121 protein-coding genes and 1 pseudogene (2 of these 122 only partly in view) are annotated in these 111,724 nt (G+C 57.8%); 67 read left to right on the top strand and 55 right to left on the bottom strand.

All coding sequences use genetic code 11. The annotated features are described in order from the left end of the window. The 16 genes from HBN68_RS14225 to HBN68_RS14150 all read right to left on the bottom strand — a co-directional run. Positions 1–188, bottom strand: the 5' portion of a protein-coding gene (locus HBN68_RS14225; protein ID WP_169964907.1) for a phage tail sheath family protein. Its footprint begins 985 nt before the window's first position; the window shows 188 of its 1,173 coding nt (coding positions 1–188); its start codon is at positions 186–188; the stop codon falls past the left edge of the window. 93 nt (positions 189–281) lie between these two features. Next, on the bottom strand, positions 282–728 hold the full coding sequence (locus tag HBN68_RS22050) for a phage tail assembly chaperone (RefSeq protein ID WP_262373545.1): 447 nt from the start codon (positions 726–728) through the stop codon (positions 282–284). Between the two features lie 2 nt (positions 729–730). After that, complete coding sequence (locus tag HBN68_RS22240; protein WP_262373544.1) at positions 731–2,911, bottom strand: phage tail protein; 2,181 nt, start codon at positions 2,909–2,911, stop codon at positions 731–733. Next, a complete protein-coding gene (locus HBN68_RS14210; protein ID WP_169964905.1) occupies positions 2,908–3,510 on the bottom strand; it encodes a phage tail protein I in 603 nt (200 codons plus the stop codon). The genes HBN68_RS22240 and HBN68_RS14210 overlap by 4 nt, the downstream gene beginning before the upstream one ends. Then, positions 3,507–4,394, bottom strand: coding sequence for a baseplate J/gp47 family protein (locus HBN68_RS14205; RefSeq protein ID WP_169964902.1), 888 nt, complete (start codon positions 4,392–4,394; stop codon positions 3,507–3,509). Before HBN68_RS14205 ends, HBN68_RS14210 begins: the two co-directional genes overlap by 4 nt. Next, on the bottom strand, positions 4,391–4,717 hold the full coding sequence (locus HBN68_RS14200) for a GPW/gp25 family protein (RefSeq protein WP_047275405.1): 327 nt from the start codon (positions 4,715–4,717) through the stop codon (positions 4,391–4,393). Before HBN68_RS14200 ends, HBN68_RS14205 begins: the two co-directional genes overlap by 4 nt. A 6-nt stretch (positions 4,718–4,723) precedes the next feature. After that, positions 4,724–4,957, bottom strand: coding sequence for a hypothetical protein (locus HBN68_RS14195; RefSeq protein WP_178088553.1), 234 nt, complete (start codon positions 4,955–4,957; stop codon positions 4,724–4,726). Positions 4,958–4,999: 42 nt separating this feature from the next. Then, positions 5,000–5,593 (bottom strand): phage baseplate assembly protein V, encoded by a 594-nt coding sequence (locus tag HBN68_RS14190; protein ID WP_169964900.1) that lies wholly within the window; start codon positions 5,591–5,593, stop codon positions 5,000–5,002. Beyond that, entirely contained in the window at positions 5,590–6,099 is a 510-nt protein-coding gene (locus HBN68_RS14185; RefSeq protein ID WP_169836249.1) for a hypothetical protein, read from the bottom strand. The genes HBN68_RS14190 and HBN68_RS14185 overlap by 4 nt, the downstream gene beginning before the upstream one ends. After that, a complete protein-coding gene (locus HBN68_RS14180; protein WP_169964898.1) occupies positions 6,092–6,757 on the bottom strand; it encodes a hypothetical protein in 666 nt (221 codons plus the stop codon). The genes HBN68_RS14185 and HBN68_RS14180 overlap by 8 nt, the downstream gene beginning before the upstream one ends. Beyond that, on the bottom strand, positions 6,754–7,074 hold the full coding sequence (locus HBN68_RS14175) for a hypothetical protein (RefSeq protein ID WP_169840309.1): 321 nt from the start codon (positions 7,072–7,074) through the stop codon (positions 6,754–6,756). Before HBN68_RS14175 ends, HBN68_RS14180 begins: the two co-directional genes overlap by 4 nt. A 2-nt stretch (positions 7,075–7,076) precedes the next feature. Continuing rightward, a complete protein-coding gene (locus HBN68_RS14170; protein ID WP_169964897.1) occupies positions 7,077–8,072 on the bottom strand; it encodes a major capsid protein in 996 nt (331 codons plus the stop codon). A 63-nt stretch (positions 8,073–8,135) separates the two neighbouring features. Next, a complete protein-coding gene (locus HBN68_RS14165; RefSeq protein WP_047275417.1) occupies positions 8,136–8,480 on the bottom strand; it encodes a head decoration protein in 345 nt (114 codons plus the stop codon). Beyond that, on the bottom strand, positions 8,477–9,598 hold the full coding sequence (locus tag HBN68_RS14160) for a head maturation protease, ClpP-related (RefSeq protein WP_169964895.1): 1,122 nt from the start codon (positions 9,596–9,598) through the stop codon (positions 8,477–8,479). The genes HBN68_RS14165 and HBN68_RS14160 overlap by 4 nt, the downstream gene beginning before the upstream one ends. After that, positions 9,595–11,079 carry a phage portal protein gene (locus HBN68_RS14155; RefSeq protein WP_169964893.1) on the bottom strand — a complete coding sequence of 495 codons (1,485 nt, stop codon included), beginning with the start codon at positions 11,077–11,079 and terminating at the stop codon, positions 9,595–9,597. The genes HBN68_RS14160 and HBN68_RS14155 overlap by 4 nt, the downstream gene beginning before the upstream one ends. Then, on the bottom strand, positions 11,080–11,286 hold the full coding sequence (locus HBN68_RS14150; RefSeq protein ID WP_047275423.1) for a hypothetical protein: 207 nt from the start codon (positions 11,284–11,286) through the stop codon (positions 11,080–11,082). A 136-nt stretch (positions 11,287–11,422) separates the two neighbouring features. On the opposite strand from HBN68_RS14150, the gene HBN68_RS14145 reads away from it, so the two are divergent. Continuing rightward, on the top strand, positions 11,423–11,866 hold the full coding sequence (locus HBN68_RS14145) for a hypothetical protein (protein WP_169964891.1): 444 nt from the start codon (positions 11,423–11,425) through the stop codon (positions 11,864–11,866). Between the two features lie 2 nt (positions 11,867–11,868). Here HBN68_RS14145 and HBN68_RS14140 read toward each other — a convergent pair whose 3' ends face one another. The 3 genes from HBN68_RS14140 to HBN68_RS14130 all read right to left on the bottom strand — a co-directional run bounded on the left by HBN68_RS14140 (position 11,869) and on the right by HBN68_RS14130 (position 15,071). Beyond that, on the bottom strand, positions 11,869–13,896 hold the full coding sequence (locus tag HBN68_RS14140) for a phage terminase large subunit family protein (protein ID WP_169964889.1): 2,028 nt from the start codon (positions 13,894–13,896) through the stop codon (positions 11,869–11,871). Between the two features lie 3 nt (positions 13,897–13,899). Then, positions 13,900–14,508 (bottom strand): terminase small subunit, encoded by a 609-nt coding sequence (locus HBN68_RS14135; RefSeq protein WP_094988839.1) that lies wholly within the window; start codon positions 14,506–14,508, stop codon positions 13,900–13,902. Between the two features lie 209 nt (positions 14,509–14,717). Beyond that, positions 14,718–15,071: a hypothetical protein gene (locus HBN68_RS14130; RefSeq protein WP_169964887.1), complete on the bottom strand. Its 354-nt coding sequence runs from the start codon at positions 15,069–15,071 to the stop codon at positions 14,718–14,720. A gap of 135 nt (positions 15,072–15,206) precedes the next feature. On the opposite strand from HBN68_RS14130, the gene HBN68_RS14125 reads away from it, so the two are divergent. Continuing rightward, positions 15,207–15,461, top strand: coding sequence for a hypothetical protein (locus tag HBN68_RS14125; RefSeq protein ID WP_169872820.1), 255 nt, complete (start codon positions 15,207–15,209; stop codon positions 15,459–15,461). 86 nt (positions 15,462–15,547) lie between these two features. Here HBN68_RS14125 and HBN68_RS14120 read toward each other — a convergent pair whose 3' ends face one another. From HBN68_RS14120 to HBN68_RS14095, 6 genes are all read right to left on the bottom strand, one after another. Then, a complete protein-coding gene (locus tag HBN68_RS14120; RefSeq protein WP_169872821.1) occupies positions 15,548–15,895 on the bottom strand; it encodes a phage holin family protein in 348 nt (115 codons plus the stop codon). Between the two features lie 510 nt (positions 15,896–16,405). Next, entirely contained in the window at positions 16,406–16,765 is a 360-nt protein-coding gene (locus HBN68_RS14115) for a hypothetical protein (protein ID WP_169872822.1), read from the bottom strand. Then, complete coding sequence (locus tag HBN68_RS14110) at positions 16,758–18,974, bottom strand: VapE domain-containing protein (protein WP_169964885.1); 2,217 nt, start codon at positions 18,972–18,974, stop codon at positions 16,758–16,760. Before HBN68_RS14110 ends, HBN68_RS14115 begins: the two co-directional genes overlap by 8 nt. Next, entirely contained in the window at positions 18,964–19,182 is a 219-nt protein-coding gene (locus tag HBN68_RS22235; RefSeq protein WP_169964883.1) for a TraR/DksA C4-type zinc finger protein, read from the bottom strand. The genes HBN68_RS14110 and HBN68_RS22235 overlap by 11 nt, the downstream gene beginning before the upstream one ends. Next, complete coding sequence (locus tag HBN68_RS22230; protein ID WP_070413142.1) at positions 19,175–19,693, bottom strand: phage regulatory CII family protein; 519 nt, start codon at positions 19,691–19,693, stop codon at positions 19,175–19,177. The genes HBN68_RS22235 and HBN68_RS22230 overlap by 8 nt, the downstream gene beginning before the upstream one ends. Before the next feature lie 340 nt (positions 19,694–20,033). Next, complete coding sequence (locus tag HBN68_RS14095) at positions 20,034–20,294, bottom strand: hypothetical protein (RefSeq protein ID WP_169964881.1); 261 nt, start codon at positions 20,292–20,294, stop codon at positions 20,034–20,036. A 79-nt stretch (positions 20,295–20,373) separates the two neighbouring features. Here HBN68_RS14095 and HBN68_RS14090 point away from each other — a divergent pair, with 79 nt between their 5' ends. Continuing rightward, positions 20,374–21,105, top strand: a complete 732-nt coding sequence (locus tag HBN68_RS14090) for a S24 family peptidase (RefSeq protein WP_169964879.1) — start codon at positions 20,374–20,376, stop codon at positions 21,103–21,105. 18 nt (positions 21,106–21,123) lie between these two features. Here the strand turns inward: HBN68_RS14090 and HBN68_RS14085 are convergent, their stop codons facing one another. Beyond that, a complete protein-coding gene (locus HBN68_RS14085; protein WP_169964877.1) occupies positions 21,124–22,521 on the bottom strand; it encodes a P-loop NTPase fold protein in 1,398 nt (465 codons plus the stop codon). A gap of 190 nt (positions 22,522–22,711) precedes the next feature. On the opposite strand from HBN68_RS14085, the gene HBN68_RS14080 reads away from it, so the two are divergent. The 7 genes from HBN68_RS14080 (at position 22,712) to HBN68_RS14050 (ending at position 25,009) form a co-directional block, all read left to right on the top strand. Further along, positions 22,712–22,891, top strand: a complete 180-nt coding sequence (locus tag HBN68_RS14080; RefSeq protein ID WP_169964874.1) for a hypothetical protein — start codon at positions 22,712–22,714, stop codon at positions 22,889–22,891. Beyond that, positions 22,888–23,481, top strand: coding sequence for a hypothetical protein (locus HBN68_RS14075; protein WP_169964872.1), 594 nt, complete (start codon positions 22,888–22,890; stop codon positions 23,479–23,481). The genes HBN68_RS14080 and HBN68_RS14075 overlap by 4 nt, the downstream gene beginning before the upstream one ends. Positions 23,482–23,489: 8 nt before the next feature. Continuing rightward, positions 23,490–23,774: a phage antirepressor KilAC domain-containing protein gene (locus tag HBN68_RS14070; RefSeq protein WP_169964870.1), complete on the top strand. Its 285-nt coding sequence runs from the start codon at positions 23,490–23,492 to the stop codon at positions 23,772–23,774. Between the two features lie 25 nt (positions 23,775–23,799). Beyond that, a complete protein-coding gene (locus tag HBN68_RS14065; RefSeq protein ID WP_169964868.1) occupies positions 23,800–23,940 on the top strand; it encodes a hypothetical protein in 141 nt (46 codons plus the stop codon). Continuing rightward, a complete protein-coding gene (locus tag HBN68_RS14060; protein WP_169964866.1) occupies positions 23,933–24,259 on the top strand; it encodes a pyocin activator PrtN family protein in 327 nt (108 codons plus the stop codon). Before HBN68_RS14065 ends, HBN68_RS14060 begins: the two co-directional genes overlap by 8 nt. 41 nt (positions 24,260–24,300) lie before the next feature. Continuing rightward, on the top strand, positions 24,301–24,438 hold the full coding sequence (locus HBN68_RS14055; RefSeq protein WP_169862316.1) for a hypothetical protein: 138 nt from the start codon (positions 24,301–24,303) through the stop codon (positions 24,436–24,438). Between the two features lie 286 nt (positions 24,439–24,724). Continuing rightward, the gene (locus tag HBN68_RS14050) at positions 24,725–25,009 is read left to right on the top strand and encodes a pyocin activator PrtN family protein (RefSeq protein WP_169964864.1); all 285 of its coding nucleotides are present in this window, start codon (positions 24,725–24,727) and stop codon (positions 25,007–25,009) included. On the opposite strand, the gene HBN68_RS14045 is transcribed toward HBN68_RS14050, so the two are convergent. Beyond that, positions 24,987–26,120 (bottom strand): site-specific integrase, encoded by a 1,134-nt coding sequence (locus tag HBN68_RS14045; protein ID WP_169964862.1) that lies wholly within the window; start codon positions 26,118–26,120, stop codon positions 24,987–24,989. The genes HBN68_RS14050 and HBN68_RS14045 overlap by 23 nt on opposite strands. Before the next feature lie 1,392 nt (positions 26,121–27,512). On the opposite strand from HBN68_RS14045, the gene HBN68_RS14040 reads away from it, so the two are divergent. The 3 genes from HBN68_RS14040 to HBN68_RS14030 all read left to right on the top strand — a co-directional run bounded on the left by HBN68_RS14040 (position 27,513) and on the right by HBN68_RS14030 (position 30,958). Then, positions 27,513–28,946: an AAA family ATPase gene (locus HBN68_RS14040; RefSeq protein ID WP_169964860.1), complete on the top strand. Its 1,434-nt coding sequence runs from the start codon at positions 27,513–27,515 to the stop codon at positions 28,944–28,946. Further along, complete coding sequence (locus tag HBN68_RS14035) at positions 28,943–29,830, top strand: DUF4435 domain-containing protein (RefSeq protein WP_169964858.1); 888 nt, start codon at positions 28,943–28,945, stop codon at positions 29,828–29,830. The genes HBN68_RS14040 and HBN68_RS14035 overlap by 4 nt, the downstream gene beginning before the upstream one ends. A gap of 294 nt (positions 29,831–30,124) precedes the next feature. Then, positions 30,125–30,958, top strand: coding sequence for a DUF5677 domain-containing protein (locus HBN68_RS14030; protein WP_169964856.1), 834 nt, complete (start codon positions 30,125–30,127; stop codon positions 30,956–30,958). A 604-nt stretch (positions 30,959–31,562) separates the two neighbouring features. Here HBN68_RS14030 and HBN68_RS14025 read toward each other — a convergent pair. Continuing rightward, positions 31,563–31,937 carry a type II toxin-antitoxin system VapC family toxin gene (locus tag HBN68_RS14025; RefSeq protein ID WP_169964853.1) on the bottom strand — a complete coding sequence of 125 codons (375 nt, stop codon included), beginning with the start codon at positions 31,935–31,937 and terminating at the stop codon, positions 31,563–31,565. A gap of 410 nt (positions 31,938–32,347) precedes the next feature. On the opposite strand from HBN68_RS14025, the gene HBN68_RS14020 reads away from it, so the two are divergent. Further along, a complete protein-coding gene (locus tag HBN68_RS14020) occupies positions 32,348–32,857 on the top strand; it encodes a hypothetical protein (protein ID WP_169964851.1) in 510 nt (169 codons plus the stop codon). A 174-nt stretch (positions 32,858–33,031) separates the two neighbouring features. Then, the gene (locus HBN68_RS14015) at positions 33,032–33,421 is read left to right on the top strand and encodes a hypothetical protein (RefSeq protein ID WP_169964849.1); all 390 of its coding nucleotides are present in this window, start codon (positions 33,032–33,034) and stop codon (positions 33,419–33,421) included. A 25-nt stretch (positions 33,422–33,446) separates the two neighbouring features. Here HBN68_RS14015 and HBN68_RS14010 read toward each other — a convergent pair whose 3' ends face one another. Further along, positions 33,447–34,466, bottom strand: coding sequence for a phage portal protein (locus tag HBN68_RS14010; protein WP_169964847.1), 1,020 nt, complete (start codon positions 34,464–34,466; stop codon positions 33,447–33,449). Then, positions 34,466–36,223, bottom strand: coding sequence for a terminase ATPase subunit family protein (locus tag HBN68_RS14005; protein WP_169964845.1), 1,758 nt, complete (start codon positions 36,221–36,223; stop codon positions 34,466–34,468). Before HBN68_RS14005 ends, HBN68_RS14010 begins: the two co-directional genes overlap by 1 nt. Positions 36,224–36,391: 168 nt before the next feature. Between HBN68_RS14005 and HBN68_RS14000 the strand changes: the two genes are divergently transcribed. The 12 genes and pseudogenes from HBN68_RS14000 to HBN68_RS13950 all read left to right on the top strand — a co-directional run bounded on the left by HBN68_RS14000 (position 36,392) and on the right by HBN68_RS13950 (position 42,671). Then, a complete protein-coding gene (locus tag HBN68_RS14000) occupies positions 36,392–37,225 on the top strand; it encodes a GPO family capsid scaffolding protein (protein WP_169964843.1) in 834 nt (277 codons plus the stop codon). A 41-nt stretch (positions 37,226–37,266) separates the two neighbouring features. After that, positions 37,267–38,301, top strand: coding sequence for a phage major capsid protein, P2 family (locus HBN68_RS13995; protein WP_094992993.1), 1,035 nt, complete (start codon positions 37,267–37,269; stop codon positions 38,299–38,301). 3 nt (positions 38,302–38,304) lie between these two features. Then, positions 38,305–39,009, top strand: coding sequence for a terminase endonuclease subunit (locus tag HBN68_RS13990; RefSeq protein ID WP_169964841.1), 705 nt, complete (start codon positions 38,305–38,307; stop codon positions 39,007–39,009). 117 nt (positions 39,010–39,126) lie between these two features. Beyond that, complete coding sequence (locus HBN68_RS13985; protein ID WP_169964839.1) at positions 39,127–39,588, top strand: head completion/stabilization protein; 462 nt, start codon at positions 39,127–39,129, stop codon at positions 39,586–39,588. Beyond that, positions 39,588–39,800 (top strand): tail protein X, encoded by a 213-nt coding sequence (locus HBN68_RS13980; RefSeq protein WP_169964837.1) that lies wholly within the window; start codon positions 39,588–39,590, stop codon positions 39,798–39,800. Before HBN68_RS13985 ends, HBN68_RS13980 begins: the two co-directional genes overlap by 1 nt. 50 nt (positions 39,801–39,850) lie before the next feature. After that, entirely contained in the window at positions 39,851–40,165 is a 315-nt protein-coding gene (locus HBN68_RS13975) for a phage holin, lambda family (RefSeq protein ID WP_169964835.1), read from the top strand. Beyond that, a complete protein-coding gene (locus HBN68_RS13970; protein ID WP_169964833.1) occupies positions 40,162–41,004 on the top strand; it encodes an N-acetylmuramidase family protein in 843 nt (280 codons plus the stop codon). Before HBN68_RS13975 ends, HBN68_RS13970 begins: the two co-directional genes overlap by 4 nt. Next, the gene (locus tag HBN68_RS13965) at positions 41,001–41,207 is read left to right on the top strand and encodes a hypothetical protein (protein WP_169892405.1); all 207 of its coding nucleotides are present in this window, start codon (positions 41,001–41,003) and stop codon (positions 41,205–41,207) included. The genes HBN68_RS13970 and HBN68_RS13965 overlap by 4 nt, the downstream gene beginning before the upstream one ends. Continuing rightward, the gene (gene lysB / locus HBN68_RS22225; protein ID WP_169964830.1) at positions 41,204–41,647 is read left to right on the top strand and encodes an Rz-like lysis system protein LysB; all 444 of its coding nucleotides are present in this window, start codon (positions 41,204–41,206) and stop codon (positions 41,645–41,647) included. Before HBN68_RS13965 ends, lysB begins: the two co-directional genes overlap by 4 nt. Next, a pseudogene (lysC, locus tag HBN68_RS22040) lies at positions 41,562–41,747 on the top strand (Rz1-like lysis system protein LysC); the annotation flags it as partial. The gene lysB and the pseudogene lysC, both read left to right, overlap by 86 nt. Further along, positions 41,744–42,226 (top strand): phage tail protein, encoded by a 483-nt coding sequence (locus HBN68_RS13955; protein ID WP_169964828.1) that lies wholly within the window; start codon positions 41,744–41,746, stop codon positions 42,224–42,226. The pseudogene lysC and the gene HBN68_RS13955, both read left to right, overlap by 4 nt. Continuing rightward, on the top strand, positions 42,216–42,671 hold the full coding sequence (locus HBN68_RS13950; RefSeq protein ID WP_169964826.1) for a phage virion morphogenesis protein: 456 nt from the start codon (positions 42,216–42,218) through the stop codon (positions 42,669–42,671). The genes HBN68_RS13955 and HBN68_RS13950 overlap by 11 nt, the downstream gene beginning before the upstream one ends. Here HBN68_RS13950 and HBN68_RS13945 read toward each other — a convergent pair. Beyond that, positions 42,668–43,390 (bottom strand): DUF2971 domain-containing protein, encoded by a 723-nt coding sequence (locus HBN68_RS13945; protein WP_169964824.1) that lies wholly within the window; start codon positions 43,388–43,390, stop codon positions 42,668–42,670. The genes HBN68_RS13950 and HBN68_RS13945 overlap by 4 nt on opposite strands. Before the next feature lie 108 nt (positions 43,391–43,498). Between HBN68_RS13945 and HBN68_RS13940 the strand changes: the two genes are divergently transcribed. From HBN68_RS13940 to HBN68_RS13880, 13 genes are all read left to right on the top strand, one after another. Further along, positions 43,499–44,071 (top strand): phage baseplate assembly protein V, encoded by a 573-nt coding sequence (locus HBN68_RS13940; RefSeq protein WP_169964822.1) that lies wholly within the window; start codon positions 43,499–43,501, stop codon positions 44,069–44,071. Further along, positions 44,068–44,412 (top strand): GPW/gp25 family protein, encoded by a 345-nt coding sequence (locus tag HBN68_RS13935; RefSeq protein WP_169964820.1) that lies wholly within the window; start codon positions 44,068–44,070, stop codon positions 44,410–44,412. Before HBN68_RS13940 ends, HBN68_RS13935 begins: the two co-directional genes overlap by 4 nt. Then, positions 44,409–45,323 (top strand): baseplate J/gp47 family protein, encoded by a 915-nt coding sequence (locus HBN68_RS13930; protein ID WP_169964817.1) that lies wholly within the window; start codon positions 44,409–44,411, stop codon positions 45,321–45,323. Before HBN68_RS13935 ends, HBN68_RS13930 begins: the two co-directional genes overlap by 4 nt. After that, positions 45,320–45,937 (top strand): phage tail protein I, encoded by a 618-nt coding sequence (locus HBN68_RS13925; protein ID WP_169964815.1) that lies wholly within the window; start codon positions 45,320–45,322, stop codon positions 45,935–45,937. The genes HBN68_RS13930 and HBN68_RS13925 overlap by 4 nt, the downstream gene beginning before the upstream one ends. Beyond that, positions 45,934–48,006, top strand: coding sequence for a phage tail protein (locus tag HBN68_RS22415; protein ID WP_346010209.1), 2,073 nt, complete (start codon positions 45,934–45,936; stop codon positions 48,004–48,006). Before HBN68_RS13925 ends, HBN68_RS22415 begins: the two co-directional genes overlap by 4 nt. A gap of 2 nt (positions 48,007–48,008) precedes the next feature. After that, complete coding sequence (locus HBN68_RS22035) at positions 48,009–48,458, top strand: phage tail assembly chaperone (RefSeq protein ID WP_222931623.1); 450 nt, start codon at positions 48,009–48,011, stop codon at positions 48,456–48,458. A gap of 115 nt (positions 48,459–48,573) precedes the next feature. Continuing rightward, entirely contained in the window at positions 48,574–49,743 is a 1,170-nt protein-coding gene (locus HBN68_RS13910; RefSeq protein ID WP_169964813.1) for a phage tail sheath protein, read from the top strand. Between the two features lie 57 nt (positions 49,744–49,800). Continuing rightward, positions 49,801–50,316, top strand: a complete 516-nt coding sequence (locus HBN68_RS13905) for a phage major tail tube protein (RefSeq protein ID WP_169964811.1) — start codon at positions 49,801–49,803, stop codon at positions 50,314–50,316. Between the two features lie 49 nt (positions 50,317–50,365). Further along, on the top strand, positions 50,366–50,695 hold the full coding sequence (locus tag HBN68_RS13900) for a phage tail assembly protein (protein WP_169964809.1): 330 nt from the start codon (positions 50,366–50,368) through the stop codon (positions 50,693–50,695). 8 nt (positions 50,696–50,703) lie between these two features. Then, positions 50,704–50,823: a GpE family phage tail protein gene (locus HBN68_RS13895; RefSeq protein WP_097192435.1), complete on the top strand. Its 120-nt coding sequence runs from the start codon at positions 50,704–50,706 to the stop codon at positions 50,821–50,823. Beyond that, positions 50,813–53,539: a phage tail protein gene (locus tag HBN68_RS13890; protein ID WP_169964807.1), complete on the top strand. Its 2,727-nt coding sequence runs from the start codon at positions 50,813–50,815 to the stop codon at positions 53,537–53,539. The genes HBN68_RS13895 and HBN68_RS13890 overlap by 11 nt, the downstream gene beginning before the upstream one ends. Positions 53,540–53,544: 5 nt before the next feature. Then, positions 53,545–53,985, top strand: coding sequence for a phage tail protein (locus HBN68_RS13885; protein ID WP_169964805.1), 441 nt, complete (start codon positions 53,545–53,547; stop codon positions 53,983–53,985). Further along, positions 53,982–55,280: a phage late control D family protein gene (locus HBN68_RS13880; protein WP_169964803.1), complete on the top strand. Its 1,299-nt coding sequence runs from the start codon at positions 53,982–53,984 to the stop codon at positions 55,278–55,280. The genes HBN68_RS13885 and HBN68_RS13880 overlap by 4 nt, the downstream gene beginning before the upstream one ends. 12 nt (positions 55,281–55,292) lie before the next feature. Here the strand turns inward: HBN68_RS13880 and HBN68_RS13875 are convergent, their stop codons facing one another. From HBN68_RS13875 to HBN68_RS22030, 3 genes are all read right to left on the bottom strand, one after another. Further along, on the bottom strand, positions 55,293–55,784 hold the full coding sequence (locus HBN68_RS13875; protein ID WP_169964800.1) for a hypothetical protein: 492 nt from the start codon (positions 55,782–55,784) through the stop codon (positions 55,293–55,295). Positions 55,785–55,857: 73 nt separating this feature from the next. Next, a complete protein-coding gene (locus HBN68_RS13870) occupies positions 55,858–56,040 on the bottom strand; it encodes a hypothetical protein (protein ID WP_169964798.1) in 183 nt (60 codons plus the stop codon). Positions 56,041–56,115: 75 nt separating this feature from the next. Then, the gene (locus HBN68_RS22030) at positions 56,116–56,646 is read right to left on the bottom strand and encodes a helix-turn-helix transcriptional regulator (protein WP_169964796.1); all 531 of its coding nucleotides are present in this window, start codon (positions 56,644–56,646) and stop codon (positions 56,116–56,118) included. On the opposite strand from HBN68_RS22030, the gene HBN68_RS13860 reads away from it, so the two are divergent. The 10 genes from HBN68_RS13860 (at position 56,563) to HBN68_RS13815 (ending at position 62,617) form a co-directional block, all read left to right on the top strand. After that, on the top strand, positions 56,563–56,763 hold the full coding sequence (locus HBN68_RS13860; RefSeq protein ID WP_169964794.1) for a DNA-binding protein: 201 nt from the start codon (positions 56,563–56,565) through the stop codon (positions 56,761–56,763). The genes HBN68_RS22030 and HBN68_RS13860 overlap by 84 nt on opposite strands. 29 nt (positions 56,764–56,792) lie before the next feature. After that, a complete protein-coding gene (locus HBN68_RS13855; RefSeq protein ID WP_169964792.1) occupies positions 56,793–57,266 on the top strand; it encodes a YmfL family putative regulatory protein in 474 nt (157 codons plus the stop codon). Beyond that, positions 57,263–57,553 (top strand): ogr/Delta-like zinc finger family protein, encoded by a 291-nt coding sequence (locus HBN68_RS13850; protein ID WP_169964790.1) that lies wholly within the window; start codon positions 57,263–57,265, stop codon positions 57,551–57,553. The genes HBN68_RS13855 and HBN68_RS13850 overlap by 4 nt, the downstream gene beginning before the upstream one ends. Further along, the gene (locus tag HBN68_RS13845) at positions 57,550–57,921 is read left to right on the top strand and encodes a hypothetical protein (protein ID WP_169964788.1); all 372 of its coding nucleotides are present in this window, start codon (positions 57,550–57,552) and stop codon (positions 57,919–57,921) included. The genes HBN68_RS13850 and HBN68_RS13845 overlap by 4 nt, the downstream gene beginning before the upstream one ends. A 72-nt stretch (positions 57,922–57,993) precedes the next feature. Continuing rightward, entirely contained in the window at positions 57,994–58,227 is a 234-nt protein-coding gene (locus HBN68_RS13840; RefSeq protein WP_169964786.1) for a hypothetical protein, read from the top strand. Between the two features lie 5 nt (positions 58,228–58,232). Next, positions 58,233–60,953, top strand: coding sequence for a toprim domain-containing protein (locus tag HBN68_RS13835; RefSeq protein ID WP_169964784.1), 2,721 nt, complete (start codon positions 58,233–58,235; stop codon positions 60,951–60,953). A 26-nt stretch (positions 60,954–60,979) separates the two neighbouring features. Further along, positions 60,980–61,801, top strand: a complete 822-nt coding sequence (locus HBN68_RS13830; RefSeq protein ID WP_169964782.1) for a hypothetical protein — start codon at positions 60,980–60,982, stop codon at positions 61,799–61,801. An 86-nt stretch (positions 61,802–61,887) separates the two neighbouring features. Beyond that, positions 61,888–62,130, top strand: coding sequence for a hypothetical protein (locus HBN68_RS13825; protein ID WP_169964780.1), 243 nt, complete (start codon positions 61,888–61,890; stop codon positions 62,128–62,130). Next, positions 62,127–62,345 carry an Arc family DNA-binding protein gene (locus tag HBN68_RS22390; RefSeq protein WP_169964778.1) on the top strand — a complete coding sequence of 73 codons (219 nt, stop codon included), beginning with the start codon at positions 62,127–62,129 and terminating at the stop codon, positions 62,343–62,345. Before HBN68_RS13825 ends, HBN68_RS22390 begins: the two co-directional genes overlap by 4 nt. Then, a complete protein-coding gene (locus HBN68_RS13815; protein ID WP_047294219.1) occupies positions 62,342–62,617 on the top strand; it encodes a pyocin activator PrtN family protein in 276 nt (91 codons plus the stop codon). Before HBN68_RS22390 ends, HBN68_RS13815 begins: the two co-directional genes overlap by 4 nt. A gap of 1 nt (position 62,618) precedes the next feature. On the opposite strand, the gene HBN68_RS13810 is transcribed toward HBN68_RS13815, so the two are convergent. Then, on the bottom strand, positions 62,619–63,743 hold the full coding sequence (locus HBN68_RS13810; RefSeq protein ID WP_169964776.1) for a site-specific integrase: 1,125 nt from the start codon (positions 63,741–63,743) through the stop codon (positions 62,619–62,621). Between the two features lie 102 nt (positions 63,744–63,845). Between HBN68_RS13810 and dusA the strand changes: the two genes are divergently transcribed. Further along, positions 63,846–64,856: a tRNA dihydrouridine(20/20a) synthase DusA gene (gene dusA, locus HBN68_RS13805; RefSeq protein WP_169964774.1), complete on the top strand. Its 1,011-nt coding sequence runs from the start codon at positions 63,846–63,848 to the stop codon at positions 64,854–64,856. 60 nt (positions 64,857–64,916) lie between these two features. Here the strand turns inward: dusA and rssC are convergent, their stop codons facing one another. The 3 genes from rssC to HBN68_RS13790 form a co-directional block, all read right to left on the bottom strand. Beyond that, positions 64,917–65,399 (bottom strand): anti-sigma factor antagonist RssC, encoded by a 483-nt coding sequence (gene rssC, locus HBN68_RS13800; RefSeq protein ID WP_094993973.1) that lies wholly within the window; start codon positions 65,397–65,399, stop codon positions 64,917–64,919. Beyond that, positions 65,396–66,580, bottom strand: a complete 1,185-nt coding sequence (gene rssB / locus HBN68_RS13795; RefSeq protein WP_094993972.1) for a two-component system response regulator RssB — start codon at positions 66,578–66,580, stop codon at positions 65,396–65,398. The genes rssC and rssB overlap by 4 nt, the downstream gene beginning before the upstream one ends. A 337-nt stretch (positions 66,581–66,917) precedes the next feature. Next, entirely contained in the window at positions 66,918–67,607 is a 690-nt protein-coding gene (locus HBN68_RS13790) for a VacJ family lipoprotein (protein WP_169964772.1), read from the bottom strand. A 313-nt stretch (positions 67,608–67,920) separates the two neighbouring features. Between HBN68_RS13790 and HBN68_RS13785 the strand changes: the two genes are divergently transcribed. After that, on the top strand, positions 67,921–68,184 hold the full coding sequence (locus tag HBN68_RS13785) for a DUF4404 family protein (protein WP_094993970.1): 264 nt from the start codon (positions 67,921–67,923) through the stop codon (positions 68,182–68,184). Positions 68,185–68,260: 76 nt separating this feature from the next. On the opposite strand, the gene HBN68_RS13780 is transcribed toward HBN68_RS13785, so the two are convergent. Beyond that, positions 68,261–73,117 (bottom strand): NAD-glutamate dehydrogenase, encoded by a 4,857-nt coding sequence (locus HBN68_RS13780; RefSeq protein WP_169964769.1) that lies wholly within the window; start codon positions 73,115–73,117, stop codon positions 68,261–68,263. Between the two features lie 509 nt (positions 73,118–73,626). Here HBN68_RS13780 and HBN68_RS13775 point away from each other — a divergent pair. Continuing rightward, positions 73,627–73,998 carry a hypothetical protein gene (locus tag HBN68_RS13775; RefSeq protein WP_169964767.1) on the top strand — a complete coding sequence of 124 codons (372 nt, stop codon included), beginning with the start codon at positions 73,627–73,629 and terminating at the stop codon, positions 73,996–73,998. A gap of 18 nt (positions 73,999–74,016) precedes the next feature. On the opposite strand, the gene HBN68_RS13770 is transcribed toward HBN68_RS13775, so the two are convergent. Together HBN68_RS13770 and HBN68_RS13765 are read right to left on the bottom strand one after the other, a co-directional pair. Next, positions 74,017–74,847: a DMT family transporter gene (locus tag HBN68_RS13770; protein ID WP_169964940.1), complete on the bottom strand. Its 831-nt coding sequence runs from the start codon at positions 74,845–74,847 to the stop codon at positions 74,017–74,019. 32 nt (positions 74,848–74,879) lie between these two features. Next, the gene (locus HBN68_RS13765; RefSeq protein WP_169964765.1) at positions 74,880–75,641 is read right to left on the bottom strand and encodes an iron-containing redox enzyme family protein; all 762 of its coding nucleotides are present in this window, start codon (positions 75,639–75,641) and stop codon (positions 74,880–74,882) included. 146 nt (positions 75,642–75,787) lie between these two features. On the opposite strand from HBN68_RS13765, the gene HBN68_RS13760 reads away from it, so the two are divergent. The 10 genes from HBN68_RS13760 to HBN68_RS13715 all read left to right on the top strand — a co-directional run bounded on the left by HBN68_RS13760 (position 75,788) and on the right by HBN68_RS13715 (position 89,212). Next, positions 75,788–76,684, top strand: a complete 897-nt coding sequence (locus tag HBN68_RS13760; RefSeq protein ID WP_094993964.1) for a LysR family transcriptional regulator — start codon at positions 75,788–75,790, stop codon at positions 76,682–76,684. Between the two features lie 150 nt (positions 76,685–76,834). Then, complete coding sequence (locus HBN68_RS13755) at positions 76,835–77,794, top strand: MoxR family ATPase (protein ID WP_169964763.1); 960 nt, start codon at positions 76,835–76,837, stop codon at positions 77,792–77,794. 3 nt (positions 77,795–77,797) lie between these two features. After that, complete coding sequence (locus HBN68_RS13750) at positions 77,798–78,742, top strand: DUF58 domain-containing protein (protein WP_094993963.1); 945 nt, start codon at positions 77,798–77,800, stop codon at positions 78,740–78,742. Next, positions 78,739–79,233, top strand: a complete 495-nt coding sequence (locus HBN68_RS13745; RefSeq protein ID WP_094993962.1) for a DUF4381 domain-containing protein — start codon at positions 78,739–78,741, stop codon at positions 79,231–79,233. Before HBN68_RS13750 ends, HBN68_RS13745 begins: the two co-directional genes overlap by 4 nt. Then, complete coding sequence (locus tag HBN68_RS13740; RefSeq protein ID WP_169964761.1) at positions 79,226–80,302, top strand: VWA domain-containing protein; 1,077 nt, start codon at positions 79,226–79,228, stop codon at positions 80,300–80,302. Before HBN68_RS13745 ends, HBN68_RS13740 begins: the two co-directional genes overlap by 8 nt. Then, positions 80,299–82,032 (top strand): tetratricopeptide repeat protein, encoded by a 1,734-nt coding sequence (locus HBN68_RS13735; RefSeq protein ID WP_169964759.1) that lies wholly within the window; start codon positions 80,299–80,301, stop codon positions 82,030–82,032. The genes HBN68_RS13740 and HBN68_RS13735 overlap by 4 nt, the downstream gene beginning before the upstream one ends. Then, complete coding sequence (locus tag HBN68_RS13730) at positions 82,029–83,663, top strand: BatD family protein (RefSeq protein WP_094993959.1); 1,635 nt, start codon at positions 82,029–82,031, stop codon at positions 83,661–83,663. The genes HBN68_RS13735 and HBN68_RS13730 overlap by 4 nt, the downstream gene beginning before the upstream one ends. 70 nt (positions 83,664–83,733) lie before the next feature. Continuing rightward, positions 83,734–84,978 (top strand): exonuclease SbcCD subunit D C-terminal domain-containing protein, encoded by a 1,245-nt coding sequence (locus tag HBN68_RS13725; protein WP_169964757.1) that lies wholly within the window; start codon positions 83,734–83,736, stop codon positions 84,976–84,978. Further along, entirely contained in the window at positions 84,975–88,616 is a 3,642-nt protein-coding gene (locus HBN68_RS13720; protein ID WP_169964756.1) for an AAA family ATPase, read from the top strand. The genes HBN68_RS13725 and HBN68_RS13720 overlap by 4 nt, the downstream gene beginning before the upstream one ends. Then, positions 88,613–89,212, top strand: a complete 600-nt coding sequence (locus tag HBN68_RS13715) for a glutathione S-transferase (RefSeq protein WP_169964754.1) — start codon at positions 88,613–88,615, stop codon at positions 89,210–89,212. The genes HBN68_RS13720 and HBN68_RS13715 overlap by 4 nt, the downstream gene beginning before the upstream one ends. An 80-nt stretch (positions 89,213–89,292) precedes the next feature. Here the strand turns inward: HBN68_RS13715 and HBN68_RS13710 are convergent, their stop codons facing one another. The 6 genes from HBN68_RS13710 to HBN68_RS13685 all read right to left on the bottom strand — a co-directional run bounded on the left by HBN68_RS13710 (position 89,293) and on the right by HBN68_RS13685 (position 99,586). Continuing rightward, entirely contained in the window at positions 89,293–90,465 is a 1,173-nt protein-coding gene (locus HBN68_RS13710; RefSeq protein ID WP_094993956.1) for a lactonase family protein, read from the bottom strand. Further along, positions 90,455–90,754 (bottom strand): DUF5629 family protein, encoded by a 300-nt coding sequence (locus tag HBN68_RS13705; protein ID WP_094993955.1) that lies wholly within the window; start codon positions 90,752–90,754, stop codon positions 90,455–90,457. Before HBN68_RS13705 ends, HBN68_RS13710 begins: the two co-directional genes overlap by 11 nt. A 58-nt stretch (positions 90,755–90,812) precedes the next feature. After that, on the bottom strand, positions 90,813–95,531 hold the full coding sequence (locus HBN68_RS13700; protein ID WP_169964752.1) for a DUF6543 domain-containing protein: 4,719 nt from the start codon (positions 95,529–95,531) through the stop codon (positions 90,813–90,815). 124 nt (positions 95,532–95,655) lie between these two features. Further along, positions 95,656–97,236, bottom strand: coding sequence for an aldehyde dehydrogenase (NADP(+)) (locus HBN68_RS13695; RefSeq protein WP_094993953.1), 1,581 nt, complete (start codon positions 97,234–97,236; stop codon positions 95,656–95,658). Positions 97,237–97,249: 13 nt separating this feature from the next. Beyond that, positions 97,250–98,242, bottom strand: a complete 993-nt coding sequence (araD1, locus tag HBN68_RS13690) for an AraD1 family protein (protein ID WP_094993952.1) — start codon at positions 98,240–98,242, stop codon at positions 97,250–97,252. A gap of 21 nt (positions 98,243–98,263) precedes the next feature. After that, complete coding sequence (locus HBN68_RS13685; RefSeq protein WP_094993951.1) at positions 98,264–99,586, bottom strand: MFS transporter; 1,323 nt, start codon at positions 99,584–99,586, stop codon at positions 98,264–98,266. Positions 99,587–99,774: 188 nt separating this feature from the next. Here HBN68_RS13685 and HBN68_RS13680 point away from each other — a divergent pair, with 188 nt between their 5' ends. Further along, the gene (locus HBN68_RS13680) at positions 99,775–101,511 is read left to right on the top strand and encodes an IlvD/Edd family dehydratase (protein ID WP_094993950.1); all 1,737 of its coding nucleotides are present in this window, start codon (positions 99,775–99,777) and stop codon (positions 101,509–101,511) included. Between the two features lie 124 nt (positions 101,512–101,635). Beyond that, entirely contained in the window at positions 101,636–102,352 is a 717-nt protein-coding gene (locus tag HBN68_RS13675) for a FadR/GntR family transcriptional regulator (protein ID WP_094993949.1), read from the top strand. Between the two features lie 66 nt (positions 102,353–102,418). Here HBN68_RS13675 and pepN read toward each other — a convergent pair whose 3' ends face one another. The 6 genes from pepN to HBN68_RS13645 form a co-directional block, all read right to left on the bottom strand. After that, positions 102,419–105,076 carry an aminopeptidase N gene (pepN, locus tag HBN68_RS13670; RefSeq protein WP_169964750.1) on the bottom strand — a complete coding sequence of 886 codons (2,658 nt, stop codon included), beginning with the start codon at positions 105,074–105,076 and terminating at the stop codon, positions 102,419–102,421. Between the two features lie 12 nt (positions 105,077–105,088). Next, positions 105,089–105,919, bottom strand: coding sequence for a DUF2797 domain-containing protein (locus tag HBN68_RS13665; RefSeq protein WP_094993947.1), 831 nt, complete (start codon positions 105,917–105,919; stop codon positions 105,089–105,091). Next, positions 105,916–106,176, bottom strand: a complete 261-nt coding sequence (locus HBN68_RS13660) for a DUF1315 family protein (RefSeq protein ID WP_047276494.1) — start codon at positions 106,174–106,176, stop codon at positions 105,916–105,918. The genes HBN68_RS13665 and HBN68_RS13660 overlap by 4 nt, the downstream gene beginning before the upstream one ends. Positions 106,177–106,251: 75 nt before the next feature. Next, positions 106,252–107,124 (bottom strand): rhomboid family intramembrane serine protease, encoded by an 873-nt coding sequence (locus tag HBN68_RS13655; protein WP_169964747.1) that lies wholly within the window; start codon positions 107,122–107,124, stop codon positions 106,252–106,254. Then, positions 107,121–108,092: a metallophosphoesterase gene (locus HBN68_RS13650; protein WP_169964745.1), complete on the bottom strand. Its 972-nt coding sequence runs from the start codon at positions 108,090–108,092 to the stop codon at positions 107,121–107,123. Before HBN68_RS13650 ends, HBN68_RS13655 begins: the two co-directional genes overlap by 4 nt. Further along, positions 108,092–108,982, bottom strand: a complete 891-nt coding sequence (locus HBN68_RS13645) for an NAD(+) kinase (protein ID WP_048364997.1) — start codon at positions 108,980–108,982, stop codon at positions 108,092–108,094. Before HBN68_RS13645 ends, HBN68_RS13650 begins: the two co-directional genes overlap by 1 nt. A 104-nt stretch (positions 108,983–109,086) precedes the next feature. Here HBN68_RS13645 and HBN68_RS13640 point away from each other — a divergent pair, with 104 nt between their 5' ends. Next, positions 109,087–110,043 carry a DUF1853 family protein gene (locus HBN68_RS13640; RefSeq protein WP_169964743.1) on the top strand — a complete coding sequence of 319 codons (957 nt, stop codon included), beginning with the start codon at positions 109,087–109,089 and terminating at the stop codon, positions 110,041–110,043. A 93-nt stretch (positions 110,044–110,136) separates the two neighbouring features. Then, positions 110,137–110,685, top strand: coding sequence for a cytochrome b (locus HBN68_RS13635; RefSeq protein WP_094993943.1), 549 nt, complete (start codon positions 110,137–110,139; stop codon positions 110,683–110,685). Here the strand turns inward: HBN68_RS13635 and HBN68_RS13630 are convergent. Both HBN68_RS13630 and HBN68_RS13625 read right to left on the bottom strand, forming a co-directional pair. After that, entirely contained in the window at positions 110,682–111,608 is a 927-nt protein-coding gene (locus HBN68_RS13630) for a pyridoxal-phosphate dependent enzyme (RefSeq protein ID WP_169964741.1), read from the bottom strand. The genes HBN68_RS13635 and HBN68_RS13630 overlap by 4 nt on opposite strands. Positions 111,609–111,716: 108 nt before the next feature. Beyond that, positions 111,717–111,724: the 3' portion of an NADPH-dependent 2,4-dienoyl-CoA reductase gene (locus HBN68_RS13625; RefSeq protein ID WP_094993941.1), read on the bottom strand. 2,029 nt of this gene lie beyond the right edge of the window; only the last 8 of its 2,037 coding nucleotides appear in the window; its start codon lies off the right edge, out of view; its stop codon occupies positions 111,717–111,719.

Genomic DNA, 111,724 nt, shown 5'->3' with positions numbered 1-111,724 from the left:
CCAAACGCGGCGATGGCTTCGCGCTCGCTGGTCAGCAGTACCAGGTCATTGGGTTTGGCCGTCGCCTTGATACCCGGGGTGAAGGTGTCGCAAAGGCCGATGATCGAGGTCGACGGCAGCGCAATGGTGCGCGCGCCGGTGTCGACCAGCGTTACGGTAACGCCGTGAAAACGGCTGGCTGTGCTCATACAGGTACTCTCCAGAAACAACAAAGCCCCGCAGGGCGAGGCTTGTGTGGGTCAAACGGTGGATACAAAAACGCCCCGGGGTGCGGGGCGTTATCAGGTTTGTTCAGCGATCCAGTCGGGCCGGGCTGGGCGATATTTCAAAGTCGGGAAGTCCGGCGACTGTGGCCAGTCGCGCAAGGCTTGAAGGTAGCTCAGCAACCCCTTGAAGTGGTCCAGTGTGAGCGTGGTGTCCAAGCCCAGATCGACTTCGTCCCGGTGCCGTTCACGCAACCATTTGACCGACTCAACCTCGGCGTCACGCCATGCCCGTTCATCACTGGCTGCGCGGTCTTCAGGACTCAGGAGGTCAATGACACGAAATTCAACCTTGCCTGCCTCAGTCAGGTAAGCCGTGCCTTTCCCTCCGCTCAGTGTTTGCGAAAAGATTCGACGTGTCACCGGCGTGGCGCCCTTAGGCACATCCTCCCCGTTGATCACCGCGTCATAACGCATGATCACGCGCCCGTCTTCAGCCAGATCCAGATAGTAACGATCCGTCATGATTAATTGCCCCATGCCCAGTAATAACCATACCCGCCGCCCGACAAGCTGCCTCCAACCGACCAGAGGAACTTGGTACGGTCAACTACCTGCGTGACAAAACCATAGCCACTACCGAACCCACCTTGTGTACTTGCTTCAAGGCTCATGACCATTCCAAAGCAGGCATTGGGGAACGGCACATTAAAGCCGCGATAATCGGTGGCTCCTTGAGACTCGTAGACGAAGCCCCACTGCAACAAAAAGCCGCCCAGCCAGCTCGGAAAACAGAAGTAACCGTTTTGGGTCGGACTGAATGAAAAGCCCCATTTGAGTTTCTTGGGGGTGACTATCGTCGCATCATCCGCACCCGCATTGACCTGATTGATCGATGCGATTCCGGCGATACCCGCAACGTATTCCGTGGCTTGCATCACCTTTTTGGCTACGTATCGAGCAACCGTATAGGGATTCATCCAGCGTGCGATGTTCGCGCCGCTTTCGGCTTCTTCGGCAGAAGCCAACATTGAGGTGTCCACTAGCTCAGGCGCCGACACCCACACAATCGGGTTAGCCCCGGCAGGCGCTTTGCGGATTACCACACGGCCCGCCGCTACCGTGACACACACAGCAGCAGCCGCCAGGTCATGACGTAGCCAGCTAGTACCGTTCCAATAGCAGTTTTGTCCAACCGATGATTCGGAAACCGAAGTAACGAATGCAAACTGTCCGCCGTGCAGATCAAGGCTGCCGCCCCCCAAAGGGTTGCGAATCGGCATGCCGTTGGTGATGTTGTAGCCCTCAAGTGTTGTGGCTTTTGGGGCTTTTTCAGCCAGTCCATTAATGATGGTATTGGCAAAGTTCGGGTCGCCACCCAATGCCGCTGCCAGTTCACGGATCGTGTCCAGTGCACCGGGTGCCCCGTCGATCACACCGGCTATAGCCGCTTGAATGGCGGTCGTTACCTCCACCTTGGTGTAGGCATCAAGGATGTTGAATCCGGCCAAGGTAGTGGGTTTGTTGCGTATCGCAGCAAAGGTCAGGCTACTGCCATCGATCACCGCATCACTGGTGCCCCAGATAATTGGGTTAGACCCGGCAGCGGCCTTGCGCACCACCACAGCGCCGCGCTCGAGTGCAAGGCACACAGCCGGACGCGACACATCATGTCGCAGCCAACTGGTGCCATTCCAATAGCAGTTCTGGCAGGCCGACGCCTCTTGATTGGCCGACAAAAATGCAAATGAACCGCCATGAATGTCCAGACTACCGGCCGCTAAGGGGTTACGGATCGGCACCCCATTGGTGATGTTGTAGTCCTCCAGCGTAGTGCCTTTGTTCGCCTTTTCCGCCAAGCCATTGATGATGGTATTGGCAAAGTTGGGGTCGCCGCCCAAGGCATCAGCCAGCTCTTTAAGGGTGTCCAGCGCACCGGGGGCGCCAGAGATAACCGCCGAGACGGTGGCTTGCACAAACGCGGTGGTGGCCAGTTGCTGGTTATTGCTGCCCACTGCAGCCGTAGGCGCAGTGGGCAAACCAGTAAGCGCCGGGCTGCTGAGAGGCGCCTTAAGTTTCAACCCGGCATCAACCTGCTCTTTGGTGTAAGCGTCCTTAATCCCGTTATCGGCCAGTGTCTCGGGGTTGCTGCCCTCGATCACCACGCCGCGTTTGTCGATCAGCACCTTGGTGTAACTGCCGGGCTTGCGCGTCGGCGGCAACACTTCAATGATGCGGTCGTCCACGTACTGCCGGGTCGCCAGTACCACGCTCGAGTCGATTTTGAGCGTGACGTTGGCGGCGCTGCTGACGATGAAGTTAATGCGCACCACTTGGGTCTTGCCGGAGCCCTGGGCCAGCTCCGGTTTAAAGCTGGGCGCACAGTTGGCCACCGCCACCAGATCGCCGTCCGCGTCGTACAGGCCGATTTCACGAATCCACCAGCCGCCGACGTTTTCCGGGATCACCTGCTCGGCAATGATCACGTTGGTGTTTTTCGGGTCGATCTTGACCTGATTCAGCGGCGCGCGGCGGCGCTCGTTGATCAGCTTAGTTTGCGCCCGGTTGGGCTGCGGGTCGGCACCGTTGGCATCGCCCACACCCATTTGAGAGAACGTCCATGGGATGTTCATCGCGTCGGCGTTGGCCTGCTTGGCCTCGCCAACTGCCGTGAGGATCGCCATAAACTGGCTGCTTTGATCAATCATGAGTACACGTCCAGGTATTCGGTTTGATGTTCGCGGCCAGCCGGGCCGTAATGCCCCGTGACCTCGATGTCGCGCGGCGCCGGTGGGTACACGTCGATCACCTCGCCCTCGTACAAGCAGGAAAAGACGTTGAGCTGGCCGGTGCTTTCAAGGCTGATCACCAGTTCGGTCAGCGTGCGGCTGAGCGGTTTGGCGTCATCGATCAGAGCTGTCAGCTCGCGGTACATTTCCTCGGTGATGCCGGTGTCCAGCACCCCGACCTTGAGCCCGAACGTGCCCGGCACGCCCAACGGCACGGCCTGCCACCACTCGACCACTTCCAGCAGATAACCCAGCGGCTCCACTACCCGGCGCAGCGCACCGATGGTGCCCTTGTGGGCATGGATGAAGAACGCCGATTCAATGGCGGCGCGCTTGACCTGCTCGCTCCAGCGGTTGTCCCAGCGGTCCACCGACCATGCCCACGCCAACTGGTGCAGCAAGTGCGCCGGGCAGGTTTTCGCGTTGTACAAGGTGCGAATCGGAATCGCCGGGTTGTGATCAATCGCCGCTTCGATGGCCCGCTCTAACTGAGTGCTGTTGAGCGGAAGCAGGCTCATCCGGCACCGCCTTGGGTCACGCTGTAGCCGATGCAGTACGCGGCTTGATGCTTGGCCCGAGGGATGTCGACCCAGCCGGGCAAGTCCACACGGCTGATGCCGGTGATGTGCAGTTGCGCATCAATGGCCGAGCGGGCGATTTCCACGCCAAGGCGCCGACGCGGGTTGATCCAGGCCGCAAGGCGCCGGGTGGCTTCGGCCAGAATCGCTTCGTTCTCCGAACCGGTCCCGGCCATGTGCAACACCGCGTCAATTCGGTATTCCTGCACCTCGGCGCTTTGCACCGTGACCCGGTCCCCGACCGGACGTATGTCTTCATCACTGAGGTGAGCCAGCACCTTGTCCAGCAGCGGCTGGTCGGCCACGCCGTTGCCCTCCAGATGCAACACGGTGACCACCACGTGGGCCGGGCTCGGGCTTTCGGCCTGCGCGTCAGCCACCAGTGCCGAGGCGTTGCGCGCGTGCAGGATGTAGCTGTTGCGCGGCCCGGCCGTGGTCAGGCCCTCGTACACCAGTTGGATACGCTCGCGTAATGCGTCGTCCAGCTCCATCACCTGCGGCACCGGCGGCACGCTTTGCAGATCGGCTTCCTGAATCACCAACCGTTTAAGCCGCACGTTGGCGGCGAGGTGATCGAGGTCGGTGCGCTGGGCGTAGGCCAACAGCAGCGACTTGGACGCATCGTTGATCCGCGCCCGGATCTGAAGCCGCCGATACGCGCCCAGCTCCAGCAGCTTGACCACCGGATCGCTCTCCAACGCCGCGTTCCAGTTGTCGCCCATATAGCTGCGAAACACCGCCAGTTCTTCCTGATAGGCGTCTTCAAAGTCCAGCGACTCCAGCACCTCCGGGGTCGGCAATGCCGACAGGTCCACGGTACTCATGCGCTCACCTCCATTGCTACGCCCTCGCCCCGGTACAGGCCCTTGAGTTCAAAAGTGATCACGCCATCGAGCACCGCCGACACCCGCACCGACTGCAACTTGAAACGCGGCTCCCACAGGTTCAACGCGTGGGCGACCTCGGCCTGTACCGCGCTTTTCCAGCCCGCGTTGATCGGCATGTCGACGAACCGGCGCAACTGGCAGCCATAGGCTGGGCGCATGCGCCGACTGCCCACCGGGGTGGTGAGGATGTCGGCAATGGATTGGCGCAAATGCTCGACGCCGGAAAGGGCCGCGCCGGTGTGGCGATCCATTCCGATCATCGCGGGTTACTCCGTCAGGCGTTCAAAATCCGGGTGGCTGTTGAGGTACTGAAACTGCTGATCGTCGAGTGCCGTGGCACGGCCTTTGGCGACCGGGAGCGTGGCGCCGCCTGGCAGGATCAGGGTGCGGGAGGTGTAGACCTTGTCGCGGAACGCACGAACCGGGTCCGCGACCGGGGTGGTTTTTGAAAGGACAGGGGCCACGGGATCAGTGACTTTGTCGTCAGGTGTTTTGCTCATGGGGTTCTCCAGGTAATAAAAACCTCGCCGTAGCGAGGTTGGTTAAGACGGTGTGCCCGTTATTCCCGCACCGGGTGTTACGTCTTTATGGGTGTGCGTCGATCCGACATTCAGCCCGTTGTGGGTCAAGATCGATCCGTTGATCACCACGTCGCCGTTCAGGGTGATTTTCCCGGTCAGGTTGATCGCTTCGGCCTTGCCAGTAATGGCGTTGTCCGTGACCACCGCCGAACTGCTACCGACCACAATGGTCACGGTGCCGCTGGGCAAGGTTATGGTGTAGCGCTTGGCCTGCCAGTCGTAAACCAACGAGCCGCCATCATCAAACCGCCACACCTCGACGTGGTCACGGTTGTCAGGGGGTGCGCCTGCATCGCCGTACAAGCCCGGCACAAAGGTGCCCATGCCTGCCTGTCCGCTGGGGTTAAACAGCACGCCCTGCTCACCTATGCTCGGCGCGCGCCAGTGCCGGGCCTTGCCCGCGGCCACGCTGTGCCAGCGCACCCAGGCGCTGGTCCAGTCGCCGGTGGAAACTCGGCAGGCTGGAGGGGATGCGGCCAAATCCACCGCGACCACGTAGCAAGGAATCAACAGGGCCGCGATCATGCGGTCGTGTTCAGCACTGGCGTAGCTCATGGCAGATCCTCGGGGGCGACGTGGTCTTCGTCGTTGACGCTGATCAGCAAGGTGCCCGGCGGTTCATCAGGCCATGGCCATTCTTGTTCACCGAGGTAAACGGTCTGGGTCCACTCGACCAACCACACGGTGTAACCGTCCAGTTCCGGCCGGGTCCAGTCCTGACTCGACCGCTGAAACTCGGCCGGTTCAACCGGCAAACCCCACGATTGGGCGCGTAACAGCACCGCCAGTTGGGTGGCCAGGTGCACGGCTTGCGGGTAATGATCGGCGCGGATCACGTCGACAATCACCCGCGCTTCAAAAGTGATGGTCAGGGTGGTTTCACCGGTGCCGATATCGGTGCCCGGCTCGATCTCGGCGATGTCGAGAAACACCGCCGGGAGCGGGATGTGTTGCTGGATGTCCGGCCAGAAGCTAACGAGTTGCACGCCCGGCAAGTGCTGCTGGAGGTGCTGCTCGATGGCCTGATACAGCAGGTCGAGGCTAAACGGTGGTTCAGGCACGGCGTGTCCCCTTCAAGTATTTTTGCAGCTCGAAGTTCATTTCTTGTTTGAGGACGTGCATCAAGCGTTCGTCGGCCTTGCGGCTCCAGGCATCGAAGTGAGGGCGCACGGCGTCCAGTGAGATTTTGGCTTTGGCCAGCGGGAAGCGGTCACTGTTTTCACCGACGAAACCGGAGCTACCCCCGGTACGGGATGAGACCTCGCTATCAGGGTAATCAGCCGGGTTGAAGTGCTTGCTCGCGGTACGAATCCACACGTCAGCCTGATTGCCATACACCTTCTTATAGAAAGCCCCCTGATAACGCCGCCCCGCCACCGACACGCCCGCCTTGGTCTGACGGGCGCGCCCTGCCCGGCTGGCTTCCAGCGGGTTAATGCCGAACCACAATTTGCCGCGCATTGCACCGCCTTTCACCGGGTAAGTGATCAAACGCTGCCGCACAGCTCTCACTGCAATTTTTTCTTGCTTACCTACATTACTGGCGATTTTTCCGCGCAACCAACCGAGCGTTTTGTTGATCGCCCGTCGCTGAGCTTTGGCGGCAGCCTTGGGCACCAGGATGGCCAAGTCTGCAAACGCTTTCAGATCCTCAGCCGAGGCCTGGATGTGCAGCATGCCGCTGTTTTTTTTGACTTCACTGAAACTGCCGATGCTCATGGGCGTTTCCTCAAGATCAGCGACACCAGCCCGTCGCCGCTGGGCTCCAGTTGCAACAGATCGTAGTCGCCGCCACCGTCCAGCGCTGGCAGGTCGATGGTGACTTTCAACCCTTTGCTCAGCCCGTCGGAGTCCGCCACCCGCACCACAAAGTGCGGCTCACGAATGGCCGTGTTCAGACGCCCGATCTGCGGCTGTTTCCACGGTGCCGAGAACATGCCCAGCACCGGCTCGGCGCGGCCTTCGATGTGGCCGGTGTCGGCCAGCACGTCGAAGATCACGCTGTCGATGTCGGCAACTAACTCGCGGATGCCCACGCTTACAACTCCAGCAGGATCTGCGCGCGCGGCCGGGTGCAGATGTGCAGCGGGTTGGACTGCGCCTCACCGGCCATGCCTTTGTTGAACGGCATCGGCTCGATCTTGCTGTAGTACGGGATGCCCTGAGTGTTGACCGTTTCCATGTAGTCGGCCGGGGCGAAGGCAGAGATGTAAAGGTCAGGCACGCCTTCGGGGACCAGCAGGGCTTTGTCGTCGTGGACGAACGCCACGCTCGCGATCTTGCCGCGATAGCGCTCCCAGACAATGCCGCCGAACTCGAAGCTCTCACGGGCATCACCGCGCAACGCTGCGGCCTGTGCAGAGCTGACGTAGGTCTCTTTGATTGCCTTGAGGCTCATCATTTTGTTCCAGAAGTGCTTGCCGCAGAACGCGCGGGCACCGGTGCTGGTGACACTGCCCAGCGCATCTTCTTGCAGGTCCAGGGCTTCACCGCATTTAACGCGGAAGTCAGTGTCGGCAACGTTCAGTCCCATTGACATTTTTTGCCGTTCAACGCCGAAGCTTTTGTACAGGTCGAGCAACACCGTCTTGCCATCCGCGTCGAGGATCTGGCCATTCAAGGCACCGGCACGCTGGAATTCGTGGGTTACGTCCAATTGACGACGGGCTTTCAGGAGTCGCGCATTGACCACGTCCTGTACGGCCTGCAATTCGCTGCGGGTACCGAAGGCGCGGATGCCCTGAATCTCATCGGCCTTGATGGTGAAGCGTTCCGGCAGGTGCACGGTGTTGAACGGGATCAACGTACGTTTGCTGGCACCGACGATCAGGCCCGAGGTACCGCGCTCACCGGCGGGCACCAGGGCCAGGGTGTCACCGTCCTTTTCGATCTGTACGGTGAGGGTGGTGATGCCCTCTTCCTGAAACAGGCCAAGGCTGCTCAGGCGGCCGGGCTGGTACGGTTGTTCGTTGATGGCAGCGGTCAGCGACGAAACAGAAAACGCATCGTCTTCAAAGATGGCGATGTCGGCCATTGGGGACTCTCCAGAAAGTAAAAACCCCGCTCGATGGCGGGGTACAGTAAAGAGATGGTCGGCTTAACGCACGATCACAAAGTGTTCAGCCAGCGACTTTTCGCCTTCGGGATCTAGGCCGGTCAGGTGCGCTTCGCTGACTTCGGCGAGGCGCACCACCGCACGGCCACGGCGCACGATGTCGGACTCGCCCAGCGGGCCGTACAGGATGGCAACGGCGGTCTGGCTGCCGTCTTCGGCAGTTGGCACGTACGGCGCGAATTCACCCGATGCGGTCACCAGCCCCAGTACCTGGCCGGGGTTCAAGGCCGGGCCAGCGGCCACGTTGATGGCTTCGCGGGAGATGTTGCCCGCGCCTTCGGAGAGTAGGAACTCGCCCGCGTGCATCGGCTCATGTTTGATGGTCATGCTTTTACCCCTGTCTGGGCGGCGCGACGGGCCGCGTAGATCGCGTTGCTGTCAGGTTGTTTGGCCTGGGTTTTCGGTGCCGGGTCGTCGTTGATCGGCAGGCTGTTGTCGATCTCAAACCCGCCGCCGCTGACCAGCTTGTCGAACAGGCGACCGCGCACTGCTTCGGCGGTCAGCCCGGACGCCACGAACTGCTGGGTGAACTCCGGCAGCCGCGCCGCCACGCACAGGTCGCGCACGGCCTTGGCGTTGCTGATTGCGGCATTGACCGTGGCTTCGTCGACCAGCTTGGTGGTGTTGATGATGGGTTCGATCAGGTTGCTGATCCCGGCGGTGTTGCAGCTCTGGGTGATCAACAAAGCCAATGCGGCCGAGTCAACGATGGGCGGTTTTTCCGATTCTGGTTTAGGCTCCGGTTCTGGCGGCTGTTCTGGCGGCTCTTCTAACTGAGCCAGTAATGCTTTTGGCGCATGCTGGTAGCGCTGCAACGCGCCGCCCTGCCCCAGACAGGCTTTGACCTTAACGCCCTCGCCCACTTCATCGGCCAGCCCCAAGGCCACCGCTTCACTTGCGGTGAGCCACGTTTCGGCATTGACCAAACGCCGCAGCTCCACTTCGTCGATATTGGGCGACTTGGCCTTGTAGGCGGCGATGATCACTTCCAGCGCCTGATCCAGCGCCGTAGCGACCTTGCGCAGATCCTCGGCATCGCCTGCCGCGTAGGTCCACGGGTTGTGGATCATCAGCATGGCATTGGATGCGATCACCACCTTGTGCGCGCCACACACCGCGACGCTGGCCGCGCTGGCTGCCAGGGCATCGACACGCCCGGTGCAACGTTCGCCCAACCGCGACAATGCGTTGTGAATGGCCAGCCCGTCGAACAGGTCGCCGCCGATGCTGTTGAACGCCACCACAATCGGCGACACGCCGTCGTCCATCGCTGCCAGATCGCGCACAAACTGGTTCGCGGTGATGCCCCAGGTGCCGATCTCGCCATAGACGTAGACCTCAATGCTGCGGGCTTCGGCCTCGCCGCTGGCCTTGAGGCTGTACCAGTGTTTGTCCTGCGGCAGCGGTGGGTCACCCGCCTTGTTGAAAATGCGTAGCCTGTTCATGGCGTCTCCTTGTCGGCCGGCTCGGTGGGCAGCTCGACGAGCGTTTTGTAATTGAGGCCCAGCTCGCGGGCGCGTTTTTGGTCGGCGGCGTTTTCTTCGTCGACGGTTTCGGCGTCGTAGCCCTGACGCAGGACCATTTCGCTGCGGGAGTTGAAGCCCGCGTTGACTTCCATCATTCGCGCCTGAATGTCCTGCACCGGCTGGATGTAGGCCCAGCCTTGCGGCACCCAACGGGTGCGCAGGTATTCACGGCGCCGTTGCGCGTAGTCGACCAGTGTCAGGCGACCGGCGAGCACGGCCATGTCCAGCCACGCCGCGCGCACCGGACGACAGAGTTGGTGCACGTACACACTGAATTGCAGTTGCTCCAGGCGACGGCGGAACTCGTTGAGCACCACCCGCAGCGCCCGGTCGTTGACCTCGCGCATGTCGCCGCTGAGGATTTCGTACGGCGTGCCGGTCCCGGCGGCTGCGGCCATCAGTTGTTGGCGCATAAAGTCCGGGTAGTTGTTGCCCGCGTCCGGTGGCTTGGAGAACTCCACCTCTTCGCCCGGCCCCAGTTCCTGCATGGTGCCGGGCTCCAGCGCGACCATAGGGGTGAAGCCGTCGCGGTCTTCGGTCAGCGGCAAGCCGGTGACCGGGTCGCGCGGTTGTTGCGTGGCTTCGGGCGGTGGCCGCGAGATGAAGCCAGCGAACAGGTTGGCCACCTCTTGGCGAAACAGCACCGCGTCGTCGTAGTTGTCGAGGCTACGCAAGCGTTTGAGCACCGGGGCCAAACGCGGCACACCGCGCAACTGTCCGGGTTCTACAGGTTCAAAGATGTGCAGCACTTGTTCCGCCGGAACCCGCACCAGTTGGTTGTAACCGGCGTTGAGCGACGAGGCGTCACGCGGGTGGACGCGGTACATGTGATAGGCCACACGCTGGTGGGCCGGGCTGAACTCGATCCCGGCGCGGATGCTGTTGCCGTTTTTGCATGGTTCGAACTTATCGTGTGGCACAAACTCCGGGGCCAGCACCTGGAGCTGCAATGGCACGGCCAGATCCTCGTCCAGACCGCGAGGCCGCAGGCGTACAAAGCATTCACCGGCCGTTTCCACGGTGCGGGCGATTAACGCCTGCTGGCCGTAGAAGTCGGTCAGGCCATCGGCGTCTGACTCGTCGACCCAGTCATCCCACAGGTCTTGTTGACGTTTGCGCAGGGCGTCGTCTTCGGTTTTAGGCCGAGGGGTGATGCCGGTACCGATCAGGTTGCTGACGCGTTTGTCGATGACGTTGAACGCATACGGATCGTTGCGCACCGCCGAGCGCGAACGGGCGCGCAGGTTGCGCAAGGCCGGGGTATTGAGGCTGTTGATGCCGATGTCCGGCGCCTCCCAACTGGCCGAGCGCCTGCCTTCACCGGCCCCTTCGTAACTGGCTTTGATCCGCTCGGGCAACAGAAACCCGTTGCGGGTCAGGGTTGGATACTGGCGCGCCATTTAAAGCCCCTTGCCTGCGTGATACAGCCGGATCACCCGCGAGCGCGGCCCCGTGGCGGCGACCAGCGAACTACGGATTTGGTCGCGCGCCTTGAGCAGCTCATCGACCGTGCGGTACTCCACGGTGCGGTCGGCGTAGCGCACGGTTTTCTCGCCACGTGCGATGGCCGACTCAACGGCGTCGAGGTGCTTTTGGGTAAAGGACATAAGAGGTGCTCTTGGGTTGAGGTGACGCGGGCTGGTATATGGGACACAGTAGGGCCGTGTTGGCTGAACCGGCTACGATTCAGTCAGCGCTTTGACCTTCTTCGCGCTCAGCACTTTTTGATCGGAGTTTTGCGACATGTCAGTTTCCAATATCGATAAATTCAACGACCTGACTGGCAAAGTTTTTGATGAGTTGTATACCCACTTTCCTATGCCCTGTGACTTGATCGCCGCCCAGCTCATGGCACCTGTCCCGACCGCCGCAGGCAGTGATGATTGCGAGCTGGAACTCGCTGACCATGACGCGCAATTCTTTCTGGCCACGGTCCGCTGGCTGATCGGCTCCGGGTTTATGAACGGGGAAGTCATACCCACGGCCCAAGTGACGGGGGCTGTGCTGACGGTCAAAGGGTTTGAGGCGCTAAAAGCCATGCCCCACTGCCTCACCCATGGTCACTCCATCCGTGAACGGATTGCAGAAACCATGAAAGAAGGCAGTAAGGAGACCCTAAAAAGCCTGGTCGCCGAAGAGATCGCCATCGGCGCCAAGCTCATTACCCCCGTGATCGAGATCATTTAATTTCAACGGCGCTTCAAGTAGCCACTGCTGGAGCTGCGACGTTGTGGGGGTCGTGCGACCGGCTGCGGCTGAGCGGCCAGAGTGGCCAGAGTGGCCACAGGTGGGGCCGTTTCAACCGGTGATTGCACGGGCTTTGTGGGTGTTGCAACGGGCGCGGCAAGGCGTTCGGCCTGTACCGGTTTTTCATCGAACAACCCGGCCTGCGCTAGGGCTTGGCGGATGCGCTCCCAGTCGTGTTCCTTGTAGCGGTTCAGGCCCAGGTAATGCGCCATGGCCAGGTTGTACACCATCAGGTCGAGGGCTTCGTTGCGCTCGGCTTTGCCCTTCACCCACTCGATGCGCTTGTGGCCGCGCACGTAGCGCGCCACCTTGCGCTCGGCCACGCACTGGTCGAAGAACTCGTCCGGCAAGTCGTTGGCAAAGTGCAAGGCGCCCGGCCCGTCTTCAAACGGGTAGCGGTTGTAGATCCAGTCCTTGGCGGTGTCGGTACCGACGAACCACAGCTCAGCGCCGTTGCGTTCGGTCTGGCCTTTCCAGGTTACATCGACCATCGACGGGCGTTGTGCGATCACCGGCTTACCCGGCTTGCTCGCGCCCTTGATGGCGAAGATGTTGCGCCACCGGCGCACGCGGCAGAACTGGTACACCTCGTCGGTGTGGTGGCCGCCGGAGTCGACGGCGGTGGCCAGAATGCCGAGGCCAACGCCGCATGGGTGCGGGTAACGCGCCTTGAGTTTTTCATCGAGCACGGCCCAGGTGCGCTCATCCGCCGGGTCGCCCCAGATAATCTGGAAGTCGACGACCCAGCGCTCCATACCCACGCCCCAGCCCATCACCATCAGTTCCAGGCGGTTGGCTTGCACGTCGACCGAGGCAGTGAGCATCAGCACGCGCTGGACCATAGCGCCAAGGCCGTACGGTTCAAGGCGTGCGCGGTCTCTCAATACCGTGGCTTTGGTTTGTTCCTGGGCGCTGTCCCAGACCCTGGCCAGACGGGTGTTGTAGAACACCTGCATGGGCTCCAGGTCGCCCCGGTTCTGCGCCTTCTTGGCCTTTTCAAACTGCTTGGCCAGCGACGGCCAGTCCATCCAACCCAGCGGTGAATACAGGGCGTTGAGGTGAAAGCCGATGGTTTCGCCGTCGCCCTGCGCGTGGGAACGCCATTCGCCATGGGCCAGCATCTGGCCCTTGTGGTGTTCTTCGATCAGTACGTCGCAGTCCGGCCCGGCGCATTGGTAATGGACCACGCGGTAATCGGCCGAGTAATGCAGGTTTTCCCACTCCAGCACCTGCATGTGGCCGCAGTGCGGGCATGGCACGTAGTAGTAACGCTGGTCGCTGGTTTCAAACAGGTCAGCGATGCGCGACGCGCCCTTGATGGTGGGCGAGCTGGAGAAGTAAAACTTGGCGTTTCGGCCGAAGGTACTGCCCCGGGTTTCGGCCAGTTCGATGGGGTCACCCTCTTCGCCCACGTCGACATCCCAGCGGTCGATCTCATCGCCGTAGATGTAGCGCGCCGACAGCTCGGCCAAGTTGGCTGCAGAACCGGCGGTGGTGACGTACAGCGAGCCGCCTTCGAACTCTTTGGTGTCCATGGTGTTGCGCGAGTCACGCGAACGGGTCGCCGCCACGCGTTCGCGCAGCACCGGCGTGGCCTTGATAGTCTTGCCGATCCGTGACGACACCCGCTTGGCCAGGCTCAGGCTGGGCAGCAGGGTCAGGATGTTGGACGGCACCATGTGGATCAGGCCGCCGATCCAATTCAGCGCGATCTGGGTTTTCATCAACTGCGAGGCCACCATCGTGACCACGCGTTTGCAGGGGTGAGCCGGTGACAGGCAGCGCATGGGCTCGCGCGCATAGGGCGTACGCGAGGTGCGGTACTGGCCGGGCTCGGCGGCGCCGGTGTCACGCGGGATGCGCATGTATTCGTCGGCCCACTGGTCGACCCACAGCGACGGGTCAGGCCGTAGCCCACGGAAATACGCCTCGCGGTACACCTCTGCACCGTTCGGGATTTCCGTGTGCATGGGTTAACTCTTGTGGTTGAGGGCGTGAACCAGGTCAGCCGAGGACATGCGCTCGGCGTCTTCCAGCGAAGCGCGGATCGCAGCGGTAAGGCGACGTTCGATTTCCCACGGATCGGTCATGGCGGCCAACTCGGGGGCCAGTTGTGGCGGCATGCCCAGCAGTTGATCGCGCAGCAAACGGCCCGCGTTGAAGGCGCCGGTTTTCACGGCTTCCAGCTCGACCTGCGAGCCCTGCACCTTGTGGAATTCCGCCTCGGCCAACTGCGCCAGGTAGTACTCGCGGTGGGCTCGGGCCTTTTGGAAGTCGGGTTGCTTACCGGCCGGGCCGATAGCGGGCTGCGGCGCAGCCATGCTCGGCGTGGCTTCGACCAGCGGGGACAACTGGCTGGTCACGTCGCGCTGCACACGATCTGCTTGATGCCGGGCCGTGACGGCGGCTTTGCTGGGGTCGGCCGTTTCACGAATCAGCGCGATGGTGGCGTCGACGTTAACCAGCTTTTCGTCCGCCGACAGCACCAGCCGGTTGTTCTTTCGAAGCCAGGTGATGTAACTCGGTGCCTTGCCGATGTGAGCCGCAAAGGCGCTCTTCGACAGAAAGATGGGGTCTGTCACAAGCCCTCCTTTTCAACGGCTTTTCAATGCAAGCCTTTCAATTTCAATGGATTGAATTTCAATAAGCTGCCAGCCCAGCGGCTAACGATTTCCCGCGGGTTTCCTGCCCCGTACCCGTGGAAAATGCCCAGGGTCCCCGGCAGGATTTGAACACGGGGGGATTATTACGAGCGATCCGATGGGGTGGTAACGTCACAAACGCCGTCGTTTTAAGCACCTATCAGCAACGCGACTGCTACACAACCGCTTGATAGAACACCAACAGCCATGCCAACCGAGAACGGCCAAGCAGGTGCAGGATTAGTCTTGAACTCAGCGAGCCGGGCGGGGGCTGGCAGCGCAACACATGATTCAACCCGATCAATTGGCTGTACGCCATAGCCCAATGTCGGCTCACGCAACAGGTCGGACTGGACAACAAAACCACGATCAGACGAACGAGCTACGATTTCTCCGTCTTTTTCCAATGCCAGCTCACACCCAAAATACTTGAAGGTGTCAGCCTCAACGCAAAGGGGTAAAGGGCGGTCAGGAAGATATACAGTCAGCGTGGACTTGCTCATTAGCTCACCTTTGCAGGTATAAGGACCTGCCAGGATGGCAAGTCGCTGGATTGGCACTACAGAGAAATGATCGGCCTCGATAACCAGGTCGGCCAAGGAATTACCCAACACTCTTAACTGGAAAGGACATTCAGAATGTTGTTAGACATCTATCGTGATCAGGGACTTGAGAAAATTCTGATCGTTGAAAAAAACAAGAGCATCAAAGATATCTCGATCACCGATGTTAATTTCCTAAAAGGCTTAAGCCATCAGCGCTCAGTCGATAGTGAACACGACAAGCTGCCAACCGGCATTGATAAGGACGACGTAGTAAAACGGATAAATGAACAGGGCTATTACGCCGGCACTTCCACGGTAACTCTTCGCGAAATAGATATTCCAAGCTAAAAGCGTATCGGAACCAAGCAACCCACCATGCTCCGTAGGCCGGCGCCTACACCTACCTACGGAGCAGTCAGCACATCATTTTGTCGTTACTGTCCACGCTCACTATCCTTTGCAGTTAGGTCACAAACACCCAACCGCTTTGCAACCCAGCGCTCATAAAGCCCGATGGCCACATCCGCGCCGGCCATGGCCGTGAGGCAGCCCAGTGCCGAAGACGCCCAGAGCGAAACGCCGTTGACGTGCAACAGCATCATCGTCGACAACCCGCACACGACACAGGCACCGGAGCGCAAGACCAAGCGCCGCACCAGTGACCAGCCTCGCGCCCCGTCCTTGTCCGCCCGCCACATCTCGCCGGACACCCCGCCGATCATGGAGAGGACGATCAGTAGCCAGATCGGCATATCAGCTAACGCTTGTTGCTCTGTTGTCATCGCCTGCCCCATAAACGCAAAAACCCGGCGCAAGGGCCGGGTTTAGTGGTGGGTGCCTGCCGCTCTCTGCGGTCGCACCTATCGAAGATGGCTACTTTTTACAGGTGGATTCTCATGGCAGCAAGCCGCTTTTAATGCCACCGGTGAATAAGTGGGTTACGCGGGTGAACGCCCGATGAATGTCGGCGAATACATCACCCCGGCTAGCGCTTTTGGGGTCTGTCTGCCCTGCCCCACTGTTCAGGTTAAAGGTGGGACAAGGGAGAGCGCCTAAATCAAAGGCTGCGCCCCACTGTCCTACTTCTTTTACTGTTTTCTCGTGTAAAGAGAGGTTTATAAAAACACGCGTGCGCGTGACACGCGCGTATGTCTGCCCGCTGCGCTCACATGGGCGGGAGGCACTTTTAAGCGGGACGGTGGGACAGCCCAACAACGGCGCGGCCTGCGCCTGACCCACTGCGACACAAAGCAGCGGGACAAGGCGGGCCATAAAGGTGTTCGAGGCAACCATCACGCCGCTCGCTTCCCGAGCAACAGGTTAGCGATGCGCTGGTGTGCCTCGTGAAGGCGGCGGTAATAGGTCGGCGCACTGCATCCGCAATACAGCATCTTCTGCGACAAGAAGCTGTCGTGGTTGCAGTAGTGCTCGCGCACCAACACCGACAACTGCGGCGGCAGGTGTTTGTTGACGATCAGCTCGATGTCGGCCGACTCATCGAGCAGCACCCGACTGCCACGCGTGCCACGTATCAGCTCGCCCTTGGTTTCCATCAGCATGGCAATCATGTTGCCGCTGCCCGTGCCCTCGGGTGATTCGCTGTGCAGGTCTTCTGCCCACAGCTTGAGCAAGGTGTCGATGCGCTTAATCAAAGCAAGGCTCCTCGACTTTCTGCACCTGCAAGGCCGAGGCGCCGCCCCAACCCTGGGGCTTCTTGTAAGCCCAAGGACGCTGTCCGCTTTTAGCCAATGCTGGCAGACGCACACGTCGCCATCCAAGCCGGTGCATGATCGCGCCCACGCGCATTTGTTCAGGCTTGCCCCAATGGCCGAAGTCGAGTTTGAGCGCGCTGGCCAACACCTCGCTGCCGCTGGTGGTTTCACCGATCTGCGATTCTTCCAGCCAGTTCAGGATCGGACCTTCCCATTCATCCACCACAAAGCGCTCATCTTGGGCTTCGGAGAACATCGCGGTTTCGTCGCGGTTGACCCACCAGATCTCGCCTGCTTCGTAACAGAACATCGCCTCGGCCCACAGCTGGTCGCGGATCTCGCGCAGTTGCTCCAGGTCGACCTTGGTACACGCGACCGGCCAGTAACGGCGGTTGCCCGTGGCGTCTTTAAGGTATTCGTCCTGGTTGGTGGTGCCCACGAACACACACTGGCGTGGCACGTCATTGGTTCTGCGGCCGTAGCTTTCGCGGTAGGTGTCGGTGGACGCGGAGAAAAACTGTTTGGCCTTGGTGCTTTCGGCCTTGTTGAAGCTGTCCAGCTCACCCAGCTCGATGATCCATTTACCCCGGATCGCCTGAAAGCCGTCCTTGTCGCCCAGGGCAAACGGCGTGTCCATAAACCAGTCACCACCAAGAATGCTCATGGCCGTCGACTTGCCTTCGCCCTGCCCGCCTTCAAGGATCATCACCGAGTCCGCTTTACAGCCGGGTCGCATCACCCGCGCCACGGCCGAGATCATCCAGCGCTTGCCGACCTTGGCGCTGTAACCACTTTGGGCCACGCCCATGACGGTATTCAGCCACGTATCGAGGCGCGGCACGCGGTCCCATTCCAGTTTATTGAGGTAGTTGCGTACCGGGTGGAAGGCGTGGTCGTGGGCCACCACGCTGACGGCCTCGATCACGCTGGAGGCTTTGACGCGCAGGTTGTATTGCTGGGCCAGCCACTTCATGACGCGGATGTCGTCGATATCGCCCCAATCACCGGTGCCACCGCCATACGGCGGTGTGCGCAACTTGACGATCTTGGAACTGAACGCGCTGAAGGCGATCACCCCGGCCCAGCGCTCATCGTTCCCCAGGATCAGCTCGACGTTTTGCATGTGCGCGATCAATGAGCCGTTTTCAGTGCGGGCCAGTTGGTCTTTCCAGCCACCGGCGGCAGGCGGTCTCACCACCGCCAACACCTGACGGCGCACCGCGTCCAGCCCTTCGGCGCAATGCAGGTCGTTAAAGTCCGTCCACTTGATCTCCCGCTCACCCGAGAAAATCGGGCCGACGACTTGGCCGCCGACGATTAAGGCCGCGTTACTGCCTTTCTCTTCACCGGGGTTCCAGGGCTCACCGTTGGGGCGCTTGGTTTTCCAGTCATCGTCCCGGCACACGATCAACGCACGACCGGGGAAACGCTCGCGCATGGCCTTGGCCACAGCGCTGAGATTGCCTGCATCAAACGCAATGGCCACCGCAAACGAGGTGGCCATGTGCAGGCTTGCGCCGGTGGCGTAGCCCTCACACACCAACACCGGCTCACCGGGTTCAGGGTGCGGGCCGATCAGGTGATAAGCGCCTTCTTTAGACATACCATGCGGCCAGTAGGATTTATCACGGCCGGTGTCTGCCTGCTTTTCCGGGTAGATCACTTGCAGGCCGACGATCTGGTCGCGTGCGGTGGTCATGGGGATCAGCAATGCCCCGGTGCGCGGGGCATAACGCACGCGTATGCCGATGATTTGCTTGCGTTCCAGATAGGCGCTGCGGCCCTTTTCCGGCATGCGCTTGAACAAGCCCGCCGCGCGATTGGCAGCCCGGCGAGCGGCATTGGCGGCCACCTCAGCGGCCCGACGCTTGGCGTCTTCCTGACGAGCACGCATCACGTCGCGCTCCTCCTGACTCATGCGCCCCGGTTTTACTTTGATCTTGTTGCTGTCGCCCGTGCGCCAATCACCGAAGCTGCCGAAAATCAGTAGCTCGTTTTTCTCGGTGCGGTGCTCATGGATCACGTACCAGCCGTTTTTCTCCTTGCCCTTGTCCTGTGTAGTCTTGCAGCGGGTGAGCTTGCCGAAAGTCAGCGGTTGCGCAGGCTCAAGGCCGTGGTCAGCGAATTGACCGAGAACGTCATCGAGCATAACGAGTACCTACTTGTTCATTGAGTTCTTGGCAGGCTGCACAGCGTGTGCAACTGGTGACGGCCAAGCGACGGGCCAAAGGGATAGTTGAATCGCAATCCACGCAGAACTCGTAAGACTCAAACACCGGCAACGCCTTACGCGCTGCCAGTGCTTGATCGATACGTTCCTGCACCAGGTCGTTGGCAAAATCAGCGATGTCAGCCACGGTCGCCACCTCGCGTGGTCGAGTTGACGTAGCAGGCGCGATTAAACAGACCCAGCAGCCCTTGGATACCGCGAAATACTTGCAGGCGGATCTCGGCCAGTTCGCTGTCGTTGACCACGCCATCGCCAATGCTCTTAGCCCAGGTGTCGGCCAGATCCGCGACCTGACGGAAATACACCGCAAGGCCGGTGGTCAGCGTCTCGGGCATGTCATCGGTATACGCCTCGGCCAGCTCCTGCCAGATCGTGTCGCCTACCAATGCGTGCACCGCATCCAGGATGCGGCGGTCTTTGGTCAGCTCCAGGATCTCGGCGAACTCTTGAACGTTCACCGTGTGGCTTGGGTGGGTCGGGGACAGTTTATGTTGCAGCGTGGTGGGGTTACGGCCGGTGGTGGCGGCAATGGCAGCAGCGCCGCCGGGGTAGTCGCGTGCAGCGTGGTAAAGCGCCAAATCGAGCGGCAGGATTTCCCGACGCGCCCGCTGGATGCAACTCAGAGCAATACGGCTCATGGCATTAATCCTTGAATGTTGCCAGTGCCGCGCGGCGTGTTGTGGTGGTACATTTGCCGCGTGGCTTGAAGAGGCCCAAAAAGCCGGTCTAGATTCTTAAGATCGAAACCGGCACCGTGCCGAGGCGAACGATCCGTCGGTCACCTCTGGCGCAACAGCTGCCAGATCTGTGGTGGAGAAGGCAGCAACCCAAGGCTTCCGAGCCTTGGAAAGCGCGGTTAAAGGGAGGTGGTTTAGCATGTGGTGTGCCCGCCTACCTTTACCGCGACCCGACAGCACTGTGGTGGTGTGTGCCGGGAGGAACTGGGCGGCCCTATGGGTCGCCTTTTTTCTTTCTAATCTATGCTGCCGCTTTATGGGGCGACGATGCCTCTAACAACCATGCCGCTTCAAACGTGTGACCATTTTTACTTGCCGCTGCGGCTAACAGCTCGGCATAGCGGGTTTCACCGGTGTAATCAGTCCGAGGCAAACACGCTGCCTGGCGCCATTTGTTTAGCGCCTGATAGCTACGCTTACACACCTTGGCTGCGGCACCGATGCCACCAACAGCTTCGAACGCGAAAGCAATGGCATTCGGAAAATCTGCGGGGTTCAGCATGGCAACCTCCATTTATCAACTCGCGGTTGATATTAAACATCAACTGACTTTTGCGCAAGCTCTATGAGAGTCTCAACCTATGGTTGATAAAGATGAATTACGAGCCGCGTTCAGCGCGCGTCTACATGAAGCACTCGACGATGCCGGGGTTCGCGCCCGTGGACGCGGTGTGGACATCCACAAGCGCCTGAAAAGCGTGGGGGTTCATAAAACCACTCAAGCTATCAGCAAGTGGCTGAACGGCGAGGCTATGGCCGAGGCTGACAGCATGGTCGCCCTGTGCGACTGGCTGAAAGTACGCCGTGAATGGCTGGAATACGGTGTTCTGCCTAAAGAGCCGATCAGCGAAAGCAATGTTCATCAACTGCGGGTTGGTGACGATAGCAATGTCAGTGGGATGCTCGACCGCTTTGGAAAAGTGCCACTCATCTCTTGGGTACAGGCTGGAGCTTGGTGCGAGACCATCTGCAACTTTGAGCCATACGATGCTGACGAATGGCTGTCCTGCCCAGTGCCTATTAGCCAAAGTGGTTATGCACTGAGAGTCTTGGGCGACTCAATGACAAACCCAGGGCCAGGCAGAAGCTACCCGACTGGTTGCATTATCTTTGTTGATCCAGAGGTGCCAGCCAACACTGGGGATCGTGTGGTTGCGCGGGTTCCGCGTACCAATGAAGTAACCTTCAAGGTATTGGTAGAGGATGCAACTCGGTTTTATCTGCGTCCGATCAATCCGCAATATCCAATCATTGATATTACGGAGGAGACGCATATCTGTGGGAAGGTGGTAGGGTCGTTTATACCTGAGTAAATAACGACGAAACTTTACTCATCTATCAAAATTAAAACTACTCACCATATCAACTCGAGCAATTATACGATCAAAAGGAATGCCTCGCCCCACTCTGGTATAGTAATCAACCATCTCGACAGTCCGACTAGAGTCGCGGCGCGAAGTATCTGACGCGGTCTCGCTAACACATACCGCCACAATTTCTTTTAAATGTTCCTGCGCCCATTTTGTACCATTACCAAACTTACAAGCAATGATTAAGGCATGAATATCTTGCTTAATATATTCAGCTTCGCCACCACCCAAAATCACTTTACGAATGAGATCAATCAACTCATCCCCGCTTGATTCCACCTTAGAAAAATTGGCGTACTCCACAGGATATACATCTTTTACAAACAAAAGAAAAACCACTAACTCCGGATACATATAGTGATTTTTTTGCACCGTCAGCAAAATAAGTTTAATCTTTGACAGCAACTGCTCAATTGTTCTAAGAGCCATTTTCTGCCCTAGCGCAAGAACTTTTATTGTTGTAACTAAGTTATTGTACTCACTATTACTATCGCGCCCCCTATCAGAGTCGAAATATTTTCCAAATTCAAACTGGTCGACTAGGAATTCAATGTACGGACCAATATCAGCGACTGGGAGGCTAAACTCTACATCTATAAATCGCTTCAAATATCCAACAGCATCAAACTCCGAACCATAAACAGCTTTGACACTATGCGCCAATTGGTTTTTGTCCAGAGCCAGAACAAACACCAAACCTTCAATATCAAGAAGATGTTTAATCCTCTCCAGCAACTCAATTGCATAAGTTGGTCGACACCTATCTAGCTCATCAATAAAAATATATAATTTCTCAATACCACCTCCTTCAACACCTAGAACTTTTTTAATGTTTTCTTTGAAGTCGACTATTGCAATTTTGTTTTTTGAATAACTATCAATTATATCTTTAGACAAGGCCTCGGCAAACTTAGATGCTTCATCTTCAACTATTTTATCTGCGTCCACAAGGCCTGCAGTTGCTAGCTTAACAGCTATGGGAACTCCTCTTTTCAAAATATGAGCGCCGGCTTTTTTTGCTTGTTCCCAAGCCTTACTTCTCTTATTATCATCTCCAATAAAACCAGCGATATTTAAATTCATTTCACCTAAAAAAGCGAGCAAGGGATCTGCCGCAAAATCTGTTTCCCAGGCACTAAAGTAGATAGGCTTTCTAGTCTCAAGCTCAAGACTTGCATGTAGCATGCGTAGATAAGTCGTCTTCCCAGACCCCCAAGGGGCATTAACAGAAAGAACTACTGGGGATTCTATATTTTTTAATAACTCAGTTAAATTATTAACACTTTCCTTCCGTTGTAGCTTGTCATTCTCGAAAATATTAGATGAGGAGATCTCTATAGTTTTCCGCTTAAGTTTCAATTTACTATCCTTGTCAAACTTAATTTTTTAGATTTTTTTGGCCATTTTATGGAGCCGCTTACGACCTTATCACTTGCACATGGTAAGTATCTATATAGCAAGACCCAAGACAAAATCAACCATCAGTTGACATTTATCAACCCGTGATTGATATTTACCTCACTCTCCCACCACAGAGCGAGGCAACACCATGCACACCACAGCAACCCTGCACGTCCACCCAGCGTGCGCCAGTAACCGTCGACTGATTGAGCAGCTGCAAGCCACCACCGGCTGCCTGGTCATCCTCCACAATCACAAACCCCGACTGGTCCCGCACAGCAAGCACCCTGCCCCGTTCGATCCAAACAACGGAGGGGATGCGGCATGAACCGGTTTACTTTGGCTGATAAAACCCTTCGCCTACTGGCTGCACAGGTCAATTTGAACGGCACGTTTAACCACGTTTTCCGCCCTCAAAATACCAACCAACCGTTGACCTTTGAGTTACAGGTTGAGCGTGGTTCACCCGAGACGGTGTTCACTGTGATCATGGGCTACGAGAAGCACAGCTTGATAGTGCATGCCCCTAACAAAGACACGCACCTGGTGGTCGCTGACTTTATTGAGTCCATCGTCAATGGCCGCATGGACACTGCCGAACCGGCAACGCCACGCGTGAGCGCTGAGTCAGTCGAACGTGGGCAATTGCTGGACGCCAATCAACAAGAGCAGTTGCGTCAGTTGGTGCGTAACGGCGGCGCGTTAATACTCGATATCGGTTTCGATGAAGACGTTCGAGTGGCTGTGCACCGCACCCTTAGCCGTAAGGGCATCACGGCGATCATCGTCGCCGGCGACACATGCCCGCGCACCCAGTGTTTTACGGCCTATGGCGACGAGCAACACTGCGTTGATCGGCTGATGCAGTCCCTCACCCACTTAGCTGCGTCGGTGGTTCCTGCCGCGCTCGCCGCTTAGGAGGGGGTATGGAACGCACCCTCGCCAAAGCGGCCGCGCACCTGGGAACAACGCGGCCCAAGCTGATCAAGTTGATGCGCGATAATGGCCTGCTCAATGCCCGTAACTTGCCCGCCTTCCCGGTTCGGGATCGCGAGTTTTTACGGGTTAAGGACAGCAACTGGTTCCACGCTGAACTCGGCATGCAGTACAGCCAGTCGACCCGGGTACGTCAGCCCGGTATCGCATGGCTGGCCGAACAGCTGGGCCTGGCCCTGCCACCGATTGCGGTTGACCACCGTGACGTGGCCTAGGGAATACGCGCGGCAGATCGTGGCCATGCCGACACGCGAGGAGCGCAACGCTGCGCTCCTTGAAGTGCCGGAGCATTTGCGCGAACTGACCAAGCGCCACTGCCTGAACGCCTGGAATCATCCGACCCGTCGCCCACCCAAAACGAGCGCGCCCACCCATGAATAACGCCAACCAAAGCCCGCTGCGGCTAGTGCCAGCACCGGACGCGGCCACCGTTGAGCTGCTGTATCGCAACTTCGGTGACGTGCTGATCCCCCTCGACAAGCTGCGCGAACAGTACTTTCGCTACCTGAACGAACAGTCGTTCATCGCGGAAATCATCAGCGGCCGGATTCAACTGCCGATCACCACACTCGACAGCAGCCGCAAGGCCACGAAGTTTGCCCACATCAAACATGTCGCCGCCCTGATCGACATCCGCGCCTACAAGGCGGATGAAGATATGAGCAAAGCGCACCCCGATGCGGCGGAACCGAACAACTGACCCGCGCTGCCACCACCAGCCAAGCACCAGGAGCACACCACATGACTTCGACACAGATCTACGCGCTGATCTTTCTGGTCTTCAACGCGGCCTTTTTGTACTGGACCGGCTACAAAACCGGCCTGGCCGATGGCCGCAAGCATCAACACGGTGCCAGCACCCGGAGGAAAGCGGGATGAAGCCCTCACAGACAAACACCCCAGCCGAGCCCGCTTTGCTCTGCATCGAAAGCAGGAGCGACACGCCTGTAAAAAACAGTCTCTGTTGCGCAGCAACAGGCGTTATTAAAGCCCTTCGCGCCACTGCGGGAGTGCTTATACCCCACGTAAAGCTGCGCCGGGCAGCGCGTGTTGATGCAACGCTAAACGCTCAAAACCGCCCGCTCGCGCAGCTTGTGGTGGGGTATGGGCACCAAACAATATCAATTGAATCTCTATCAGCAGCCGACGTTCAGGCGGTGGAACTATGAATACTCAATTTCTGCTACTTGCGCAGTATGGCGGCCAGGCAATCATTCCTCTTGAGCGAGTGTGCGCTGACTACTTTAGCCATCTGACACCCGAAAAGATGAAGATGAAAGTCGCAGCAGGCCAAATTGACCTGCCACTTGTAGCCATCGAACGCAGCCAAAAGTCAGCACGCGGGGTTCACCTTGCCGACCTGGCTACCTATCTGGATACCCAGCATGCACGTGCTCGTACGGAGCATGACAAGCTGATGCGCAACTCTAGTCTACGCCGCGCTTCTTGATTCGCTTCCGGGCCTCAATGATGGGGCCCGTTACTATCGTCTCCAGCCAAGACCAGTTTTCGTAAGGATCGCCATTCCCTTTCAAGTGCGTATATCTGCGCATTGAATTCCAGTCCCGGTGGCCGGATACAGAGGCAACTTTCGGGATATCCCAGCCCATTTCAAATAGGCGGCTGACACCATCGTGGCGAAGGTCATGAAAGTGCAGGTCATCGATCTCAAGAAAGTGGCAGGCACGGGTAAAGGATGCCGAGATAGAGCGAGAGTTGTACGGGAAAACATCCTCTGCAACCTTTGGCATAGACATCATGATCCGCCACGCTTCATCAGGGACATGGCACCAAACGTCATTGCCGTACTTCTGACCCGGATTCTTCATATCAGTGATCAGAACCATCTGGCGCTGTTCATCTAAGGCATTCCATTTGATGCGCGTGATTTCTTCCTGTCGACGCGTAGAGAACAGCGCAAAGGCCGTCACCCGTACCATGTCTATTTCCTGCTTGCGCCGGTCTCGCATCTCACCGAAGTATTGAAACAGCTTTTCCAGTTCTTCAAGTGTTGGGCGACGGTTCCTTTCCTTGCTGCGTGTCACCGCGCCCATCTTGCGCAATACCTTGCGCGCATCGGGCATGGCCATTGGATCGATGTCATAGCCCCAAGCTGGCCGCGCCACAGAAAGCACGGCACCCAAGTGAGCCAAGTCATTGCCCACGGTCTGCGCCTGTATGCCATCGTTCGTCATTCGTCCATCAGCGTACTCCACCAGCTTCTGGCTGGTGATCTCTCTATCCTCCAGCTTGCCTAACCAGGTTTCACTGATAGCCTTGAGTGTGGCGCGCTTCGTCTTCCCTAGCGGCCTCAGCTTTTCGTACTCCAAAAGGTAGCGGTCGATCATCTCCTTGACCGTCACACCTGATCGATTGGCCTTCTCGATTGCTCCAGGAACTGACATCTCAGTTTCGACACGTTTGATCCAGGCCTGCGCAGTCGCCTTGCGGTCGAACGTCTGGCTTTCCTGATAAACTGTCACACCCTTTTGCATGATGCGGATCTGCGCGGTGTAACCCGTCGATCCATCTCTGCGCTTGCGAACGGTGATAGTGCCCATGATTTTGCTACACGAATATTCGGATTTGCTACATTGTAGCAACGAGCATTCATAAACAAGCAAAAACAGCGGTAAACAGTAGTGAACGAGAGTTACCCGAATGCACACCAAACCCGCAGAAAACCTAGCCCGCCCATTAGATTCGGTATCTAGGAGGTTTTCTGTTGCACCTATGATGGATGATACGGACTGAGCCGCCAGCCCCTTTAAAACAAGGGTTTACGACCTACTTAATTTTTCTCTGTACCATTTTCGTACCAGCCAACGTTCACTTCCCTCCCCTTAAAGCCCCAGTATTGAGCCTTCTCGTCGCTCACAGCACATCCAGTGCAGCAAACAATATCGACCCAATACATCTACCCCATCCCATGCCCTCTGAAGCTATCGGGACGCTGAACGAGAGATTCGAAACCAGCAGCCTCAACTTTTTCAACAAGGCCACCGGTTTATAGGGACTGTAAAAGCGCGGTGTGCGCAAAAGCGTTTCCATGAGTTTGTGCGCCAACCTGTGAATCAGCCGCCTGATAGGCCATGTGTGTTTTTTGGGGAAAGCCATCGGGAAAAGGTAAGAACGGTAAGTTCTTGGGTAAAACGTCTGGAATGCACGGTTCAAAGGGCTACAGCCAATACAGTGCAGGTAATATCTGAGTAACCTATAAGTAATCTAATTACTCTTTTATTAAGTAATTACCTACAAGACCATACACCTTATAAATCAATGACTTACGATTAAATTACCTTGCACATCCCTCAAAATCACTTCTCTGTGTAATACGCCAAAGCCAACAAATACAGGGCTTCCAGCAACCTCTAGACCTGTTGCGCTATTGAATTACCTTTTTCCGTCAGCGTTCCTGAGAATCCGAGCTGACGGAGTCGCTCATGAACGGCTGCTATCGGCCGATTCTGTTGAAAACAGTCGGTCATCAAAAACTGCCTGATCATCGACCCGTGAAAATGCCTTTTTTACACGCTGCCACGTGAAATCGGCCTCTGGACACCTCAGCCGAAAGTAAAAATTTCAATGTCGGTCGCGTACTTTTCAGCTGCGGAAACCATGGCCGACTTTTTCAACAGAATTGGCCAGAAGCAGCCACTCATGTGCGACCGTTTCCGACCCTAAGCTGGCCTTCACGAAGGTCCGCAATCGGCCAAGATCAGACGGTGGCCACAGGCATAAATCGGCTAAAGCAGATCTCAGTGAACGCCTGTTTTCGATCGTGAGTTTAACTGGCGGAGACCTCACTCTCGTTTCTGTGTGAACGAGTCTGCATTATAAGCACCGAGGATCGACATGAGGGTGGCATTTTGATAGCGTTCTAGGGAGTGAATGAGGTCAAAATTTAGATTATTTACTCCCAGGCCCACCTTTTATAGATGCATGGAGCAAAAATGCCGAAAGTAGCGGATATTGCAGAAACAAATCCAATTATTAAAAAATTTGAGATTATTGGGCTAAATGGATTCAAAAATTTAGCTCTGAACACTCCAACCTGCGTCAGGATCGTAGTCGCAGAAAACGGTACGGGAAAGACCACATTACTAAATGCCTTATATGCAGTTTTAACACGTCGCTTATCTAAGCTCCATCAAATAAAATTCTCAAAAATCATAATTCAATTTGAAGGCTATGAAAAATTTGAGTTTGAACGAGCTGAAATATTTCCCACAGAGCTAAAACCGCTCAACTCATCTGCTTTTGCCGAAATTACTGAGTATGGAGTTACCGAAGAAGAGCTATATGAGTTTTACTCGGAAATCGGCCCGAATTTTGATCCTAGAAAGACCAGGACGCACGAGGTATTTCGTAAGGTATATGCTAATGGTCCTTATGATCCCTCGGAGTCAACTAGACTCCTGAGAAGGGCTATGCCGGCTCTTGAGCGCACTCAAGTCTATACTGGGCTTACAAGCTATATCACTAAGGCGATGGGCGACTTAGAAGTTCTTTATCTGCCTACTTTTCGTCGAATTGAAGTTGAGTTTAACAAGTACGAAAAAAGTAAAGCTCGGCACCACTCTCTATTCGAGACTGTACAGCCTGAAAAGGAAGACAACGACGAAACGCTTATGTGGTTTGGTATGGGGGACGTGGAAGCTCAACTAGATCATATCAAAAGCACAATACAATCTGAAACTTTTACTGCGTATTCTCGCTTGAGTGTCCAGTCTCTTGAAGATTTATTGTCTCCGGATACTAAAACTCCAGAACCCATTCCTTCCGACAATAAAAGTCTTGGCGATCAACTAAGATTGGTACTTGCACGACTAGGACAAGCAGAGGGTCAAGCTGGAGCCAGAATACTTGAGCTGATTGAAACTGAAGAGATCAACGGGCACGCTTTCGATAGTTTGAGGTCGTACTTATTCCAAATGTTAGAAATTTACAAATCCACTCAAAAAGATGAGCAGTCGATTGAGGGATTTGTAAAGGTCATAAACAAGTACTGGGTAGCATCTGCATTCGAGTCTAGTTCTCAGGCAGAAAAGGCTTTCATATTTGATAAAATGTCGCTTGATATCGATATCAGGACTCCTTATAGCTCTAATCCTGTAAAACTAGCTCAGCTATCATCTGGTGAAAAACAAATAGTTTCCATTTTTGCGAAACTCCATTTGCAGAAAGAGAAAAAATTTATAGTCTTAATTGACGAGCCTGAGCTATCGCTATCCATGGCTTGGCAAAGGCTTTTTTTGCTCGACATATTAGAGTCCCCAAGTTGCGCTCAACTAATTGCCATTACGCACTCTCCATTTATTTTTGAAAACGAATTAGACGATTATGCTCAACCGTTATATGTGACTTATGAGCGGATTGACGCATGACTTTAGACACGATGAGAGAAGGGCGGCGGACACCTAGAGTTGCGTTGGCAAATTACACTACGGTTAGAGGGAAAAACCCTACAAAGCTTATTTGTGTGTTTGAAGGATTAGAGGATCTTCCATATTATGAGACGATTTTCAATCGGACAATAAACATGGGGTTTGCATCTGTTATAGCCAAAGGCAAAGATCAGGTTCTTGGTTTAAGAGAGATTCTACTTAGAAAAAAAGAATCAGATGCAAACGTGAGATTTTTCATTGATCATGATTTTGACGGACTGAAAGGGCACATCCCTGGCGATGATATTTACGTGACTGATGGTTATTCAATAGAGAATCATCTAGTTACCAGGGATATACTACATTCTTTGCTTGGTTCAGAATTTAAATGCACTGCTGAAGCTGACTACGAGGCAATAGATAGAATTAGTGCCCTTTTTGACAGTTTTCTTGAGCGCTTCTTCGAAATTATGCGACCTGTTAATCAAGCAATTTACTACGCGCGAACTCATGGAGTGGAGCTTAAAAATATCGAAGATCGGGTGACTGAGTATGTAATGATCACACTAAATGGTATTGCCCCTAGCGGTAATGATTATTTCGATCTAATAGGATGGCCGGAAACACTGCCGAGAGACTTTAGCGAAATTGAAGAGTCGTTTTCCAAGATCGACCCTCACCTACAGTGGCGCGGAAAATTTATATATGATCTTTTTATAAAATTTCTTCATGTTATAAAAATTGATCGGACAAAGGATGATCCGCGTTATTTCGTGAAAAAACAGGGCGTTAAATTCGATCCCAATGGAGAGATAATTCGCACACTTGCCTCACTGTCTGAAATACCGGGAACATTAACTAAATTTCTCGACGCGTGCAGATGACAACTCAGTAGGTGGTATAGCCCATAGTTTTTTTCCATACAATCAGTGAAAACTCTGACTTTGACCCTAATTCAGCATCCATGGGTCAAGGTCAGATTACTCGTTCGTGAAGTACCGAAGTGCTTATTGAAAAACCCTCCCACTCTCCTTTAAGCGTCAGTAGGACTAACTTTGCCCAGTATAAGAACACGGCTCAATATCCACTTCTGGCCGATTTCCGCCTGACGCGATCGGTGAAAGCGGTAATGAACGGGCCCTTGATGTAGCAATTTCATTTTATTTTTCGGGTGAATTATGAGCTGGGACACCGACCTTTCCAAACTTATGAACTTATGTTTTCTTTTAATAGAATCCGAAAATGGTAAACAGCTGCTTCCTGGATGCGAATGGAAAAATGACGCTCAAGTTTTAGGCGTTAAAATTTTTAGGCATATCGCAACGGCTCAGCAGGTTAGCACGGGAATTGGCTTTGAATTTGGTGCAGGGCAGGTCTTTTCTCATATCGATCACTCTTCAGTTGCGGTGATCGTTAGAGCCGCCATCGAATCATATTTGGCTTTTAACTATATATTCGTGAATCAAGAGGAGGATTTGTCTATTTATCGACATAAGCTTTGGCGTCGATCCGGGCTTATAGATAGAAGTAAGATATTAGCCAATACTTCAGAGAGCGAAAATGTTCTTTTGCAGGAAGCTGAGTCCATAAAACAACTTTATAATGAGATCACTAGCAGCCTCTACTACCAAAAAAGCAATCGTGACGAAAGAAAAGAAATTGACAAAGGTAATTGGAAGCCAAAGGGAGGCTGGCATGCTATTACTCATAAGACTGACATTCACCAACGTTACTTTAGTGATATTTATAACCACTTAAGCGGACATTCACATGCTAGCTTTATAAGTGCGCTTCAAATTAGAGACGCATGGAATATCGAACAGCAAGCTATGCTGGCGGGAGCTGCCCGCCAAATACTATGCATGGTGATTGCGCACTTTTTATTTTCCTACGCACAATTGTTCCCCGGCGCAAAAATAGTAATGGCATCAAATCCTGAACTAACTGAAATCGCGGACGGATGGCACATACATAAAAAGGAAGTGGCTGCGATTTATGGTCCTATTCAGTAACGTCCATAGCTGACCGATGAAAATCATCTAAGCAGCGCAGAGATAGCGATTCTGGCATCGCTCCGTGCATAGACTGCTTTCTGCCGATAGCTGCCTGTGGCTACCTGGAGAAATCGGTAGGTCTTTACCAAACAGGTAGAGCCGGTATTCGTCATCGGCGACCAATTCGAGCACAAACAAGTGCCACGTTGATGTGAACTCACTCTATTGCCTCAAAAAACCTACCTTTGCAGGGATCCGCAGGGTTTTCGTGTCCCCAAACTCTCTGCCCAGCCCACAGCCCTGCCAGCTGTCAGCTTGGTGAAGAAGTGCGGAAAAAAAGACCTATTTAGCCCGCAGGCGAGGTGGGGGGACGACGGCGCGCGCCAAGGTATGAAGCACGCCACTACCCCGCCCCGTCAAAATTGCTATCCGATAGCCTTCACCTGAGAGCCCTACTGCCTCTATGAGTGGCGCCAAAGCTTGACCACCTTCTATCAACACTTTGGCGAGAAGCGCTGTGCGCTCGTACTGGCAGCCTCACAAGCTGTGTTTACAGTCCTATTTGTTAGGAGCCGTAAAAAACCGCCTCGGTGGGCGGCTTGGTAAGACGGTAGCGCATAGGTCAAACGATGATCGTATGAGGGTATGCGTGCATGACGCTGTCGTGTGTTACCAGGCTGATACCTTCTGCAAGCGCTTGGGCCACCATGATGCGTTCAAAAGGATCGCGGTGATGGTTCGGGATATTTCCTACAGTCAACCCGTGATCAGAAGTGATCGGCAATTCAAGGTAGCCCGCATCTAACAGTACTTTGCGTAGTACAGCAGGAATAACGCCAGTGCGCTCGGCGCCTTTGATGGTCAGCTCCCAGATGCTGGCTGCGCTGAAATACAGGGTGTTGGCCTCATCGTCGATAAGCTGGGCCGCTGCCTTGGACAGCTTTTCGTCGCCGATAGCTGCCCAGATCAGGATATGAGTGTCGAGCAATAGCCTCATGCCTTGCCCTCAAACAGATCCGCTATTTCAGCATCCAGAGCGTCCGAAGCTTCTGCGTTGAATGTCACACCAGCGAGCATCCCGCGACGCTTAGGGGCTGTAACATGCTTAAGTTCCTCTTCCTGCGGCGCAGCGCTTCGGGGGAAAGACCTACTTCGCCAACAAGATAGGTGGGGGGACGACGGCGCTCCCCGTCCAGATTCCGACACAATATGGGGGTGAACCCGCCATTTCACGGAAAGAGTGGCAAGGAATGTAATCCTTTGAGTTTTGTGATAGAAATACCGCACCGACTAGGAAAAATAGCAAAATGCCACTAGCCTAGGAGACTGCGAGTCTTCTTGCCAAGCCGGGTGAGTTATTGAGAGGCTGGAATGAGACTCTGCTTGCTCTACTAAGAGGAATACACCATGGAGAGATATAAATTCCTCTACGAACTATCCAAACAAGCTTTAGATGAAGAAATTGATCGTTTCAAAAAACTCGAAGAAAAAGCAGGTCGATTCCTCAGCATATTGAGCATTGTAATTGTTGGGTATACAGCATTAAATAACGCTGCCGCCTCAGCAGTTCTACCAGCACACGGACTGCTCAGCTACACATTTATAGCACTTTCAGCTTTAACGTATATTGCCCTACTATCAGCCTGCTCAAAACTATTCAGCAGCATCAAACTCTCCAAAAGTCCACGAGTGGCGATAGACAACGAGACTACGGAAATAATCCAAACCGAAGACCTATTAACTTCATATTACCAAATGGCTATAGCCTGCCAAGAGGCCCAGCAAATTGCCAAAGACCAACTGGATATAAAAACGGGGTACCTACTTAGCGCTTATAAGGAAATAAGCTTCTCAGCAGCAGTTCTATCAGCTTCGCTAATTACATACTTTTTAATTTTAGCCCACAAAGGAACATAACCATGAGCGACAATAAAGATAGCAAAAAAGAAGAGCAGCGCCCCAAACCGAACCCTGACGCAAACAAACCAAAAATAGTAATGGTATTAAATCACTTAACAAAGAAAGAAAAAAATAGATAAATTAGATTCGTGACAACCACAAAACCGCCAACAACTAAAAGGAATAGTTATTATGGGCAAAGAAAATTTTCATGCTAGCGTTCAGTACAACGATTTTAAAGGAACTGCCGCATCAGATCGAAAAGACACATTCAGCATCGAACAGTACCTCACTAAAAAAGGTTTTTTAAACGAGGGAGAATTCCTTGTCGGTATAGAAGCATACGCACGCGAACTTTCCGGAAAAGCCCAAACCACCGATTTCGAAGTGACTGCGTTAGTGACAAGATACGAAGGATTCGATAACGTTCAAGCGGCTCTCGATTCAGGTGAGCCACTTAAAGTTAAAAAAATACAGTTTCCAATGCAAATTGTAGAGTTCTTCACCCTATTCAAACGGTTCCAGATATCAATTTCGAATCACGGTTTAATTGACCAACGCGATGTCATTTTTGACGACTAACGTTAGCCAACGTTTACGCCCTGGTCTAGATGACTGGGGCTATCTCATACGCTTTAAACCTCACGACCTCCTCCCCCAGCCAGTCATTCAACTGCGTCATGCGCGATTGAATCGGCTCCAGCTCGTTCGCTACGTAGATCTGCGCCGCCTCTCTAATCGAACCAAATCCGCCAGCGTTTTGCGGAACAATGCCCATCAGCTGCGGCGGTATACGCAGGCTTGCCAGTACGTCATCACGGGTCTGGTTTTTGATTGAGCTGAATTCGTCTTTGGCCGCGACTTCACTGACTGGGATCAGTTGAATGCCGTCTTTTTTACCGTTTGGCGAGTACACGAAAAGGTTGCGAAAGTTACCCGGCCCTTTGGAATCCTTCAGCGCTTTGCGCAGAGCATCGACGTCGGTTTCGTTCTGCGCGGGATCGGTCATGTAGAGGATGAAACCGGCATGGCTGCCGTTTTCGTAGTACTTGCGGCGAAACAACGTCGCCGATTCGTTGAGCAACGCTGACTGGAGCGCACTGATCCACTCCGGCAGACCGTACACCTCCTGGTGCAAGTCAGCTTCGCGCAGGTGGAAGATGCTGCCCGCGTCGAATTCGTGTTCTTCCTTCCAACCCTGCACCAGAAAATAACGCCCGTCCTGCCCTGCCCGCATGTACTTGGCCAACGCCGGTTTGAGTTGAAAGGTCGAACCCAGCATCGAGCGGCGCGCTTCGATGTAGCCGTTGCCGAGACTGAGAAAATCCAACGCGAACTGTTCAAACGCGGCCCGCGACAACAGCCGATGCGGGATAAAGGTTTTGCTCAGCAGGTTGCGCTTGAAGGTCAGGCCCGAATGCAGATGTACGCTGGAACCCACCGAGCGCGACAGCCCGTCGAGCGACAACGGCGGTTCGTACCAGCGCCCGTTAAACCAGCATTCCAGATAATCAAACACCGCACGACCGCCTAGCACCGGGGTCGGATCGCCAAAACTGAAGGCCTGAATCGACTGATTCACTTTGCCGTCTGCCACGTGAGGTGTGACGACCGATTGATCGTTCATTAAAAAATCTCCATCCGCCCGGTATTCGAGGCGGTTTGCCCCTCCAGCGGTTCGTTGTGCAATGCGTGAAAGAGCGCCCAGGCCAGATCGGCGTGGCCGGTGGTGTCGGTTCGCCCTGCGGTGTAGGTGTATTGGCGACCGCCTGCGGTGACGGTTTTGCGGATGGCCATCAACGACTGCGCCATGTCCGTCCAGCCGGCGTCGAACTCCAGCCGACCGTTATGGATCACGTCATAGGCTTTGAGCACCAAGCGGGTTTTGACTTCGGGCGAGTAGCTGAAGGTGGTGACGTTGGGGAAGAACTGGCGCACCAGTTGCGCCACGCCGCTGCCCAAGCCGGTGACATCGATGCCGATGTAAGTCACCCAGTAGCGGTCGCAGACGCTTTTGATAAACGCCGCCTGCGCTGCGAAGTCCATACCCCGGAACTGGTGACGTTCCAGTACGCGGAACTTGCCACCCGGTACCAGCGGCGGTGCACACACCACCAGACCTGAACAGTCGCCGGTTTCGGCCGGGTCGTAACCGATCCACACCTGTCGGTCGCCGAACGGGCGTGAAGCAAACGGCTTGTAGTCTTCAGCCCATTCGACCCAGCTATCAACCATGCACGTCTGCAATAGCGCGAGGGGGAAAATGCTGGCCCCGTCGTCGATGAACTCGCACATCAGCAGGTTGGTGTAAGCCTCGGGGCTGTATTCGTGGCGTATCTCCTCAATATCGAACAGATCGCAACCTCCGCGCTCCGCGTCGAGGATAGTGACGATCTGCCGCCACAGTCGATCCTCACACCGGCGCCCGTGTTGCAGGCTGCCGTGGGAGGTATCGATTTTGATATGTTGCGCGGCGGGTAAACCCTTATTGAAGCGCTCGCCCGTCCAGAAGGTGTACGCCTCGTGGGCCATGCTCGATGGCGTGGAAAAGTAAGTTTTGCGCCACTTTTTGTGCAACGCCATGCCCGACGCGACTTTGTTTAGCTCTTCGAATTTGAACGTCCAGAAGAATTCATCGAAGTAGAAATTGCCGTGGTAGCCCTGAGCCGTTCGCGCGTTGGTGCCTAGAAAATGCAACTCGGCACCATTGGGCAACACAATCGGATCACCCGTCAGCTCGACCCCGCACACCTCGCGTACGAACGCCAAAATGTAGCCCCGGAAAAGGTAAGCCTGGTTTTTCGAGGCTGAAAGGAAAATCTGATTACGCCCGGTGTCCAGGGCATCGATAAACGCCTCACGGGCAAAGTAGTACGTGGCGCCGATCTGGCGGCTTTTGAGGATCACACGTGTGCGCTGATTACCTGCCCGGTACCAGTCTTTCTGGTAGTCAAAACAGCCATCGATAAACGCCTCGCGCAGCAACTCGATCTGGTCTTCGTTGATCTCGTTTTTGACCGCTTTTTTCTTCGGCTCGCTGTTGCGCTTGGCTAGGTTCGGGTTGAGGTCAGTTTCAGTGCCGCCGTCCTGATAGCGCACAATCCGCGCCTGCCGCTCCAGTTGGCGGTGCAGCAGATCAATTTCCTTGAAGTCGCCGCTGGTCTTGCCCTCTTTGAGGATCAACTGCACCAGGCGCGCTTCCAGTGCGCCGCCGATGCGCTCGACGTTGTCCGCCCTGTCCCACTCGTCGCGGGTCTTCCAGCTGTGTAGCGTTTTCTCTTTTTCGCCCGTAGCCTCGGCGATCTCACAGATGCGCCAACCCATCCAATACAGAAATTTGGATTGGCGGCGTGCATCCATCGGTAACAAAGCGGTCGTAGTCATGGCCGCGATGCTGCCGTCCGCGCCCGTTACTCAATAGCTGCCCCCCTTGTAACCTCCCGCCCTACAAGGGCGCCTCGTTGCCGCAACACGCGCGCGTCCCGACCATGCCCCTCATTGCAACGCGTCTTTTCCGAGAGGAACGCGCCCCACGCATCGAGGATCTACGGCATGAAAAAATTTCGCAGTAAATGGTTCCGGGTCGCCGTTGAAGGCGCGACCACCGACGGGCGCCGCATCGAAGGCGACTGGATCGACCAGATGGCCACCAGTTACGACCGCAGCAAATACGGTGCCCGCGTGTGGATGGAACACATTCGCGGCACGCTGCCGGACTCCCCTTTCCGCGCGTACGGCGACATCCTCGCGGTCAAGGCTGACGACGTCGAAATCAACGGTAAGAAAGTGCGGGCACTGTTTGCCCAGATCGAGCCGACCGACGATTTGGTCAGCATGGTCAACAAACTGAAGCAGAAGATTTTCACCAGCATCGAAGTGCGCGAGAAATTTGCCGACACCGGCAAGGCTTATCTGATGGGCCTCGGCGTCACTGACACCCCGGCCAGCCTTGGCACGGAAATGCTGGCCTTCTCGGCACAGCATCCAGATGCCAGCCCGCTCAAATCGCGTAAACAATCGCCAGACAACCTGTTCACCGTGGCCGAAGAAACCGAGTTGGTGTTTGAGGAATACGAAGAGAAACCCGGCATCGGCGCCCAACTGTTCAGCAAGGTTCAAGACCTGCTCAAACGCAAAGAAGCCAGGGACGACAGTGAGTTCGGTGCGATTGGCCAAGCCGTCGAGGCCATTGCTGAGCACGGCAAAAGCCTGGAAGAACAGTTCTCAGCCGCCCAGACCAGTAACAGCGAACTGCGCACCCAAGTGCAGCAACTCAGCGCGGACTTGAACATGTTGAAAACCGCCCTTGGCAACACTCAGGATCACTCCCAACTCTCTCGCCCCCCGGTGACCGGTGGAGGCAGCCAGGCACTGGCTGAATTCTGACCTGACGGCCCACACCTGCACGCCCACGACCGGAGACACCCATGCGTAACGACACACGAAAACTCTTTACTGGCTACCTCAGCCAAGTGGCCAAACTCAACGGCGTCGAGTCTGCCAACGCCACGTTCAATGTAGACCCGAGTATCCAGCAAAAACTGGAAACCAAGATTCAGGAATCCAGCGAATTTCTCGGCAAGATCAACATCATCGGGGTCGATGAGCAGGAAGGCGAAAAGGTCGGTCTGGGCGTTGGCAGCACCATTGCCGGCCGCACTAACACCAACGTCAAAGCCCGCGAGCCACGCAGCATCGGCACCTTGTCGAGCGACAAGTACAAAGCCGAAAAAACCGACTTCGACACCTTTGTCACTTATCGCCAGCTCGATGCCTGGGCCAAGTTCCCGGACTTCCAGACACGTCTGTCGAGCGCCATTGCCCAACGCCAAGCCCTGGACCGCATTCAAATCGGTTTCTACGGCATCAAGGCTGCCGAGCAAACTGACCGCGTCGAAAACCCGCTGCTGGAAGACGTCAACATCGGCTGGCTTGAGCAGTACCGCCTGCACGCCCCCGACCGCGTACTCAAAGAAGGTGCCGAGAAAGGCAAAATTCGCATCGGTAAAAACGGTGATTTCAAAAACATCGACGCCCTGGTGTATGACGCCATCCAGTTGCTCGACCCGTGGTATCGCCGCAATCCGGGCCTTGTGGTGCTGACCGGCCGCGAACTGGTACACGACAAATTCCTGGCCCTAGTCAACAAAGATCAGGACGCCACCAACACCCTGGCCAGCGACCTGATCATCTCGCAACGTCGCGTCGGCGGGCTGCCACTGTACGAGGTGCCTTACATGCCCGAAGGCGCCGTGCTGATCACCACCTTCGCCAACCTGTCGGTTTACTGGCAGCTCATGGCCCGCCGTCGCTACTTGAAAGAAGAACCGGAGTGGAACCGCATCAGTAACTACGAGTCGTCGAACGACGCCTACGTGGTCGAGGACTACGGCCTTGGGTGCCTGCTGGAGAACATCACCCCGGTCGATGCGGTTGAACCTGATCCGGTCAGCGAGGGTTAACTCATGGCGCTCAGCCTTGCTCAAGCCCACCAACGCCGCGCCCGTGCGGCGATGGAGTCCGCTAAAACCGCGCCCATGCAGTCAATGGCGGGCGCGACGGCGTACGAGCATCAGCTCAACCAACTGCTTCAGGATCGGCTGCGCCTGAAGTCAATCCAGTCCAACGAAGGCAAAGCCGCGCTGAAGCTCCAACTGCTGCCCGAATACATCCCTTACGTCGAAGGCGTGCTTGAAGCCGGCAACGGCGCGCAAGACGAAGTCATGACCACCGTCATGGTCTGGCGGATCGATGCCGGCGATTACAAAGGCGCACTGGATGTAGCGGCCTACGTGCTCAAACACAAACTGGTGATGCCGGATCGTTTCGAGCGCACCACCGGCTGTTTAGTGGCCGAGGAAATCGCCTCAGCCGCGCTCAAAGCGCAAAAGGCCGGCGACGACAGCTTCGACATTGGCGTGCTGTATCGCACCCTTGAAATGACCGAAGACCAGGACATGCCCGATCAGGCTCGCGCCAAGCTCTATCTGGCTGCCGGACGCGCCACGCTGGTCGGCCTTAATGCTGAGACACGCGGGCAAGCGGGTCAGATGGAAGCAGGCATTGACCTGCTCAAACGAGCGATTGAGCTGCACGACGGATGCGGCGGCAAAAAAGACCTGGATGGCGCCGAACGCCTTCTGAAAAAACACACTGTTTCAGCTGAATAAGCTGCCACGGTTAACCGAGCGTCCCCACGCCCCCCGCCGGCTCGGGGTTGAACAGGCAGTGTCTTTAGCGCTGCCCTGTAACACCCCGACCACCGGCGACCTATTTAGAGCTTACGCATGAGCGGATTCGTAGCCAGCGGCAGCACGCCCAGCGGCCATATCAACACCGACCCTTTCTGGCCGTCCATCGATCTGGATGCGTTGCGCGGCACCTTGCGCGTCGATGCCAGTGTCACCCCGGCTCGCCTGGAAACTGCGTGCATCTCGGCTGCCATCAACCTCAACCGCGAGCTGAAGGACTGGCGCGCCATCCAGCAAGCAGCGGGCTACAGCGAACTAGCCCAAGTGCCTGCCGAGCAGGTACAGGACGTTTCAGCATTGGTCCACCTGTACCGCCGCGCCATTGAGGCCGGGACAGGCGCCGAAGTCTGTGAACGCTATCGCTCCTACGACAGCACCAACAGCGGCAATAAAAACGCCGAAGAACTCACCCCTAATATTGACGACTACCGTCGCGATCTGCGCTGGGCAGTGCGTGATTTTCTTGGCATCAATCGCAGCACTGTGGAGTTGATCTGATGACGACCTGGGTGCGCGCCCAACAAAACGACACGGTTGACGCCTTGTGTTGGCGCCATTACGGCCGTACGGCGGGCGTGACCGAGGCCGTATTAGAAGCCAACCCCGGTCTGGCCGAACACGGCCCGTTTCTGCCACATGGCACTCCCGTGAGCATGCCCGATGCCCAACCCGCCGCGCCTCAGCGGCAAGTGGTGAACCTATGGGACTGAACCGCAGCAAAACCTTGAACCCACGACCCCTGGATAATGGAAAACATCACATGCCTGAACGTCCCGACACTTGGGCCTGGCTGGCCACTTGGCTCGAACAGAACTGGCCAACCCTGTATGCCGGGGTTTTAGCCCTGGTCATTGCCGGCCTGCGGGTGATGTACGGCGGCGGCACGCTGCGCCGCGTATTGATCGAGGCACCGTTGTGCGGCGCCTTGGCCCTCACTGCCAGCCACGGGCTGGCCCTGATCGGTGTGCCCATCACCACCGCCCCGTTCTTTGGGGGCGTGATCGGTTTGCTGGGCGTTGAGGGCACCCGCGCGGCGGCCAAAAAGTTTTTCATCCGTAAGGCAGAACAGTCATGACCACCCTGCGCCACGGCGACCGCTCGCAAGCGGTGCGCATCCTGCAAACCAACCTCAACAGTAACGGGGCCAATCTCAACGCCGACGGCCATTACGGCGACCTGACCGAAGCCGCCGTGCGTGCTTATCAGTTGAAAGCCGGACTGGTGGCCGATGGTATTGCTGGCACTAAAACCCTCGCGAGCCTGTCTGGGGGCGATTGTCAGCAGTTGCTGAAAAACCATGACCTGGTCAACGCAGCCCAACGCCTCGACGTGCCACTGGCCAGTGTTTACGCGGTAAATGAAGTGGAATCCAACGGCAAAGGTTTTCTCGACAACGGCAAGCCAGTGATTCTGTTTGAGCGGCATATCATGTATCGCCAGTTAGCCACCCCTCGTCACGAGGGGGATAACCCGGCCCAACTCAAACAGCACGCCGACGAACTGGCAGCCCTAAACCCGGCCATCGTCAACCCCAAGCCCGGTGCTTATGCCGGGGGCAGCGCCGAACACCAACGCTTGACTCATGCGCGCCTGATCGACGACAACGCGGCCCTTGAGTCCGCCTCCTGGGGCACGTTCCAGATCATGGGCTTTCACTGGCAGCGCTTGGGCTATGCCAGCGTTCAGGCGTTTGTTACGGCCATGAGTGCCAGCGAGTCGCAGCAGTTCGACGCATTCGTGCGTTTTATCGAGACCGACCCAGCGCTGCACAAAGCCCTCAAAGCGCGTAAATGGGCCGAGTTCGCCAAGCTCTACAACGGCCCGGATTACCAGCGCAATTTGTACGACATCAAACTGCAACGGGCCTTTGAGCGGCATGCGGGCTGCGGTTGTGGTCAGGAGGTGGCGGCATGATCGATCTCGACGAAGTCCGCGCCCTGCGCGTACAGGACGGCGACCTGCTTGTGGTGCCACACAACACCGAAATCGAAGGCATGCAGCAATTGGTCACGGCGCTGCGCCATATTCAGCCCGACGCCAAAGTCATCGTCATACGTGGTCCGGTCGAACACCTTGACATCGACGCTATGAACCAACTGGGCTGGTACCGCGCATGAGCGCCCTGCGCCAAGCACTGTACGGGCTTGCCCTGCTTGGCGCCTTGGCGCTGTTTATCTGGGGTCAGCAGCAACGCATCAGCGTTGCACGGCAAGCGACGGAACTGGCGCAACACGATGCGAAAACAGCACGCGAAGACGCCGCCCGCAATTTGAACACCGCCACCACCCTGAACCGCACGTTGAACCTGGAGCGTCAGGCACAAAGCCAACTGCGTAGCCTGCACGACCAACTGCGCCAAGGCTTGGCCCAGCGCGAGCTTCAGATAGAGGGACTGAAACGTGAAAACACCGCATTGCGCGATTGGGCTGCCCAGCCTTTGCCTGACATTGCTCGCCGGTTGCGCGAGCGCCCCGCCCTCACCGGCGCCGACGCTTATCGTCAGTGGCTGTCCGGCCGTGGTGCCATGCCAACTGCCAGCGACCGGCCCAAACCATAACGGCGACTTGCTCACCGATCAGGAGCGCACCGAAGCCGCGTGGGCCGAGTGCGCGGCGCAAGTCGATATGATTTTTCAACAACAGCAGGTCACGCCATGAACAAACCCGACAGCCTGCGCGCTCACCTGCTCGCCACCATCGCCGAACTCAAGCACAACCCCGACCGGATGCTGATCTTCATCGACAACGGCAAAGTGCGCTGCACCGCTGCGGCCAGTCTGTCGTTTGAATACAGCTTTGACTTGCAAATCATCCTCACCGACTACGCCGGCCACCCCGACAGCGTCATGCTGCCGCTGCTGGGCTGGCTCAGCGTCAACCAATCCGAATTACTGGAAAACCTCGACAGGTCGGCCGAAGGCATCAAGTTTGAGGCAGACGTGCTGGATAACAGCAAGGTCGATCTGAGCATTCGCCTGCCGCTGACTGAGCGCGTGGTCGTTGGCCAGGATGCGGACGGTAACACCACCGTCAAACACCCCGGCGAACCGCAGCGAGTCGCCAACTATCTCGACCCCGCATGGCGCCCCGGAACCTTGGGCCTCGACGGCGAATGGATGATTCAAAATGGTCAATGACCTGGACGCACTGGAAGACTGGGCCGGTGTGTTACTCAACAAACTGGAACCCGCTGCCCGCAGCAAACTAGCGCGGTCATTGGCGCAGAAACTACGCCGTAGCCAACAACAGCGGGTTAAACAGCAGCGTAACCCTGATGGCAGTGCCTACGCGGCGCGAAAGCCACGCGATCTGAAAGGTAAAAAGGGACGGATCAAGCGTCAGGTGAAAATGTTCCAAAAACTACCAAAGGCCAGCTATCTAAAGGCCAAGGGCGACGGCCAGACGATCACCGTGGGCTTCACTGGGCGAGTGGCGCGAATTGCGCGGGTGCATCAGTACGGACTGAAAGACCGAGCCGAGACTGATGCCCCGGAGGTCAGGTATGAGCAGCGGGAGGTGCTTGGTTTTACCGAGTCTGACTTCGAGATAATTCGGAATGAACTACTCACACATCTACGTTAAATATCTTTGACACTGATTTCCTTTGTCATAATTTCAATTGACTTAGGAACCCTATAAAGAGCAGAGCGCCCAACTCTCCCTTTAAAACCAAGTACTTTTTTAAAATAACTCTTAAAGGCTTTTATAACTTCATCGGGCGCTCTTGGGTCCAATAAAATTCGATCTATGAATTCATGCGGATCTATCGGAACAGTCACTCCCTTGCCACTTAATTCTTTATCACAAGGAAAGTATAGCGTTGCTCTTAATTCATTTTCATGCTCAAAAGCCAACCGCTTAATGTAAAGCATATCCACAGCTCTACCGATATCAAAAAAATGTAGCATTTCATCTGCTATTTTTGATGCTTTGTCTCGAACCTCTACTGGAGTCATATAGTCAACTTTCTCCAATCGATATTTATATTTAATCTCTCGAGGCGATACATCCATATTTCTTGCTGAAGCCTTAAGAACCTCGTCTAACTTACCAACTGTCGTTGAGATCCTAACACCCATCCCATTTTGCGAATAGATTCTCCACATAGCATCTGAAACATCTGAAAGACTCCAGCATTGAGAAAAAATAGAGTCTTTCTTGTAATGATTAAGAATCTTTTCATACGGATCATCCCAAGAGCTTGGCCGAGCAAAAAACAACTCTTTATTTTCAAAAATTTGAACTACTCGAGCAAAGTCCAGAATCCGGTACAAACGCTTCCCTTTTTTGACCGATGTCATACAACCTCTTTTAATATTTCAATTTATGTTCGGTAAAGAAATCTGTCGCGCCTTGGCCTACAAACTACAGAGGCTGCACGTCTGAACAGCCAGCGCCACCATCGGCGCATGAACGATATCCCAGCCCTCGCCAGAATGCTCGAAAACCTCATCCGCTTCGGCACCATTGCCGAAACTCAGATGAACCCACCCCGTGTGCGTGTGAAAACCGGCGAGCTACTAACAGGTTGGTTACCCTGGATCGCTTTGCGGGCCGGCGCCGATGTGGACTGGGACCCGCCGACCGTCGACGAACAAGTAATCCTGTTCAGCCCCTCAGGCCAACTCGCCAACGGCATTGCCCTGACCGGCATCTACAGCACCGCGCACCCGGCCAATGGCGACCGTGAGGGCTTGCACCGCCGCACCTACCGCGACGGCACGGTGATCGAGTACGACAGCGTCGCCCACCATTTAAATGCGGTGTTGGCCGAAGGCGGCACGACCAATCTGGTCAGCACAGGCGGCATCACCATTGTCGGCCCGATCACGCACCAGGGCGATTACAACCAAACCGGCAATCAAATCGTCACCGGCACAGTCACCGTATCCGACGATGTGCTGGCCGCAGGCATCAGCTTGGTCAAACACACCCACGGCGGCGTGTTACCGGGCGGTTCGCAAACGGGAGTGCCGCAATGAACCGCGATACCGGCGCCGCGATCAGCACAGTCGAGCATATCGGCCAATCCATCAGTGACATCTTGACCACCCGCCTCGGCACCCGAGTGATGCGCCGCGAATACGGCAGTTTGCTGCCCGAGCTGGTGGACCAACCGTTCAACGACGCCACACGCTTGCGTGTCTACGCCGCCAGTGTGATGGCGATCATGCGTTGGGAACCGCGCGTCAGCGTCACCCGCGTGCAACTGCATGGTGTAACGCTGCAAGGCCAGGTGGTGATTGATATTGAAGGCCGCATCCTCGACCGTAATCAGGCGCTGAACATGAGCCTGCCCTTGCAACTGGGAGGCGGCGCATGAATACCTTCGCGGCCATCGATCTCAGCCTGCTACCCACGCCGCAGATCGTGCAGCAGATCGACTACGAGCACATCCTCGCCGAGCGTAAGGCGTATGCCATCAGTCTGTGGCCGGTGGAGCAGCAGGCGGAAATCGCCGCCCGATTGAATCTGGAGTCCGAACCGCTGACCAAGCTGCTGGAAGAGAACGCCTACCGCGAAACCCTCTGGCGGCAACGGGTGAATGAAGCGGCGGTGGCAAACATGCTGTCACTGGCCACCAACTATGACCTGGACAACCTCGCGGCCAATTTCAACGTCAAGCGGCTGGTGATTCAGGAAGGTAAGCCCAACGCGAACCCGCCTGTCGCCCGAGTGATGGAGAGCGACGACAGCCTGCGCGAGCGAGCGCAGATGGCGTGGGAAGGTTTGAGCACCGCAGGCCCGCGCAACAGCTACATCATTCACGCCCGTGCCGCCGATGGTCAGGTGGGCGACGCCACCGCTGAAAGCCCCACGCCCGCCGCCGTGGTGGTGACGGTGCAAGCATTGCTCGGGGACGGCACGGCGAGCGCCGCGTTGCTGGCAACTGTGATGGCATATCTAAGTGATGATGACCGACGCCCAGTGGCGGACCGCCTGACAGTGCAAACCGCGCAGGTCATCCGCTACCAAGTCAATGCCACGCTGTACCTGACCACCAGCGGCCCCGAGTCTGAACCGATACTTGTCGCCGCAGAAAAACGCCTGATGGCGTACGTACATCAGCGCCGTCGTTTGGGCATGGAAGTGTCCGAGTCAGCCGTCCACGCCGCGCTGCATGTGGAAGGCGTGCGCAGGGTCGCGCTGGATAACTGGCATGACATTCGCGCCACGCCGTATCAAGCGCCTTTTTGCACCTCGGTTGCGCTGACGCTGGGCGTTCAGCCGTGACCAGCCCGTCGTTGCTGCCACGTAATGCCAGCGACCTGGAGCGTCAGGCAGCGCAGGCGTTAACGCAAATCCAGCGGGTGCCGGTGCCATTGCGTCAGCTGTGGAACCCCGACACCTGCCCCGCCGAGTTGCTGCCGTATCTGGCGTGGTCGTTGTCGGTCGACCGCTGGGACAGCAAATGGCTGGAAAGCACCAAGCGCGCGGCAATACGCGCGTCGTACGTCATCCACTCGCGCAAAGGCACCATTGGCGCGCTGCGGCGCGTGGTGGAGCCGCTGGGCTACTTGATCGAAATTGTCGAGTGGTGGCAAACCGTGCCCGAGGGCGTACCCGGCACTTTCGCGCTCAAGGTCGGCGTGCTCGACACCGGCATCACCGAGGAGATGTATCAGGAACTCACCTTCCTGATCGACGACGCCAAACCCGTCAGCCGCCACTTGACCGGTCTGGCCATCAGCCTTGAAAGCACCGGACTCATCAACGTATTTGCCGCGCTCTACGAGGGCGATGAAATCGACGTTTACCCCCCGGCACCGCGTGACATCGAGGTCATGGGGCACTTTGGCCCCGCTGGCCGCGAACACCACATCGAAACCCTGGACGTTTACTTATGATTGATCAAAACAGCCAGTTCATGGCGATCCTCACGGCCATCGGGGAAGCCAAGCAAGCCAACGCCGATGCCCTTGGCATCCCCTGGACGTTCTCAAAAATGGGCGTGGGCGATGCCAATGGCACCGACCCGATCCCGAACCGTTTGCAGACCCGGCTCATCAACGAGCGAAACCGTGCCCCGTTGAATCAGGTCAAGGTCGACCCGAAAAACACCAACGTGGTGATCGCCGAACAGGTAATCCCGGAAAACGTCGGCGGTTGGTGGATACGGGAAATCGGTCTGTACGACGCTGACGGTGATCTGGTGGCCGTGGCCAACTGCGCACCGAGCTTCAAGCCGTTGCTGGCTCAAGGCAGCGGCAAGACCCAAGTGGTGCGGATGAACTTCATCGTCACCAGCGCGGCCAACGTCACGTTGAAAATCGATCCAAGCGTGGTGCTTGCGACCCGGCAGTACGTGGACGACCGTATCATTGAAGTGCTGCCGGCAACGCGCCCTGCGGGCATTTATCAGCAGGTGCGGATCAACGAGCGCGGCGTAGTGGTCGAAGGGTTTAATCCGAGCACACTGGCCGGTAACGGCATCAAAGATGCGTACACCAAGGTCGAAGTGGACGCGGCGGTGCAGGCAGCGATTGCGGGGGTCATCAGCGGCGCACCGGGCGCACTGGACACGCTCAAGGAACTGGCTGATGCCCTGGGCGGCGACCCGAACTTTGCCAACACCATCATCAACGCACTGGCCGACAAAGCGCCAAAAGCCACAACACTGGCCGGTTACAACATAACTGACGGCGTGCCCATCCGTAACCCTTTAGGGGGCGACAGCCTGGATATCCACGGCGGCTCGTTCGCGTTTCTGTCCGCCAACCAAGAGTCCTCGGTCTGCCAAAACTGTTGGTGGGATGGCACCCGCTGGTTACGCCACGACACCTCACGGCCTGCGGTGTGCATGGCGCTTGAGCGTGGGGCGGTCGTGGTGCGCAAGGCCCCTGAGGGCGCAAATCCTATTGCCTGGAAAACCAGTCAGGTGATTGATACCAGCAACCTGACCTTCGCCGCGTTGCTCAACAAGCCGAATACCGTCGCCGGCTACAACATCACGGACGTTTTTACCAAACTGGAAACAGCGACCGCGATACAAACCGCCATTGCCGGCGTTGTCAGTGGTGCCCCAGGTGCGCTGGACACGCTCAAAGAGTTGGCGGACGCCTTGGGCGGTGATCCCAACTTTGCCAACACCATCATCAACGCACTGGCCGGTAAGGCACCTAAAGCCACGACGCTGGCGGGCTACAACATCACTGACGGCGTCCCTATTCGCAACCCATTGGGAGGCGGCAGCCTGGATCTGCACGGCGGGCAATTTGCGTTTGTCACGGCGTTTTCAGAATCTTCGGTCGGGCAAAACTGCTACTGGGATGGCACCAGTTGGCTCCGCCATGACACCTCGGCCGCAGCGGCGTGTATCTCGGTCGCCGCTGGACGCGTGATTATCCGTAAAGCTGCTGCGGGAGCGAACCCCATCGTGTGGGGATCAGCACCGGAGCTGCTCGACACATCCATGTCAGCGTCTGTCGCCGAAGCCGAGTCAGGGAGCAATATCGCGCGCTGGATGAACCCGTTTGCCGTGGCGCGCTATGTGGCTAAAAAAGTGGTGCAAGCCACTGAGTACGTCGCCGGCATTGCCGGGATTGCGTCGATCAACCAAGTCAATGCGGGGACAGATGATGAAACCATCGTCACCCCGAAAAAACTCAAATGGGGGTTTTCATTCAGCCCGACCCAAAACGGCTACTTTTGTTTTCCCAGTTGGCTGGGCGGTTTTTTGCTGCAATGGGGTTATGTCTATGAGTCCCAAGGAACGACCGATTACCGGGGGTTTAACGTGCCGTTCCCCAGCGCCTGCTTTGGCATGGTCATGAGCATAGAGGCCGCTACGCAAGGCGGGCACGGCAGTGGTTACGGCTTCGTTACGCAGATCATCGACCGCACGAAGTTCATCTGGTCGGTGGGCGGCAGCCTGTCGGGCGGCGGTTATGGGTTTTACTTGGCATGGGGGAGCTGAACATGGTGAATCGTTATTACCTGGACGTGGCCGAAGACGGCCGGATCGTGGGCCGCTTCGATGCGGTGATCAATAGCAAGGACATCCCGGCGCACGCAAAGTTGGTCACGCGTAAAGTCTTTGAGCAAACACTGGCCAGGCAACCTGGGACGGCCTATTTGACCCCCACGGGTAAGGTCGAATTTCGCTCCATCGACGTTCTCAGCGCTGAAGAGCGGGCTGCCCTCAATGAGCGTATGTGGCGTGATTCAGAAGTCGAATCGATCAAGTGGCTGCGTGAGCGGCATCGCGATGAAATGGATCTGGCACTTGATCCCACGCTGAACGCTGATCAGTTCAAAAGCGTGTTGACCTACCTGCAAGCCTTGCGTGACTGGCCGCAATCACCCGGTTTTCCAGCCCCCGAACAGCGACCTGCTGCCCCGGACTGGATCACCGCCCAAACCCAATAACCAGAACCTGAGCGTCGACACCCTGTAGCCCTTCACCCTACAAGCCCAGCTCCTCGCCCAACCGCCACGCGCGCGGCAGCCTGTGCAGTGTCAATCCACTGCGCAGGCACCACCCATGTCCGATTATCTCCACGGCGTGCGGGTCATCGAACTCAACGACGGCACCCGCCCCATTCGCACTATCCCCACCGCTGTCATCGGCATGGTTTGCACAGCCGAAGACGCGGACGCGGCGTTCTTTCCTTTGGACACGCCGGTACTCATCACCAACGTGCAAACCGCTGTCGGCAAAGCCGGGGTCAAAGGCACCCTCGCCGCCAGCTTGCAGGCCATCGCTGACCAGACCAAGCCCTACACCATCGTGGTGCGGGTCAAGGAAGGCGCCGACGAAGCCGAAACCACCAGCGCGCTGATCGGCACCACCACCGCCGACGGCAAATACACCGGCATGAAAGCCCTGCTCGCAGCCAAGGCACGCTTGGGTATGGTGCCACGCATTCTCGGCGTGCCGGGGCTGGACAGCCTGCCGGTGGCCACCGCACTGGCGAGCATTGCCCAGCAGCTACGTGCTTTCGCCTACGTCAGCGCTTGGGACTGCAAAACCAAAGAGGAAGTGGTCGCCTACCGCGAGAACTTCGGCGCCCGCGAAGTGATGGTGATCTGGCCGGACTTCCTGAACTTCGATATCAGCACCAGCAAAACCGCCGTCGCGTCAGCCGTCGCCCGCGCCCTGGGTTTACGCGCCAAGATCGATCAGGAAATTGGCTGGCACAAAACCCTCTCCAACGTTCCGGTCAACGGCGTGACCGGCATCAGTGCCGACGTATTCTGGGATCTACAAAACCCGGCCACCGATGCCAACTACCTCAACAGCAACGATGTCACCACGCTGATCAACGAAGGCGGCTATCGCTTCTGGGGCAGTCGCACCAGTTCCGATGACCCGTTGTTCGCCTTTGAAAACTACACCCGCACCGCGCAAATCCTCGCCGACACCATCGCCGAAGGCGTCATGTGGGCGGTAGACAAGCCGATGCACGCTTCACTGGTGCGCGACATTGTTGAAGGGATCAACGCTAAATTCCGCGAACTGATCTCGCAAGGGTATTTGATCGGCGGCAGTTGCTGGTTCCCGGACGACATCAACGAAAAAGACACGCTCAAGGCCGGCAAGCTCTACCTCGACTACGACTACACCCCGGTGCCGCCTCTGGAAGACCTGACCCTGCGCCAACGCATCACCGACCGTTACCTGATCGACTTCGCCAGCAAGATCAACCGTTAAACCGGGCCTCCCCGCAAGGGGAGCCAACCCCGCGCCTGCTCACCGGAGAACCGCGTCATGGCCTTACCTCGCAAGCTCAAAAACATAAACCTGTTCAACGACGGCAACAGTTACCTCGGTGTGGCCAAGTCCGTCACCTTGCCGCCCCTGGCCCGCAAGATGGAAGGCTATCGCGGCGGCGGCATGAACGGCGCGGTCAAGGCCGATCTGGGCATGTCCGACGACGGCATCCAGTTCGACTGGAAAACCGGCGGCCTGGATTTGATCTCGCTCAAACAGTTCGGCGCCGTCAATGCGTCCGCCGTCGCCCTGCGTTTTTCCGGCCCGTTCCAGCAAGACGACACAGGCGAAATCAGCACCGTAGAAATCGTCGTGCGCGGTCGTCACGAGTCCATCGAAATGGGCGATGCCAAACCCGGCGAGGACACTGAGCACAGCATCAAAACCACTTGCACTTACTACAAGCTGACCGTCGATAACGAGGAAATCATCGAAATCGACCTGCTCAACTTTATCGAGAAGGTCAACGGCGTGGACATGCTGGAAAAACAACGTAGCGCCTTGGGCATTTGATCCGAGTTCCGTCACCCATCTTCGTTAACGTCATCACCTGGAGCCATACATGAACACCTCTGACCCCGCTGAAACCCTGCCCGCTGCCGACGACAACTGCGTCACCCTCGACCAGCCGATCAAACGCGGAAACACCGAAATCGCCAGCATCACCCTGCGTAAACCTTCGTCAGGTGAGCTGCGCGGCGTGTTGCTGATCGACCTGCTGAATATGGACGTGTCGAGCCTGATCAAAGTGATTCCGCGCATCAGCAACCCCGGCATCACCGCCCCCGAAGCCGCAGGCATGGACCCGGCCGACCTGTTGGCCATCGGCAGCAAGATCGCCAGTTTTTTGTTGCAGAAGTCGGCGAAGGCGGATGTGTACCTCGTTGCGTAGAAGACGCTATGGCTGATCTGGCTGTGGTTTTTCACTGGGCACCGACTGATATGGATCAGTTGGGCCTGCAAGAACTGATGGACTGGCGCGAGCGCGCCAGGGTGCGGAGTTCCACTGATGGCGAATGATTTAAGACTTAGGGTACTGCTTACCGCCATCGACAAGGCCACCGCGCCGCTACGCAGCATTCAGGGGCAATCTGTCAAAGCGGCGCAAGCGCTCAAAGCCGCTCGCGACAGCCTCAAAGGCTTAGGCGCCGCGCAGAAGCAAGTGGGCGAATTCCGCCAGCTCAAACAGGGGTTAGCCAACACCAGCGCCGAGTTGGTGGCTGCCCGCAACAAAGCCCGCGAGTTGGGCCGGCAAATGGCCTCAACCACCACACCGACCCGCGCCATGCAGCGTGAATTTGACAAAGCCAGACGCTCGCTGCAGCAATTAAAGCAGCAAGAAATCAGTCAAAACCAACAGCTCAATCAACTACGCCAACGCCTCAAAGCCACCGGTGTCGATACACGTAATTTGAGCGAGCATGAACGTCGGCTCAAACAGCAGATGGCCGATGCGAACCTTCAGATAGACACCCAGCGCAAACGGTTAGAAGCCCTGACCAAACAGCAGCAGCGTATGACCCGAGCAGGCAAAACCTATCAAAAGGGTCAACAACTGGCGGGCACCTCCGCCGCTCAAGGTGCCGCCAGCATGGGTGCGGCCTATGGCATCGGTCGCGGGCTGTATGCACCTTTGAAGGAAGGCAAGCACTTCGCGCTGGAAGAACAACGGGTGGCCGCGCTGGGCCTCGGCAAAGAGGACACCAGCAAGGCGATCAACTTCGCCAAACAAATGAAAACCTATGGCACCAGTGTCACTGAAAACCTGACGTTGGTTCGCGATGCCATGACCGTATTTGCGGATGAACACGAAGCGGAAATGGTTTCCCCTACGCTGGCCAAGATGAAATTCGCCAACCACGCGATGTTCGGCGAAGAGCAAGGCGCGGACAACGAACGCAAGTTCATGGACATGCTCAAAGTCATCGAAATGCGTGGCGGGCTGGCCAGCAAAGAGGCATTCATCAGCCAGGCCGACATTGTGCAGCGCATCCTCACCGCCACCGGTGGCCGGGTCGGTCCGAACGAATGGCTCAACGTGATCAAGACCGGCGGCGTTGCGGCCAAAGGTATCAAGGACGAAGCCTTCTACTACCAGATGGAGCCTCTGGTGCAGGAAATGGGCGGCCATCGCGTCGGTACCGCGATGATGAGCGCTTACTCCAACATCTATCAGGGCAAAACCACCAAGCGCGCGGCCAATAACATGGAGCAACTCGGCTTGGTCGACCCTAAGAAGGTTAAACATGATAAGGCGGGGCAGATCGCCTTTCTCGATGTGGGCGCGATCAAGGGCAGCGAGCTGTTCCGCGAGAACCAATTCGAATGGATGGAGAAAATCCTGTTACCGCAGCTGGCTGCCAAGGGCATCACCGATAAAAACAAGGTGCTGGACACCATCGGCAGTATTTTTTCCAACCGCACCGCCTCTAACCTGTTTGCGCAGTTGTATTTGCAACGCCATCAGATCCACAAAAACGCCAGGCTCAACGAGGGTGCTGATGGCATTGATCAGTTGTACGTCAAAGCCGTCGATAGCACCCAGGGCAATGAGCTGGAACTGCTCGCACAAAAGGCCAACGCCTATCGCGAGATGAGCGACGCCATCCTTCCAACCTATGTAGCTGCGTTAAAACAAATCACCGTCGTTATCAAAGAACTCACGGCCTGGATGAAGGAAAACCCGGCCGCAGCAGCCGCTGTATTGAAAACGGTGATGGTCGTAGGCGTTATGGCCGCTACATTTGGCGCATTGGCACTGACCCTTGCCAGCTTGATCGGCCCATTTGTAGTACTGCGCTATGGCATGACGATGTTTGGGATAAAGGGCGGCGGCATCTTTAAATTGTTCCGCAATCTTTTCCCAACAATTACCGGTTTAGCCCGAAATGCCTTGCCGATGCTGGCCCAAGGTTTACGCATCCTGGTCAGCTTAATGGGCGGAGCCTTGATCACCGCATTGCGCTCGGTAGGCATTGCACTGTGGGCACTGGCTGCCAACCCGATTGTGCTGGCCATTGGTGTGATCATCGCGCTGCTCGCCGGCGCCGCCTACCTGATCTACAAAAATTGGGATGCGGTTAAAGGCTACTTCGACAGTTCCTGGAAAGAAATCAAAGCGGGATTTGACGGCGGCATTGGCGGCATCCTGACGGTGCTGGCCAACTTCAGCCCTATCGGGCTGATCTACCAGGCCTTTGCCGGTGTACTGAGCTATTTGGGAATCGATCTACCCAACCGTTTTACCGAGTTCGGCAGCATGATCGTCAACGGTCTGATCAACGGGCTTTATGCAGGCTTGAGCAAGGTCAAAGACGCCATCAACAACATCGGCGACTCGACCATTGGCTGGTTCAAGGAAAAGCTCGATATCCATAGCCCCTCGCGGGTGTTCGCGCAGTTGGGCAGCTTCACGATGGCGGGCCTGACGCAAGGTCTGGTCGAGGGTGGCAAAGGCCCACTGAACGCCATCAGCCAGCTCGGCAAACAACTAGCGGCAACCGGTGTACTCGCCCTCGGCACACTCAGCACCCCGGCGCTGGCCGTTGATATGCGTCCACCGATCACCCCGCCCGCGCCGACCACCTACGACAGCAACGACCACTACGAAATCAACATCCACCCCACGCCCAACATGGATGCCCAAGCCATCGCCCGAGCCGTGCGCGCCGAACTGAGCCGCATCAAGAGCGAAAAAGCTGTGCGCATGCGCAGCAAGCTGGGTGATCTGGAGTAATCGCTATGATGCTTGCCTTGGGCATGTTCGTGTTCAGCCTCTCGACGCTGGCTTATCAGGAGCTGCAACGCCAAACCGAATGGCGCCACCCCAGCAACAGCCGGGTAGGCGCTGCGCCTGCACGACAATTTGTTGGCCGAGGTGACGACATCATCACCCTACCCGGCATCATCTTCCCTGAACTGGCTGGCACAACGCTGAGCCTCGACGCGTTACGGCTGATGGCCAACACTGGCAAGGCATGGCCGATGATCGAAGGCAGCGGGCGCATTTACGGCCTGTGGGTGATCGAAAGCCTGAGCGAAACCAAAACTGTGTTTTTCCGCGACGGCACACCGCGTCGCATTGAGTTCACCCTCACGCTGAAACGTATAGACGACGATCAGCTCGACCTGATCGGCGCTGCTAGCAGCGCTGGCGTGAGTGTATTGCGAGCCTTGTTATGATCGACTCGGCACTATCAGACGTCGTGGGTTACGTGCAAAACACTGCTGATCGCATCCTGCGTGACGCGGTGTACCCGATCCCGGCTTTCCGTATCACCGTAGATGGCAAAGACATTGCCCACATCATCAGCCCGCGCCTGATCAGCCTTGAACTGACCGACAACCGTGGGCTGGAAGCCGATCAACTGAGCCTTACTCTGAGCGACCACGACGGCTTGCTGGCCATGCCTGCCAAAGGCGCGTTGTTGCGACTTTGGATTGGCTGGAGCGACACCGGGCTGGTGGATAAAGGCAGCTACACCTTCGACGAAATCGAACACAGCGGCGCTCCTGACATACTCAGCCTGCGTGCCCGATCGGCAGACTTGCGCAAGAGTTTCAAAATCAAACGCGAGCGCAGCTGGAGCAACAAAACCCTGGGCGACGTGATCCGCGACATTGCGCTCGGCAATGGTCTGAAATCTGCCATCGCAGAGAAACTGGCAGGGCTGCCGCTATTGCAACTCGACCAGGCCAACGAATCCGACGCCAACCTGATCAGCCGACTCGGTGAAGAATTCGACGCGGTGGCCAGCGTCAAAGCCGGTTGTTTGCTGTGCCTGCCTGCGGGCGGCGGAAGGTCAGTCACTGGCATCGCCCTGCCCCACATCACCCTTACCCGCGAAGACGGCGACCAGCATCGCTACCTACAAGCCGACCGCGACAGCTACGACGGCGTGCGGGCCTACTTCTACGACATCAACAGCGCCAAAAAGCAGCAGGCCATTGCCGGCGGCGGCGAAAACCTCAAAGACCTGCGTCACACCTACAGCGACCGCCAGTCCGCATTACGCGCGGCCCGTGCCGAATTCAACCGCCTGCAACGTGGCAGCGCGACCCTCAGCTACACCTTGGCTCGGGCGCGGCCAGACTTAATCCCGGAACTGACGTACACACTGATCGGCGTCAAAGACGAAATCGATGAAATCATCTGGTACGGCGGCAACGTGCACCACAGCCTCAGCGCTGACAATGGCTACACCATGAGCCTGGAGCTGGAAAGCAAATTGCCGGAAGACGCGGTGGAGGACTTGGCGGAGGAAAATCAGAAAACCTATACCGGGGTCATCGCCTACTACCGGGATGAAAAAACGGGTACTGAAAAGACCAGGACTGCCGGCGACCAAAGCAAACCAAGACGGCTGCTGTGGCTGTACGCCAACAAAAACACAGCAAAGCGGGCGGTGGACCGGGAGTGGGCGCGGATGCAGGCCGCGAAAGAGCAAACGGAGAACCCCACGGTGACCGGGGGTTAATGGCAGACGGGGTTACTCAGCAAAGACTGTGATGGTCGTACCGCCGCCATCACGCTCGAATGCCTGACACTCGATGGCCATGCCCTTTCGCTCAATCGTCGCGATCTCGGTGTTGTCTTTCAGGGCTTCCTGGCGGCATTGCTTTGAAAACTTCACGACTTCGGCTGCTGGACGATGTGTTACCAGGTTGCCGGCAGCGCCGACCAGATCGTAGAAGGCAACATCAGGATCTGGGCCGTCCCATGTGACTGCGATGTTAGGCGCGCTCAAGGTGCAACTAACAGACAACGAAGCGTTTGGGCCGCTGGCGAACTCAGTGGTCTGTTTACCTTCGGTCTGTTTGGTCTGGGTGAGTGTAGTCTCTTGTTTGAGCGCAGACAGAATAGTGTTGCAGGAATCGGCATAGGCAGTACTGGCCACCACTAAGAAGATCCCGCCACCCACAATCCTTGCTACAAAATGTTTGCCCATAACGTTCTCAGTCCACACTTTCAAATCAATCATTCTTACGGCTTATTCGCCGACCTTCTTGGTCGGCGAATTGACAGCTGCCACGTCAGCAGGGCCACATTGCTATTTATCCATCTTCATATGGATCATGGCTTAGCGCTAACGCCTCAGCAAAGCGCATTATCTTTTGCTGATCCTGCACTGACATTCTTCGGTATGCCATCAGCAAGAACCGTTCATCCTTGGTCATTAATTCCCTGTTGACGCCATCCTCCCCTGTACCAGTTTCCATTTCTGTTCGATTCAGCATGCTTCAACTCCAAAAGTGCATTGCTGAATCGACATTACTGGGGGTTGGAAAAAACCCAAATTTCGAGATTGGCCTTTATTTCTGACTAAGCCCCGCTGGCACCTCAGCCATTGCCCCCACAATTCGATGCACAGCTTTTTGGTCATCTTCGGTTAGCTGCCTGTAGAGACTAACCAGTCGCTCTTCTGACGAACTCAGACCTTCTACGGCACGCGTTGCTCGAACCCCGGTCAATACGTAAAGGACGTCTACCCCTGCCGCAGCCACGGCCGAAAGATAAGCAGTATCGGGGTTTCGTTCCCCTTTTTCATAGCTGCCTTGGGTGTTGCGATTGACGCCACCCAACTGGGCAAACTCGTCTTGTTTAAGGCCGAGAAGCATCCGTTCTTCACGCAAGCGTTCGCCCGCGCTAACACCCTGGAATTCTCCAGATGCACAACTTTTCAAACATTCACCTTTACAGGCCCAAATATTTGGGCATAATTGGCAGCACACGAACACGAAAGAACACGAATGAACACTATGCCCGCCATCCTGACAACCGAGCAAGCCCGCGAGAACTTTGATCGCAATGGCATCAGCATTGCCGAGTTCTGCCGCCAGCATGGACTGAACCGTCACATGGTCAGCGACCTATTAAATGGCCGAAAGAAAGGACGCCGCGGCGAAGCACACCGGGCTGCCGTTTTACTCGGCATTAAAGACGGTGTGATCACAAACTAGGGCCTCTGGCTCCAAGGAGAAACCAGAAGATGAAACGCCCAGTTCTAGGCACCCGAAAAGACGTAGTGAGTGCTGTGATTTGCAGTTACCCCGGCGGCCGAGCGTATGCCGCTGCCAACCTCGGCATGAATCTCAAAAAGTTTGATAACCAGGCTTATGAAAACGCCGGCAGCCGCCCGCTGACGGATGAACACATTTTCAGGCTTGAGCAGCAAGCGGGTACGACCTTCCTGCCCAGCTATGTAGCCACGATGTACGGCGGCATGTTTGTGCCGCTGGCAGCACCGGGCACGCTCGATAACGTCGACTTATTCAGCCGCTCAGTCAAAGCCGCCGCCAAGCGCGGCTGTGTCGATCAAATCATCGCTCAGGCACTGGACGATGGGGTGATCGAGAAACACGAAGCTGAAGCCATCATCAACGCCTTGAGCCTTTATATGTCCGCCCGTTACGCCGAAGTGCTCGCGACTATCCAGCTCTACAGGGCAGGAGCCGCGTCATGAGCACCTACAAGCTGGTTTGCCCTCACTGCCTGTCCCGCATGCGAATCCGCACCAGCGAAGGGACGCACATTTTTCTGCGCGTCGCATACCTGCAATGCACTAACGAAGCCTGTGGTTGGTCGGTGCGCGCTGAATTTGAAATGACCCACGAGATGAGCCCCAGCGGCATGGCGAATCCCTCGGTCAAGCTGCCGATTGCCAATGTCGCTCTACGCCGTGCAGCGATGACGACTTCAACCGATCACCCCGACCTGCTGGACCAACTGGAAATGGAGCGTGCGATATGAATACGGCAACCCACACCGAGCATCAGGAATATGAGACCAGCATGCAGTTGGCAGCACTGTTCTTTTTGCAACGCCATCAAGCCGAGCACCTGGGCAATGATCAGTTGCTATTTAGCCGTGCCGTGCAGCACTTGACCGGCAGTCTTGAGGTACCACTGCACATGGCTGAAAAGCTGGTTACGCGAGCTTGTGGCGAATTGAAGTGCAGCATTAACCGCCACCAACTGGATGTTAAGGCCAGTTCTACCACTGTCGCCGTGGTGACTGACCCATCCAGCGGCCTGACGTGGGCGGTTCCGGTCAATCTGATTTACGAACGCATCATCAACGTAGCGGGCAATCGTCGGCTGCGCCTCGTTACACACTAACCCTTAACCACCCTTCTCCAGACCTGTTTGCAATGGGTTTGGGTGAGCTACGCCCAAAATTTGAGGTGGACCATGAAACAGCCGGTCGAAATCAGCGCCGAACTGACCCAGCAAGAGGCTGAGCTGCTGCTTGCTGAACTGCGTGGACGCTATAGCCAGGCGCTGAACGAAGCCTGGTACGCCGACCAGTTCCGCCTGATACCCGAAGGCATGCGTCATGGCTCCATTCTCAACGCCATGCCGGTGATGGCCGCCCAAAAGCGCCTGCTGGGCGCGCTCACACACAGCCTCAGAGCAGTGAAGTAATCCCGATGAATATGGAACATGAACTGCGCGTCGAAGTGCTCAAGCGACTTGAGAGCGACTACGATCTTAAACACCGCTCAGGCACCCACTTTATGCGTGGCGGTCGCTGCCCGGCATGCGGTAAAAAAGAGCTGTACACCCACCACAAAAACCCGTGGTTGATCATTTGCGGCAGGGAAGGCAAATGCGCGCAAAGCTGGCACGTCAAAGAACTGTATGAGGACTTGTTTGACGACTGGACTAACCGTGCGCCTTCAACCGACCAGCATCCCAATGCAACTGCCCGCGCCTATCTGGAGTTTGCCCGCGGCTTTCGTTTTGAGCTGATTCAGGGCTGGTTTACCCAGGACTCCTTTTACTCGGCCCAACACAACGCGGGCAGCGCGACGGTCCGTTTCGCCCTTGAAAAAGGGGGCTACTGGGAACGCCTGATCGACCGCCCTCACCGCTTCGGCAAGCAGAAAGCCCGCTTTAAACAAGGCGAAAGCTACAAGGGTGTGTGGTGGTGCCCGCCGTGCATCGATCTGCTTGAAGTCAAAGAGCTGTGGATTGTCGAAGGCATTTTCGATGCCATTGCCCTGGTACACCACGACATCGCTGCGGTTTCTGCCATGTCATCTAACGCCTTCCCCGAAGCGTCCCTGAAAGAGTTATCACGGCAACGCGGCGGCAAGTTGCCCAAGCTAATTTGGGCACTGGACAACGAACCAGGCGCGCACCGCTACACCAAGCGCTGGGTACGTATGGCCCGCGATCTTGGCTATGTGTGCGAAGCCGCGCAAATCCCGCAGCAGGACAGCCGTAAGCACGACTGGAATGACCTGCACCAGCGCTGGATCGTGATCGACGACCTTGATAAACGCGCAGACCGCATAGCCCAAGACCTGAAAGCAGCCCGGTATCACGGTGCTCTATTGATTGCGCAAAGCGCTGCTGAGAAAGGCGTGCTGATGTACGAATGGCGCGAACGGCACGAGTTCCACTTCGGATTCGACAGCCGCCTGTATTGGTTCAAGATGGATTTATTGAAATTCGATAAGGCCATGCAGACCCTCGACTCTTCTGAGCGCCAAGAAGACCAGGTACTCACCGATAAACAGCGCCGCGACAAGGCCTTGCACCAATGTGGCGGTGTGGTGGAAATCGCCAACTGCTACCCACAAGCGTTGTATTTCCAGCGCAACGAAGTGACGGACGAGTCCTGGTACTACTTCCGCATCGACTTCCCGCATGACGGCGGCAGCGTCAAAAATACCTTCACAGGTGGTCAGGTCGCAGCAGCCAGCGAGTTTAAAAAGCGCCTGCTGGGGATGGCTGCCGGCGCAGTCTTCACCGGCAGTGGCCAACACCTCGACAAGATCATGAAAGACCAGCTGTTTGGCCTGAAAACTGTCGAAACCATCGATTTTATCGGTTACAGCAAACAGCACGGCAGCTATGTGTTCGGCGACATCGCCGTGCGCAACGGCGTGCTCAGCGAGGTCAACAAAGAGGACTACTTTGAGTTCGGCAAGCTGCGTTTGAAGACGCTGCAAAAATCCAACCCGATGCACATCCAGCGGGACGCCAAGGAATACCGCGAAGACTGGCTCCCCATGCTCTGGACGTGTTTCGGGGCAAATGGTGTGGTCGCGCTGACCTTCTGGTTTGGCTCACTGTTCGCAGAGCAAATCCGGGCGCAGTACAAATCCTTTCCGTTTCTGGAAGCCACCGGTGAAGCCGGCGCCGGTAAAACCACGCTGCTCACGTTCCTGTGGAAGCTGCTGGGACAGGAGAAGGAAGGTTTCGACCCGTCCAAATCCACCCGAGCAGGCCGGCAACGGGCGATGGGCCAAGTGTCCAGCATGCCGGTGGTGCTGATCGAAGGTGACCGCAACGAGCCGGACAAGCTGCACGCCAAGGGTTTTGATTGGGACGAACTGAAGGAATTTTTCGGCGGCGGCACCTTGGGCACGAAAGGCATGAAAACCAGTGGCAACGAGACTTATGAACCACCGTTTCGCGCCACCATTGCCATCAGCCAAAACGCTGCTGTCAGCGCCTCCGAAGCGATCTTGACCCGTATCGTCAAACTGCACTTTGCACGCCCTGCGGTGACCACAGAGAGCCGCATTGCCGCTGACAACTTGAATCAGATCCCGGTCGAGCTGCTAAGCCACTTCCTGTTAAAAGCCGTGCGAGCAGAGCCACAGGTGATGGCCAAGTTTGCCGAGCGCGTGATCGTCCACGAAGAACGCCTGCGCAAACTCAAAGAAATCCGCGTTGAGCGAATCATCAAAAACCACAGCCAGATGCTGGCCCTGCTTGATTGCCTGCGCCTGGTTTGCCCGCTGGATGAAAACCAACTGGCAACCACTCAACAGCAACTGGTGACGATGGCCCTTGAGCGCCAATCGGCGATCAGCGCCGATCACCCGCTGGTGGCCGAGTTCTGGGAAGTCTACGACTACCTCGAAAGCCTGGGCGAAGGCCCGCAGGTCAACCACAGCAACGATACAAAGCTGATTGCGATCAACCTCAACGAATTTGCCGAAAAGGCCAGCGAGCACCGCCAGAACCTGGCTGACCTCAAAACCTTGCGCACCCTGCTGGGCGACTGCCGCAGCCGCAAGCTGCTGGAAACCAACAAACCGACCTACAGCGTTATCCGGGCAGCGCAGTCGGCGGCAAACCCCTTGTTCGACAAACCTAAAACCGTGCGCTGCTGGATTTTTCAGAGTGCTTAAACCGCTGTACCTACAGGAGCAACACCATGCAGAACGAACTGAAACAGGCAATCCGTTTTGACGACTTTTATGCGCTTTTAGGTGACAGAGGGGTTATCGCAATGGCTTGGTGGCTCGGCGGGCAATTGGCTGAGTCCATCCGTGAAGAACAGTGGAGCTTCCCTTTTCTGCATATCTGCGGTGAAGCAGGAAGCGGCAAGACGTTTTTGCTGGAGTACTTGTCGAAACTGACTGGCCCGCAGTCGGTATCGCATCACGACCCAGTACGAACTACACGTGCAGCACGCATCAGAACCATCACAAATCCAGCCAACCGAGTGGTTATCTATGAACCCACAGCGCCAACAGAAAGCGAGTTCGACTGGGATGAACTAAAGGCGCTTTACAACACCGCTAGTTTTTACATCCATTCCGGGAACACCGCTGAAAGTGTTGAACACACGTTCAAAGGCGCGCTGGTGATCTGCGCGAACCAACCCGTCGAATACAGCGAGGCAGTAGAAACCAGGCTCGCCCGCATCGTTTTGAATAAATCACATCACGCCAACCCCCGACAGGCCGAAAGTCTGCTTCAACTGAGCGCCGAGCAAGCGGGCATTTTCGATCTGGCTATCACCCGCAACACAACCAAATTGCTCAACGACATCAACAAGCTCGCCCCTACTTACACCGCCGCCTTGCTTAAGGAGCACGCAGATCAGCTGAGTGCGCGAGCTGCCAAAAACGGCGGGCAACTCATGGCTTTAATTGACGTGCTCAACCTGATACTCGGCCTCAGCAATACACAACACACCAGTGCGTTGAGAGCGGTGAAGTACTGCGTTTGTGCTGAATTTGTACCGTATTAAGCAAGTGAGGCTGGCATAAGCCAGAAAATGAAGAGGTGTCGAGGAGTTGGCCCTCCCCGACACCAACCACTACTAAGGAGCACACCATGAAAGTGAAAAACCAAAGCAGCAGCGAAGTGAAGGCTACCACACCAGCCAGGCACCTTGTGGCCACCGCCATTATCGGCGCCGCGATGATCGGTTACCTGGTGCACAAATCGCCTGAGGCACGGGTGCGGCTGGAGAGCTTGAGCACTATGGCCCAAACCTTGGGTGAGTTATCAGAGCGCGATGCCGCACTGGTTGCACAGTTGCTGGCCAGATCTATCGTCACAGGAGCGAACCAATGAATGACTCTCGCGTACAGGACAAGTTTGTGATCCGTTTGCCCGATGGCTTACGCCCGGAAATCGCAGCTATCGCGTCGAGAAATCAACGCAGTATGAATGGCGAAATAATCAATCGACTGGAGCGCTCACTCGCCTTGGAGTTAGTTCTCGACCAAAAAAACAGGGTCATTGCCCAACTGCTAGACCGAATTACTGAATTGGAAGCCAAGCATTGAAAACTCTCTTTGTCCTGATGGCCCAATACAACGGGCAGGTGGTGATCCCCCTGGACAGGTTGTGCAAGGACTACTTCACCCACCTGACCACCAGTATGTTTGAACGCAAGGTAATGGCAGGTTTGATAAAAATCCCGATCACACGGATGGAAGCCAGCCAGAAAAGTGCCAAGGGTGTGCACATCTCGGATTTGTCCGAGTATCTGGACGGCCAGCGCGCTGCCGCGATGAAGGAGAGTCACCAGCTCAACAGCGCACCGCGTAGCAGTTAACTCACTTCAAGGTCCGGGCGCCCAAATTTACGGGCGCCTTCAGGACAACATCCAGCCACTGCCAGCCTGCATAGGCGTCACCCCTTCCCCGCAAATGCGTGTAACGGCGCATTGAATTCCAGTCCCGGTGCCCCGATACGCTGGCGACCCTGGGAATGTCCCAGTCCATTTCAAACAGTCGGCTGACGCCTTCGTGCCTCAGGTCGTGAAAATGCAGGTCCTCGATCCCCAAAAACTTGCAGGCGCGTGTCCAGGATGCGGATATGGACTCAGCGTTGTAGGGGAATATTTCCTCTACTGCTTTGGGCATTGTCTTAATGATGGCCATTGCTTCGGGTGGCAAATGGCACCAAACGTCGTTGCCAAGTTTCTGCCCGGGATTTTTCATGTCCCGCACCAGGACACGGTTGCCCTCTTCGTCCAGGTCAGACCACTTGATACGGGTGATCTCTTCTTGGCGGCGCGTGGAGAACATCGCGAACGCGGTCATCTTGAGCATGTTGATTGAACTGGGACGGTAGGCAAGGATGCCTTGGAAGTGTGTCAGCAGCTTGTCCAGCTCATCGAGTGTCGGGCGTCTGTCGCGTTCACGGCTGCGCATGTTGTAACCCAGCTTGCGCAATACCTTGCGGGCATCACCCATTGCGTGAGGATCAACCTGATAGCCCCATGCAGGGCGGGCGATGGATAGAACGGCGCCCAAGTGCGCCAAATCATTACCGGCTGTCTGCGGCAGCACACCGCCGCCTTCTGGTCCCATTCGCCAGACCGCATACTCGACCAGTATCTGGCAGTTCAAGTCCTGGTCATTTATCTGGCCCAAGTAGGATTCGCTGATCGCTTTGAGCGTGGCCAGCTTGGTTTTTCCCAGTGCACGGGCTTTTTCCATTTCGAGCACGTAGCGCTCGATCATTTCCTTGACCGTAACGCCTTCGCGGTTTGCCCGCTCAATCGCGCCGGGTTGGTCAAGTTCAGCTTCACGCTTTCGAATCCACGCTTGAGCCGTCTGTTTGCGGGTGAATGTCTGGCTCTCTTGGTAAACTTGCGCCCCATCACGGATCAGGCGTATTTGTGCCGTGTAACTGCTGCTGCCGTTGGTGCGTTTGCGTACTCTGATCGTGGCCATAGTCAACTGGTACAATTCGAAAATGAGATGGTACATTGTACCAGCGACCTTCGAAAAACGCCCTAAAACCCCCTAAAACACGCTTAAAACACGTAGAGCAAAATGGTACAGAAATCAGCTACACCCCACGTAAACACAGGCTCTGCGGTGTCCAGACGCTTTAGCGTGGCCCCTATGATGGATTGGACTGATCGTCATTGCCGCTTCTTCTTGCGACTGCTTTCCAAAAACGCCCTGCTCTACACTGAAATGGTCACTACCGGTGCACTGTTACACGGCGATGCTGAGCGTTTTCTCCGGCATGACGTGTCCGAGCATCCGCTGGCATTGCAACTGGGGGGAAGCACGGCTGCCGATCTGGCAGCATGCGCACGTCTGGCGCAAGACGCCGGTTACGATGAAGTGAACTTAAATGTCGGCTGCCCGAGTGATCGGGTGCAAAATAATATGATTGGCGCATGCTTGATGGCACATCCCGCGCTGGTGGCTGATTGCGTCAAAGCCATGCGCGATGCGGTGTCTATTCCCGTGACGGTCAAGCACCGCATCGGTATTAATGGGCGCGACAGTTATGCTCAGCTGTGTGATTTTGTCGGGACGGTGAACGATGCGGGATGCGAAAGTTTTACGGTACACGCTCGAATCGCGATTCTTGAAGGGCTGTCACCCAAGGAAAATCGGGATATCCCTCCCTTGCGCTACGACGTCGCAGCACAGCTGAAGTCAGACTTCCCTGACCTCGAAATCATTCTTAATGGCGGGATAAAAACGCTTGAGCAATGCCAAGAGCATTTGCAGGTTTTTGATGGCGTAATGCTGGGGCGCGAGGCTTATCACAACCCCTATATTCTTGCCGGTGTCGATCAGCAGTTATTTGGTAGTGAGGCGCCAATCGTTACCCGCGCTGAGGCATTAGCGTTGTTGCGGCCTTATATTGCGCAGCATTTGGCTGCAGGGGGAGCTATGCATCACGTTACCCGGCATATCCTGGGGCTTGGGCAAGGTTTCCCGGGGGCTCGACGCTTTCGCCAGTTGCTCTCAGTGGATATTCATAAGGCCGAGGATCCGCTGGCACTGCTGGATCAAGCCGGGGAGCTGCTGGAAGGACGCTAACGCCACGACGAAAAAGGAGCCACCCCGCTACAGGATGGCTCCTTTGTTCGTACGGTTGATTCAGCTGCGCTCGAGCGCATTCACCAGATCATGGAAAGCTTCATGATTGGAGTCATTAAGGCTCATGAGGATTTTATGCGCCTCCAGCACTTTGACCCGTACGATTTCTTCCGACTGATCCTGTGAAGGCAGATCTGTCAGGCACTCAGGACAGGGCAAGGGCGTGCCCACGATATTGAAAACCTGATCAAAGCCCATGGATTGCAACAGACGGGTAATGTCTTCGTGGGTAGTCACGACAGTGGGCAACAAGCCGACTTTCTGCCGGGAAAGGATCGACAATTTCGCCAGCAGCCCCAGCGTAGTGCTATCAATGCTGCGCGTTTCGGTCAGATCGATCACGATGGCGGAAAAGTTCAACGCCGTGAAAATTTTCTCAATCGTTGCATCCAGTGCCGAACACAAGGTCAGGCGCACTTCACCTACAAACTTCAGGACGAAAGTGCCATCCTGTTCGGCGAACTGAATTCTACCGGTACTCATTTCAGATTCCTGCTTAACACCAACAAGGCGATATCATCCGGCATCTCCCCGAGCGTAGCTAAACCAAACACTTGGCGCAGACCTTCCAGGCTGCCACCCGCTGCTTTCACCAATTGTGGCAAGGCAGCTTCTTTTTCTTTGAGCGTCTGCTCAGTCAAAAGATCCAAAATTCCGTCAGACATCAGCGTCAGGCTGAATCTGTCAGGCAGCTTGAGCGTGTGATCTTCATAGGTGGCTTCATTGAACAAGCCTACCGGTAAACCGCGGCCTTCCAGATAACTGACACTGTCAGGCGTGTACAAAACCGGCAAGGGCAGATGCCCGCCAATGCTGTAGGTCAGCAGGCCGCTCTCTTCATCGATGACCCCGCCGACCATGGTCACATGCTTGCCAAGCTTGCAGTTGATCAGACCACGGTTGATATGCCCCAGCACCTCCGAAGGTTTGAACTCAGGCAGTGTACCGCTACGCCTGGATTCAAACAGCAAGCGCGTGGTCATGAATTTGAGCAGGACCGTCACGAAAGCCGAAGACGCCCCATGACCTGAAACGTCAGCCAAGTAAAACGCCACGCGGCGCTCGTCCACCCTGAAGTAATCAACAAAGTCGCCCGACAAATACAAGGACGGAATGATCTGGTGCGCAAAATCAAACGCATCAATGGACCAGGGACTGACGGGCAGCATATTCATCTGCACCTGTCGGCCTGCATTCTGATCCTCCTGCAACAAGTGCAGACTGGCCTCTAACTCGCGATTGGCGGATTCGAGCTTCTCACGGTAACGCTGGTTTTCTACTAACAAACGCGCACGATCAAGGGCGCGATGAACAGAATGCTCAAGCACTGCCAAGTCTTCGAGAGGCTTGATCAGGTAGTCGGCAGCGCCCAAGCGTAACGCCTCGACCACGTCACTCATGACCCCTGCGCCCGAAATAACGATCACCGGAGTCACGGGAGACTGAAGTGTCACTTGGCGAATCAGCTCAAGGCCACCCATTTGCGGCATGCGCAAATCACAGATGACCAAATCGGGCCGTTCGCTCTCGAACACCTGAAGTCCCTGCAAGCCATTACTGGCCTGGAGAACGCTGAATCCGCTGTCTTCCAGATAAGCCGCCAGACTGGCGCGTACGACGTCGTCGTCATCAATGATCAGCAGCGTGGCACTGGTTTTTTGCATGTGGGCAAATGGCGCCAGAATTAGGTTGGCATTAAACACGCACTGAGCGGGTTCAACGACTGAATGTACTTTGAAACACCTGGAACTGGTATTCAGTATTGCTCAGTTCTACAAAGGTGCTCGCGTAAGGCGCAGACGGTACTCCCATCCGCGGGGGGTTTCAAGCTCGGCCCGAAGCTGGGGGACGGAGCTTCATAAGAGAAATTCCCCACAGTTATAAGAACCTGCGCCGAGCTGACTAAAAGCATGGTCGGTCACGTTTGATTCGTGCTCATAAACGCCCTGAAAACAAAAAAGAGCCCCGAAGGGCTCTTTTGCGCAAGCGGTAGCAAACGGTTTAAAAATCGTCTTCTACCTGACCATCCTTAACCTTGAACTCGCGGTTTTGCAGGTAAGCATTGCGGATAAACACATACTTATCGCCCGTGATCAGCTTTTCCGCCGAGAGCAAGCTAGCGCGGGTATCGATCACGTCCATGCCGATCGCCATGTTGCGCGCCGGGATGTCATTCATGTAACGGTAGGGAGCGGCGTAAGTGTCCGGGTAGATAGCGACCGCATCACGTACGGTGCTTGGGCCAAGCAACGGCAGCACCACGTAGGGACCACTTGGAACCCCCCAGCGACCCAGCGTCTGACCGAAGTCTTCTTCGTTGCGCTGCAGGCCCATTTTGGTGCCTACATCAAAGAAGCCACCCACGCCGATGATGGTGTTCATCAACACACGTGCCGTGTCCACGCCCGCTGCGTGTGGCTTGGCCTGCAACACATCGTTGGCCAGGTTACGCACGTCACCGATGTTGCGGTACATGTTGTGAATGCCGTCCTCAAGGAACTGAGGCGTGATGTACTGGTAGCCCTGAGCAATTGGCTTCAAGGCATAGGTATCAATCGTGTCGTTGAACTTGAAAATGACACGGTTAACGCCTTCCCATGGGTCATCTTCGGTAGCCGCGTGAGCGGTAAATGGCAGCATTGCCACACCTGCACACAGACACAATTGAGCCAAACGATCATTCCAGCGCATAGCAAAAAACTCCTAAGCAGCACTTACACTCGGGCGCTATGCCCTGGTTTTGGGCGTTAGTATAACGAGAAATGTCAAACAGGCAGCCCCCTTAAATACACAACATGCAATCTATTCACGCCCGGCGGGCTCAAGTCATCACGATTAACGCCTGATGCCTGGGTGCGGCAGGTGGCAGAACGCATGACTTTTCACAAAAATGAGATGGATCATGCCAATTCAACATGAGTGGATTACTCTAAAGGCCCGCTTGATCGACCTTTTGTTCATTGCGAAGGTCTATCTCACAGCCTCTCAATAAAGGATGAACGTTATGCCTGCTCGCGAACTGCAAAAACAACTCGACACCCTGCGCGCGCAACTGGACCAAAATTCGCCCTTGTCTTTAAAGGAACGGGAAGAGCTGGATGACCTGGCGCAGAAAATCGATGCTCAAATCAAACTTGAGACAGCCACGCAAGACAACAGCCTCGCAGACAGCGTTAATCTGGCTGTAGAACGCTTTGAGGTGGAACACCCGGCCCTGGCCGGCACATTGCGCAATATTGTCCAGACACTCGGCAACATTGGCATCTAAACGGTCGCCGCCCCTAAAAGAAAATAAAAAAGCCCCGACTCAAATGAGCCGGGGCTTTTTTTTACCGCGCTGACCCTCAGATCGCGGTTTGACCACTCATGGCCAAGTCCAGCAATTCACGGTTAGCGACGGCATACATCGCATAGTCATTACCCGTTGCGGCACGCAAATCCACCAGCATGGCGCGCCAGCGTTCAACCATGGCCTGGTTCTGTTCCAGCCACAGCGCCAGACGCGCCTCGATGCTCTCCCCGGCATCGGTCATTTGCAGGACCGAGACCGTGATCGCCCGCTGCTGCCAGTCGATATCGTCGCGGAAGGCTTCACGGGCCAGCGCCTGCCAGTTGTTTTCCACCGGCAGGTTGCTGATTTGCTGCAAATACCAGGTCAGGTCCAGCGCACTGCCTACAGCGAAATACGCCTTGGCCACGTCCACCGCGTTCTGCCCGGTCACATCCGAGGCTTCAATGATGGGCAGCAAGGTATACAAGTGCGTTGTGCCCGCCACCATGCGTGCCAGCAACTCCGGCACACCCGCCTCGACATACGCCTGGTAGCGCGTTTGCCAGCCTTCACGGGTCGGGCCTTCCAGCAGTTCGTCGAGCTTGAGGCCCAATGCCGCCAGATGCGGACCGAAGTGCGCCACATCCCGCGCGGCGTCCAGCTCATTGCGGCGGCTGCGCAGGAACCAGCGCGTGGCGCGACGTCCCAGACGCATCAGTTCATCCATCAAGGCCAGCTGAATTTCGGCCGGCACCTGATAGTCCAGCGCCTCGATCTGACGGAACCAGTGCGGGAGGTGGAAAATGTCACGCACGATCACGTAAGCACCGGCCACATTGGCTGCGCTCATGCCGGTCGACTCCTTGAGCCGCTCAACAAAAGTAATGCCCATGTGGTTGACCAGATCGTTGGCGATCTGCGTGCTGACGATTTCACGCTTCAAGCGATGACGACGCATCGCTTCGGCGAACTTGCTGACCAGCATCGGCGGGAACGCAGTTTCCATGTCGCGGGTCAGGTACGCGTCATCCGGCACCTGGGAGTTGAGCAGCGCCTCTTTGAGGTCAATCTTGCTGTAGGAAATCAGCACCGACAGCTCGGCACGGGTCAGGCCATGACCTGCCGCCACACGCTCGTTAAGCTGCTCTTCAGACGGCAGGAACTCGATGGCACGGTCCAACTTGCCACGCGCTTCTAGGTCGTTCATCAGGCGCTTGTACTCGGCAATTCGCTCATAAGCACGGCGCGCCGCCAACGAAATGGCCTGCGTCTGCTTGTAGTTGTTGCCCAGCACCAAAGCGCCCACTTCATCGGTCATGCTGCCCAACAGCTGGTTACGCTGCTTCTCGGTCATATCACCAGCCTGCACCACTTCGTTGAGCAGGATCTTGATATTCACTTCATGGTCAGAGCAGTCAACACCGCCGGCGTTGTCAATGAAGTCGGTGTTGGTCGCACCGCCATTGAGGCCGAATTCCACACGCCCCAGTTGCGTCATGCCGAGGTTGCCGCCCTCTCCCACCACCTTGCAGCGCAACTCGTTACCGTTGACTCGCAGTGCATCGTTAGCCTTATCGCCAACATCTGCATGACTTTCACTGCTGGCTTTGACGTAAGTACCGATGCCGCCGTTCCACAACAGATCTACCGGCGCCTTGAGCAAGGCGTTAAGCAACTCGGTCGGGGTCAGCTTGTCAGCCGTGATTGCAAAACGCTCTTTCATTTCCGGGGAAATGGCGATGCTTTTTGCGCTACGCGAGAAAATGCCGCCACCGGCCGACATGATGCTCGTGTCGTAGTCTGACCAGGCCGAACGCGGCAAGTCGAACAGGCGCTTGCGCTCCGCGAAGCTGTTGGCAGGCTCCGGATTTGGATCGATAAAGATATGCAAGTGGTTGAACGCAGCCACCAGTTGCAGCTTGTCGGACATCAACAAACCATTGCCGAATACGTCACCGGCCATATCGCCGATACCGACTACGCTGATGCTGTCTTCCTGAACGTTGATCCCGCGCTCTTTGAAGTGGCGCTGCACACCGACCCAGGCGCCTTTGGCGGTAATGCCCATCTTCTTGTGGTCATAACCGGCCGAACCGCCCGAGGCGAATGCGTCACCCAGCCAGAAGCCATAGTCAATGGCGATGCCGTTGGCGATGTCGGAGAAGGTCGCGGTGCCTTTGTCCGCAGCCACCACCAGGTACGGGTCGTCCTCATCGTGACGAACGACGTTCAATGGCGGCACCAGTGCGCCGTCCTTGAGGTTGTCGGTGATGTCCAGCAAACCGGAAATAAAAATCCGGTAGCAGGCAATCGCTTCCGCCTGAATCTCGTCGCGGCCGCCGCCCAATGGCAAACGACGAGGAACGAAACCGCCCTTGGCACCCACCGGCACGATGACCGAGTTCTTCACCTGCTGGGCCTTGACCAACCCCAGCACTTCAGTGCGGAAGTCCTCTTCTCGGTCCGACCAGCGCAAACCGCCGCGCGCCACGTTGCCGAAGCGCAAATGCACGCCTTCCACTCGCGGCGAATAGACGAATATTTCAAACTTGGGCACCGGTTTTGGCAACTCGGGAATCAGGTGCGGATTGAACTTGAAGCTGAAATACGAACGGTTTTGCCCGTTGGCATCCGGCTGGTAGAAGTTGGTACGCAACGTCGCTTTGATCAGGTCCAGATAGCGGCGCAGGATGCGGTCTTCATTGAGCACCTGAACATCGTCCAGAGCCGTCAAAATTGCCTGTTCCAAGCGTTGCTGCTTGTCTTCAAGGTCTTCAGCGGTGAGCTTGCGCGCTAAGTAAAAACGCGTCTTGAACAACCGGGTCAATTCACGGGCGATGTCGGTGTGGTTGTTCAACGTACTGGCGATGTAGCCCAGATCGAAGCCCAGACGGATTTGCTTCAAGTAACGGGCGTAGGCACGTAGCAGCGCCACATCGCGCCATGGCAGACCGGCGGTCAGCACCAGACGGTTAAACGCATCGTTTTCTGCATCACCACTGACGATGTGCACAAACGCATCTTGCAGGGTGTCGTTAAGTTGCTGGATGTCCAGGTTCAAGCCTTCGCCCGCGGTAAAGGCGAAATCGTGGATCCAGAACTCGCGACCGTTGGCGTGGCGCAGGCGATACGGAAACTCACCCAACACGCGCAAACCGAGGTTTTCCAGAATCGGCAACACATCCGACAGGGCCAGCGGCGTGTCGGCGTGATAAAGCTTGCAATGCAATTCCTGACCGGCGCTCTGCCCCAGCGGCTGGTAGAAGCTCATGACCAGCGGGTTTTGCTCGTTCAGGCTCATCAGGTGCTGCATGTCGACCACGGCCGAGTGCGCAGCAAAACGTTCGCGGTAGCCCGCCGGGAAGCCTTTCGGGAAGTCGCTCAGTACTTTGGTGCCGTTGGCCTCACCGAAACTTTCAACCACCAGGCTCGCGTAATCGTCTTGCCAGCTACGGCAGGCCTGAATGACTTCTTTTTCCAGCAGTAACGGGTCGATATCGATGCGATTTTTCGGGTCAACCCGCAAGATCAACTGAACGCGTGCCAGCACAGACTCCGAGAAGAATGTCCAGAACTCGCAGTCCGACGCTTGCAGGCGATCCATCAGTACTTGCTGGATTTTCTGCCGTACTTCGGTGGAGTAGACATCGCGCGGCACATACGCCAGGCAATAGCAGAAACGTCCGTACGGATCTTTGCGCAGGAACACGCGAATCTTGTTGCGCTCCTGAATTTGCACAATCGACATCACGGTACTGAACAGTTCGTCGACCGGGGTCTGGAACAGGTCATCGCGGGGCAGCACTTCCACCACCTGCGCCAGTTCCTTGCCCAGGTGCGCCTTGGGCTGGAAGCCGGAGCGGCGTTCAATTTCAGCCACTTTGCGGCGGATGTACGGAATTTCACGCACGCTCTCGCCATACACCGACGAGGTGTAAAGGCCCATGAAGCGGCATTCTTTCAACACCTTGCCGTCAGCATCGATCTGGCGGATCGACACATAATCCGGGTAAGCAGGACGGTGCACACGGCTTGGATGGGCCGCCTTGGCGAACGACAACAAGGTCGGTTCACGCAGGTAACTGACGGCATAGTCTTCGATGCGCAGGTCTTCGGGGGTCAGCCCGGCGCGCAGCAGCTTGGTAAGACCGAGGAAAGAAGCCGGGTCATATTCGATATGGCCACCGTCCGCTTCATCGCGCACCACGAACTCTTCGTAGCCCAGGAACGTGAAGTGGTTGCCCACCAGCCATTCCAGAAAACTCTTGATCTCGGCTTTCTCATCAGCCGCAACGGCGTACTGGCAACTGTCGATGCTCGCCAGCAACTCCTGAACCTTGGCCTTCATTGGCTCAAAGTCAGCCACAGCAATACGCACTTCACCCAGAACCTGTTCCAGTTCCTTGCTCAGCACATTCAATTCAGCGGTATTGGAGCAGCGATCAATCTCCAGATACATCAGCGACTCTTGGGAAACACCCTCGCCCTGCGTACCCTTTGGCAGGATTTCCAGCAACTCGCCCTTACTGCCCCGACGAACGCTCAGCACAGTGGTTTGCAGCGTGTGAATGCTGTAACCGCGTCGGTTGAGCTCGGTGCGTACCGAGTCCACCAGAAACGGCAGATCGTGATGCAGCACTTCGACGGCAGTGTGCGTCGATTGCCAGCCGTGGCGTTCGTAATCCGGGTTGTAGACCCGCACTTGAGGTTGGCCCGGGTCAAAACGTTCGAGCAGGCGCCAGGCCGACAGCGTACAGCCGGCAAGGTCGGACATGCGACGTTGAGTGAGTTCATCCAGAGAAATGATGCCGAAGAATTGCTCGGCGAACAGCGCCACTTGTGGCAGTGCCTGTTCACTGATGTGCTGCGCCAGTGCCGCTTGCAGTTGATGCTGGAAGTCGGCCTTGCTGGCTGCGGTGAAGAACGCCATCTGTGGTACTCCGCTTGGGCTTGTTATTGAGAGACGCGTCGCGTGCTATTCCCGTAGGGGGAGTTGCCCATGCTGAGCAAGGTTTGGTGTGGCAACCGCCCTCAATGCTCAGCATGACAGGGAAGTGAAGCTGGCCGCGACCCGGGGGTCACATTCACATTCCGGGAGGGGTATCTACAAAAACGACTGCCCGATCAGCGGGCTGTGTCTTTAGAGATAGCTATCCTGGATGCAGCTTAACGAGAGGCATGCCCGAGATACTTGCGATGCGGCGACATATTCAGTCATCGGGACGTAACCGCAGGTGCTACCCATATTCAACCCTAGCACTGGAGAGCAAAAAATCTTCACAGAAAAAACCGATTTACTGACGTCAGGTTCTGAAATGACTGACATCACAATTCGCTTCAGTTGGCTGTTTCAGCATTCAAACCTGCAAAAACGTGCGCGGGCTGGCAAACTTGCTGTTTTGATTGCTCTGCAGGCGCCCACGCGTCAGGAATAAGCCCATGAAAATCACAGCCCCCCACCTGCTTGCCTACCCGTGCGACGACGAAGAGGAAAACCTCGCCACGGTATGCTGCCACAGCACGCAGGGCGACATGTTCCTGATGAGCCGCTATCCGGATGAAGATGAGCTGGAGATCTCGCTGGGGGACAACGATCCGTCCTCACTTGAAGGGGTCAAGGTCACCCTGAGCGCTGGCCGCCTGCTGATTGAAGTGGCAGCCGATGACATTGACGCATTCAATGGCGAAGATCACCTTGAAATCTTTTTTGACGAAAATTTAACGGACACCATTGAACTTGAGCAGACCCTCACGCTCATTCTCGACGGCACAGGCACCTACGTCAGCGAACTTGACGTCGCGAAAACTTAAGCAGCAATGCGTGCCTGATCAGGCAGCCCGCCGCATCGCAAACACGCTGCCCAAGACAATCGCCATGCCGATCAAGACCCCGCCTGATACCGTGTTGCCCAGCAACACGGCAGCCATCAACATGGCGACGGGCGGCACCAGGTACATCACGCACACCGAACGACTCACCTCGGTGTGGGCCAGCACATAGGCCCACAGTAGATAGGCCAATGCGCTGGGGAAGACTCCCAGCACCAACACGGCGAGGTTGACCCTGACAGACGCGGCCCTCACTTCTGCGATCAGGCCCGGTGCGTAGACGCCTAAAAGCAGGGTCCCGGCCCAAATCGTGTAGCAGACGATGGTCAACGGGCTATAGCGGCTGGAATAGTGCTTTTGCAGCGCGAAATAAATGCTCCAGGACAACGCAGCCAGCAGTATCAGCAACCCCTGAGGGCGGAAACCACCCAGCCCCTTGTCACCCCAAATGACAACCAGCGCACCCAGCAGGCCCGTACCCACCCAGCACCAGCGCCAGGCACTGACTGACTCTTTGAGCCATATTGCCGCAATCAACGTACTGAAAATCGGCGTTGACTGCGCCAGCACGCTGGATGCGCCAGGGCTGACCCAACGCTGGCCGGTGTTCAAGGCCACATGGTGAATCACAATCGCAAACAGCCCCAACACCGTGAGCCACGGCGCATCACGCAGGCGAGGCAAACCGATGCCGCGGACCAGCGTAACCACGGCCATGAACAGTGAAGCCACCAAAAAGCGCAGCAAGGCCAAGTGACCGGGGGTATAGCTTTGCAGGCCTATATGAATACCGATGGGCGAATAAGCCCAGCACATCACCACCCCCGCCATCGCTGCAAGCAATGCAGGTGATGTCGCCGCGTTCAAGCGCGCACCGCAGCCGCCGGGATATCGCCCATGGCAACGGCGATGCCCTGCCAATAACGCTCAGTAATAGAGAGAAACCGATTAAATCCCTGGCACAACCCGGAGAAATCTTCTTCGGTGCAACATTCGATGGCTGCGGCTTCAACCGCCTGAACTTTATGTTCTTTTTCTGCGTCGCCAATATGGATATGAAAATATTCACACTGCTCATGAAACTCATCATTGTCTGTATACAAATATTGATAGTTTCTCGCCCCTTCATATAAACGCGTCAACATGGAATACGCCAACCATTCTTGAGCCAAGAGCGCCCCTAATACGTGAGGTTCAGAACGCCCTAGCCCCTGCGGTGCATATAAAGCATCTTGTTCATCAATAAACAACCGGGTGGACGACAACAGAGGACCGCTTTCAAGTTCTTGCAACGAATAAGGCCGTTTGGCCAAGCGGCTCAACAAATCGAGCAAATAGCCTTGCAACAGCACACTGTGCGCTTTGTGCACATCCCCGCCGCCCAACTCCGAGTAGAGGTTTTTGACGATTTCAACCCGTGCGTGCAGGGTTTTGGCCCGTAGCAGCGACAAGGCCACCATCGTCGCTGTCCGCCGGGTACGGGCCCAATAATTACGGGCAAACACTTCAACTTCATCAAACGTCAGGGTTTCGTTGAGCCAACGCGTATAAAAGTCATTATTGAGTGCACCGTGTGTAAACACGGTCCGTGCCAATGCCTCGACGTTTGTTTTTGTAATCTTCATATTGACCTCAATGACAGAGTGGTTACGCTTCCTTCATCCAGCGCACACAAACGTCAGCCGGACGTGTTTCAGAAGTTAATGTCAGTCAGCCTCGCAAGGGCGAACAAGTGATTAATTAAGAGTTCTGAACTCATGGGGAGTGAACCGTGGAATTGAGCCAACTCAGGATGATCAAGTCAGTGGCCGAATGCGGCAGCATTGCGCTGGCTGCTCAACAACTTCACTGCGTGCCGTCCAATATCACAACGCGCATCAAACACCTCGAAACTGAACTGGGCACCGTGCTGTTCACCCGGGCGGGCCGAGGGTTGAAAATCAGTTCGGCGGGCCAGTTGTTTCTCGGCTATTGCGAACGCATCCTGGCACTGGTCGAGGAAGCCAAACGGGCGGTCACACCCGATGCCAATCCCCACGGGATTCTACGGATCGGCGCCATCGACTCTTGCGCATCGGGGCGCCTGCCGCCGCTGCTGGCCGAATATCACCAGCGCTACCCTGACGTCACCCTGGAACTGGTCACCGGCCAATGGCCACAGTTGCTGGATGACGTTCAGCATCATCGGCTGGACGCTGCAATTGTCGCCATCGATGTTCAGCACCCAAAATTGCTTGCCACTGACCTCTATCACGAGCCCTTGATCCTGATTGCAGGAGCTTCCCATGCGCCGCTGACGGAGCTGAGTGCCATCGCCCGGCAAACCGTGTTCATGTGGCCAGCAGGCTGCCCTTACCGCGCCACACTTGAGCAGTGGCTAGGCGGACACAACCTGCGGATCAACAGCGTCGCGTACGCCAACTGGGGCAGTATCATCGGCTGTGTCGACGCCGGGGCGGGGCTGGCCATCGTGCCCGAAGGCATTCTGGAGCGCTTTGGCGCCGGCGCAGCGCTGACGCGCTATCGTTTCAACGACCTGCAACCGGTGCAAAACCGGCTGGTGTGGCACCGAGAAACGGGTTGTCATACGGCACGCGATGCCTTCGCCAGCCTGCTGGCAGAGCGTTTTTCACAGCAGAACCCGTCGCTGGACACTGCTCGCAAATAAGCAACATTCTCAACAACCGGGTTGTTTTGTGCTTTTTCCACAAAAACCCCGACTGGCATTAGTCCCAACCCCCTGCAATGGATTAAAGTAACGCCCCCAGCCCCGGCGCAATTCATGCGCCGCCGGTGTCCTTTTCAGGAACAGTCATCGATGGAACATCGTGAAGCGCTGCTTGCGCTGCGAACCTTTCTTTCAACGCAGATTCTCGGTCAGGAAAAGCTGATCGACCGGCTGCTGATCGCGCTGCTGGCTGACGGCCACATGCTGGTCGAAGGCGCCCCTGGCCTGGCCAAGACCAAGGCCATCAAAGAACTCGCCGAAGGCATCGAAGCGCAGTTCCATCGTATTCAGTTCACCCCCGACCTGCTGCCCGCCGACATTACCGGCACCGAGATCTATCGCCCGGAAACCGGCAGCTTCGTGTTCCAGCAAGGGCCTATTTTTCACAACCTGGTGCTGGCCGATGAAATCAACCGCGCCCCGGCCAAGGTGCAGTCAGCCTTGCTGGAGGCCATGGCTGAGCGTCAGGTCAGCGTCGGGCGCAGCACGTACGAACTGTCGCCGCTGTTCTTGGTGATGGCCACCCAGAACCCCATCGAGCAGGAAGGCACCTACCCGTTGCCTGAAGCCCAGCTCGACCGCTTCCTGATGCATGTCAAAATCGGCTTCCCGGATGCCGCCGTCGAGCGCCGCATCCTGCAGCAAGCCCGTGGCGAAGCCCTGAACGGTGAGACCAAACCCGAACGCCGAGTCAGCCAGCAAGCCATTTTCGCAGCGCGCAAGGAAATCCTCTGCCTGTACATGGCCGACGCCGTGGAGGAATACCTGGTGCAACTGGTCATGGCCACCCGCACCCCCGGCAAATTCGACCCGGAGATGGCTGAATGGATCGCCTATGGCGCCAGCCCACGCGGCTCGATTGCGCTGGACCGCTGCGCCAGGGCACACGCGTGGCTCGCCGGGCGCGACTTTGTCAGCCCGGAGGACATACAAGCCGTATTATTCGATGTGTTGCGCCACCGCATCATTCTGTCGTTTGAGGCCGAAGCCGCCGGTATCGACCAGGACCGCGTGGTGCAGCGCATTCTCGACATCGTAGCCGTTGCCTGACCGATGAACAGCCCCCTGCCCGCCGAACCCGGCATTCGCGTCACCCTCGCCGAGTTGATCGAAATGCGCCATCGGGTGCGCGAAGTGCAACTGTTTTCCTCGCCCAGCCAGCGCAGCCCGCTGGTGGGCCTGCACCACTCCAAACTGCGCGGGCGCGGGGTCGATTTCGATCAGGTACGGGTGTATCAGGCCGGAGACGATGTGCGCACCATTGACTGGCGCGTCACTGCCCGCACCCTTGAGCCGCACACCAAAATGTTCCATGAAGAGCGCGAACGGCCGATTTTCATCCTTGCCGAGCAAAGCCGCCGCCTGTTTTTCGGCTCGGGGTTGATGTTCAAATCCGTACTGGCCGCGCAAGCAGCCAGCCTGATTGGCTGGGCCGCACTGGGCCATAACGACCGCGTGGGCGGGCTGGTGTTCGGGGACCATGAACATTACGAAATCAAGCCGCGGCGCAGCAAACAAAGCCTGTTGCAACTGCTCAACCGGCTGGTGCGGGTCAATCAGTCCTTGCACACCGAGGTGCAATCAGACCGCGATGCCTTGGGCATGGCCTTGATCAGGGCTCGAGAAGTACTGCGGCCCGGCAGTCTGGTCATCGTGATTTGCGACGAGCGCGCCCTCACCGACGCGGCTGAACAACAATTGAGCCTGCTGGCCCGCCATTGCGACCTGATGCTGTTACCGCTCTCCGACCCGCTGGATCATGCGCTGCCTGCGGCGGGCTTGCTGCGCTTCGCGGAACGCGGTGCCCAGCTTGAACTCGACACGCTCAACTATGATTTGCGGCAGGCTTACCGCGCGCAAGCCGAAGCCCGCATCGCACGCTGGGCACTGCTCGCGCAAAAACTGCGGGTGCTGCTGATGCCCTTGAGCACCCAGAGCGAAATGATCGAGCAATTACGCGATTACCTGAATGCCAAACGGCCCGGCAAAACGCTATGAGCGCCCTTGAGCAACTGCAACCGTTAATCGCGCCTCAAGCGATAGGCCTGTGGCCGCCTGCTCCGGGTTGGTGGCTGCTGCTCGTGATCCTCCCCGCGCTGGGCTGGGGCGTGTGGTGGTTACGCCGCTATTTGCCGGCCAAACGCTCGCCCAAGCGCGCTGAGCAACCGCTTGACCCGGTGCGTCTGGCTGCCCTTGAGGAACTCGCGCGCTTTCCCAAGCCCTACGACGGCGCTCCTGCCGGCGCCTGGCTGCAACAGCTCAATGGCCTGCTCAAACGCTTGTGCCGCAACCATTACCCCTACAGCCAGAGCCACACCCTCAATGGCCGCAAATGGCTGGCGTTCCTTGATAACCGGTGCCCCGCGGCCGGGCTGACACGCTGGATGGTGCTGGTAGAAGGCGCCTATAAACCCGAATGCAAGCTCGATGACAAAGCCATCGCCGGGCTCAATCAAGCGGTTGAAACCTGGATCCGCAAACATGTTTGAGTTCGCCTGGCCCTGGCTGTTCGCCCTGTTGCCGCTGCCGTGGCTGATGCGCGCTGTGTTGCCGGTAGCGGACAGCGGCGAAGCTGCGCTCAAAATCAGTTTTCTCGGCGACCTCGAAGAACTGGCGCGTCGCAAGGCGCGTTCGACACTGCCTTCGTGGCGCCAACAAGCGCCCTACATGCTGTTGTGGCTGTTGCTGCTGACAGCAGCCGCGCGCCCGCAATGGGTCGGGGAGCCGCTGCCCATTGCCGCCAGTGGCCGGGATTTGTTAGTGGCCGTCGACGTTTCGGGGTCGATGGACTTCCCGGACATGCAATGGCGGGACGAAGACGTCAGCCGCCTGGATCTGGTCAAAAGCCTGCTGGGCGACTTTCTGGAAAACCGCGAGGGTGACCGCGTCGGCTTGATCCTGTTCGGCAGTCAGGCTTACCTGCAAGCGCCGCTGACATTTGATCGGCATACCGTGCGCACCTGGCTGGACGAAGCGCGCATTGGCATTGCGGGCAAAAACACGGCCATTGGCGATGCCATCGGCCTGGCCCTGAAACGCCTGCGCCAACGCCCTGCCCAGAGCCGCGTACTGATCCTGGTCACCGATGGCGCAAATAACGGCGGGCAAATCGACCCGCTGACCGCTGCGCGCCTGGCCGCTGAAGAAGGGGTCAAAATCTACCCGATCGGCATCGGCGCTGACCCTGAAGACAGCAGCACCAAAGGCCTCTTCGGCATTAACCCCGGGGTTGATCTGGACGAGCCCGCGCTTCAGGAAATCGCCCGCCTGACCGGCGGCCAGTACTTCCGCGCCCATGACGGTCAAGAGCTTGCAGCCATCAAGGACACCCTTGATCAACTCGAACCGGTGGCGCAACAACCCACCCAGGCCCGCCCCGCCAAGGCGCTGTATAGCTGGCCACTGGCGTGCGCATTGCTGCTGAGTGTGCTGCTGGTGATTCGCGAACTGTGGCCCAATAATCTGCTGCAACGCTGGCTGACCAAGGAGCACCTCCTGCAACCTCATCCTCAATGGCGCCAGCGCCTCAAACGGCTGCGCCTGCGGAGACGCCGATGAGCGCCTTCTGGCCGCACTGGTTCCGCCCCGAATGGTTGGCGGTGTTGCCCCTGCTCGGCTGGTTACTGTGGAAGCTCTGGCGCCGGCAAAAAAGGGCGGGACGCTGGCAAATGATCTTGCCCGTGGCGTTTCAGCGGGTGCTGCTGAGCGGCGGCAATGGCCGCGACAGCAAACTGCCATGGATGATTCTGGGGCTGGCCTGGCTGTTGGCGGCGCTGGCACTGATGGGCCCGAGCTGGCAACGGGTGGAGCAATCCACGCAAAAACCCGCCGATCCGTTGGTGGTGATGCTGGAGTTGACCCCCGAGATGCTGGCCACCGACAGCTCGCCCAATCGCCTGGAACAAGCACGGCGCAAGGTATACGACCTGCTGCAAAACCGCAGCGACGCGCAAACAGCAGTCATTGTGTACGCCGGTAGCGCCCACACGCTGGTGCCTCTGTCTGACGACCTGGCGACCAGCCGCAACCTGCTTGAAGCGCTCAAACCCTCAATCATGCCTGAGCCGGGCCATCGCGCCGATCTGGCGGTCGGTAAAGCCTTGCAGTTGCTGAATCAGGGCGGGCTGGGTCAGGGTCGACTGCTGCTGATTGGCTCATCCCTCAGCGAGCAGGAACGTGAAGGCATCCGCGCAGTGCTGGATAGCCGCGCACCGCCGCTGCTGATGCTCGGTGTCGGTACGCGCGACGGAGCGCCGGTGGTCGATGAAAACGGTCAACTGCTCAAAGACGACCAGGGCGCCATCCTGTTGCCTCGCCTCGACAGCCCCGATTTGCGCAGCTTCATCCTGGACGTCGGCGGCCGCTACCGTCAGGCGCGTCTGGATGACAACGATTTGCGCGGGCTGGGCCTGCTGGACGGTGCACAACACCTGCGTGCGGACGGCCAGACCCAACGCCTTGATACATGGGCCGACCAGGGTTACTGGCTGTTGTTGCCACTGTTGCTGCTCGCAGCCTGTGCCGGGCGTCGCGGCTGGTTGTTCTGCCTGCCGCTGCTGCTCATGTTGCCGCAGCCCGGCTATGCCTTCAGCTTTACCGACCTTTGGCTACGTCCCGACCAACAGGGCCAACGCTTGCTGGAGCAGAAAAAACCGCTGCAAGCTGTGGAGCATTTTGATGATCCGATGTGGCAAGGGCTGGCGCTGTATCAAGCGGGTGACTACACCGCTGCAGCCCAGCGCTTTGCCGAGGTCAACAGCGCCAGCGCCCACTATAATCGCGGCAATGCGCTGGCCATGGCGGGCGAGCTGGAAGCTGCCGTTGACGCCTACGAGCAGGCGCTTGAACGTGAGCCCGAACTACTGGCCGCAGCCCAGAACAAAGCATTGATCGAGAAACTGCTGGCTGAGCAGCACGCGCAACCCCCGGCGCCGGACCCGCCACCCGAAGCCGAGCACCCGGCACCTGACACCCCGCCCCCGATCAGCACGCCAACCCCGGGCACGGCCGGCGTCAACACCCGCGAGCAAGACAACAGCACGGTGGCGACGCCCTCGGGCGAGCTCAATCCACACGATGCCGCCCCACCGGACGCCCAACCCGCTGCACCCGGCGAACCCGAGGCAGAGCCCGCTACCGCCCCAGCACCGCCTGCCGCCCGGCCCATCGAAGAAGAACACCGGCAGGCATTGGAGCAATGGCTGAAACAGATTCCCGACAACCCCAGCGAACTGTTGCGACGAAAATTTTGGTACGAACAGCAGCAACATCAGGACACGCCTCAATGAACCGCCTTTGTGCTTTGTTACTTTTGCTGTGGTGCTGGACGCTGCCCGCCCAAGCACTGGGGCTGGTCGCCAGTGTCGACCGCGATCACCTTAACTCGGGCGAAACCGTCGAGTTGACGCTGGAATCCAATGACGCCACGCAATTTGGCAAGCCTGACCTCACGCCCCTCAACGACCTGTTTGAGGTGCGCGGCACGCGCCAGGTCAATCAACTGACCAACCTGAGCGACAGCAACAAGGCCAACACGCGCTGGATCATCACCCTGCAACCCAAACGCACCGGCACGGTGGTGATCCCGCCGCTGCAGGTTGGCGATCACCGCAGTCAACCGATCAGCCTGACGGTCAGCCAGAGTGTGGTCAGCGACAACGAACTGGCCCCGGTTTTTATTGAGTCCAGCCTCGACCAGTCCAGCGTTTATGTGCAGGCGCAAGCCATCCTGACCCTGCGCATTTACCACTCGGTTGCGTTGTACGACGACAGCAGCCTGACCCCGTTGCACCTGAGCGATGCCATCGTCGAACAGCTCGGTGAGTCGCGCACCTACGAAAAGCTGATTAACGGCGTGCGCCACGGCGTCATCGAAATGCGCTACGGGATCTACCCGCAGCACAGCGGCGAGCTGCTGGTGCCTGCGCAAACCTTCAGCGCCACTCAGGTCGACAGCCAACAGTCCAACGCCCCGGCGCCCTTGGGCCCGATACCGGGAAAGCTGGTGCATGTGACTTCGCCGGACATCCCGCTCAAGGTCAAACCCAAGCCGCAAGACTACCCGAGCAACGCTGCATGGCTGCCCGCTCGCAGCCTGAGCATGAGTGAAACCTGGAACCCCGAGCCCGATCACTGCATGGTCGGCGACTCGCTTACCCGAACCCTTACGCTCAAGGCTGAAGGGCTGTCCAGCGCGCAATTACCCGCGCTCACCGCTACCGACGTCAACGGGTTACGGCGCTACCCGGACCTGCCGCAACTGAGCAACCAAATCACCGAAAACGGCCTGATCGGCAGCCGCGAGGAGCGCGAGGCGCTGGTGCCCACCCGCGTGGGCCAAGTCGAATTGCCCGCTGTTGAAGTGGTGTGGTGGAACACCCACGAAGACCGCCTTGAGCGCAGCTATTTACCGGCGCGCACGCTGCAAGTCGCCGCCAATCCGGACTTGGCCGTGGACGCTGCGGCCAGCAATACGGCACGCCCCCTGAGCGATAATTCGTCGCTGTGGCTGTGGCAACTCAGCACTTTCGTACTGGGTTGCTCGACGCTGATCGGCTTCGGCCTGTGGTGGCGCGCCCGCTGGCAGCCGGCCATTTTGCGAGCCGCGCACACCGGGCCCAGCCCCCGCACGCTACTGGATGACCTCAAGCGCGCTTGCCTGGCCAACGACCCGCAGGCAACCCGACAGGCACTGGATGCCTGGGCACGCCAGCAGCCGGAAACCCTGGCAGACATGGCCGCACGCTTTGTGTTGTTGTCGGATGCGCTGGACGGCCTGAATGGCGCCCTCTACAGCGAGTCCGGCCAGCATTGGCAAGGTGAAGACTTATGGAAGGCCATTCGCAGCATTCCGGCGATCGAACGCGAGCAAGACCCCGGCAGCGAGCCGAGTAGCCTGCCGCCGCTCTACCCCAAATAATTTCGAGGTATCGACAGCAATTCAGCATGCCTGTCGCCACCGCTGATGACCTTTTTTAACGGATTCTGTTATGCGCCTGTTTCACACATCTGACTGGCATTTGGGGCAAAACCTCCATGGCCAGGAACGTGACTTCGAACATGCCTGTTTTCTCAACTGGCTGTTGAGCCAACTGGCCGCCCGACAACCCGACGTGCTGCTGATTGCCGGCGACATCTTCGACACGGTCAACCCGCCGGTCAAAGCGCAGGAGCGCCTTTACGACTTCATCGTCAGCGCCCATGAACAACAACCCGCGCTGACCATCGTGATGATTGCCGGCAACCATGACTCCGGCTCACGCATTGAGCTGCCCGCCCCGTTGATGCGGCGTCTGCGCACCCACGCGCTGGGCCGCGTGTTGTGGCTGGACGATGGTCAACTGGATGCCGAACGCCTGATGATCCCGCTGCCCGATGCCAGCGGACGCATCGCGGCCTGGTGCCTGGCGTTGCCTTTCCTGCGCCCTGCCGAGGTCACGGGCGCACATCTGGGCGATGACTACCTGCGTGGCATCGGTCAGGTGCATGAGTGGTTGATCGAGGCCGCTAACGCCAAGCGCCATCCCGGCCAGGCATTAATAGCCATCAGCCATGCACACATGGCCGGCGGCTCGGTGTCCGAAGACTCGGAGCGCAGCCTGATCATCGGCAACGCCGAAGCGCTGCCCGCCAGCCTGTTCGGCCCGAGCATCAGCTACGTGGCCCTGGGGCATTTGCACAAGCCGCAGAAGGTCAATGGTGAAGAGCGGATTCGCTATTGCGGTTCGCCCATCCCCCTGTCCTTTTCAGAAATCAGCTACCCGCATCAGGTGCTGGAAGTGCAACTGGAGGGCGAAACCCTGGTCAGCGTTGAGCCCTTACTGATCCCTCGTGCTGTGAACCTGCAACGCATCGGCCCGGCGCCTCTGGCCGAGATTCTCTCGCAGTTGAGCGGCCTGCCGGACGTTGACCTGCTGGCCGATCCCCAGCGCCAGCCCTGGCTCGAAGTGCGCGTGGTACTCGACGAACCCCAGCCGGACCTGCGCCAGCAGATTGAAACCGCCCTGCAAGGCAAGTCCGTGCGCCTGGTGCGCATCAGCGCCGACTACGCGGGCAAGGGCAAAGGTGCGGACGAGGATGACGGCTCGCGGCTGATCGAACTCGACCAGTTGACCCCGCAGGAGCTGTTCAGCCGGGCCTGGCAAGAAAGCTACGGCCGAGAAGCCGATGAACAGACCCTCAAGGACTTTGCCGTGTTGCTGCAAGACGTACAGCTGGAGGGCGAACAGCCATGAAAATTCTCGCCATCCGCCTGAAAAACCTCGCTTCGCTGGCGGGGCCGTTTGAGCTGGATTTCACCGCCGAGCCCTTGGCCAGCGCCGGTCTGTTCGCCATTACCGGCCCCACAGGCGCCGGTAAAAGCACCCTGTTGGACGCCTTGTGCCTGGCGTTGTTTGGCGCCGTGCCGCGCCTGAACAACACCGGCCGCGATGCCAAAGTGCCAGACGTCGACGGCGAGATCGCCACCGGCGACCCCCGCACGCTGCTGCGCCGCGGCACGGGTGAAGGCTATGCCGAAGTGGATTTTGTCGGCATTGACGGTCGCCGCTACCGGGCGCGCTGGGAGGCCAACCGGGCGCGGGAAAAGGCCACTGGCAAGCTCCAGGCCAGCCGCCAAAGCCTGCGCGATCTGGACAGCGATCAATTGCTGGCCAGCCAGAAAGGTGACTACAAGGTCCAGCTTGAAGCCCGGCTGGGCTTGAACTTCGAACAGTTCACCCGCGCCGTGATGCTGGCCCAAAGCGAGTTCAGCGCCTTCCTCAAGGCCGACGACAACGAACGCAGCGAACTGCTGGAAAAACTCACCGACACCGCGCTGTACACCCGGCTGGGCAAACGCGCTTTCGACAAGGCCAAGGAAACCCGCGACCTGCACAAGCAGCTACAGGACCAAGCGGTGGGCATTACGCCTCTGTCGCCGCAAGCGCGCAGCGAACTGAACCAACACTTCACCCTGGCCCAGGAACAGCTCAAGGCACGGCAACTGCAACTCAAACAGCTAGAGCAGCAACATGCGTGGCTCAAGGTCTTGCGCGAGCTGCAGGAACAGCAACACAGCGCCGCCGAGCAATTGCAACAGGCGCAAGGGCTGTGGGACAGCCAGTGCAGCGAACGCGAAACCCTGCATTTGCTCGACCAACTGGCCCCCCAGCGCCATCAGTTTTCACGGTTGGCCGAGCTGGACACGCAGGTCAGTCCACTCGCCGCCCAGATTGCCAGCCAGGCACTGCAACACACGCAATTGCAGGCCCAACATGCGCAACTGGAGCACACGTTAGAGGCTGCGCGCCTGGCGACAGAACAGGCCCAGGCCACGCACCAGCAGTGCGCCACGCCCCTGCAACACGCCTATGCAGAACAGGCCAACCTGCAACGGCTCAATCAAACGCTCGACAAGCAACATGCCCTCAAGCAGCAAGCCGACACCGCCTGTGCATCGGGCCAGCAGCGGCTCGACACCCTCGTCGAGCGCCAGCAACGCAGTACCGAACACCTGTCGCTGATTGCGCAACAGCTTGAACACAGCGCGGAACTGGCACCGCTGGCCAGTGCCTGGGACGCCTGGCGGCCGCGCTTGCAACAACTGGTGCGGTTGAGCAACACCTTGAACACAGGGCAACAAGAGTTGCCGGCCTTGGAGCAACGTGCCCTGCACGCTGCGCAACAACTGACTGAGCTGCGCAATAGCCTGGAAATCCTGTTTCAGGAAGCCGCGGCCGAGCCTCACGCCGTCAACGAGCAAATCCAGACCTTGGGCAGCCTGCTCAAGGACAATCGCCAGCAGCAGCGCGATTACGAAGACTTGCAACGCCTGTGCAGCACTCAACAGGCGCTGGACGCCCGGCTGCTGGCCCTGCAAAGCAAATTGCAGACGCTGCAAACAGAACGCGAACAGCTGATCGAACACGGCACCCAGACCAAAAAGCAGTACGAGGCGGCCGAACAGGCGTTGAACGTCACGCGCCAACTGCTGGAGCGCCAGCGACTGGCCCGCAGCGCCAGTGTTGAAGAGCTGCGCGAACACTTGCAGGACAACCAGCCGTGCCCGGTCTGCGGCAGCCACGAGCACCCGTACCATCAGCCCGAAGCGATGTTGCAGAGCCTGACGCGCCACGACGAAAGCGAAGAAGCCAATGCCCGCAAGGCCGTGGACACGCTCAAGGCCACCCTCGACCAACTGCGTGAAAACGTCAGCGGCCTGAATGCACAACTGCGCGAACTGCGCCTGCAACATCAGCAGCTTCTGGACGACCAACAGGCGCTCGCCCCGCACCTGGAAGCGCACCCACACCATGCGCAATGGCAAGACCAACCCCCGGCTAAACGTGAGCAGTGGCTGGTCCATCGGCTTGAACAGCTGCACTACAGCATCAGCCGTGACGAGGCGCGCCAGAACACCCTGCTCGCCCTGCAAAAGGACGCCGCACAACTGCAAGGCGACATCCAGCGCAACAACGACGCCAGCCAGTTGGCAGCCCGGCAATTGGCCGACCAGCAAGTGCAGCTCAACGCCGATGCCCAGCGGCTTGAAGAAGAACTGACGGCCTTTTCCAGCGTGTTGACTGCCGAGCGCTTGACCGAATTGCGCCAGCACACGTCGGCCTGTTTCATGGCGCTGGATCAGCAGGTGGCCGAGCGGCTTGCGCAAGTGGAACAACAACGCGACGAACTCGACGCGTACGCGGCGCGCAATCAGACAATCGAGCACGAGCAGGTTCAGCACAGCCATCAGTGCTCACAGCGCGACGCGCTGGAGCAGGCGCTGAACGAACTGCGCGCGCAGCACCATTCGAGCGGCCAAGCCTTGCAGGCGCTGCTGGGCGAACACAGCAGCGCCGAGGCCTGGCAGCAGCACCTCGAACAGACACAGGAGCAGGCCCGCGCAGCACAAGCCCAAGCCAGCGACACGCTGCAGGCCACCACGCGCCAGCAGATCCAGCTGACGGCCGAGCTCAAGGCGCAGCGTGAGCGTTTGCAAGCGCTTGAGCAGGAGCACACCACGTTAACGGCTCACGTCGCCCAATGGCGTGGCGTGCACACCGGCGTGGATGACGCACGTCTGCGCCAGTTATTGGCCCATGACGAGCCGCAGGTGCGGGCATTGCGCGAGCGTCTGCAAAGCACTGAAAAACAGCTGGAACAAGCACGGGTTCTGCTTCAGGAGCGCGAACAGCAACTCGCCCGGCATCAGGCGCAGGCCAACGGCAATCTGGACGCCCAGGCCCTGACCCAGGCACTTGAAGCGCTCACCGCACAACTTGAGGACTGTGAACAACTGAGCGCCGGGCTGCGCGCGCAACAAGCCGAAGACGACCGGCGCACCCAGGCCAATCAGGCGCTGGTGCAGCGCACGGCACAGGCCTATGAGGAGTGGCAGCGCTGGGCGCGGCTCAGTGATTTGATCGGCTCGGGCACCGGGGACAAATTCCGCAAGATTGCACAGGCCTATAACCTCGACCTGTTGGTCCATCATGCCAATGCCCAACTGCGCCAACTGGTGCGCCGCTACCGCCTCAAGCGTGGCGGCAGCATGCTTGGATTACTGGTTATGGACACCGAGATGGGCGACGAACTGCGCTCGGTGCACTCGTTATCAGGCGGCGAGACCTTTTTGGTGTCGTTGGCGTTGGCCCTCGGGCTGGCGTCGATGGCGTCGAGCACGTTGAAAATCGAGTCGCTGTTTATCGACGAAGGCTTCGGCAGTCTCGACCCCGAATCCTTGCAACTGGCGATGGACGCACTGGACGGGTTGCAGGCTCAAGGGCGCAAGGTCGGGGTGATTTCCCACGTACAGGAGATGCACGAACGGATTCCGGTGCAGATTCAGGTTCAGCGTCAAGGCAATGGGCTGAGCACGGTGCAGGTCAAATGATGTTGCATACCCTCTACTCGTTCCGGCGCTGCCCCTACGCCATGCGCGCCCGCATGGCCCTGCGCTATAGCGGTGTGCCGTTATCGATCATTGAGGTCAGCCTCAAGGCCAAGCCGGTCGAGATGCTGGCCGCATCGCCCAAAGGCACGGTGCCGGTGCTGGTGTGCGCCGACGGGCGGGTCATCGAGCAGAGCCTGGAGATCATGCACTGGGCGCTGGGGCAGAATGACCCCGACCTGTGGCTGCCACCCGCCCGGCCTTTGATCGATGCATTGATTGACGAAAACGACAGCCGTTTCAAGGTGCTGCTGGACCGTTACAAGTACGCCGTGCGCTACCCTGAATACCCGGTGGAACACTACCGGGCGCAAGGGGCGGCATTCTTGCAGCGGCTTGAGTCCCTGCTTGAACACACCCCTTACCTGACCGGCGCCACCTTGACCCTGGCCGACGTGGCGCTGGCGCCGTTCATACGCCAGTTTGCCCACGTAGACCGTGACTGGTTCGTCCAGGCGCCCTACCCGCACGTGCAGGCTTGGCTCGAACGCTTCCTCACCTCTGAGCTGTTCACCGCGGTGATGGCCAAACACCCCTGATTACCCAGGGTTGACGACCTCACAGGGCTGCGCAGCCACTGCGCCTGGCGATCCGCTTGATAGACGCAATGGCCCGGGGTTCACGGCCGGTTGATGAACTTCAGGTCGGACGGGGCATCCATCGACAGGTTTTGTACGGTGTCGCCCAACTTGCCGGTCTGCGGGTCGCGTTCGACGACCACGATGTTGTTGCTCATCTGGTTGGCGATCAGTACAAACTTGCCGTTCGGGCTCAAGGCGAACTCGCGGGGGTGATCGCCTTCCACAGTGCGGCGCTGGATTTGCGTCAACTCGCCATTGGCCGGGTTAATCGCAAAAACCAGCAATTCGTTGGCTTTGCCCCGGTTACTGACATACAAGAACTTGCCGTCAGCACTTGTGTGCAGGCCGCCTGCGGCGCGGTTCCGGGCAGGTTGGCCCGGGGCCAGTTCTACCGCCTGACGTTGTGTGAGCTGACCGTCGGCGTAATCGAACACAAACACCTGAGCACTCATTTCTGTGGTCAGGTAAGCGTGTTTGCCATCGCGGGAGAACAACAGGTGGCGTGGACCACTGCCTGCGGGCAGTTCAATGGCAGCCGGTTCGGCGGCGACCAGCGGATGCTCGGGGTTGGCTGCAGGGTCGTAGCGGTAGACAAAAATCTTGTCGGCGCCCAGATCGTTGGCATACACAAATTTGCCGTCCGGGGATGACACCACCGAATGCACGTGCGCAGACAACTGGCGCTCGGGATTGACCAGACTGGCCGGGTGGCTGCTCATTTGGGTCACGGGCTGCAACTGGCCCTGCGCATTGATCGGCAACACCGCAAGGCTGCCGCCGGGGTCTGCATGCACGCCATAGTTGGCCACAAACAGGTAGCGCTCATCATGGCTCAGACTGGAGTGCGTTGGCTCCTCGCCCAAGGTTTTGACCTGGTTGACCAGGGTCAGCTCATTGGTGCGCGGGTTGATCGCAACACTGCTCACGCGCCCCACCACATCCGCCTGCCCTTTACCGTTCTCGTTGACCACAAACAACCGCTGCTGGTCGGCAGACAGCGTCAACCACGACGGGTTGGCCGATTTGAAGACTTGCAGCGGCTCAGGGGTGATGCGCCCCTTTTCGCTGTCGAACTGCAAGCGGTAGATGCCCTGGCTTTTGCCTTGGGTATAGGAACCGACGAGCAACTCCACTTCGCGCTCGGAGGCAGCCTGCGCCGACATCGCGCCAACACTTGAGGCCATCAACAGCGGCAACCATTTAAGCTTCATCAGCCACCTCACCGACTTCGTCATCGTTGCTTGCGCTCACAGCACTGAGGCAAACCAGGCGGTGCTCGCCCGAGTCGCCCACGAGGGTCCAGCTTTGCAGGCTTTCATCAAAAACCGACACCTCAAGCTGCTGCGTAACGAAGCGCCAGCGCTTTTCAGCGCGTCCATCCATGCACTTGATGAGCAATTGCACATCATCCAGAGAAAAATCCCAGGCGTGCAGCCCGTCGATGATCAGCATGTCGCTGGTTTCAAGGGCTGCACGCAAGGTCTGGTTTGAATCGCTCATTAATCATTCACCTGTTGGAAAGGCGCAATGATAGGTCAAACCAGCGTCTTTAGCTCTCTCACTGGGCGTCAAGCGACAGAAAACGTTCAGTCAGCATCTTTTGACTGATAGGTGCGTAGTACACCTGAACCGGGGTTCGCCCGGGCTTGGCTTTGGCATCTTCTGCCGGCTGACTGGCATAACGCTGGGCCGCCAGTTTGAAGTGAGCGGCTTCGACGCTCTGCGCTGCGCTATTGAGCGCTTTGTAATGCAAGTGCGCATACCAGAGGGTTACGCCTGCCTGATTGTTGATCGCGTATTCCTGAACAAAATCCTGACGTTCACCACGCATCGGCACCCGTGGGCCGAGTTTGAGCAGATTGACCTGGCGCTTTTGCAGCAGAAACTCGACCGTGGCACTGGTGGGCGGCACTGACAACAGCAACTCAATCCCTTGGGCCCGCAACTGGGCGGCACTGCTTTGCAGACGTTTGATGTACATGCCCGGCGTGCCGGGTTTGGGATGCTCAACGGCAGACTGATCGGGGGCAGCTTTTTTTATTTCAAGCACCAATTGGTCAAGCTTCAGCGCATACCGCTCCAGTATTTCTTCCAGCTCCACCGGGAATTTTGAACGCCTGGCGTACCCTTTGACCCTGCGGATCTGCCCACTCACGCCCTCAATCAGCGCATTGGCTTCGGTTTTCAAGACCGACAACGGCCGTTCGACGGTGATCACGGGCGATTCGATTTCAACCCATTCATCAGGCGCGGTGCGTTTGAAGGCCACTGTCAAATGGGGTGAAGGGCTGGTACTGCGTGCACTGGCGCCTGACACATCGCCCACATCCACCACATCGGTATCCCCCAGATTCACGTCTTTTCGGGCCGTGCCGACCAATATGCCTTTTTTGCGCGTGCGCACGATCTTGCGCGTGTACGTAGGTGTTCGCACGGGCAATGACTGCGCGGGCAACCATTGTGATTGCTCCCTGGCCTGCTCTTGCAACATCGCCTCCGCGTCTTGGTCCAGCTCGGCCAGTGCCGAGAGCACCTTTTCAAACGCCTGCGTGTCCAGGTGTTGCCCCACCTCTTCTCGAAAGATCCCCAGTGCATCGTCTGCACGGGCATAACGCTCACGGATGTCAGTGAGGATTTCAATGCGCTCGGCCAGGGTAAACAACGCGCGGTCTTCCAGCGCGTATTGACTTTGTGCCGTGTAAAACAAATCCGTCAACAGGCTTCGCACGCTAACCCAAGCCGCGCTGCCGGGGGCATCGATGATCAAGTCGGGTAGCACGAGTAATTGATAGGCACGGCATACCACAGCGGAGCGAAAGTAATCCGTGTCCGCCTGCACAAACGCGACGTAGTGCTTCTGCGCCTCGATGGCCGTGGCGTGCCCCAACTTTGGTACCGCCCGCAGCTTGCAGATGTAATCGTCCAGTTCGCGATAATAGGCGGCCGCTTTGTCAAAAGCCTCCACGATCGCGCGGCAGTCTGCCCGGTAGGCCGCGGCACGCAGCAACTCGGTGCTTACAAACCGGCCTTCGGTGCTGAACACCTCGGGGTGCTGCAACTTGTAAATACCCGTCAGCCACAGGTAACTATCAAACAGGGTGCTGGTCAGGCGAATCAGGTACTTGTAAAAGCCCACCAAATTGGTGGGATCTTTTTCTTCGGACAGCACTTCCTGCTTTTCCCGAAACAGCTCCAATGCCGCTTCGTATTCAGGCTTTTGACGCTCCATGATGGCAATGAAGTTTTCCAGTGCAGCGCGCCGTTTGGGCAAAGGCGTTGACTCAAGTTCGAGCTTATTGAGCTTGTCACTGAGTGTTTGCGCTGCCGTCATCTCAGCTTCCAGCACTTTGGCACGCGCGTTGTACTGCACCAATTGTTCGCGCAGTTCAGTCAGGCGCCTGATGCGCTGTTCTTTCTTGACCTGCAAGCGTGTTTTCGGTGCGCCGCCGCGCAGCCGCAGGTTTAGGTCGTAAGTCCAGACGCCCCGGTCATTGCTCACAATACGAGGCCCCCGATTCTGCGGGTCGTCAGGACTGACCAGATAGACATCCTCGCCCTCCAGTTGCACCCGATACACCCAGTTATCGACCTCGGCATATAAACGGTGCTTCAACACACGCAAACCACGGTACGGACCACGGTCAATGGCGGGCTCGTCGCTTTGGAAGCCTTCGATGTGATGGCGGTCAAACCAAGTCAATTGCCACTTTGTGTATTTGACCTGCGGGCTGGTAAACCACGAAAAATCCAGTTCGGTTTGTTGATTGCCCACCGGGATATCCACGTCATGCGCTTGCGCCAGTTCAATTGCGGCGGCAACCGCAGGTCGGGGCTGTGCGGCGCGCGCCCTCAGCCTGGCAGGCAGAAGCACTGCATCCGGCGTTTGCCGCAGCCCGCCAGGTTGGCCGGTCACGGGGCGAACATGCAGCAAGACCAATGCACAATTAAATAACAGATCAATCAGGGCCTGCGCTTTGCCCTGCTCATCAGGCGCGCGCAAGGCCTCTATGTCATTTTGCACGGCCAGGTAGGTCAGGCTGACGCCCGCAATCACGCGCAGCGGCCAGGCCAACGGCACGTTAGGCACAACCGCACTGAACAAAAGCCAGCCACCGGTGATCAACGATTGCCAGCGTTGTTCGGCATTGGAGACGGTTTGTCGGTCTGCCAGCTCGCTCAATGTTCGCGCCATTTCCAGGTACAGGTCGTGCATGAAGTGCTGACCCAGGGCGAACTCTCCCAATCGGGCGGCGCCAGGGATCACGGGGAACGAGTGGTCGTCGTGGACGTTGTACGACGGCAGATGGAGACGATAAAAACCGCCCGCTTCATACAGCGGACGCGCTTGGGCTGGCAGCCATTGCAAGACGCTGCGTTGAAGCTCCCCGGGGCGTGCAATCGCAGCGAACAGGGTTCGCCATGAGGGGTACTCCACCAAGGGCTCTTGGTGTAACGGGCGATACAGCACATGACACCCGGCGTTTACATCGGCCGGGCCGATGATAAACATGCTGCGCACGGTATGGGGGGCAATGGTGGGCGCCGAGAGCAGCATCAGCGGCCTGATGCACACGGGCTGCTCGCCCACTTTGCGCATGTGCGGGTCGAGGTGCATCAAGGCCTTGACCAGTTGAAATCCACGCTCGGTGAAGTAACCCGTGTGGCGGATCTTGCATTCCAGCGCCTGCAGCGGGAGCTGCGCTCGCAGTTCTTCGGTGAACAGTTTTTCGCGACGCAGGGCCTCGTCCGGATGGGCCGTCAGGCACTCATTGATCCATTGCGGGTAGCGTTGGCCGATATCCACACGCTGTATCAAGCCTCTGATGTAGTCCGGCGTCATCCACCACGCCTGGATCAATTGTCCCTTGGCATGATGAATGGTCATGCGACTACCTCGGGCGGCACTCAAATTCTCGATGGCCAGTTCGGTCAGGGTCAGGGTAAAGCTGTTCAATGTACCGATGGTGCCCTCGCCGCCCGGGCCGACCGGGTCGACAAAGGTCAGCACTATGTCATCAGGGTCGTACCCCGCCGCCTGTGGCTGGTCGAGCAACATCTGCTGGCGCAACGCCTGGGCGGTGTAGGCGTGCAGGTCAGGAATGTCATCGTTAAAGCGTTTGCCCATCGACCGCGTGTAGGCACTGGCCAGCGCCACCAACTGCGAGCGATATTCAAAACGGTCCGCTGCCGACGCTTCGCGCAACCACAGTGGAAGCGCTGAATAGACCGGCGCCAAGTTCAGCGGCGTAGCGTTTTCACGTACCTCAAACACCGCAGCGGTGTCCGTGATCTCGCGCAAGCGCTGCTCCAGAACCGAAATGGACATCGGCTGATCCAGGTGCCGGATGGCGTCCAGTTGACGTTCCAGCACACACATCGCCTGGGTATCCAGAAAATTGCCTGCCGGTTCGTACAACACACACGTGACCCGCTCAAGGTGATAGAGGGAGCCGAACGCCATGCTCCAGGTACGGGTAAAACGGTGCAGCTGCGTAAAACACTCAATGGTGCCGCCCGGCGTGCAGTAGAACCAGCGGGCCTGCTTGCCTTCGACGCATTCGATCAGGATCTGCGGCGTCACCACATTGAACGTACGCCCGGCGACAAAACGGCCTGCCACGCTGTACACCTTCACGCTCGCGTCAAATAGCTTCGCCTCTGGCGTGCGTTGCCTGAGGCGTTCATTGCGGTGGGGGTAGCGCACAACCTGTCGCAAAGTGTTGCGTTGGTGTTGCGTGAGGTCGGCCGCACGTTCAATGCCCGCCAGCAGTTGATCCTGAATCATCTGCCCCAGCCAGAGCATGCGGCTGGTACCGGTGTCGGCAGGTTGATTCCAGTACGCAACGTGCGCCTCTTGCAGAGCATCCTGCCAGAGACGCATGACATCGAGCAGAACCGGCTCGATCTGACGCATCGGCTCGATTGAGGTGAATCCGCCAGCGGGCGGTGCCGTATCGCTCATGGCGACGAAACAGTCTTGGGCGGTGTAGTACCGGTAGTTGAGCGGTTCTCTGCGGGCGATATGCTCCAGCAACACCTCTATCAACAAACGGTAGCGCTGAGTGGACAGGGCTTTACCTTCGGCGTCGACCGTCAACACAAGGTAGGTTTTAGAGAGATCGAAGGCGTGTTGCCTGAAGGATTGATTCAACTGCTCTGTCAGTAAGTGCGTGACCACGGTGCGCACTGTGGGACGGGTTGCAAACTGTGCAGCCACCGCACGCTGGATCACGTAAGTGGCATACATCGGTAAGGCTGAGGGGGCGGAATCAGACATGCGTACTTCCTTATCAAGGCGCAGGGATGAGCCCCTGCCTGACAGGAAGAGTTAAAGGATTTACCACGCCGTGAGTGGTAGCGGGCTATGACGGGGGCTGACCACAGGCCAACCCCCGATGCGCTTACAGGCTGTTGCGCGTGCTCTGGCCATCCACCAGGCGCTGAATCCCCAGCGGGTTAGCGTTTTTCAACGGATCGGGCAGCAGGCTGTCCGGGTAGTTCTGGAAACACACCGGGCGCAGAAAACGGTCGATCGCCAGGGTCCCGACCGAAGTACCCCGGGCATCGGACGTCGCCGGATAGGGGCCCCCGTGCACCATGGCATCACACACCTCAACCCCCGTCGGGTAACCGTTAATCAAGATGCGCCCGACTTTTTGCTCCAGCAAAGGCGTTAACCCCGAGAACTGTTGCAGGTCTTCAGGCTCGCCAATCAGGGTGGCGGTGAGTTGACCGTGCAAGCTGTTGATCGCAGCGTTCAGTTGCTCGGCATGCTCGACCTCGATAACCACCGTGGTCGGCCCGAACACTTCCTCCTGTAACACCGGATCGCCTTCAAGCAGCAGACGCACATCGGCCTTGAACACCTGCGGCCTGGCCTGCGCACCGTGCTGTTCCAGGCCAGCGATGTGTTGGATGCGCGGGTGGCGCTCCAGTTGGCTGACGCCTTTGGCGTAGCTGGCCAGCGTTCCGGCGTTGAGCATGGTCTGCGCAGGCTGTTCGTTGATTTGCCCGGCCAGTTGTTCGATGAAAGCCGTGAAGGCGCTCGAGCGCAGGCCAATCACCAACCCGGGGTTGGTACAAAACTGACCGCAGCCTTGTACGACAGAGGCCGCCAGTTCGCGGGCCACGGTGGCACTGCGCGCCGCCAGCGCCTGCGGCAGAATGATGACCGGGTTGATACTCGACATTTCAGCAAAGACCGGAATCGGCTGGGGCCGTGCAGCGGCCATGTCACACAACGCGCGCCCGCCCTTGAGCGATCCGGTGAAGCCTACCGCCTGAATCGACGGGTGCTTGACCAGCGCCTCCCCGACCCCGGCGCCATAAATCATATTGAACACGCCCTGTGGCATACCGGTGCGCTCAGCCGCACGCAGGATGGCATCGGCCACCTGTTCAGCGGTGGCCATATGCCCGCTGTGCGCCTTGAACACCACAGGACAGCCAGCGGCCAGCGCAGAAGCGGTATCCCCGCCCGCCGTAGAAAATGCTAGCGGGAAATTACTGGCGCCAAACACGGCGACCGGCCCCAGACCGATGCGGTACTGGCGTAAGTCCGGACGGGGCAACGGGCTGCGCTGCGGCAACGCCTGATCGATGCGCGCGCCATAAAAATCGCCCCGGCGCAGTACCTTGGCAAACAGACGCATTTGCCCGCTGGTGCGGCCACGCTCGCCTGCAATACGGGCGGCCGGGAGTGCGGTTTCACGGCATACCAGGGCGACAAACTCATCGCCCAATGCATCCAGCTCATCGGCAATGGCGTCCAGAAACGTTGCCCGATGCTCGGCGCTCACGCTTTTATAAGCCGGGTAAGCGGCGGCCGCTGCACGGGCCGCGCGGTCAACCTCTGGCAACGTGGCCTGATAGAAGTCGTAGGCCAGTGCTTCGCCGGTGTTGGCGTCCACACTTTTAACAATGACGCTGCCTTGCGCACTGCGTTGGCCGCCAATGTAGTTGTGGCCGAGAATCTGAGTCATACCTGCTCTCCTTTCAAAGTGTACCGACAGCGCCGGGTTCGAACACCGCGTCGACCGGTGCAATGCCGTTGATCAACGGTGCGCCGAAGGCCGACTGCGTGATTTCAAAGCGATCACCCGGACGGGTGCGCACACCATCGGCAAACGACAGCGTCGCGGTGCCGAAAAAATGCACGTGCACGTCGCCCGGCCGCAAAAACTGGGTGTACTTAAAGTGGTGGTATTCGAGGTTTTCCAGGCTGTGGCACATGTTGGCTTCACCGCTCAGGAATTCGTTCTCCCACAGCACTTGGCCATCACGCAGAATGCGACTGCTGCCCGACAAATGCGGCGGCAAGTCGCCGACCCGCAGCTCCGGGCCAAACGAGCAACTGCGCAGTTTGGAGTGGGCCAGGTACAGGTAGTTTTTGCGCTCCATGACGTGGTCGGAAAACTCGTTACCGACGGCGAAGCCCAGTCGATACGGCTTGCGGTCATGGCCGATGACGTACAGCCCACCGATTTCAGGCTCTTCACCCGCATCTTCGGCAAACGGCGGCAATGGAAACGCTTCACCGGGCCGCACAACAATGCTGCCGTCGCCCTTGTAAAACCATTCGGGTTGCACACCTGCCTCACCTGCGTCCGGTTTACCCCCCTCCACGCCCCATTTGAAAATGCGCATGGTGTCAGTAAGCGCCGTCTCGTCGTGGGTCTGCTGGTGCATTTTGTCCCGCGCCGCCGCACTGCCCAGATGGGTAAGCCCCGTGCCGCTGATCAACATATGGGCCGGGTCCGGGTGATCCAGTGGCGGCAAAATCCGGCACTCGTCCAGTAGCGCCTGATAGTCGTGGGTAATGCCCAGCCCCAGTGCCTCAATCTGCTGCGCCAGCGACACACCGGCTTCAATGGCAGCCAATGCCACCTCACGCACGCTGGTGCAATCAACGACTTCCCGAATCAGGCCGTCTTGCACGACGCCTACACGGCGCTGGCCATTGTTCAATTCAAACTGTACTAAACGCATGATGAGCCTCACTCGGGCAGTTCAGGGATGGGTAGCAGGCTGGGCGCTGGCCGCGAATTCGTTGGGTTTGAGCACGTGCTTGCGCTCCAGCTGGCGGTACACCACAACAGTCAGGCACAGGCCGAACACCATGACGCCCGACAGGAAATACAGGCCGGAGGCCAGGTGCCCGGTGTATTCCTTGAGGGCGCCAATCACGAACGGGCCGATGTAACCGCCCAGGTTGCCCACTGAATTGATCAGGGCAATCCCGGCAGCCGCACTGGCGCCTGCAAAGAAACGCCCGGGCAAGGTCCAGAAAATCGCGGTACAGGAGAACAGCGCAAAAGCCACTAGGCACAGGGCTGCCAGTTGCAGCACGGGCACGGTCAGCCAGGCGCTGAAAAACAGCCCGATGGCGCCGAGCACATACAGCACGCCAAGGTGGCCATAACGATCGTTCAGGCGGTCCGAGCTGCGCGGGATGAACAGCAAGCCGATGATGCCGAACACATAAGGCACCGACGACACAAAACCGGTGGTCAGGTCACTGCCGCCAAACTGTTTGATCAATGTCGGCAGCCACAGCCCGAGCCCGTAAATACTCAGGGTCACCGGCAGGTAGAAGAGCGCCAGCAGCAACACGCGCTTGTCTTTCAACGCATGCAGCGGGTTGCCATGACGGGTTTGCCCGTAGGCTTGCAGGTCGCTTTCCAGCTCACCCAGTAACCAGTCCTTTTCTCGCTGATCCATCCATTTGACCTGTTGCGGGCCGTCAGGCAGGTAACGCAGCACCGGCCAGGTCAGCAAAATCGCCGGGGTGCCGATCACGATAAACAGCCACTGCCAGCCATGCAGGCCGAGCACGCCGTCCATGCCCAGCAAACCACCGGAGATAGGCCCGGTGATCATCATGGCGATGGGTTGCGAGAGGATGAACAACCCCAGAATCTTGCCGCGGTGACGCACCGGGAACCATTGGGTGATGTAGTACAGCACCCCCGGGAAGAAACCGGCCTCGGCCACCCCCAGCAGAAAACGCATGACATAAAAGCTATGGGGCCCTTGCACAAAGGCCATACCGATGGTGATGGCGCCCCAGGTGATCATGATCCGCGCGAACCAGCGCCGGGCGCCGAAACGCTCAAGCATCAGGTTGCTGGGGATTTCCATAAGGAAGTAACCGATGAAGAACAAGCCTGCGCCCAGTCCATAGGCGGCGTCACCAATGCCGACGTCAGCACCCATGTGCAGTTTGGCGAAGCCGACTGCCGAGCGATCCACGTAAGCAATCAGGTACAGCAAGACCAGAAAGGGAATCAGTTTGAGCGTGATGCGACGAATAAGCCGGAGTTCCTGGCTCATGAGACGGTCTCCCATTGTTTTTGTTATGGCACCTCTGGAGTGGCCTCAGGTGAAAACACACCAGGATCAGCTCTCAGTCGAATCGACTATATAGTAATACTATTTACGCAACAACTCTTCCAAAGTGGCTTTTTTGCAGCTACTTTAGCTCCATAAAAATCAATTAGTCATACAATAAGAGAGCCGCCATGTCTGATAAAACCCCGCCACTGCGTTCCGCCCAATGGTTTGGCAGCGCCGATAAGAACGGCTTCATGTACCGCAGCTGGATGAAAAATCAGGGCATTGCCGATCATCAGTTTCAAGGCAAGCCGATCATCGGCATTTGCAACACCTGGTCGGAACTGACCCCCTGCAACGCTCACTTCCGCACGATTGCTGAACACGTAAAACGCGGCGTTATCGAAGCCGGCGGATTCCCGGTCGAGTTTCCGGTGTTCTCCAACGGCGAATCCAACTTGCGCCCAACGGCCATGCTGACCCGTAACCTGGCGAGCATGGACGTCGAAGAAGCCATTCGCGGCAACCCGATTGATGGCGTGGTGTTGCTCACAGGCTGCGACAAAACCACCCCCGCCCTGCTGATGGGCGCCGCCAGCTGCGACGTGCCGGCCATCGTGGTCACGGGCGGTCCGATGCTCAACGGCAAACATAAAGGCAAGGACATCGGCGCAGGCACCATCGTTTGGCAAATGCACGAGTCCTATAAAGCCGGCAACATCAGCCTCGACGAATTCCTTTCAGCAGAGGCCGGCATGTCGCGCTCGGCCGGTACATGCAACACCATGGGCACGGCTTCGACCATGGCCTGTATGGCTGAAGCGCTGGGTACCTCACTGCCGCACAACGCAGCGATCCCGGCGGTGGATTCGCGCCGTTATGTACTGGCCCACATGTCAGGCATGCGCGCGGTGCAGATGGTGCGTGAGGACCTGCGCCTGTCCAAGGTGCTGACCAAAGAAGCGTTCGAAAATGCGATCCGCGTCAATGCTGCGATTGGCGGCTCGACCAATGCTGTGATCCACCTTAAAGCCATTGCCGGGCGCATCGGTGTCGATCTGGAGCTGGACGACTGGACCCGCATCGGACGCGGTACGCCGACGCTGGTGGATCTGCAACCGTCCGGGCGTTTTTTGATGGAAGAGTTTTACTACGCGGGGGGGCTGCCTGCGGTTCTGCGGCGCCTGGGTGAACACAACCTGATCCCGCACCCTAACGCCCTGACCGTCAACGGCCAGAGCGTGTGGGACAACGTTAAAAACTCACCGATTTATGGCGACGACGAAGTCATCCGCGCCATCGAAAACCCGCTGGTGGCCGATGGCGGCATTTGTGTACTGCGCGGCAATCTAGCCCCTCTGGGCGCTGTGCTCAAACCCTCGGCCGCCACCCCCGCGCTGATGAAGCATCGCGGTCAGGCGGTCGTGTTTGAAAACTTCGACATGTACAAAGCACGCATCAATGATCCCGACCTGAACGTCACTGCCGATTCGATTCTGGTCATGAAGAACTGTGGCCCCAAGGGTTACCCGGGCATGGCGGAGGTCGGCAATATGGGATTGCCCGCCAAGTTGCTGGCCCAGGGTGTGACAGACATGGTACGCATCTCCGATGCACGCATGAGCGGCACGGCGTATGGCACCGTGGTGCTGCATGTGGCGCCTGAAGCCGCAGCGGGCGGGCCGTTGGCCGCCGTACAGGAAGGTGACTGGATTGAACTGGACTGCGCCAGCGGGCGATTGCATCTGGACATCAGCGACGCCGAGCTGGCGGGTCGATTAGCGGATATTGAACCCCCGAAAAACCTGCTGATTGGTGGCTATCGTCAGTTGTACATCGATCACGTGATGCAGGCCGATCAGGGCTGCGACTTTGACTTCCTGGTGGGGTGCCGCGGTTCTGAAGTGCCGCGTCATTCCCATTGACCGACAGTCACCGGTCATGGCGCAGCGCTGCGTTGCGCCATGAGCGTCGGCTCAAGGTATATAAGCCTTGAGCCCTCGCCTGCTATGATCGGCGCCTTCCACCCACAGGATCGACTCGCCCCCAATGGATTACCGTCAGCCTTCCGAGCGCAAAAGCATGCACGCGCGCATCGTTCAAGAACTCGGCATGCAGATTGTTTCCGGGCGTTTTAAACCGGATGAGAAATTGCCGGCCGAAGCCTTGCTGTGCGAGGAATACGCCGTCAGCCGCCCGGTGTTGCGCGAAGCAACCCGGGTGTTGCTGGCCAAGGGCCTGGTGTATTCCAAGCCTCGGGTCGGCACCGTGGTCAAGCCGCGCCGCGAATGGCACATGCTCGACCCGGACGTGCTGCACTGGCTGATGCAGTGCTCGCCGCAAAACGAATTCTTTGCCTTGCTGACCAGCGTGCGCAGCATCATAGAACCCGCCGTCGCCGCCCTCGCCGCCCAGCACGCGACTGCAGAGGACGTGGCGTCGATCCGCGAAGCCTATGAACGCATGGAAAAGGCCCCCACCCCTGAAGCCCTGCTGCAACCCGACCTGGACTTTCACAGCCGCATCGCCGATGCCACCCACAACGACCTGTTGGCCAATTTGTGCAACATGCTGTCATTGGCATTGCGCGAGGCACTGAAGCATTCGAACCGCCGACCCAACCTGCATGAGTTGGCGCTGCCCCGGCACAAGGCGATTTTGACCGCCATCGAAAACCACGACGCGCTCGGCGCACGCCATGCCACCCTGGTGCAGCTCGATGATGCGCGCACTGCACTGGATACCGTCCTGGGGCAGAACCACTAGCCGGCCGATCACGCCAGCTTCGCCCCGGTCACTCAACCCACCGGAGCGAAGCGTCACCCGGCGCCGTTACGCCAGACTTTTACTCACCACCTCAAACACGTCACTGGACAAATCACCCGCGTTGCGGATGCGCTCCAGTTCGGCCTTCATCAGGGCCTGACGTGCACTGTCGTATTTGCGCCAGCGGGTCAGTGGCGCCAACTGCCGCGAGGCGATCTGCGGGTTGAAGGCATTGAGCTGGATCACCAGATCCGCCAAGAAGCGATAGCCGGAACCGTCCTGAGCATGGAAGTTGATCAGGTTCTGCCCCGCAAAAGCCCCGATTAACGCTCGCACTTTGTTCGGGTTCTTGAGGTTGAACGCCGGGTGCTGCATCAATGCCTGCACGCGCTGCAAGCCGCCGGGCAAGGTGCTGCCGGCCTGCACGCTGAACCATTGATCCATGACCAGCGGATTGTCCTTGAAGTGCTCGGCGAAGCTGGCCAGGGCCTTGGCCTTCTCGTCCTCGAACGGCGAGTTGACCAACACCGCCAGCGCCGTGAGGCGTTCCGTCATGTTGTCGCTGTGTTCGAACTGTTCCAGAGCCGCCGCCAGCACTTCAGGCTTGCCGCTGAGCATCAGGTACGACAGGGCAATGTTTTGCAGTGCGCGGCGGGCAAAGTGTTCGGCTTGCGCGACGTACGGCGTGGCTTTGGACACCTCACGGTTGGCCTGATAACGCGCCCACAGGGCGTCATGGAGGCTTTCGGCCAGGTGCTGGCGGGCAAACTCGCGGGCGGCGTGAATGGCGTCGACATCAGCGATCTCGCTGATTTCGGCCAGGTACGCCTCGCCCGGCAAGGACAGCATCTCAGCCACCATCGCCTGATCCAGTTGCCCATTGACCAACACGCTGCGCAAGGCCTCGACCAGTCGCGGGTCCATGACCAGTGCTTCACCGCGCTGATACTGGCCAATCAAGTCTTGCAACACCTGCACCGCCAACTGCTGGCCGGCTTCCCAACGGTTGAAACCGTCGGTGTCGTGTTGCATCAGGAACATCAGTTGGTCACGGCTGTACGGGAAGTGCAATTTGACCGGCGCCGAGAAGCCGCGCAGCAAGGAGGGCAGCGGCTGCTGGGTGATGCCGGTGAAGGTGAACGTCTGTTGGGCTTCGGTCACCGACACCACGCGATGGGTCGCCACCGCCGAGGATTCGCCCTGCAATTGCAACGGGAGTTCCTCGCCCTGAGCGTTTAGCAGCCCCAGCGCCACCGGAATCACAAAAGGCAGTTTTTCAGTCTGACCGGGGGTGGCCGGGCAGCTTTGGGCGAAGGTCAGGCTGTAGGTCTGGTGAGCGGCATCGTAGTGTTCACTGACATTCAGACGCGGCGTACCGGCCTGGCTGTACCAGCGTTTGAACTGGGTCAGGTCCACGCCATTGGCGTCTTCCATGGCTTTGATAAAGTCGTCGCAGGTCACGGCCTGGCCGTCGTGACGCTCGAAATACAGGTCACTGCCTTTGCGAAAACCGTCAGCCCCCAGCAAGGTGTGAAGCATGCCGACTACTTCTGATCCTTTTTCATACACGGTCAGGGTGTAGAAGTTGGAAATTTCGATAAAGCTGTCAGGACGCACGGCATGGGCCATGGGGCCTGCGTCTTCTGCAAACTGGTGGGTACGCAGGTACGCCACGTCCTGAATGCGTTTAACCGTGGCCGAGTTCATGTCCGCCGAGAAGCCTGCGTCGCGGAACACGGTGAAACCTTCCTTGAGCGACAACTGGAACCAGTCGCGGCAGGTCACACGGTTACCCGACCAGTTGTGGAAGTATTCGTGGGCCACAATCGCTTCGACCCGCTGGTGCGCAGCGTCGGTGGCGGTTTCGGCACGGGCCAGCACCGCGCTTGAGTTGAAGATGTTAAGGCCCTTGTTTTCCATGGCGCCCATGTTGAAGTCATTGACGGCCACGATCATGAAGATGTCCAGATCGTATTCGCGGCCGTAGGTTTCTTCGTCCCAGCGCATGGATTTTTTCAGGCTGTTCATCGCGTGCTGGCATTTGTCGATGTTTTCCGGCTCGACATAAATACGCAGTGCTACGTTGCGGTTGCTCTGGGTGGTGAAGGTGTCTTCGACACACCACAGATCACCGGCCACCAGGGCAAACAGGTAGGCTGGCTTTTTGAACGGGTCATGCCACGTGGCCCAGTGCCGAGCGTCGCCATCGGGGCCGCTGCCCTCCGGGTTGCCGTTGGAGAGCAGAACCGGGTACTTGTGCTGATCTGCGATCACCGTGGTGGTGAAGACACTCATCACATCCGGGCGGTCAAGGTAATAGGTGATTTTGCGGAAGCCTTCAGCCTCGCACTGGGTGCAAAACATGCTGCCGGACTTATACAGGCCTTCCAATGCGGTATTGGTCTCAGGGTGGATCTTGACACTGGTGTCCAGTACAAACTGCTCGCGCTGCGGGTGCAGGGTCAACTGGCTATCGGTGAGCTGATAATCCTCTGCGCTGAGTTCCACGTCATCGAGTGTGATCGACAGCAGCTCCAACTGCTGCCCATCGAGCACCAGGGGTGGCAGGCCAGCGCCACGGTCCGGGTTGCGGCGCATCCTCAGCTGCGCATGAACCAACGAGTGGTCCTCGAACAATTCAAAGGTCAGGTGCGTTTCGTCGATCAGATACTCGGGCGCCTGATAGTCCTTGAGGTAGATCATTTTCGGTTGTTCGGTGCGCATGCTGGAGTCCTTTTACTGATGCACGGCGAGCTGGTAAGCCGTGTATTTGCGAATGTTGATAACGCCGGTGTCGAAGATCAGGTATTGACCCTTGATCCCCATCAGCGTGCCTTCGGCGATCGGGTCTTTGTCCAGATTGAAACTGACGATCTTGCTCGGGTACTGCTCCACCGGGTAACGAATCTCGACAGGTTCGACGCTATGCAAGGGTTGGACCGCTTGCAGACCAAAACGCTCCTGCAGTTGTTGCAGGCCCTGGGCGCAGCTCTCAAACAGTTGCGCTCGCACTGCAACCAGGTCCACCGGGGCCGCATCGCCCTTGAGCAGTGCACGCCAGTTAGTCCGGTCGGCTACTTGGGAGCGGAACAGGTCTTCGACAAACCCCGATTGCTGACGCGTAGCGACCCGTACAATCGGCAAGGCCTGACTGGCGCCCTGATCGAGCCAGCGGGTGGGCAACTGCGTGGCGCGGGTGATGCCGACCTTGACCCCGGAAGAGTTGGCCAGATACACCACGTGATCGGTCATGCAAAACTGTTCGCCCCACGAAGGATCACGGCAGGTGCCCGCGTCATAGTGGCAACGCTCCGGGCTCATGATGCACACGTCGCACTGCGCCAGTTTGGTCATGCACGGGTAGCAATACCCCTGGCTGAAGCTTTTCTTGGTAGTGCGCCCGCAATGGGTGCAGTTGATAGTGCCCAGAAACTCCAGGCGCAACTTGCTGCCGATCAACGGATTGACCGGCACCTCGGTATCACCCAAACGAAATGCGTATTGAACGGTCGGCGCCTCAAGGCTGGCCGACATCTTGCTGATTGCACCGCGACCAATCTCAATCAATGGATAGCATCCGATTTGAACAGGATGTTAGGCACCGAAATGGATTTGGAGCTGCACTCTTGCGGGCCCATGTAACCGGTACGTTCTTCTTCGGGCAGATTTTGCACTTCCCAGGCGATCATGGCCTGCAACGACAACTCTCGCTGTTCGGCAGTCAGTTTGTTGCCGTCTGCCCATTTGCCGATTTCCACGGCCAGTTTCAGGCTCTGATAGATCTCGGGGGTGATGTTTTGGATCATTTCGTTGAAAGAGGACATGGTTCTTTTCCACTCGTGAAAATCAGATGAGGTGTTTGTGGCCACTGCCAGCGCGAGGCCGCGACCACAGGTGTTTCATTTAGCCTGCTTGCGGCGCGCCCACAGCCCGCCGAGCAAGCCGGTGAGGCAGCCGATCAACAGCCCGCCGACGTGTGCGGCATTGGCGATCTGGCCGAAACCGATCAGCGATACCAGGCCGGACATGCACACGGCAAGCCAGACCAGCATCATCACCAGCACACCGCGAGGCAGGCGATACAGCGGGTTCGGCGCCATGAGCTGGTAAATCCACACATGCCCCAACAAGCCGTACAGGACGCCGGACATTCCGCCGAACAGGCTTGGGCCGCCAAACAAATATTGGGCGAAGTTGGACACCAGGCTGAACAGCAAGCTCAGCCCGATCAGGTTAATGCTGCCCTGACGCAGTTCAACGCGTCGGCCCAGTTCCCAGTACCACATGCCGTTCATGGCAATGTGCAGGAAACCGAAGTGGATCAGCATCGGGGTGAACAATCTCCACCACTGGCCCGCCGCCAGGCTATCCGACAAAGGTGTGAACTGGATGTATTGGCCCCGGATGCTGAAATCAAGAAACGTCAGACCGCTGAGGAGCGGCAGGTTTTCACCCAGTTGCGTCACCACTGCCACCATCACGCACAGCAACAGGATGGTCGCGGTGGCCGGGCTGTCACGCAACTGCTGGATAAGGCCCGGACGCGCCATGGCGGGCGGGCGCTCAACGATGGGCAATTGGCCCTCGGGATCACCCTCAGGAAAACGCGCATACAGGCTGCGCACATCCTCAGCGATGCTTTCGGGCGCCCATATCACTTGCTCACCCGCCTCCTCACTGACCCGATGCGGTACTTGCATGCGCTTGAGCAGGCTGACAAAGCCGCTCAGGTCAATGGACAGGGGCAATCGTAAAACCTCTACAGCACTCATTGAATAGCCTCCGGGCGTTCAACCTCAACCCATACAAATTTGTGCGGATCGAGGTGTTTTTCCTGATCCAGGCGGTAGGCCACCAACTTGCCGTATAGCACGGCGCTGTAATCCAGGCAGGCCAGGTTAGGCCGGATCGGCGCGGGTTTGCCGCTGCGCCAGTAGTGACCGACGAACAACATCGGTTCTTCAATGCCATAACGCAGCAAGGCGCTTTTTTCGGAAGGCGATAGCGGCTTGCGGGCCACCCGCTCCGGCAAGGCGTCCGGCTGGAACACAATGTCGCCGTAGGTTTTGGGGTCGTCTTCCCAGAATTTGGTGCGGAAGAACGAACGCGTCAGGCCATCCCCACCCGTCAAGGTCATACCGTCGGGCAGGCGCATGTCCGTGCCGCGCAACAGGCGGTTAAAGCTCATGCTGGCAAAGCTATCGGGCTCGGCCGCCGCTTGCAGGAAATGTTCATCGATGCAGCCATCGGGAAATTGTGCACGCAGGGTCGCAATCACGTCGGCGTCCCAGCAGGCATGCACCACGCGGAACCGACCGGCGTCGACAAACAGTGGCATGTCGTAAAACCACTGCACAAACTCGCGCCACTCGCCGGGGTACTGCGCGAATTGCTCCAGGGTTTCGTGGATCAGTCGGGTGTGACGCGGGTTGTGCTCGCGCACAAACTGCTTCCCACTGCCCGCAGGCGCCGGTGTGCACCAGCCCAGCGCGTTGAATTCATGGTTGCCCATCAGGCACAGCGCCTGACCGGCTTGAACCATGTCGTACACGATGTGCAGCGATTCGCGGATGCGCGGGCCACGGTCAATGATGTCGCCGAGGAACACCGCCATGCGTTGCGGATGCCGCCAGACACCGGCAAGTTTGCGATAGCCCAGACGCTCCAACAGATGCTCAAGGGTATGAGCACAGCCATGCACGTCACCGATCAGATCGTAACTGCGCGCCGGATCGAGCATCAGTCGCTCCTGCCGCCCAGTCGGCTGCCCCAGCCAAGCTTGGTTCGACACACTTCATAGTAGTTGTGGTCCAAGGGATGAATCAGACGCAGCTTCTGCGCTTTTTTGCTCACGGTGATGGTATCGCCCGGCGCGCAGGTGAAATGGTTCTGACCGTCGCAGGACACTTGCGGGTAGATCTGCATGTCCTTGGCCACGACGATTTTCAGTTCGCTGTTGCCGTCCACCACAATCGGGCGGCTGCTCAGGGTGTGCGGGTACATGGGTACGATGACGATGGCATCCAGTTTGGGGTGCATGATCGGGCCGCCAGCCGACATGGCGTAGGCGGTGGATCCGGTCGGCGTGGCCACAATCAGGCCGTCGGCCTTCTGGCTGCACACGAACTGCCCATCGATGTGCAATTCAAATTCAATCATGCGCGTGGATTTGCCGGGGTGCAGCACCACGTCATTGAGGGCGTCGCCTTGGCCAATGGCTTCGCCGTGACGGCGCACTTCGGCTTGCAGCAGAAACCGGTTTTCAACCAGATAGTGGCCATCAAGCACTTCAGCGACTTTGACTTCCAGCTCATCGGGACGGATATCGGTCAAAAAGCCAAGGCTGCCCCGGTTGATGCCCAGCACCGGGACATTGTGCCGCGCCAGCGCACGGGCCGCGCCGAGCAAACTGCCGTCGCCGCCCACCACGATCACCATGTCGCACACTTCACCGAGCATTTTGCGCGACGAGGTTTGCAGGCCATGGCCGGGCAAGACTTCGGCGATGGTGTCTTCGAGGATCACGTGCATGTGCCGCTCGAGCAGGAATTTTTTCAGTCGGCGAACCGTGTCGAGCACTTGAGAACTGCCCAAACGACCAATGATGCCGATATTACGAAATTGCTCCATGAGGCTCCTGCGAGGTACGTGACGGGCGAAAACAGCGATTATGGGCGAAAGGACACGATAGACAAAACCCTTTCAGCCCGTGAGCAAAAGGCTATGCTCGCAGAATGACCCTCTTCCCCGACTTGCTCAACCTGCCCCGACAGTTACGTCACCCCGAGGTGCGTGATTTGGCGTGGGTGATGCTGGCCCCGCCCATGCTCAGCGAAACGCCCTGGCCTCAACGGCATCCGTTGACCGGTAGCGACTGGGTGCAGGCCCCGCACCGGCTGGAGGGCTGGCTACGCGACCTTGACCGGCACAGCGAGCCATTGCAGCAGTGGCTTGCGCTGGCCACCACCCGCAGGCTGGGTCGTTACTACGAGCGGCTGTGGCAGTTCGCCATAACCCACGCCCCCGGTGTCGAGCTGGTGGCCGCCAACCTGCCCATTCGCGTGGGCGGTCATACCCTGGGCGAGCTGGACATGCTGCTGCGTGATCGCGACGGCGTGCACCATCTGGAGCTGGCGATCAAGCTGTACCTCGGCCCGCAACACGGCGACGGGCACGACCCGGCGCACTGGCTGGGGCCGGGCAGTAATGATCGGCTGGACCGCAAACTCACGCATTTCAGCCAGCATCAGTTACCGATGTCCAGCCGCCCTGAATGCCGCGACATTCTGGCGGGTCTGGACATCCAGCATTTCAGTGCGCACCTGTGGCTGGGCGGCTACCTGCTGTATCCGTGGCCCGGCGAAGCGCAGCCCCCGGCCGGCGCGCATCCGCTGCACTTACGCGGCCGCTGGCTGCATCAACGCGACTGGTTAGCGTTTGTCCGCCAACGCCCCGCCGGGTGCTGGCAGCCCTTGCCGCGGCATGCCTGGCTGGCCCCTGCGCACTACGGCCCCGACGCGATTTGGCGTGACACGCAATTGCAGGACTGGCTGGCTGCGCTGCACCCGCAGGCCCCTGCCCAGTTGCTGGTACGACTGACGCAAACGCACGGAGGGGACTGGGAAGAAGCCGAACGCCTGTTTTTAGTCTCGGATCAGTGGCCCCGCGTGCCGGGTAACCCTGAAAACTGATGCACCTCAGCGCAAAGTTGCACAAACGTATTACTGTAAAGGTACTCCGTCATACAAGAACGGAGGCTGGATACCCAACCGTGAGGAAACACCATGTCCTGGAAAAGCTCCAACGACAGCTACAGTCGCATGTCCATTGCCCTGCATTGGGTCATGGTGCTGTTGTTTGTACTGATTTACGCCGCCATTGAGTTTCGCGGGATTTTCCCCAAAGACAGTGACGGCCGCACCTTGATGAAAGATGCCCACTTCATGCTGGGTTTAACCGTATTCGCTTTGGTCTGGCTGCGTTTACTGGCCCGCACGCTTGGCGTGGCGCCGAAAATCACCCCTACCCCGCCCGCTTGGCAAACGGCGTTGGCGACCCTTATGCACTGGGCGCTGTATGTGTTCATGATTGCCATGCCGGTGATGGGCTATCTGGTCCTGAGCTACAGCGACAAGCCGGTCTTCTTTTATGGCATCGACCTGCCGCCCCTGACCCTCAAGGACGTGGACATGGCCAAACAGATCAAAGGCTGGCACGAACTGGGGGGCAGCATCGGGTACTGGCTGATTGGTTTGCATGCAGTGGCCGGGCTGTTTCACCACTACGTGATCAAGGACAACACGTTGCTACGCATGCTACCTAAACGCGGCTAAGCACGTTGTTCCAAACCCCGGCGGCCCTGCAAGCCGCCGGTGTGCACAAACACCACTCGCTGACCTCGTTCCACGCGTCCCGATTCAATCGCCTCCTTGAGTGCCAGTAAGGCTTTGCCGGTGTACACCGGCTCCAAGGGCACGCCACACGCCAACTCGCTGACCCCAATGAAATCCAGCAAGGTCTCATCGACCCGTGCAAAACCGCCGCGACTGGCATTGATCAACTGATAATCGCCAGCCACCCTGCCCGCCGATTGCAGAATGGATGCCACATTGCGCGCGACGCCATGGTCCTCGGGGACCGCCATTGCACCGTAGACCCTGCGCCGCCCTGCTTCGGCCAGCACCACACCGGCCAGCGTCGTGCCCGTGCCAGCGGCCAGCCACCACGCGTCGTAATCTGCCCAGCCCAGCCCGGCCAGTTGTTCACGCACCTGTTTGACCAACGGTGAGCACCCCTGCGCGCCCGCCAAACTTGCGCCGCCCTCGGGCACGGTGTGCAAATGCGGGTACAGCGCTTGCCAGGGTTGCCAGAAATCAGGCGCATGCCGGGCGCGATAACCGGCGAACCCTAGCCAATGCAGGTGCATGCCGAAGGCTTGCAGGTCTCGAGTGGTGGGGGTTTCTTGAGGGTGCCCGCGCAGCAGGCCTACCGTGGTAAAACCAAAGCGTTTACCCGCTGCCGCCAACGCGTGCAGATGGTTGGAGTGTGCGCCGCCCAGGCTAATTAGCCCGTGAGCACCCGTAGCATGGGCCGCGTGCAGCGGGTGATTGAGCTTGAACCATTTGTTGCCAGTGATCAGCGGGTCGATCAGGTCCAGCCGCAGGACTGCAACCTCAACCCCGGCGCTAACCAGCCAGTCGAGGTGCAAACGTTGCAGGGGTGCGCGGGGCTCCCAATCAATCAAAGGCACGCTCATGGCACACTCCGCTCAAAAATGAACGGAGTTTAAACCATACGTTTTTCTATAGCCGCTACCGCTGCTTGTGTCAGCTCAGGCATCGCGTAGCGGCTACACAGGGCGCGCCTACAACT

This window comes from Pseudomonas sp. WS 5078 (assembly GCF_012985745.1).
Classification (GTDB): domain Bacteria; phylum Pseudomonadota; class Gammaproteobacteria; order Pseudomonadales; family Pseudomonadaceae; genus Aquipseudomonas; species Aquipseudomonas lundensis_A.
This window is presented reverse-complemented; position numbering and strand designations above follow the sequence as displayed.

Coding starts and splice junctions, on each gene's coding strand:
- HBN68_RS13890 (WP_169964807.1), top strand. CDS start 50,813: ATGGCGAATGATTTAAGACTTAGGGTACTGCTTACCGCCATCGACAAG.
- HBN68_RS14160 (WP_169964895.1), bottom strand. CDS start 9,598: ATGAACAGGCTACGCATTTTCAACAAGGCGGGTGACCCACCGCTGCCG.
- HBN68_RS13750 (WP_094993963.1), top strand. CDS start 77,798: ATGAACAGCCCCCTGCCCGCCGAACCCGGCATTCGCGTCACCCTCGCC.
- HBN68_RS22240 (WP_262373544.1), bottom strand. CDS start 2,911: ATGATTGATCAAAGCAGCCAGTTTATGGCGATCCTCACGGCAGTTGGC.
- HBN68_RS13985 (WP_169964839.1), top strand. CDS start 39,127: ATGAGCGGATTCGTAGCCAGCGGCAGCACGCCCAGCGGCCATATCAAC.
- dusA (WP_169964774.1), top strand. CDS start 63,846: ATGGTACAGAAATCAGCTACACCCCACGTAAACACAGGCTCTGCGGTG.
- HBN68_RS14045 (WP_169964862.1), bottom strand. CDS start 26,120: ATGGGCACTATCACCGTTCGCAAGCGCAGAGATGGATCGACGGGTTAC.
- HBN68_RS14060 (WP_169964866.1), top strand. CDS start 23,933: ATGAATAACGCCAACCAAAGCCCGCTGCGGCTAGTGCCAGCACCGGAC.
- HBN68_RS14080 (WP_169964874.1), top strand. CDS start 22,712: ATGCACACCACAGCAACCCTGCACGTCCACCCAGCGTGCGCCAGTAAC.
- HBN68_RS14090 (WP_169964879.1), top strand. CDS start 20,374: ATGGTTGATAAAGATGAATTACGAGCCGCGTTCAGCGCGCGTCTACAT.
- HBN68_RS13640 (WP_169964743.1), top strand. CDS start 109,087: ATGACCCTCTTCCCCGACTTGCTCAACCTGCCCCGACAGTTACGTCAC.
- HBN68_RS14095 (WP_169964881.1), bottom strand. CDS start 20,294: ATGCTGAACCCCGCAGATTTTCCGAATGCCATTGCTTTCGCGTTCGAA.
- HBN68_RS13710 (WP_094993956.1), bottom strand. CDS start 90,465: ATGAAGCTTAAATGGTTGCCGCTGTTGATGGCCTCAAGTGTTGGCGCG.
- HBN68_RS13740 (WP_169964761.1), top strand. CDS start 79,226: ATGTTTGAGTTCGCCTGGCCCTGGCTGTTCGCCCTGTTGCCGCTGCCG.
- HBN68_RS14155 (WP_169964893.1), bottom strand. CDS start 11,079: ATGGCGCGCCAGTATCCAACCCTGACCCGCAACGGGTTTCTGTTGCCC.
- HBN68_RS13700 (WP_169964752.1), bottom strand. CDS start 95,531: ATGTCTGATTCCGCCCCCTCAGCCTTACCGATGTATGCCACTTACGTG.
- HBN68_RS13775 (WP_169964767.1), top strand. CDS start 73,627: ATGAAAATCACAGCCCCCCACCTGCTTGCCTACCCGTGCGACGACGAA.
- HBN68_RS13935 (WP_169964820.1), top strand. CDS start 44,068: ATGAACCGCGATACCGGCGCCGCGATCAGCACAGTCGAGCATATCGGC.
- HBN68_RS14110 (WP_169964885.1), bottom strand. CDS start 18,974: ATGCTCGATGACGTTCTCGGTCAATTCGCTGACCACGGCCTTGAGCCT.
- HBN68_RS13880 (WP_169964803.1), top strand. CDS start 53,982: ATGATCGACTCGGCACTATCAGACGTCGTGGGTTACGTGCAAAACACT.
- HBN68_RS14165 (WP_047275417.1), bottom strand. CDS start 8,480: ATGACCATCAAACATGAGCCGATGCACGCGGGCGAGTTCCTACTCTCC.
- HBN68_RS13695 (WP_094993953.1), bottom strand. CDS start 97,236: ATGACTCAGATTCTCGGCCACAACTACATTGGCGGCCAACGCAGTGCG.
- HBN68_RS14200 (WP_047275405.1), bottom strand. CDS start 4,717: ATGATCGGAATGGATCGCCACACCGGCGCGGCCCTTTCCGGCGTCGAG.
- HBN68_RS13825 (WP_169964780.1), top strand. CDS start 61,888: ATGAAAGTGAAAAACCAAAGCAGCAGCGAAGTGAAGGCTACCACACCA.
- HBN68_RS13780 (WP_169964769.1), bottom strand. CDS start 73,117: ATGGCGTTCTTCACCGCAGCCAGCAAGGCCGACTTCCAGCATCAACTG.
- HBN68_RS13850 (WP_169964790.1), top strand. CDS start 57,263: ATGAGCACCTACAAGCTGGTTTGCCCTCACTGCCTGTCCCGCATGCGA.
- HBN68_RS13755 (WP_169964763.1), top strand. CDS start 76,835: ATGGAACATCGTGAAGCGCTGCTTGCGCTGCGAACCTTTCTTTCAACG.
- HBN68_RS13975 (WP_169964835.1), top strand. CDS start 39,851: ATGCCTGAACGTCCCGACACTTGGGCCTGGCTGGCCACTTGGCTCGAA.
- HBN68_RS13685 (WP_094993951.1), bottom strand. CDS start 99,586: ATGAGCCAGGAACTCCGGCTTATTCGTCGCATCACGCTCAAACTGATT.
- HBN68_RS22035 (WP_222931623.1), top strand. CDS start 48,009: ATGGTGAATCGTTATTACCTGGACGTGGCCGAAGACGGCCGGATCGTG.
- HBN68_RS13655 (WP_169964747.1), bottom strand. CDS start 107,124: ATGAGTGCTGTAGAGGTTTTACGATTGCCCCTGTCCATTGACCTGAGC.
- HBN68_RS13870 (WP_169964798.1), bottom strand. CDS start 56,040: ATGCTGAATCGAACAGAAATGGAAACTGGTACAGGGGAGGATGGCGTC.
- HBN68_RS13860 (WP_169964794.1), top strand. CDS start 56,563: ATGCCCGCCATCCTGACAACCGAGCAAGCCCGCGAGAACTTTGATCGC.
- HBN68_RS13835 (WP_169964784.1), top strand. CDS start 58,233: ATGAATATGGAACATGAACTGCGCGTCGAAGTGCTCAAGCGACTTGAG.
- HBN68_RS14140 (WP_169964889.1), bottom strand. CDS start 13,896: ATGCACACGGAAATCCCGAACGGTGCAGAGGTGTACCGCGAGGCGTAT.
- HBN68_RS13995 (WP_094992993.1), top strand. CDS start 37,267: ATGCGTAACGACACACGAAAACTCTTTACTGGCTACCTCAGCCAAGTG.
- HBN68_RS13785 (WP_094993970.1), top strand. CDS start 67,921: ATGCCTGCTCGCGAACTGCAAAAACAACTCGACACCCTGCGCGCGCAA.
- HBN68_RS13645 (WP_048364997.1), bottom strand. CDS start 108,982: ATGGAGCAATTTCGTAATATCGGCATCATTGGTCGTTTGGGCAGTTCT.
- HBN68_RS13745 (WP_094993962.1), top strand. CDS start 78,739: ATGAGCGCCCTTGAGCAACTGCAACCGTTAATCGCGCCTCAAGCGATA.
- HBN68_RS22415 (WP_346010209.1), top strand. CDS start 45,934: ATGATTGATCAAAACAGCCAGTTCATGGCGATCCTCACGGCCATCGGG.
- pepN (WP_169964750.1), bottom strand. CDS start 105,076: ATGCGCACCGAACAACCGAAAATGATCTACCTCAAGGACTATCAGGCG.
- HBN68_RS22390 (WP_169964778.1), top strand. CDS start 62,127: ATGAATGACTCTCGCGTACAGGACAAGTTTGTGATCCGTTTGCCCGAT.
- HBN68_RS14025 (WP_169964853.1), bottom strand. CDS start 31,937: ATGAGGCTATTGCTCGACACTCATATCCTGATCTGGGCAGCTATCGGC.
- HBN68_RS14170 (WP_169964897.1), bottom strand. CDS start 8,072: ATGGCCGACATCGCCATCTTTGAAGACGATGCGTTTTCTGTTTCGTCG.
- HBN68_RS13940 (WP_169964822.1), top strand. CDS start 43,499: ATGAACGATATCCCAGCCCTCGCCAGAATGCTCGAAAACCTCATCCGC.
- HBN68_RS13980 (WP_169964837.1), top strand. CDS start 39,588: ATGACGACCTGGGTGCGCGCCCAACAAAACGACACGGTTGACGCCTTG.
- HBN68_RS14000 (WP_169964843.1), top strand. CDS start 36,392: ATGAAAAAATTTCGCAGTAAATGGTTCCGGGTCGCCGTTGAAGGCGCG.
- araD1 (WP_094993952.1), bottom strand. CDS start 98,242: ATGCGTTTAGTACAGTTTGAATTGAACAATGGCCAGCGCCGTGTAGGC.
- HBN68_RS22230 (WP_070413142.1), bottom strand. CDS start 19,693: ATGAGCCGTATTGCTCTGAGTTGCATCCAGCGGGCGCGTCGGGAAATC.
- HBN68_RS13990 (WP_169964841.1), top strand. CDS start 38,305: ATGGCGCTCAGCCTTGCTCAAGCCCACCAACGCCGCGCCCGTGCGGCG.
- HBN68_RS13910 (WP_169964813.1), top strand. CDS start 48,574: ATGTCCGATTATCTCCACGGCGTGCGGGTCATCGAACTCAACGACGGC.
- HBN68_RS13765 (WP_169964765.1), bottom strand. CDS start 75,641: ATGAAGATTACAAAAACAAACGTCGAGGCATTGGCACGGACCGTGTTT.
- HBN68_RS14070 (WP_169964870.1), top strand. CDS start 23,490: ATGGAACGCACCCTCGCCAAAGCGGCCGCGCACCTGGGAACAACGCGG.
- HBN68_RS13895 (WP_097192435.1), top strand. CDS start 50,704: ATGGCTGATCTGGCTGTGGTTTTTCACTGGGCACCGACTGATATGGAT.
- HBN68_RS14040 (WP_169964860.1), top strand. CDS start 27,513: ATGCCGAAAGTAGCGGATATTGCAGAAACAAATCCAATTATTAAAAAA.
- rssB (WP_094993972.1), bottom strand. CDS start 66,580: ATGCAAAAAACCAGTGCCACGCTGCTGATCATTGATGACGACGACGTC.
- HBN68_RS14210 (WP_169964905.1), bottom strand. CDS start 3,510: ATGAGCCTGCTTCCGCTCAACAGCACTCAGTTAGAGCGGGCCATCGAA.
- HBN68_RS13970 (WP_169964833.1), top strand. CDS start 40,162: ATGACCACCCTGCGCCACGGCGACCGCTCGCAAGCGGTGCGCATCCTG.
- HBN68_RS14015 (WP_169964849.1), top strand. CDS start 33,032: ATGGGCAAAGAAAATTTTCATGCTAGCGTTCAGTACAACGATTTTAAA.
- HBN68_RS14130 (WP_169964887.1), bottom strand. CDS start 15,071: ATGAGCAAGTCCACGCTGACTGTATATCTTCCTGACCGCCCTTTACCC.
- HBN68_RS13965 (WP_169892405.1), top strand. CDS start 41,001: ATGATCGATCTCGACGAAGTCCGCGCCCTGCGCGTACAGGACGGCGAC.
- HBN68_RS14195 (WP_178088553.1), bottom strand. CDS start 4,957: ATGAGCAAAACACCTGACGACAAAGTCACTGATCCCGTGGCCCCTGTC.
- HBN68_RS13720 (WP_169964756.1), top strand. CDS start 84,975: ATGAAAATTCTCGCCATCCGCCTGAAAAACCTCGCTTCGCTGGCGGGG.
- HBN68_RS13875 (WP_169964800.1), bottom strand. CDS start 55,784: ATGATTGATTTGAAAGTGTGGACTGAGAACGTTATGGGCAAACATTTT.
- HBN68_RS13660 (WP_047276494.1), bottom strand. CDS start 106,176: ATGTCCTCTTTCAACGAAATGATCCAAAACATCACCCCCGAGATCTAT.
- HBN68_RS13725 (WP_169964757.1), top strand. CDS start 83,734: ATGCGCCTGTTTCACACATCTGACTGGCATTTGGGGCAAAACCTCCAT.
- HBN68_RS22030 (WP_169964796.1), bottom strand. CDS start 56,646: ATGCTGGCGGCAGAACTCGGCAATGCTGATGCCATTGCGATCAAAGTT.
- HBN68_RS14065 (WP_169964868.1), top strand. CDS start 23,800: ATGCCGACACGCGAGGAGCGCAACGCTGCGCTCCTTGAAGTGCCGGAG.
- HBN68_RS13885 (WP_169964805.1), top strand. CDS start 53,545: ATGATGCTTGCCTTGGGCATGTTCGTGTTCAGCCTCTCGACGCTGGCT.
- HBN68_RS14150 (WP_047275423.1), bottom strand. CDS start 11,286: ATGTCCTTTACCCAAAAGCACCTCGACGCCGTTGAGTCGGCCATCGCA.
- HBN68_RS13635 (WP_094993943.1), top strand. CDS start 110,137: ATGTCCTGGAAAAGCTCCAACGACAGCTACAGTCGCATGTCCATTGCC.
- HBN68_RS14005 (WP_169964845.1), bottom strand. CDS start 36,223: ATGACTACGACCGCTTTGTTACCGATGGATGCACGCCGCCAATCCAAA.
- HBN68_RS13905 (WP_169964811.1), top strand. CDS start 49,801: ATGGCCTTACCTCGCAAGCTCAAAAACATAAACCTGTTCAACGACGGC.
- HBN68_RS13675 (WP_094993949.1), top strand. CDS start 101,636: ATGGATTACCGTCAGCCTTCCGAGCGCAAAAGCATGCACGCGCGCATC.
- HBN68_RS13790 (WP_169964772.1), bottom strand. CDS start 67,607: ATGCGCTGGAATGATCGTTTGGCTCAATTGTGTCTGTGTGCAGGTGTG.
- HBN68_RS14055 (WP_169862316.1), top strand. CDS start 24,301: ATGACTTCGACACAGATCTACGCGCTGATCTTTCTGGTCTTCAACGCG.
- HBN68_RS13630 (WP_169964741.1), bottom strand. CDS start 111,608: ATGAGCGTGCCTTTGATTGATTGGGAGCCCCGCGCACCCCTGCAACGT.
- HBN68_RS14030 (WP_169964856.1), top strand. CDS start 30,125: ATGAGCTGGGACACCGACCTTTCCAAACTTATGAACTTATGTTTTCTT.
- HBN68_RS13945 (WP_169964824.1), bottom strand. CDS start 43,390: ATGACATCGGTCAAAAAAGGGAAGCGTTTGTACCGGATTCTGGACTTT.
- HBN68_RS14010 (WP_169964847.1), bottom strand. CDS start 34,466: ATGAACGATCAATCGGTCGTCACACCTCACGTGGCAGACGGCAAAGTG.
- HBN68_RS13950 (WP_169964826.1), top strand. CDS start 42,216: ATGGTCAATGACCTGGACGCACTGGAAGACTGGGCCGGTGTGTTACTC.
- HBN68_RS22050 (WP_262373545.1), bottom strand. CDS start 728: ATGACGGATCGTTACTATCTGGATCTGGCTGAAGACGGGCGCGTGATC.
- lysB (WP_169964830.1), top strand. CDS start 41,204: ATGAGCGCCCTGCGCCAAGCACTGTACGGGCTTGCCCTGCTTGGCGCC.
- HBN68_RS14075 (WP_169964872.1), top strand. CDS start 22,888: ATGAACCGGTTTACTTTGGCTGATAAAACCCTTCGCCTACTGGCTGCA.
- HBN68_RS14035 (WP_169964858.1), top strand. CDS start 28,943: ATGACTTTAGACACGATGAGAGAAGGGCGGCGGACACCTAGAGTTGCG.
- HBN68_RS14190 (WP_169964900.1), bottom strand. CDS start 5,593: ATGAGCTACGCCAGTGCTGAACACGACCGCATGATCGCGGCCCTGTTG.
- HBN68_RS13735 (WP_169964759.1), top strand. CDS start 80,299: ATGAGCGCCTTCTGGCCGCACTGGTTCCGCCCCGAATGGTTGGCGGTG.
- HBN68_RS13930 (WP_169964817.1), top strand. CDS start 44,409: ATGAATACCTTCGCGGCCATCGATCTCAGCCTGCTACCCACGCCGCAG.
- HBN68_RS13840 (WP_169964786.1), top strand. CDS start 57,994: ATGAAACAGCCGGTCGAAATCAGCGCCGAACTGACCCAGCAAGAGGCT.
- HBN68_RS14120 (WP_169872821.1), bottom strand. CDS start 15,895: ATGACAACAGAGCAACAAGCGTTAGCTGATATGCCGATCTGGCTACTG.
- HBN68_RS14125 (WP_169872820.1), top strand. CDS start 15,207: ATGTTGTTAGACATCTATCGTGATCAGGGACTTGAGAAAATTCTGATC.
- HBN68_RS13810 (WP_169964776.1), bottom strand. CDS start 63,743: ATGGCCACGATCAGAGTACGCAAACGCACCAACGGCAGCAGCAGTTAC.
- HBN68_RS13900 (WP_169964809.1), top strand. CDS start 50,366: ATGAACACCTCTGACCCCGCTGAAACCCTGCCCGCTGCCGACGACAAC.
- HBN68_RS13730 (WP_094993959.1), top strand. CDS start 82,029: ATGAACCGCCTTTGTGCTTTGTTACTTTTGCTGTGGTGCTGGACGCTG.
- HBN68_RS13715 (WP_169964754.1), top strand. CDS start 88,613: ATGATGTTGCATACCCTCTACTCGTTCCGGCGCTGCCCCTACGCCATG.
- HBN68_RS14020 (WP_169964851.1), top strand. CDS start 32,348: ATGGAGAGATATAAATTCCTCTACGAACTATCCAAACAAGCTTTAGAT.
- HBN68_RS13680 (WP_094993950.1), top strand. CDS start 99,775: ATGTCTGATAAAACCCCGCCACTGCGTTCCGCCCAATGGTTTGGCAGC.
- HBN68_RS13705 (WP_094993955.1), bottom strand. CDS start 90,754: ATGAGCGATTCAAACCAGACCTTGCGTGCAGCCCTTGAAACCAGCGAC.
- HBN68_RS13845 (WP_169964788.1), top strand. CDS start 57,550: ATGAATACGGCAACCCACACCGAGCATCAGGAATATGAGACCAGCATG.
- HBN68_RS14205 (WP_169964902.1), bottom strand. CDS start 4,394: ATGAGTACCGTGGACCTGTCGGCATTGCCGACCCCGGAGGTGCTGGAG.
- rssC (WP_094993973.1), bottom strand. CDS start 65,399: ATGAGTACCGGTAGAATTCAGTTCGCCGAACAGGATGGCACTTTCGTC.
- HBN68_RS13955 (WP_169964828.1), top strand. CDS start 41,744: ATGAACAAACCCGACAGCCTGCGCGCTCACCTGCTCGCCACCATCGCC.
- HBN68_RS13650 (WP_169964745.1), bottom strand. CDS start 108,092: ATGCTCGATCCGGCGCGCAGTTACGATCTGATCGGTGACGTGCATGGC.
- HBN68_RS13770 (WP_169964940.1), bottom strand. CDS start 74,847: ATGGCGGGGGTGGTGATGTGCTGGGCTTATTCGCCCATCGGTATTCAT.
- HBN68_RS14145 (WP_169964891.1), top strand. CDS start 11,423: ATGTCAGTTTCCAATATCGATAAATTCAACGACCTGACTGGCAAAGTT.
- HBN68_RS14050 (WP_169964864.1), top strand. CDS start 24,725: ATGAATACTCAATTTCTGCTACTTGCGCAGTATGGCGGCCAGGCAATC.
- HBN68_RS14180 (WP_169964898.1), bottom strand. CDS start 6,757: ATGAGCATCGGCAGTTTCAGTGAAGTCAAAAAAAACAGCGGCATGCTG.
- HBN68_RS13855 (WP_169964792.1), top strand. CDS start 56,793: ATGAAACGCCCAGTTCTAGGCACCCGAAAAGACGTAGTGAGTGCTGTG.
- HBN68_RS13830 (WP_169964782.1), top strand. CDS start 60,980: ATGCAGAACGAACTGAAACAGGCAATCCGTTTTGACGACTTTTATGCG.